Consider the following 84,564-nt stretch of genomic DNA (forward strand, 5'->3'; position numbering starts at 1 on the left):
CCAGAGCTTTCTTAGCCTCTGAAATGATCAGGTCACGCGCATCTTCCTGGGATAAGGCAGCGACTTCTTCGACCGCTGCCTGGCGTTTTTCAATCAGTGAGTCTGCTTGCTGTTGCTTCTTAGCTAAATTCTGTTCTTCACCGCTAAGCTTTTTATCGCGTCGGTTCAACGAATTTTCCCGTTTTTCCAGAGAGTTGTCTTTCCGGTCTAACGTTTCTTCCCGTTGAATCAAGCGGTCTTCTTGCTTCTGAACTTCGGCACGACGTTCTTTCAGCTCTTGTTCGACCTCTGCACGATATTTGTGGCTGTCCTCTTTGGCTTCAAGTAAAGCCTCTTTGGTAGCAGTCTCAGCTTGCTTTTTGGCTTCCGTCAAGACACCTTCAGCAGTGTACTTGGCAGCATCTAGCTTGCGTTCATGGACAGATTTACGAAAATAATACCCGCCCACAACACCAACAACGATAGCGATGATTGCGAGGATTATAATTGGAACACTCATGATTCCACCTCCGCATCATCAAAAATGACTAATTTAAAATCAGACTTTTTTTAGATGGTGATTATGATAACTGACACAAGTTCAATTTTAATGGTTGCCATGAACGCTGTCAACTAAACTCACTGGAATCTGGACCGGTTGTCACGAAAACATTTACGGAGACTAAAAAAACGCTGTGGTTCCCCGACTCTCGGTCGAAAGAAGAAACAACGTTTTACAGGAACAACTTATTTATTTTCTGGTTTAGTCGGCGTATCTGGGGTCAGATTCATCTGAGTGGCCGTGTCTTTTGGCTTCGCCTTAGACTTGGTATCCTTCTCAGTCGTCTTATCCTTACCCTTAGCGTCATCCTTAGCCTTCTTAGGGGCGTCGTCTTCATCGGCAACCCCGTAAGCGGCCCGGACCCGTTGGTTCACTTCAGCCATCATATCAGCATGGTCAGCCAAGTATTGCTTGGCGTTCTCACGACCTTGACCGATTCGGTCTTCGCCATAAGAGTACCATGATCCACTCTTATCAACGATGTCCTTTTCAACGGCCATGTCGATCAGTTCACCGGTTTGAGAAATCCCGTGACCATACATGATGTCGACTTCGGCACGCTTAAATGGCGGCGCAACCTTGTTCTTAACGACCTTGATTCGTGTCCGGTTCCCAATCACGTTGGTGCCGTCCTTGATCTGTTCTGCACGCCGAACTTCAAGGCGAACCGTGGCGTAGAACTTCAAGGCCCGACCACCAGGCGTGGTTTCAGGATTACCAAACATAACCCCAACCTTTTCACGAATTTGGTTAATGAACAAGGCAATCGTCTTGGTCTTGTTGATCGTCCCGGAAAGTTTCCGTAAGGCTTGGGACATCATCCGGGCTTGGAGACCCACATGAGCATCACCCATTTCACCTTCGATTTCGGCACGTGGAACCAAAGCGGCAACGGAGTCAACGACCACGATGTCAACGGCACCACTGGAAATCAAGGCATCAGCAATTTGCAGCCCTTGTTCACCGGTATCCGGTTGCGAGAGGAGCAAATCATCAATGTTAACCCCTAAGGCCGTCGCGTAAGCTGGGTCCAAGGCGTTTTCAGCATCGATGTAGGCCGCAGTCCCGCCACGCTTTTGCACTTCGGCAACGGCGTGTAAGGCTACGGTCGTCTTCCCTGAAGATTCTGGACCGTAGATTTCTACGATTCGTCCTCGGGGATAACCGCCGACTCCTAACGCTACGTCAAGAGCTAACGAGCCAGATGGTACGACGCTTACTTGCATTTTGGTATTGTCGCCCATCCGCATGATGGACCCCTTACCAAAGTCTTTTTCAATTTTCTTCAGCGCTTTATCTAACGCCGCTTGTCGTTCGTCAGCCATCCAAATCCTCCTTTGAAACATCAATATTCAAGTAACACTATACCGGCTTATGTTCGAAAATGCAAGCAAAAGAAGAACAAAAGTTCCCCTTTATTTTTCATCCCGCAAAATCCGGCGAATCCAGTCTAATCCGGTCATGACCGTTCTTTCGCGAATCTTAGCCCGAGTGCCGGACAACCGAATTAACTGAGCCTGCGGGGCTTGTCCCCGTTGGGCTAAGCCGACCCACACAGTTCCCGCGGGTTGGCCTTCCAACGCATCCGGACCAGCAACCCCGGTAAAACTCAATCCAAAGTCGGTGCCCAATTTCTGGCGGGAACGTTCCGCCATTTCTTTGGCCGTGGCTTCACTCACGACCCCTTGTTCGTCGATCGTTTTTTCAGGAACACCTAACAACGCATGCTTTGCTTCATTGGCGTACGTCACAAATCCGCCGGGGAAGATAGCTGAGACCCCCGGAACGTCACCTAACGTACTCTGGAATTCGCCGGCCGTTAAACTTTCGGCCGCCGTAATGGTCAGGTGGCGGGCAATCAGTTCTTTAACGACCACCTGGGCTAACGTGTTGTCGTCGCCATAACCGTAGAGGTAGTCACCCACTCGGTCCTTAATCGTTGCAATCATGTCGGCCAACAAGCGTTCTCCAGCCGCCTCATCTTCAGCACTGGCCGTTAACCGCAGTGTGACCTCGGTTTCCTTAGCGTACGGGGCAATCGTCGGGTTCGTCTGGTTGGCAATCAAGTCCCCCAGTTCCGTCACTAGCTGTGATTCGCCAATACCAAAGAATCTTAGTACCCGTGATACCAAATACTCTTGGCGTTGATAAGCCTGCTTCAGGCGGGGCAATGCCTCTTTTAGAAACATCGGTTCCAATTCGCTTGGCGGTCCGGGCAACAGCATCATATCTGCCCCATTAGGAGACTGATAGAAGGCACCTACGGCCATCCCCGTCGTATTCTTGAGGGATTGGCTACCGGCTGGATAAAGTGCCTGTAAACGATTATTAGGCGTCAATTTCCGACCGGTCACGGCAAAGTGATGTTGGATCTTTGCCATGGCGACCTCGTCCTCAACCAGCTTGACCCCGAGCAACTGGGCAACGGTCTGTTTAGTCAGGTCATCTTTGGTCGGCCCTAAGCCACCACTGATGATAACCAAATCACTTCGCGACCGCGCTTGTTCCAACACCGCCGTTAACCGATCAGCATTGTCGCCCACTAGCGAATGATAATAAACTTCAATCCCCGCCTCGGCCAGTTCGCGCGCAATAAACGCTGAGTTGGTATCCACGACTTGTCCCAATAAAATTTCCGTTCCAACGGCAATAATCTCCGCTTGCATTGGTGACCCCTCCTACGGTTACATAGTTATCTCCGTAAAAAATCTACGAATATTTTTTATTCAGCAAAACTTTTTGAAATTAATTTGATTGATCCGCACTCCGGCTGCCAGAAATTCCGCCTGCTGTGGGGACGCTTCAGACCGGAAGAGCACCGGTCTTCTCGCTCGATTTGAAGCCGCGAAAATTCCGCGTCTACAAATCGCCCATTGTGTAGGCTAGCAAGGGACGCCAGCCAACACAATTACCACGGCTGGCTCCATTTCTGGCCTCCTCCGGCTCAAATTAATTTTCTAACGTACCGATCAAATTTCAGGTGTGCCCTCAAAGTAGAAATAGAGCACAATGGTAACGCCGTTAGTGACAGGCTTATATTGCCACAGGACTACCATTTAAGCCGAGAGGCCGCCAAATATGGGCTCAGGCGCGTCGTTCTGCTTAGTCGGCGTTTCTTGCTGGCTTAGCAGAAAACCAAGCTTGGGGACTCGTGTTCTTCGAGGCTTCAAGTTGTGTTCGCACCGTTCCAGCCCATATCTGGCGGCCGGTAAGGCGACTGGCAGCCGCAGTGCGACAATTCAAGCACACCCCTCTAACGACAGATAACCCTCGTTAGTCAACGAAGGTTATCATAACATGTTTATTCTGCTGAGGACTCTGCGAAGACTTCGCGATTCTTCACGAAGTAGTCGATCCCGGAGTAAATGGTGAAGAAGAGGCAGATGTAGAAGAAGATCAGGGCCATTGGAATGTGAATCGTGCCAAAGCCGATGTTATTCAACAACAGGAGGATGATCCCGACCATTTGCGTCGTCGTCTTGATCTTCCCTGGCCAAGCGGCAGCGAGCACCTTGCCACCAGTCTCGACGACGATCAACCGCAGTCCGGTTACTGCTAATTCCCGGCAAACGATGATGGCCACGCCCCATGCTGGAACGGCCCCCATGTTGACCAACAGAATGAAGGCCGTCATGACGATCATTTTATCCGCCAGAGGATCAGCAAACTTCCCGAAATTTGTCACCAGATGTTGGCGCCGAGCAATCTGTCCGTCCAAGAAGTCCGTAATAGAGGCTGCTGCAAAAATCAGTGCCCCCCAGATTTGGGTCACGGGAATCGCCGTTCCCAACCAGGTCACCGTCCCCCAGTCCAAGGGTAGGACCAGTAGTAACAGAAAGACGGGGATCAAAATAATTCGAATAATAGTTAACCGATTCGGCAAGTTCACAAAAAATTCCTCCTTAAATTCCCACTTCACACAAAAAGCGCGCCGGTCGCCACGGACCGACCCGCTCTTTGACTATTTGAATTCCAAAATAACGCTTTGTACTTGAGACGTGGTCGTCGTGCTGCTTGAAGTTGAGGTCGTCGTATCACTCGAACTTGAGCTAGAAGCACTGCTGGTTGCCGTCGTTGACGTAAAGTCAAAGCTCTTCCCATCGACCTTTACCTTAGTTGCCGGTGCGTTCCCAAACTTAAAGGTCACACTCGTTGCGGAACTAGGTAACGTCAAGGAATGCGTGGTTGAGCTGGACAATATCCCTTGCCAAACCGTAGACCCATTAGCCGTGACAGAAAGCCAAGCGCTCCCGGTTGCGGACAAGCTGATCTTTGGCTTGGAAGCGGCATTCTTCATTTCCCAAGTTGACCCAGAAGTCGTGGTGCTCAATTGCTTGAAGCTAGCCGTCTTCTTGGATGAAGACTTCTTAGAAGAAGACTTCTTGCTGGAGCTGCTAGACTTCACGCTACTACTGCTACTGCCAGATACACTCACAGAGCTGCTATCAACGTTATTCTTAGTCGAGGAACCACCATTACGAGAAGCGGCCACCCAGATACCGATCAACACGACCAGCACGACCACAACGATACCAACGATTGGAATCGTCCGCCGCAGTTTCACGTAGCGTTCATCGACCTGCCGTTGTTGTGAACGGGTCTCGGGATTGTTTTCGTTGACTTTATCAACGTACTCTTGCGTTTGGGTACTTGGCAAGGCACTGTCAAATTGCTTTAACAGCTCTGCACCATCCAAGTCAACCATATCCGCATATTGTTTGATGAAGGCCCGGACGTAAAAGTCACCGGGAAGTTCGTCAAAGTTTTGGTCTTCGATTGCAATGAGATAGCGTTTCTGAATTTTCGTCGCCTGTTGCAGGTCGTCTAGGGTAAAGCCCTTGGCGATCCGCGCATCCTTTAGCGTCTTTCCCAATGTAATTTTACTATTATCACTCATGATTAAATTCTCCACCTGTTCAAAATTTCTCTATCATGCAAAGTATAGCATAGGCGCCGCCGCATTTTTAGCAACTGCTCCCAGATTTCAGGATTTAACGGTTTCTTAACCTCCAGTTAGGGCAAAATCGTGTAGGTCGTACGCTGACTGTTGGTTAAGAAAGTTTGGGTAACATCTATGAGGTCCGTGAACTGCATCCCCTCAAGTGTCGCCAGCTCATCAAAAATGGTGGCTCCCGCAAATAACGGTCCGTCATACTGGTTGGCAATGGCTTCGACCGAATTGATGGCTCCAATGATGCGACCAATGGCCTCACGCTTAACCAATTCAAACTGGCTCTCCGCCGCCTTCAACTGCGCTGGTGCATCGTCCAAAATCGCCGTCAGCTCACTGATAAAGGTTTCTGGGTCATCCGTGTCACCAGCCAATTGGGCAAACTGCGCCCCACGTTGGACTTGGAAGTCATAGCCAAAGCTGTCGTCGATCACGTTGGCATCGTACAGCCGCAAATAATTATCGCTGGTATCATTAAATAGCAGGTCAAACAATAACGACAAAGCCACGCTGTAAGCCAAACCGGCCCGGCCACTTGGGACCTCATTGAAGCCCCGAATACCGATGCTGACCTTAGGCCGGGTCACGGATAAATGACGGGTCACGGTTGGCACGATGTCACCCGGTGTCGTTTGGGGGCTCGGAATCCGTTTAATCGGCTCAGCGGGGCCAAAGTCTTTGCTAGCCTGATTGGCAGTCACCCAGTCCAAGGTTTCTTCTGGGTCGAGTTGCCCCACGACCACCAAGCTCATGTTGCTGGGCTGATAGAACGTGTTGTACGCCGCATACAGGTCATCGGCGGTAATTTTGTCGATAGAATCCACGGTCCCGGCGATATCAATATGCAGCGGTTCCTTGGGATACAGTTGCCCAATCATCCCAAAGTAACTCTGCCAGCCCGGATCATCGTCATACATCTGAATTTCCTGGCCGATAATCCCCTTTTCCTTGTTCACCGTTGCCGCCGTAAAGTAAGGCTGCTGCACGAAGTCCAAGAGAATATCCAAGTTTTCCTTTAAATGGCTGGTCGTTGAAAATAGGTAACTGGTCTGCGTAAAACTGGTAAATGCATTGGCGCTGGCACCGTACTGGCCAAAGAGGTCAAAAGCGTCATGGTCCTTCTTTTCAAACAACTTGTGTTCCAAAAAATGGGCAATCCCGTCTGGAAAACGTACGGGTTCAGTCTGACCACGAGGAACGAATTCGTTGTCGGTTGATCCATAGTCGGTCGTCATGATGGCAAATGTCTTATGAAAACCAGCCTTAGGCATTAAAATGACTTTTAACCCGTTAGCCAGTGTGGTTTGGTAAATGGTCTCGCCCAACCGGTCATACACTTGTTTATTCAGCATGCTGGGCACCTCCATGTAGGCAGTAGGTTGCTTGCAACGTTACCTTTTGCGCGACGCGTTGCACATCGGCAATCGTCACGGCTGCCAAGCTTTCCTGCCATTCTTTTAAGGGTTCATTTAATTGTGTTAATTGCGAGTTCAAGAGGCCGGTCAATCGGCGTTGTGGGCTGTCTAAACCAGCCAGACGGGTATTTAATAGGCTCGCTTTCACCTCAGCCAATAATTCCGGAGTCAGTTCACCACGCTGTAAGGCCTGCAATTGTTCACCAATAATGGCCACAACGCGGTCCTGATTCTCGGCTTGAATCCCAGCTTGCACGGACAGGGTCCCGGTAAACGGGCTGTAGCCACTACTTGCATAGTAGGCCAGACTCGCCTTTTCCCGGACGTTCGTGAAGAGCAAGGACAATGGTGACCCACCGAAGGCCGCATTAAAGACCACGGCAGGCAGGAAGTCCTCGTCATCCCGATAAACCGGCAGTTGATAACCTAAGTTAAGCTTGGCCTGAACAACGGGGGCTAAGTCGTCCCCATTTTGCACGTGGTCGCGCTTTTCCCAGCGGTAGTATGGCGATTGGTCGGCTACCGTCCGGTCGGTCAACGGCCAGTCAGCTAGTGCGTTTTGAACCCGTTCAGGTGTAACGTCACCGATGACGGCCACGTGGACCGCATCGTTTGCCAACATGTCATGATACGTCTGTAAGACGGCTGTGGCTGACAACTCACCAAGTGTGGTGATGTCACCCAAGGCACTCATGGCTTGGGCTGGCTGACCGGTGAATAAGAGTTCTTGTAAACGCCGGTTAGCGAGGTACTGTTTATCATCGTCCAGCGATTTAATCGCCGTTAATAAGTTCTGCCGTTGCTGAGTAAAGGTTGCCGGATCAAAGTTGCCCTGTGGTAATAAGGGATTAAACAAGACCTCCCGTAAGAGGGCCATCCCCTGTTCAAACAATGGCGTCTTGTCCGCAAATTGGTCCAAATACTGTTCATCAACTACAGAGACCGTTAAGCGAATCACATGCTTAGTCCCTAACTTAATGACACTAATACCAAAACTGGCCCCATAGAGCCGCGACAACTGCCTAGCCAGTGCCGTCTGGGTGGAATAAGCTGCCGTACTGGTCTCTAAAACTTGTGCCAGCAGTGCTCGCGCCGTAATCGCCGTTGCTTGCAGAGGCGCTACAAAGTCCACCTTGATACCAATAGTCTTGAATTGTTTAGTGGGTACCAAGTCTAACGTTACCCCGTCTCGAATGCGAAAATGCACGCGCTATTGCCTCCTTCAGCAAAAACCTAATCGGTGTTTAATTCTAAGGGAACCACGCCTTAAATACAAGCGACGACCACCAAAAAATCACAGTTAGACTGCTCACCATGTCGCGGCCTAACTGTGATTATCGGGGGTTACTTAGAATTTATTGCCGGTTGTGGTAAGGACCGTATTGAGGAAAATTTCCGCACTGCGGCTACCAGAGATTTCGCCTGCTGTGGGGACGCTTCAGCCAAAGAACGGGCTTCCGACTCGATTTGAAGCCTCGAAGGACGCGAGTCTCCAAAGTCGCCCATCCTGTTAGCTCGCCAACCATTCTGAAAACATCGCTGACTACTGACAAGCATCAGCAACACTATATTTTCCTGATCAATCTGATGATTAGCAAAAAAGAAACTATCCTTGCCGCCTCGAGTCTTTCGAGGCAACAAGAATAGTCATCGCTGCAATTATTTTACTTGGAATCTAACAATGGGGTATCGACTTTCTTACCGAACCACTTCTCGTTGATCTTTTCCAATGTGCCGTTTTCGGCCAACTGCTTGAGACCCGCGTTGATTTTACGCCGCATCGTGACGTCCCCTTTGCGCAGACCCACGGCGAACTTTTCCTTAGGGAAGTTCCCCACCGTGACCCGGTAATCTTCGGGGTGCGCCTGGTGCTTAACGTAATAGTTGGCGTAGGTGCTATCGATCAGTAACCCCTTGATGCGGCCCACATTGAGGTCGATAAAGGCGTTGGTAAAGGAATCGTACGTCACGGCTTCGTGATTCTTGATGCGGTCCTTCAGCAACTTTGGGTGCGCGTCGATGTCCTGCGCACCGGACGACCCGGTTTGGGCACCCAAGACCTTCCCCTGCATGTCCGCAAACGACTTAATCTTGCTCTTCTTCAACGTCACCAAGACCTGGTCGTTATTGAGGTAGGTGTCGGAAAAGGCCACTTGTTTTGCCCGCTGTGGGGTAATTGAGAACCCATTCCAGATGAGGTCGATCGTGCCGTTGTGAAGTTCCGTAACGTTCAGCGACCAATCGATCGTTTGAAAATCGACTTTGATGCCGTAGAGCTTAAACACGGCGCGAGCAAGGTCAATATCGTACCCGACCAATTTACCACTCTTTTGCCGAAAGCCCATTGGGACAAAGCTGTCGTCCAGGCCCACAACGACCTTCTTTTTCTTTTCGATCTGTGACCACTTATCCACCTTGTTGGCCCGCTGCGTGACGGTCGTACACCCTGCCAGCACACCACTGAGGCCAATCATCACGGCAATTAGTGTCCAAATACGTCCTAATTTTTTCATCCGTGTTGCCTCCTAATCCTTGGGTTCGACTCGCATCATCTGATCAGCGATGGCTTCGGCAAAGGGAATATCATGAGTGACCACGATTTGCGTAATCCCTTCATCGCGGAGCTTCACAATGATCTGTTGCACCTCGCGCCGTAAGTCGGGGTCCAACGCCGAAGTCGGTTCATCGTAGCACAGTAACTTGGGGTGCATGGCCAATGCCCGCACGATGGCGACCCGTTGCTTTTGCCCACCAGATAGCTCGTACGGAAACAGATCTGCCTTGTCGCCCAAGTTCAGTTGATCCAGCAACCGTTTGGCTTCCTTTTTGGCATCGCTAGTGGATTGCTTCAACACCATCGTCGGTGCCAGCGTCACATTTTGTAAAACCGTCAGATTGGGAAATAGTTGATAGTCCTGGAAGACGACCCCGATAACAGAATCGTTGTCCCGATTAGTGGCGGGGTCGAACGTCTGACCGTCCAAAATAAAGTTGCCACTGTCGACTTCTTCCAGGCCACTGATACACCGCAGTAGCGTGGTCTTCCCTGCACCGGACGGACCAACGATCGTTAAGATCTTGCCATCCTCCACGGTGAGATTAACGTCGTCCAAGATGGTCTTGCCACCGAATTTTTTCGTAATTCCTTTAAGCTCTAACATATGTTGACCATCCTTTCTCTAACGCCAAGCGCTGTAGTGCTTCTCCAACTGGTGCAAAACTAACGTGCAGACAGCCGTTAACAGTAAATAGATAATGCCGACGAGTAACATTGGGGCAATCGTTACATCGCGCGCCATGGCTACGTTGCCGGCCCGAAGTAAATCGCCTAAACCGATAACATAAACCAACGAGGAATCTTTGACTAAGTTAATGACTTCGTTTCCAATGGAAGGTAAGACGATTTTGACCACTTGGGGAATCACGATTTTCCGTAGCGTCTGCCACCGCGTTAACCGCAGCACCCGGGCACTTTCATACTGACCGACGGGAATGGCCTGCAACCCACCCCGGAAAATTTCGGCAAAGTAAGCCGTGTAGTTCAGGATGAAGGCAAATAAGGCGGCGTCGTAACGCTGGAAAACGATGCCGATAATTGGTAAGCCGTAGAAAACGAAGATCAGTTGCAGTAACAGTGGTGTCCCCCGCATCAGCCAAACGTAGATGTCGATAAGCCACGTTAAGGGCTTAAATTTAGTTTTCATGCCCAACCCAACCAGGATACCTAAGGGAACTGAGACGATGATGGTCCAAAAGAAGATGGACAACGTCATGCCGGTCCCGGAAATCAATGATGGTAAAATCTCGCTAAAATAATGCATAGTGCGCTTCCTCCTTTAACAACTCTAATAGCTAGTTATGTCATTTGGCATCCAGACGACAAAAAACACCCTCCTGAGACTTTCATCTCAAGAGGGCGTATCAACGCGGTGCCACCTCATGTACTCGACGGGCTCACGCCACGCCGACTCAGCGAGTTGCTTGCAACATCGACCCCGAATAAATAAAAAAGTCCCCTTAGGCCCAAAAGCCTAAGAGGACGATCACATCGTGGTTCCACCTCTGATTCGTCGTTCTATCACTAAAACGACCTCAGTGAGTTGCAAGCAACTCCAGCGATAACGGGCTACCCCGGACCATCCTACTCGTTTCAAACGGTCAACTCACAGATGTGGTTCGATTAACTAAGACCGCCCGTTTCCATCAGCGGGGCTTTCTGGTGATCCTTAGCTACTCTACTCTTCTGTTCAACGTCTTTTGTTTCGTTGCCAATATATTACGATTAATTCTGGCTAGCGTCAAGTCTTTATTTTCACTTTAGCTTTAAAATGGGAGTTGTTGGATAGATTATGGGACTATCTATTGAGCATGAATGGCCGCAGTGCGACCAGCCCGCGTCCATCCGGATCTTAATCATTTTATCTCTGAATGCAAAAAGACTGGCCAGCCGCGTCAAAACGCAACCCACCAGTCTCTAAATTTTAAAATTTTACATTAACCACGATGGAACCAGCCACTGACCTTGTGCCAGAAACCAGTATCCTCTTGTTCCTCGATCTTCATCAGGGGCACCGTTTCACCCTCTAGACGCCGAGCAACGTTGCGGTAGCCCTGTGAAGCTGGATTGTCGGTCTGCATGACGATGGGTTCACCCTTGTTGGACGTGGTAATGACCGCATCGTCATCAAAGATGATTCCGAGCAGTTCAATGCCCAGGTGATGGGTGATCTCATCGATATCCATCATGGACCCATCCTGCATCATGTTCCGGCGAATCCGGTTAATCAACAGGCGTGGTGCCTCGGTCAAGGGATGTTGTTCCAACAATCCCACGACCCGATCAGCATCACGAACGGCCGAAATTTCTGGTGTGGTGACCACAATGGCCGCGTCAGCACCAGCAACGGCGTTCATAAATCCCTGTTCAATTCCGGCCGGGCAATCGATCAGAACGTAGTCGTAATCCGGCTTCAGTTCGTCCACGATTTCCTTGACCTGTTCAGGTTGGAGGGCCGTCTTATCGGTATTTTGTGCGGCTGGCAACAGGTAAAGCTTATCGTCAAAGCGTTTGTCTTTGACCAGTGCCTGTGGCAACTTAGCCCGGCCTTCGGCGACGTCCACGATATCATAAATGATCCGATTATCGAGGCCTAACACCACGTCCAGGTTCCGTAACCCAATGTCGAGGTCCATCAGACACACCCGTTTGCCCATTAAGGCTAACGCCGTCCCAATGTTGGCACTCGTTGTGGTCTTACCCACACCACCTTTACCGGAGGTGATCACAATTGCTTTTCCCATTTCTAAATTCCTCCAATCTGGTTATACAACTTTGGATTGATCTTCTTTAATTGCTCAAGCTTACCGTACGACAATACGTGCAGGTCGTTAACGTAAGCGATGGTTTGCCGCGAATCAGTCAGTTGCTCTGGTTCCACGATGTCAAACTGTTCTGCAATGCGGACTTGTTGTGCCGTCTGAAGATTTCCCATAATCAGCTTGGATTCATCATCGGGATAACCCGCTTGAAGAATGCCGGCGACGTTACCCATGGAAAAGATATTGCCACTTGTCCGGAGCTTACCACCTTCGTGAATCGTGCCCAGGAACAAGACGTCCCCCTGCATGACCACTTCTTGACCGTTACGAATTATTTTGCTCAATAGGTGAACGTTCTCCCGTTCGCGGAGTTGGATCGCATCCGCCAACGTAATCACGTTCGCCGCAATCTTATGAATTTCAAATCGCGGATAACCCGCCACAAGTTGTTCAATTTTAGTTTTCTCATCGGCCGTCAAAATGCGATCCTCGGTCAAGACATCCAATGAAACCGTGGTGTCCATCACTTGCGGATCGACCTTGAGATTTTCTAGTAGTGCTTTTAGATCGACCAAGATCTGGTCCAAACTTGCCGACTGTTTGAGCACCAAATCATAGCCGTTTTGCGTTCCCCGTAATACGGCAGCTTGCATAGCGTTCGTTCCCTTCACCTATTTTAACCAATTATACACCCATCGAATGGGGAAATATAAAATTACAAACATTGCCAAATTAAAGGCAAGTGTAGGTCCTAGGGTGTTCACCAAAAATGAACTGCCGGACATCGTCGTCAAATGAATTGCCCGACTCGCCAGATACCCCAACGCTTCCACAATGGTAATGTCGATGAAGTAGATCAACAGGCCACTCAAAAAGTTAGGCCGAATGTACAGCACTAACCGCCGCGTCACATAGATGACCACGGGGAAGACAAAGACGTATACCCCGAAAATACCGGTATAGTACAAGTCAAAAACTGCCCCCGCGATAGCCGCCCACACCGCTAATGGCATGGGATAAGCCTCACCTTGGTCGGCCTCAAAAATAGCACCGCAAACCAACCACAACACGACGAGATGGCTGACCATCGCCGACGGATAGCGGAACAGTTGCACACTAAAGCTCTGACTGATCGAACCATCTAGCAGTAACAGTAAGAATAAACCAATGGGGAAGCCGAAGCGTAACTTTGATAATCGATACACGACTTATCCCCCCTACTGTTTCGTAACGGCTACCGTCACAACGTTTAGGCTGCTCAGGTCCGTTGCAGGTGTGATATAAAGTTTAGTTGCTAAACCGTAATCAGAACCCGAAGCCTTGGCGACCGTCCCGACGTACAGGCCCTTAGGCGTCACGCCACCGAGGCCACTCGTCACAACCTTGTCACCCTTACTGAGCTTGGCCTTGGTCGTGATGTTGTCCATCGTGATTTGGCCAGTCGTTGACTTGTAGCCACTCAGCACACCATTGACCGTGGTGCCGGACTTGGTGGTAATCTGAACGGCAAAGCGGTTGGCAGAATCGTTGTTATCCGTGATCAATTCAACCTTAGAGTTGGTCTTGTTCACTTCGGCGATTCGGCCAATCAGACCGGAGCCAGACATCACGGGCATGTTCTTCTGAACACCCGCTGCGGCCCCTTTGTTGATGACCACTTGGTTTTGCCAAGACGATGGCGTCCGTGTAATCACTGCGGCGGAAACAGCCGTGTAGTCTGTCAACGACGCATTTAACTTGAGTTCTTTTTTCAATTGCTTGTTTTCTTTGGCGAGGGTCTGGTCCCGCACCTTGGTCTGTGCCAGTTCGCTGACCTGTTGCTTGAGTTGTTGGTTTTCTTGATACGTGTTCAACAACTCCGAAATGGAACTAACTGAACTGCTTAGACCGTTAGTAGGTAACGCAACGACCCGGTCGACCAGCCCGACAATATCATTGCCAAATTGCTGAATCAGTGGTGGCGTTGACTTCTTATTACGAATAGTTACGGACACCGTCATCAAAGCAAAGCTAACAATCAAGCAGACAATGATAATGACCAGTCGCCGATTGAAAGAAAATTTCTGCATGTTTGACCTCCATCTTGTTCGGTATGTTCATTAAATTGATAAGCATACCGTCACAATAAAGAAGCGGGAAGCTGCCTTCCCGCTAGTCCCTATTTTTTCTTCATGACATCGATACTCTTTAAGGATTCACCAGTACCAGCTGCCACACAATCCAGCGGATCATTTGCAATGGAGACCGGAACCTTGGTTGCATCCGCAATCACTTCAGAGAAGTTTTTGAGTAATGCACCACCACCAGTTAACACGATGCCGTGATCAATCACGTCAGCTGCGATTTCTGGTGAGGTTTCTTCGAGTGTTTCTTTGATTGCCGTAATAACTGCCTGAACGGGTTCTTGGATGGCCTTCGCCACGTCGACCGCGGAGACTTCAATTGCTTTTGGCAACCCAGTAACTAAGTCGCGGCCCCGAATCGTGGCGCCTTCGATCTTAGCGGCATCTTCAACTGAAGCGGAACCAATGTCCATCTTCAGCTTTTCAGCCGTCCGTTCACCGATTAACAAATTGAAGTTCGAGCGGACGTACGTCGAAATGGCGTCATCCAACTTGTCGCCAGCCATTCGGATTGAACGACTAGAAACGATCCCACCTAAGGAAATCGTGGCAACGTCGGTCGTCCCACCACCAATGTCGACAACCATACTACCGGTTGGGTCCATAACGGGCAACCCAGCACCAATGGCTGCAGCAAATGGTTCTTCGATGACGTATGCATCACGAGCACCAGCAACACGGGTTGCGTCAATGACGGCCCGCTTTTCAACTTCCGTTACACCGCTTGGCACACAAACCATAACGTAAGGCTTACCGCCTGAACGACCAACTGTCTTGTCGATGAAGTACTTCATCATGGCAACCGTTGTATCGTAATCGGCGATAACCCCATCCTTCATGGGCCGAATGGCAACAATGCTTGCCGGAGTACGGCCAATCATTGCCCGAGCGTCTTCACCAACGGACACAATTTCCCCAGACTTTGTGTTCTTGGCGACAACAGAAGGTTCGCGAAGAACGATTCCTTTACCGTCAACATACACAATCGTATTGGCGGTACCTAAATCGATCCCAATATTTTTCGTTCCTAATCCGAACACTGTGTTTCATCCCTTCATTGTCAACAAAATATTAATATGCTTTGTCTTATTCATTGATAGACGTATTATAACATACCTATCTACGTGAGAACACGTCGTCAATGTCAAGAATACCGAACTTTTAACGAGAAAGAAATAGCAAAGAGTGATTTTAATCAGTTTTTAAAGGTTCTGACTCATTTACCCCCTGCGTAAGCGGTAATTGGCCGGTCTCGCGGAGGCTAAAGTAGGTGGTTAGCCCAATAACAAAACCATCCAGCAACGGAATTCCCATCAATTCCCCACAATGGGCCAGTCGCCGCATAAATCGCAGGTCATTCGCCGATGGTTCCGCGACCCCACTAGGATGATTATGGGCGATCACAATGGCCGACCCACCCGCCAACACGGCGACCCGGAAGATCTCGCGGGGATGGACCGGACAACTGTCCAACGTCCCCTGAAAGACGGTCTGTCGCTCAATAATCTGGTGTTTGGCATCGACCACCAGTACCTCTAAACGCTCCTGCGGCACATAACGCAAGTCATCCATCAGGAGTTGGCCAAGCTGGCTACTAGCTAGTACCTCTCCTAGAATCTGCCGCGGTGCCTGTTGGGCCCAGCGACCCAGGTCAATGGCCGTCAATAACGCCAACCGTTTGCTATGACCCGCAACGTAGCGCTGTGTTTGCCGCCGACTTGCATAGCGTAAGTTCGCCACGCTATGGAAGTAGCGGAAGAAGCGGTCCGTCTCTTTGACGGTGGTCAATCCCAGCTGAGTCAGAATTTGCCCAACCAGCTGGCGTTCCGTACGACTCGTTACTTTTACTCGTTGCATCAACTCATCCCCTTACGGTTAACTCCGTAAAAGGAGACGAATTATTCGTCAGTTTCTTTAAAATATTGCCGAACTTCCGAAATAAAGTAGAGTGAGCCCGTCAACAGAATCAAATCATCGGCTGAAATGTTCGCCATCGCTTCTTTTAAGGCACTTGGCCAATCGGTCGCCATGGTAACTCGCCGGTTTGAGGCCACCGCGTCTTCCAAAGCTTGTGGCGTTGCAGCCGCTCGTTTGCCCGGGCCCTGAAACTGTGTCACGATGATATGGACGTTGGGCACCTTCAATAGGGTCCGCACCATCTTTTCGTACTGCTTGTCGGCCAGCACTGCCAGCACAATGTAGATGTCGTGTTGCTTAAAGTGTTGCCGCAACAGCCGGACCATTTCAACCATGGCGGGCTCGTTGTGGGCCCCATCAATGGCAATCAGTGGTTCGTTTGTTAACCGTTCAAACCGGCCTGGCCACGCGGTGTGCTTCAATCCCGTCCGAATATCGGCAACGTCGTACGGCAGGTCGCGCAATTGATGATACGTGACAAATGCCGTGAGCGCCGTCGCTGCGTTGTCAATTTGATATTGGCCAAGCAGGTCAACTTCCAAATGACGCCAGCGTAAGTCATTCCAGGTGTAGTCAAAGCGCTCACCCCACCCAGGTTCCGGCTGATTCTGAACGTGGAAATCCCGGTCCAGTGCCCGCACCTCGGTCTGATTCTTAGCGGCCGTCTGGTCCATGACTTCCAGGGCATCCGGTGTCAATCGCCCGCAGACTACGGGGACACCGGGTTTGATGATGCCGGCCTTCTGCGCAGCAATCTTAGGAATCGTGTCACCCAAAATTTTCATGTGATCCATACCAATCGTGGTAATCACGGACACGGCCGGTTGAATGATGTTGGTCGAGTCGTACAACCCGCCCAGTCCAACTTCGACGATCACAATGTCCACGGGGTGGCTGGCGAAATAACAAAACATCAGCGCTGTATCAATTTCGAATTCCGTTGGTCCCTCTTCGGCCAACTCCTGGTCTAACCGTGCCACCACGGGCTGAATCCGGTTGACCATGGTAATCAAGTCGTCATCGCTGATGGGCTGACCATCCGTACTGATCCGTTCGTTAAATCGTGTAATAAACGGCGAGGTAAAGGTCCCGACCGTCTGTCCCTCGGCCATGAACAGGTCCCGTAAAAAGGCGACCGTGGATCCCTTACCATTGGTGCCGGCAACGTGGATCATATCTTTTAACTGCTCCTGCGGGTCCCCCAGGGTGTGCATGAACTGCCGCATTCGGTTCAGCGTGGGCTTCTTCTTGAACCGGTCCCTGCCGTGAATAAACTGCAGAGCTTCAGCATACGTTTTTACCAAAATTAAAACCTCCCGACTAATCGCTATTTCTCAGTCTAGCAGATTTTTCCTGGTAGTGAAGAGGCAATTATATTGCTGACGATACTTGCTGAAAATTGTCGCCTTCGGTTGCCAGGGATTCCGCCTGCTGCGTCTAAGATTGATTGTTGCCCTGACAAACGTTGAGCTGAGATGTACAACCATAGTCAGCAAAACTATAGTTTACAGCAATTGCTATCCCTTTTTTTTAATTTAATCCGGCCAGTCATTAGGTGCTGCCTTTAATCACAAAAGGGCTTCACTAATATGCATTACGCAAACCAGTGAAGCCCTTTTTAATTACCGCGAACAGCCATCCCTATTAGGTAGTGAAAGCATTCTCCTACAAGCCCCATCTGAAAATCCTTATAGACCTAAACTAACTGTGCATTAATAATTATTTTCATCATGTCTCGCTTCCAACGGTTATCTTAAAAAGTCCGTCAACGTTAGCGGTGTCGGTTCAAATACACGTAGCTGTCCCGCTGACTGCAACGCCAATACCTTATCAATAAAGTCTCCAATATCGTCATCGGCCCGCACCGTGCTGAATTGGCCAAAGTCATATTGCCACCATCGCAGCGCTAGTAACTGCTGAATCGTTGCAAAGTCAAACCGATACTTCACAATGTGCGCAGGATTCCCCGCCACAACAGCGTACGGCGGCACATCCTTGGTCACCACCGAATTGGCCGCAACCACTGCACCATCGTTGATTGCAAGTCCACCCGAGGAAAAAGTGACATCCTGTCCAATCCACACATCATTACCGATAATTACGGGCTGATCAAGATGCTGTGACTCCGCAATTTCTGTAAACTCAGAGGTTTGCTGATTGCGATAAGCGTTAATCGCCGCACTGTCACTCTCATAAGTCACAATTGACGTTGAGAAACGGTCCATGGGATGGTTGGCCCCCATGCGGCTCACGCCTGTAGCAATCGATGAATAACGACCAACGATGGTGTTGATTGGCAGCTCGCTCCGAGAATAGCTAAAGGCCCCCATTGGATAGAGACGATTGCCAACTGGGAAGGTCGCAAAGGGTTCAATGGCCACATTGTGACTGACCTCAATCGTTGTCTCCAATGGAAACCGGACACGTCCAGATTTTAAATGCGTTAGAACTTGGTGCTGGCGAAAAAGCTCCCTCACCGCTGGCGTAACCTGAATGACTTTACGGGTATGCTTCTCTTGATAGTCTAAATTAGTTTGGAAAAAAGTTATGCCATTGATTTCTACCGTCATTTTCTGTCCTCCCCAAATAACCTAAAGCAAGGTCATCGTTCACTGACAGGCTACCAGCCATTGCTACACTTCCTCCAGCAATATCCGCCACTTTTCAATCGTCGCCGCCTCAGTATAGCGCTTCGCCAATCGCAAACTGTTCTTCATGTAAGTCTTCCGCAGCTTAGCATCCTTTAAATACGACCGCACCTTCCAGTACAGGATGTCCTGGTTGTCACGCTCGACCAGGTTACCATTAACGCCGTCTTCAACTAGTTCAGTTGGCCCATAGCGAATATCATAGCTAATGACTGGTACGCCATAACTTAATGCCTCTAACGTAGCCAATGAAAAGCCCTCTTCGTTGCTGGTCACCATTTCCAGCGATGCTTGAGTATATTCTGCGGCCAGATCCGTCACAAATCCGCGAAAGAAAACGTGTTCTGTCAGGTCATGCGTCACGACGTAATCGCGTAATGGTTGCTCTTCAGATTGTGCGCCAAAGCCAAACAAATGGAGCTCAACGTCGGGAAATTCCGCAACCAACCGTTCAACCACTTTAATCTGATGCAGCACCTGTTTCTCCGGCGAGAAACGGGCGACACCAATGATTCGGTTCGGTTGTTTCTGCCGTAAATTCACCTTATTCGGTTGCACATACCCCACAGGAATCACATCAATTGGTGGTAAATTATCAAAGCGGGCTAAAAGGTCCTTTTTCTGGAGCGTGGTCGAAACGATAAACCGATTGAACTTCTCCGGTTGTGAAAGTGGGACGCGATATGAGTTTTTTAATGGTGACCCCATCACATCAGCCTGGCCACGGGCATGGGTACTATGAAAGACGGCACAAACCTTTACGTTGCTAGCCGTATTCGCCATTGCCTGGCCAATGTACCCATTCTTATCACAAAAGTACACGTCGCCAGTGGCATACAGTGTATCGAAGAAGAATGTCTGGAGCTCCTCCTCCGTGTCAAAGAACCAATCGCGCTGTTGAAAATCCTTTACGATGATGCGTTTCAGAACAGTCTGGTCATTGACTTCCCAATAGGTTCTCTCCAACTTGACCTGCCCCTCGCGGTTATAAAAGATCTCCGCTTGGACGCGCTGCCGTTCCTTTAAGAACTTAGTCTGACTGAGGAACCCCCGAGAATCATACAAGTCCCGTTTGACCTTCCGATGATCACTATCGAAAAAGTTCATATAGACTGGCCACTGATAATCTTCTCCAGTGAAATGTGCGTAGAGAACATAGTGATCATGTTCATCAAAGACGCGAATATCCGGCGCAACATCCACAAATTCCAATCGAAAATGACAGGTTTCCTCCCAGTATTTCACCCAATCTTTGGCAACGGCTTGATCATCAATTGCCTCTTGGAAATAGTCATATAATGTAAAGCACTTCCCTTGCAGACCAAACTTGGCCGCATTTGCATGAATCTTTGGGTTGTACTTTGTATACAAGCATTGGGCAGGTAGCCCGGCATCCGCAAATAACTGAATTCGATTAACCTGCGCTTTTTCAATACCGGTCAGTTGACTATTTAAATACGCCCCCACAAAGTAGTTCATCCAGATACCCCCTAAAATTTATCCGCTAAATTTTTCACGGATAATTACTATTCGAATAAGCAGCTAAACCTTCTCAAAAATACTCGTGAAGATAAGGATTGGTCGTCGCCTAATACTTGTAATTGTAGTAGTTGATCAGGCCAGAGAGGAAGTGTTCACAATCATCGATTCGGGTTCGGAAGTGATCGTTACGCGTATAGAATCCGCCGACAAACTTCGCTGGTCTGTAGAAAAACATCGCAATTTCCGGTTCAAACGCACCTACTGCCAATTCGTGTTCAGCCCGTTTCTGCCAAACTTCTCGCAGATGTTGAACGTCGTATTTCTCCAAAAGACCATCGTTCCCCGTTTGCTGAATCACATCAATCAATCTGACCGCGGCATTCAACAACTCAAGCCGGGTTGGGTGCGGACTGACCTGTTCCTCAATGAACTGCAAATTACTGTAAGCATTCTGCAACCCCATAACCATATAGTCTCGATTCTCAGGGAAAGCCTGCAGGGCCTCGTTGGTGGCGTAAGCAATCCAGTGATCATGATATTTACCGTATTCGTTAGCAACCATGAAGTCTAAGGTTTGCTGTGCTTGTTGCCGAATTTCATCGTCATTGGTCAACTCGAACAACCGAATCAGAGCAAACGCAATTTCACCCTCATAGTAGATAATTCGGAAGCTGTCCTTCACCGTTAAGTCCGGATTCAAGACGTGGTTAAACCGACCTGTAGGCTGACGGAAGGCCACAACACCACGAAAGGCTTGTACAGCCAAATCTTGGAACTGTGCATCCTGCGTAACCTCTTGGTACTTACATAGCGCCAGAATTAACATAGCCTGCGCACCAAGTTTAATTTCGGGGCTGCCCTGCTTGGGGTGTTCAATCGCAAAGAGGGCGCCATCCTTGCTGACCGTTAGATTGTCAATTCCCCACTCGAGTGCCCGTTTAGCTAACTTTTCGTCGTGCTTCCCGGTAAATGCAATCGCTTCCAATAAAGCGTAAATCGAAGAGAAATGTCGTACACTATTATAGTTAGATAGCACCCGTTGCATCGCTGGAAAGTACCCATAAATAAATTTGCCGTCATCGCCAATTTGCCGTGCTAAGTAGTCCTCACCGGCCGTCAAATAGGTTTTAATCTCTTGTTTGGGGTTGGCCAACTGTCGAATTCCAGTCGTTCCGTCCTCTAACGAAGAGAGTGGCCAAATTTGCTCACCATCTGAGAAGATTCCAAACGTATTGAAACTCCAAATATATTTGCTATCAGCTAAATCTTGAGGAGTGTTCCCAGAACGCTTTGCCAAGTAATCCGTTATTTGCTCAAAATCCATCCATGAATCAGATTGATTTTTTCCTACCTGGTGGTTTTCACCAGGGTGAAAGAACTCATGGCCATTAATTTCCATTTCAAGGAGTGCTGTTTTGAAATCAGTATCAAAACTGACGCCGCGCCGCCAAAAATTCATACGCGTCATCACTTTTAGATCTTGCTGTAGATCGGCTAAAGGCCGGCGCTGAACACCATCGATGACATCGATTCGCACCCAAATATTTTGCGGTAATGGTGCCAATTCTTTTGTGACTTCCGCCCAAGCCTGGTCTGCGCTAGTAGCTTGAATAAATTTCACGTTAGCGCGGTGCCGTTGATCCGAAGTAGATAGTGCCAGAATGGCTTTCCCCAAAGTAGAATTCTTGACTGATCCAAGGTCACTGACGGCCTCTTTGAATTGTTTTATCAGTGATTTTTTCATGAATAGAATCGCCCCTCACAATTATTATTTTATCTAATATACGAGTCCCCCATTTTTGCCCCAAGGGAACCATTTTGGGTATAAACTTAGTATACCCTTTTATACCATTCTTTGTTACTATTTGCTACTCCTGTGGCAACATTTGCTTGTCCTTCTTTAACCGGCTATCGAGAACCCTCCATGATCCACCCATCACTGCTGCAATGGCTGCCAAGATTGACGCCCCAAGTCCTCGCCGTCTTGTGATAATCCTTGATTAGACCATCAGCACTATTACTAGAGCAATCACTAGTGCCAATTCCCCCCACGGATGTGGCAACTCCGAGTTGGAAGGACTACTTCCCCATTTTCATCTTGCTAGTCATATTTAATCTGTCATCGTTGAATATTCGTTCGGTATACTTACTTAAGACACCGAACGAGTTACCGTGGATAGCGATGATAACGTTCTTGACGTCAAGTAGCTTAGGCGCAATCGGGGTTTCCCTAGCCGGAGTGATCCCATATCTGGTCCCACAGATGAACACTTCACAACCACATAAATCAAAAAAATAGTCCGAGACGTCAGCAAGCGCTGATTTCTCGGACTATTTTAGATTTACCTTTTAAAGCTTAAAGTTGTGCTTTGATGTCGGCTAACCGTTGTTGCGTGGCCGCTAACTTCTTTTCGTTATCTGCTTGCTTTTCACGTTCGGCGTTGACCACGTCTTCTGGGGCGTTGGCCACGAAGCGTTCGTTGCCGAGCTTCTTGGTTGCCCGTTGAACTTCGGCCGTGTACTTGTCAACTTCCTTGTCCAAGCGCTTGACTTCGTCATGAAGGTCGACCAATTCGGCTAACGGAACGGAAACCTCGGCATCCGTGATGACACCGGTCATGGCTAACTTCGGTGCAACCAAGTCGGCACCAATTTCCAAGTTCTTGGGGTGAACGAACCGGTCGATGTAGTCGCGGTTGTTTTCAAAGACACTGTGGAGTTGGTCGTTGCTGGTCTTGATCTGCAAGTCGATTGGCGTAGACATTGGTGCGTTGGCTTCGGCCCGGATATTCCGGACAGCCTTGATCAAGTCGATCAAGCTCGTCATATTGGCTTCCGCCGTGGCGTTGTCAAATTCTGGGTGGTCGACTGGGTAAGCCGCCGTGACCAGGGATTGACCGTCATGTGGCATCGCTTGCCAGATGGCTTCCGTTACGAATGGCATGATTGGTTGTAGCAAGCGTAAGGTTTGGTCCAAGACGTAAGCTAACAAGTCCTGCTTGTTGGCCTTAGCGGCTTCATCGTCGCCCGTCAAGACTTCCTTACTCATTTCGATATACCAGTCACAGAAGTCGTTCCAGATAAAGTTGTACAATGCCCGACCGGCTTCACCGAATTCGAACTTGTCAAACATTTCCGTGACGTGCTTAACCGTGTCGTTCAAGCGGCTTAAGATCCACTTGTCGGTCAGGTCCCACTTGTCAGCGGCCGGAACCTCTGGCTTGGTGTTTTCGCCCAAGTTCATAATGACAAAGCGGCTAGCGTTCCAGATCTTGTTGATAAAGTTCCAGGCTGCGTCCATCTTGTCATAGCTGAACCGAACGTCTTGACCCGCCGTTGAGCCGGTAGATAAAAACCACCGCAGGGCATCGGCACCGTACTTGTCGATGACGTCCATTGGGTCGATTCCGTTCCCCAGAGACTTACTCATCTTCCGACCATCTTCGGCCCGAATCAATCCGTGTAAGAGCACGTGTTTAAACGGCTTCTTACCAGTAAATTCGAGGCTTTGGAAGATCATCCGAGAAACCCAGAAGAAGATGATGTCGTAACCGGTAACTAACGTGTCGGTTGGGAAGTAACGCTTGTAATCAGCACTATCTTCATCTGGCCAGCCCATCGTTGAGAATGGCCATAGGGCACTGGAGAACCAGGTATCCAAGACGTCAGGGTCTTGTTCCCAGTTTTCAATATCCTTAGGCGCTTCTTCGTCGACGTAGACTTCACCGGTCTTCTTGTTGTACCAGGCTGGAATCCGGTGACCCCACCAGAGTTGACGGGAGATAACCCAGTCATGGACGTTTTCCATCCACTGCGTAAAGGTATGTTCGAACCGTTCTGGCACGAAGTCAACCGCGTTGTCGCCCTCTTGGTTCTTGATAGCGGCTTCGGCAAGTGGCTTCATCTTCACAAACCATTGCGTTGAGAGCCGGGCTTCGACTTGAACCCCGGTCCGTTCGGAATGACCAACGGAATGGACGATTGGGTCGATCTTGATCATTAACCCTTGGTCGTCCAGGTCAGCAACCATGGCCTTACGAGCGTCGAAACGGTCCATGCCAGCATATTTGCCGGCGCGGTCGTTCATAGAAGCGTCCTCGTTCATAGTATTGATCCGTTCGAGGTTGTGACGGTTACCCACTAAGAAGTCATTAGGATCATGGGCAGGCGTAATCTTAACCATCCCGGTCCCAAAGTTGATGTCAACGTATTGGTCGGCAATGATTGGAATCTCGCGGTTGGCTAATGGCAGGATAACCTTCTTGCCCACTAAGTCCTTGTACCGGTCGTCATCGGGGTTAACGGCAACGGCGGTGTCCCCCATCATGGTTTCAGGACGGGTCGTGGCAATCTCAATGTAATGCTTGCCGTTAAACGTGTAATCAGGATCGGCAAATGGGTATTTAACGTGGTAGAAAGCACCCTTGTCGTCTTGGTGAATCACTTCGATATCAGACAGTGCAGTCCGTGCTTGGGGATCCCAGTTGATGATGTACTCGCCCCGGTAGATCAGGCCCTTCTTGTACAGCGTCACGAAAACCTTCTTAACGGCATCGGACAAGCCTTTGTCCAAGGTAAAGCGTTCACGGGAGTAGTCCATGGACAAGCCCATTTTGGCCCATTGCTTGTGGATGGTGGCGGCGTATTCGTCCTTCCATTCCCAGACCTTGTCGACGAACTTTTCACGACCTAAGTCGTAACGGGTAATCCCCTGTTCGCGTAAACGAGCTTCGACTTTAGCTTGCGTGGCGATACCGGCGTGGTCCATCCCGGGAATCCAGAGCGTATCAAAGCCCTGCATCCGCTTTTGCCGAATGATCATGTCTTGTAAAGTCGTGTCCCAGGCATGGCCTAAATGCAGCTTCCCGGTAACGTTTGGTGGCGGTAAAACGATGGAATAAGGGGTGGCTTTCTTGTCACCACTGGGTTTGAAAACATCTTCGTCGAGCCAAGTTTGGTACCGACCCGCTTCAACGGCGGTCGGATCGTACTTGGTTGGCATATCGATTTGTTTATCAGCCATTTGTAATCAATTCCTTTCTTGTCTACACGAAGTTAACGTCTGATGGCACAAAAAAATCTCCATCCTAAAAAATTAGGACGAAGATTTCTTCGCGGTACCACCTAAATTGGGCGTTCATGCCCCACTTAACTTCTTTGTTAACGGAGAGTGCTCCGGTCCGGACTTACTGTTGGTTCAGTCCGTCAGCTCGCAAGCTACTTTCGTGTTAGTCTGACCCACCGGTTCCCAGCAATTCCGGCTCTCTAAGCGGTCTAACTAATACTACTGACTTGTTCAACGCCACTTTCACATAGTCTACTCAATTTTAGCCTAAAGGTCAACACGTGGGACTAACTTTTCGAGGGCGTTAATCGCAGCCAAGTAATCTGGTTCACTCGATTGTTCCTTGACGATTTGCCGGTAAACAATCTTACCAGTGTCATCAATGATCCAGATTGACCGGGCCAGGTTCCCCAGGTTAGGAACGTACAGGCCCATTTCGTATCCAAATGACAATTCTTCATCGGATAACAGGTCAACGTTTTCCACACCCTGAGCGGCACACCAACCAGTTTGTTCTGCAATCGAATTATTTGAGATCGTGCAGAATCTGGCGTCTGGATAGTGGTCTGCCTGCTGGGTAAACTTCCGCGTCTGAATCGTGCAAACGGGCGTATCGAGGTCCGGAACAACACTGATCAAAGTCACCTTACCAATTAAATTAGCAGTTTTAACTTTGACATTGTCCTGATCAAACACCTTAAACTTTGGTAACTGATCCCCTACTTCTGGCAAGTCGCCGGAAAGAGAGAATGTATCGCCGAGTCGTGTAACTTCCACGCAGATCAACCCCTTCGAGATATTTATCGGCTCTTCACCGATTAATTGCTTCAATTATCGCGCATTCAGCGGGTGAAAGACAAGCTTTTTGGTAGAAAATACGAAAAAACTAATTAATGAGTGATTTATAGCGGTTTTATCAAGGAAAAGTATAGCTTGAAATGGCCGCGCTCCGGCTGCCAGGGATTCCGCCTGCTGTGGGGACGCTCCGGACTGAGAAGCGGTCCTCCGACTCGCTTTTAAGCCATGAAAAACACATGTCTTAAAAGTCGCCCATCTTGAAAGCTAGCCAGCGGCCAGCTTTCAAGATTACCACGGCTGGCTACGTCCCTGTCCTCCTCCGGCTCAGACTGTGCTTTTATTTTATTACTCTTGCTTCGTAAGACTACTTAATTTGATATTGTCCGTACCATATTTAGTCCATCTTCAAAAGTAGTATCCTCCATGAATATAATATAAAGTTAATTATATTATGTTTGGTCTGGGGACGATACATTGCCTAATACCCAGAAATAAATTCCACCAAAAACCACCTTTCGACTTGCACTCCCTACCCCCTCTGTAGTTCAATTGAAGAAAGCGGTTTAAAAATATCAATTGGAGGCTTTCAGATTGAAAATCTTTTGTTACGGTGTTATCGATATCGAGGAACCCTACGCGCAGGCCTGGGGCAAGGCAAATAACGTCGAGGTTGGCACGACGAGTGAAGCGCTCACCGCGGACACGGCTAAATTAGCGAAGGGGTATGATGGTGTCTCCTCTAAAGGAATTGCCCCCGTTACCGAAGAGGCCTACGCCACCTTTGAAAAATTTGGTATCAAGCAACTAGCCGTTCGTCAAGTCGGTGTCGACAATCAGGACGTTGCCGCTGCTAGCAAGCACGGCATCACCCTGACCAACGTGGCCTCCTACTCACCACGGGCCATTGCCGAAATGGGCGTGACGCAAGCGATGTACCTGCTGCGCCACATCGGTGAGTATCAAGCCCGCATGGCCGCTGGCAACTTTACCTGGGACGCATCGATGAGCAGTACTGAGATTTTCAACTGCACGGTCGGTCTGATTGGCGCCGGGCACATTGGTGGGGCCACCGCCCAGATCTACAGCGCACTGGGTGCCAAGGTCTTAACCTACGATCCCTTCTACGATGCCGGTCTGGAGCCTTATACGACCTACACCGACCTGGAAACGGTCTTAAAGGAATCCGACATTATCTCGCTACACACGCCACTGCTCCCCTCGACCAAGAATATCATCGACGCGGCTGCTTTGAAGAAAATGAAGCCCAACGCCATTCTGATCAACATGGCCCGTGGCGAATTGGTCGACACGCAAGCACTCATTGACGCCCTCAAGGCCAAGGAAATCGCTGGTGCCGGACTGGATACGCTGGCTAACGAAGTCGGCTTCTTCCGTCTCGAAAAGCCATATGCCGAGACGCCCAAGGACTTCCAAGAGTTGAACGCCATGCCAAACGTGATCGTTACGCCCCACGTCGCCTTCTTTACCAAACTGGCCGTGAAGAACGGGCTGGAAATCGCGTTAAATGATGCTAAGGACATCATTGACGGGAAAAAGAGTCGGCACGCGGTTAACTAAATTTGTTGTATACAAAAAGGACTGTGCAGCGATTGCACGGTCCTTTTTCATGTCTCTAATTTTCAATTGCTGAAACGTGTACCTAAGGGCAGCTGGTTCCGCTTAAACCGGATAAGCAAACAATCCAAGTTCGGGATTATTCGCTTATCCGCCTTAATGCTCGCCAGCTAACCGCCCTTAGGCGCACTCTTTTTACAATAATTCAGCAAACACGTCTTCATTCTGGTTCAGGTAGTTGTCCCCTGGCCGGATTTCCGTGATGGTAATCCCGTCGAGTGCTTCCTGCATCAAGCCTTCAACGTCAATGTACTTTTCGTACTTCCGCGATTTTTCCAAGTCAGGATGCGTCTTGGGTGCTGGCGGCGTGAAGATCGTACAGCAGTCTTCGTATGGCAAAATGGACAGGTCATAGGTGTCGATATTTTCGGCAACCTTGATGATTTCCGTCTTATCCATCGACAAGAGTGGCCGTAAGATTGGCATGGACGTAACATCGTTGATGGCCGCCATGCTTTCCAACGTTTGTGAGGCCACTTGGCCCAACGATTCCCCGTTGAAAATTCCCTTGGCGTGACGCTTTTCGGCAATCGCTGCCGTCAGCCGTAACATCAAGCGTCGTTGAATCGTCATCAGGTAACCTTCGGGAACTTTTTCCTTGATGGTTTCCTGAATCTTGGTAAATGGCACCTGGATAAATTGAATGCCACCAGAGTAACCAGCCAAACGCGCCGTTAATTCCTTAGCCTTAGCTAAGGCTTGTTCGGACGTGTATGGCGGACTGAAGAAGTGGACCATATCAATTTTGACACCGCGCCGCAAAGCGTAGTAGGACGCAACCGGTGAGTCGATCCCACCGGAGAGCATCATAACGGCCTTGCCACCAGTCCCAACGGGCAACCCACCGGCACCTTGAACGGTTTCACCGGATAAGAAGACCCCGTTCATCCGTACTTCGACCCGTAGTTCCAGGTCGGGGTGTTTCATCTTAACGGTCAGTTCGGGGATGCTTTCAAGTAGCGTACTCCCAAGAATTTCGTTCATCTGGTAGGTATCGTACTCGAATTCCTTATCCTGACGCCGCGTATTGATTTTAAAGGTCATGCCTGGTTTGAAGCTTTCCTTGACCATGGCCACGGCCGTTTCCTTGATGGCATCGATATCTTTTTCGACCTTGACCGAAGGCGAGAAGTTTTCGATACCAAAGACACCCTTCAACCGTTTCATAACAGCTTTCGAGTCCGCCCCGTTTAACGTCACATGTAGGCGGTCGTGTTGTGCTCTGACTTCAATACCTTCAAAGGTACTGAGCGCCTTGCGGACGTTTTGGCCCAGCTGCTTGATGAAGTCTTTTTTGTTCTTACCCTTCGTCGACAGCTCGCCGTAACGGACCATAATTTCGCTGTATTCCATTGCGCGACCCCTTTCGTTTGCTTGTTGCTTTTAGTTTAATTTGGCAAATTGTGTGTATAACTCGTCAAACACGCGGTTAAATTCTTCGGCTTCCGCCATGGTGTTGTGTTCGTCCAAAGAGATTCGCACAGCACTCGTAGCGATGCCGTCATCGATCTTCATAGCTTGCAACGTGCTAGATTCTACGTGTTTCTTAGAAGAACAAGCACTCGTCGTTGAAATGTAAATGTCGTGTTCCTCGAAGGCGTGCACGATGGTTTCACCACGGACACCGGCGATGGCAAAGCACAGAATGTGCGGTGCAAAGACGGGGAGGTCCTTAGAGAAAATCGTCACGTTCGGGAACTTTTCGACGTGATGCAAAATGGCCAAACGAATCTCACGTTGGCGCTTGACCTTCGACGACTCGTTGTCGAGCAACAGGCGCAAGGCCTTTGCCATGGCAGCGATAGCCGGTAAGTTTTCGGTCCCAGAACGCAGATTACGTTCTTGACCCCCACCAGCCATCAATGGGTCCAGTTTACGACCTTGCCGTTTGTACATGAAGCCAATACCACGTGGCGCATGGAACTTGTGGCCAGAGAACGTTACAAAGTCAACGCGATCGTTAAAAATCTTGTCGGCTAAGCCTTTCCCGATTCCCTGAACGGCATCAATGTGCCAGTGAATCCGGGGGAAGTCACGCAAGACGTCCGCGATTTCATCGAGTGGTTGTACGGCCCCGATTTCATTGTTCACAGCCATCGTGGACACTAAAATCGTCGATGGCTTGATGGCGGCCCGTAAGTCTTCTGCGGAGACCCGCCCGTTTTCATCGACTGGTAAATAAGTGACTTCAAAACCCAGTTGCTTGAGCTGTTCCATGGAATTGTGGACCGCTGGATGTTCGACCTCGGTCGTGATCAAGTGGTTCCCAAATTCCCGCTTAGCCATCGCTGTTCCCTTGATGGCCCAGTTATCACCCTCGGTACCACCACTGGTGAATAGGATTTCACTGAGCTTGACGCCTAATAAATCAGCGATCTGTTGCCGGGATTGTTCAAGCAGGTTAAAAGCTTGTTCCCCAAACTTGTGTAAGCTTGAAGGATTACCCCAGTAATTTGCGCTGACCTTTGCATAAGTATCAACGACTTCGGGCGCTGCCTTGGTCGTTGCACTGTTATCAAAATAAATCATACAGAACCCTCTTATCTCTTTTCTATTGGTTCGACTCCGATAGAAATTCTTTCTCATTATAAACACAAACCTTACGAACCACAAGTGGCGCGGCCTAAATCACGTGGTTTTCTGGTGAATTTCCTTAGGAACTGGTAGTCCTTACCTTGGCAACCTAGTGGTACCTTCGCCTTACCGGCCGCCAGATATGGGCCGGAACGGTGCGGACACAACTTGAAGCCTCGAAAACCACGAGTCTACAAGCTTGGTCTTCTGCTAAGCCGGCGGAAGTTCACCGTCAACTAAGCAGAACGACACGCCTAGGCCCATATCTGGCGACCTCTCGGCTTACACTAGTGTCCGAAAACAACTTCAGTAATAAACCTTAACGGTTGTAGTATTCAACGAAAGCAGCATCGCATTCCACACATCATGATAAGTCAGTTTCAAGCTGAACGTACGAAGACGACTAGCAACGGTTTTCAAACAGTGCTTTGTTCAAATACCTCTGCTTAAAAAACTAAGACGGGCGTTACGTCAGCGTCACTATTACTCATAGTCGCTTAACGTAACGCCCGTGTTCAATTTTAAATCAGTTTATTCGTCGTCGCGTTTTGGCTTCGCCGTTCCCTTACGTTGGTAATAGGCATCTTCCAAACGCTTGTAGGAGCCGGGTTCCACGTCGTCTAATACCGTGGCGATGGTTTCCAGTGCTTGTGCGTACTGGTGATTCTTTTCAAATAGTTCTGCGGCCTTCTTGCTGGCTTCAGCGACGTTCTCATGACTCGTCTGGTAACGGTTTGCGTATTGCAGCAGTTGTTCTGCCAGTTGCGCACTGTCCATCAGGTCATCCGTCTTTTCCTGCAAGGTGTCCAGATCCGTTTGAATGATCAGTAATTGCTTGGTGATTCGCTCCATATCGATCTGGGGTTGATCCATATCGGTCGCTAACTGCGCCACCTCATCGCGAACCACAAAGAAATAATCCAAGTAATCCTGCGGAATTCCGGGGAGATTTAAGTTCTCCACCTGGCGCCGTAAACTATGTAGATTAAAGTCGAACTGTTGCAGGGTGTCACGGGCTTGCCGTTCTTCATCGGCCAACCCAGCCACACTGTTTAAAATCTGTGCTTGTTGTTCTTCAATTTGCTTCAAGTCTTTTTCTTGTTGTTTTTGATGTTCCAAAACGTGCGAGTAGGTCGCCGTCTTCCCGGTCAGATCCTGTACGTCACGCTGATAGATGCCGTCGATGGCTCGTAACTGCTCGTTGAGCTCACGTGCCGTCTCCAGCTCTTGATGATCCAACGTGTAATTTTGACTCAGGCGATCCAATTCGCTAAGCAACGTGTGGCTCTGGTTTTGCGCGTGGGCAATAAACTTAGCCACGCCATCCAGGTTGGCTTCGACTGGGTCCTTGGCATCAATTTCAGTTTGCATTAAATCGTAGAGCTGATCAATTTGGCCAGAAATCCGGTCGTTGACGACTTTAGCATCGTCTGGTCGCAATTTACTTAACGTGTCTAGGTTCTCACTAATATGGTCAGCGACTTGTTGAATCAACTCAGGAATGTTTTCGTCACCAAATTGATAGTGGTCGGCCGTCAACTGTTGATAGCCACCCTTTAATTCCTTAACTTGGTCGGGATAAACGACGGTCAAATCTTTGTACAGCGGTGGGATGGCCTTGATGAGGTCTTCAAGGTCAGCCGTATCGTCCTGTAATTGACTCAACACATCGGCGGCCCGTTCGTGGTCCCCTGACTGGGTCAACCGCGTGAACGTGTCGAAATTATCTTCTAATTGACTGAGTCGCTCTTCGAGACCATCAATGCTGGGACCAAACGCAAAGTTCTTCGCCAGCAGCGTCTTCCGCAAGTCCTGGTACTTTTGCTCCAAATCACGAACGGCCTGTCGGTGTTGCTTGTCGACTTCCTGTAAGGCTGCTAGTTTGGCCTGAACGGACTGGACAAGTTCATCCGTTTGGTTAACCAACTCAACCACCTTATTGAGGTCGCGACGTAGGCCCACCAAATTTAGCCCCCGTGAGTCTTCGGTCAGCTTCGCCAGCTGCTGGTCGATACGGGTAAACCGGTTCTCATTGATGTCAGTAAAGTCGGCCTGCAACTGTTGGTATTGTTCCAACGACTGCCCGGTCAAACTTAATTCACCGACAAGGTTGACCTCGTCAGCTAGTGGAATTGCCACCATCGTTTTCTTTTTTGCAGTTAACGCCGCCACCTGTTGTCGTATTCGTTGCTGGTAAACGAGTACACCAACGTAGATGATAATCGCCACTACGACGACTCCGATTAGAACACCTAACATTTTGACCCCATCCTTCATCCGCTTTTAAACGTTTAACGAGTTGCAAAATAACTCGGTTCATTTTACAATTTAATCTAATTTCGATTATAGCATAAGTCACGCTTACGCTTCACTAGGTTTTCATGATTACCTTAACCTTTTTTCCTATATTCAATTACCACAATCATCCACAGGAGGTCTTTTTAAATGAGTGATTCAATTAATCCTTTAATCACTGAACAACTTGACGCGCTCTTACATGGAGAAACCAACGTCATTGCTAACTTGTCAAATGCGTCAGCACTGTTGAAACAAACCCTGGACGATGTTAACTGGGCCGGCTTTTATTTGTACCAGCCAGAAACCGACGATTTAGTCCTCGGACCCTTCCAAGGCAACGTGGCCTGCATGCACATTGAAAATAATCGTGGCGTCTGCGGAACGGCCTTAGCCACGCAGGAGACCCAACGCATCGCCGATGTCCATCAGTTTGCGGGCCACATTGCGTGCGACTCCGCCAGTAATGCGGAAGTTGTCGTTCCCCTGACCACCGCTAACGGTAAGATTGGTATCATGGACATCGACTCCCCTAGCAAGGACCGTTTCTCAGCGGATGACCAAGCCGTTTTGGAAGAATTCGCTCGTGTTTTGTTGAAACACATTGACAAAGACTAGCCATTCTGGTTATACTGGTGTTTGTGTAAAATAATGCAGCGATAAGTGGTAAGCTCGTCAACAGATTGTTGCCGTTCAATTGGTTCAGGAAGTAACCTGCGGCTGCATACGGTGAAACCTGCAAAGCAACCTGCACGAATACTAAACTTATATACAGCTTATTTTACTCCAAATAATATTTTATTGGAGGAACTATCTATGTCTCGTTACACTGGCCCAAGCTGGCGTATTTCCCGTCGTTTAGGGGTATCCCTTTCCGGCACTGGTAAAGAATTAAACCGTCGTCCTTACGCACCTGGTGATCATGGTCAAGGTCGTCAAAAGAAGCTTTCTGAATACGGTACGCAATTGCGTGAAAAGCAAAAGCTCCGGTTCACTTACGGCATGACTGAACGTCAATTCTACAACTTGTTCAAGCGTGCCGGCAAGATCAAGGAAGGTACCCATGGTACTAACTTCATGATCTTACTCGAACGTCGTCTGGACAACGTGGTTTACCGTTTAGGTTTGGCAACGACTCGTCGTCAAGCTCGTCAATTGGTTAACCATGGTCACATCACTGTTGATGGCAAGCGCGTTGACATCCCTTCATACGAAGTCGAAGTTGGCCAAGTTGTCTCAGTTCGTGAAAAGTCCAAGGACATGACTATCATCAAGGGCGCTGTTGAAGCCGTTGTTGGTCGTCCACAATACGTCCAATTCGACGCTGACAAGCTGGAAGGTTCCCTTACCCGCTTACCACAACGTGAAGAATTAGATGCAGAACTCGACGATTCTCTTATCGTTGAATACTACAACCGTTAAGATTAAGTTCTTAATTGGTTTGAACGAAGTCTTGCCGTTTGGCAGGGCTTTTTTCATATCATAATCTGCCAGCAGCTCGTCTGCTGGCAGAAATACATACTGGAGGCTTCACTATGCCTATCCTAAATGTCGTCATGAGCGTGTCATCCATCTTAAACATCCTACTCGGTCTGGCCGTAATCGCCTTACTCGTCGTTTTCGTCTTGTGGTTACGCGACCGCCACAACAAGACGCCTAAAGTGACTAATAAAACGTTGGCCTACTACACTGGCTTGCTGATTATTTTTATCATTGCCAAGTTACTCGTTCACTAGTTTCAACAAGAAAAGCTTAGCATCCCCTACTCACTTTGGGGTGCTAAGCTTATTTTGATGCACTTTTTATTTCTTATCCGCCAGTTCTTCCGACGTAATTCGCTTCGGTTTCAGCTGCACGTCAAAGACATCTAGGAAGAACGCCACCAGTGGCACCCCAACTAGCAATCCCCAGGCACCAAAGATGCGCTCGCTGACGATCAACGTAATGAAAGTGACGAAGATCGGCAGGTTCGTGGCGTTTGCCATTAGCCGCGGATGGAGGAAGTACGATTCGAACATGTGAATTAAGATGACCAGTACCAGTACCGCCAGAACGCGGATCAGACCACCCGTGATAAAGGCTACCGCGGTCAGTGGAATCAGCGAGATCAATACCCCAGCCACCGGAATCAGGCCTAAGAAGAAGACCAGGATTCCCAAAATCAGTAAGCTAGGCATGCCAATTGCCCACAGCCCTAAGACCATCAGTAGCGTATTGATCGTGCAAATCACCAGTTGAGTTTCAATGACCGTGCCGAAGATGTGGACAAATTTCAAAATCAGCTCGCCCATCGGTACGAACAGACCGGCAAAGCGACTCCGTGTAAAGGCGTGGGCGAACGTCTTCAGCTGATTCTTCGTCAGGTTAAAAATAAAACTGAAGAAGAAGGCCAAGACCACCGTCTCCACCCCTGAACTGAGCCGTGAGAGTTTACCGATTCCGCTAGTAAACAGCATCTTCCCATTGCTGATGACCGACGCATTTTGCGACAGATTTTTCACCAGCTTGGTGACGGACGTTTCCAGCTGCGGATAGGTCTTGATCAGTGCGTCCAACGTGTGCGGCAGACTAGACGCCTCCGACACCAGCGGCGGAATGATCTGGCCAAATGCCGCCACCAAAATCCCCAGAAATAGGATGTAGACCAGTAGCGTCGACCACAAATGATGCAGATGAACGTGACGCTCGATGCCCATGATGGCCGCATTCCCTAAGTAGATAAAAATAATTGTAAAGAGCGTCAACGACAGGAAGTCGCGAACCTCCCACGCAATGATGATCAGCAGTACCAACGCCAAATAATACGTTGTCAGCGGGTTTTGCCACCACCGTTTCAGTATCTCAATCACTAAAAATCCCCCTTCGACCCCAGTTATGTTTCAGCCTACACATGTGTCCCAGCAATTGCAACCAACCACCAGAACACAGAAAAATCTGGAAACTAACTTCCAGATTCCCCGTCAACATTAAATACGAATCAATTGATCATACAGCGGCAACAATGCTCGTACAGTGTCTTGAATGATCTGCGTCTGTTCGGCCGCCGACACCGTGAAGAAGTCGCTGCCCCGCATGAAGTTACGGCCAACCTGCCATTCGGCGTGCCGGTTCGGCTGCGTTGCCATCAGCGCCTGGTAATTCTCCCGCGTCAACGGCACCCCGCAGTCCTTGTCCGTATGGTCACCGCCGCACGCAAAGCCCACCGGTAGCCGCATGACCGTATCTTCCTTCAGACTACTCAGTAAGGCTTGGCAGTTCTTCGCTTCCTGCAAAACGGCCAACCAAATAAAGAACCGGTCGTCCCAGAACCCCACCTCGATATGCGGCAACATCTTGTACCCCCGTTTGGACGTACTAAACGCAACCCAGGTATCCGGCGGCGGATTTTTCGACCGGCGCCGATGCTGCGAAATATGGTCGTAAATCGGCACGGCGAGCTCCGCAAAAACTGGCGCGAGTTCTGTGACCGTCTGCACGAATTTCGGATCAATTTGGGCCCGAATCTTTCCCAAGCGTCCCGGCAACGTTTGGTCGTCCCACACGTGAAAATCTTGGTCCTGATACATCCCAAAGCCCCCTTCCTAAACGTCTATCCGATTCCATGTTATACTAGTGAGACTAACTTGAAAAGAGGGAATCCCATGGCAGAAAAGAGTCAAATGGAGCAACATTTACAAAATTCCGTCTACGGCACGCCGAAGATCAATCCCGATGAGCAGCGCCATTACTTGGGCACATTTCGTGAGCGGGTCTCCTTGGCAATGACCATCGCTGAAGTCACGGACCGCGACAATCTGAATCCATTTATCACGGAGATCAGCGCGCACCCAGACTATCAGGTCATCCTAAACGGCCACGTTGACCAGGCCGACCTCGCCCCGTACCTCAAGTTGGCAAGTCAGCATAATCTAAAATTTACGATTCGCCAGGACATCATCTACGGCGTCAACGACAGTGACCTTGGTCTAGTCGTGGCTAGTGATCACGCTATCGACCAAAGTCCCATTGCATTAAGTAAAAAATACCCACCGAAGTCACCGGCAACACCCGCACAACCGGTTAAGAAGAGCTGGTTCGACAAGCTGCTAGGACACTAAGAAAGGAGTCCCGTTCTTTGGCACAACATCCGTTAGCCTACCGCATGCGGCCTCGGCGCCTGGAGGAAGTCGTCGGTCAACAAGACCTCGTCGGCCCCGGGAAGATCATCGCCCGCATGGTGGCTGCTAAATTACTTTCATCGATGATTCTTTATGGGCCGCCCGGCATCGGTAAAACAAGTATCGCCAGTGCCATCGCCGGTTCTACCAAGTATGCTTTTCGCAAATTAAACGCCGCCACCGATACCAAGAAGGACCTGCAGGTGGTCGCCGAAGAAGCCAAAATGAGCGGCACCGTCATTTTGTTGCTCGATGAAATCCATCGTTTGGACAAGACCAAGCAAGACTTTCTCCTGCCTCACTTGGAGAGTGGCCGTATCGTCTTGATCGGTGCCACCACCGAAAATCCCTATATCAATATCAATCCAGCCATTCGGAGTCGGACCCAGATTTTTGAAGTCCACCCCCTCTCACTGGACGACATCAAGACTGCCTTGCAGCGAGCCATGACGGATGAGGAACGTGGCCTGGGCAAACTAAATCTGACCGTCGATGACGACGCACTGGGATTCATGGCCGGTGCGACTAACGGCGACCTGCGCAGTGCCCTGAACGGTCTCGAATTGGCCGCGCAGTCTACGCCTCCCGCCGAAGATGGTGAGATTCACGTCACACTTGAAGTGGCCGAAGCCTGCTTTCAACGCAAGGCCTTGATGGGCGACAAAGACGGCGATGCCCATTATGATGTCATTTCTGCCTTTCAAAAGTCGATTCGGGGCAGTGATACCGATGCCGCACTCCACTATCTTGCCCAACTGGTTGCGGCCGGTGACCTGCCTTCTATCTGCCGGCGGCTGATGGTCATTGCCTACGAGGACGTGGGCATGGCCAATTTACCGGCTGCCGGGCGGACGGTTCAAGCCGTTCAGGCTGCCCAACAACTTGGTCTACCCGAGGGGCGTATCCCGTTAGCCGACGCCGTCATTGAGTTGTGCCTGTCGCCCAAATCCAACTCTGGCATTCTGGCAATGGACGCCGCTTTAGCCGATGTCATGAACGGTCATAATGGGGCCGTCCCTGACCGTTTAAAAGACGCCCACTACAGCGGTGCCAAGAAGCTCGGCCACGGCAACGACTACCAATTCCCACACGATTTCCCCGGAGATTGGGTCAAGCAACAATATCTGCCCGACGACCTCAAACGCGTCGAGTATTACCAACCCAAAACCAACGGCCGCTTCGAGACTCAATTGGCCGAACAGTACCGGCGACTCCGACAGGCCAACCGGTAATGGAAAAATTGTATTTTTATAATTTATATGATAATATACAAGTGGTTCTAAGGTGTACGCGTTGTCTCACTACAAGTTGCCGAACAAGTAATTCTTAAACGGGAACGCCTAACGATATCGCAGCTGACATGCCTTTTCACTTGGAAGTCAAAAACTTTATCAGACGCTCCCCCCTGCATTGTCATCGCGGGTCAACATGACTAGACAATTAACGGCACCACTTAGATCAAACAAAGCCTCGTGCTTTGAAGGCCATTCCATTGAATGGCCTTTTTCTTTTGCCCATTAATCTTTCTTGGGTGTCTCTTAAAACAATAGATTTGTTAAAATCGGATTTGCTGAAATGGCCGCACTCCGGCTGCCAGGGATTCCGCCTGCTGTGGGGACGCTTCAGCCTGTGGGGCGGGCTTCTCGCTCGCTTTGAAGCCGTGAAGAACCCACGTCTTCAAAGTCGCCCATCCTGTTAGCTAGCCAGCGGCCAGCTAACAGGATTACCACGGCTGGCTGCATCCCTGTCCTCCTCCGGCTCTGATTGATGTTTGCAATTATACTGGTTGAGAACCCAAGAACCTTTAATTTCTCAGCCGTGCTATACCTAGTTTAGCTGGTGACTTTTATGTAATACTGGTCGCATAGAATACACGCCAACTCTACCTAGCGGACACCAGTCCAACAGGCTTAACCAACCAGTTACATTTTCCAGCCCCGTCCGCAATTTCTGCTTCAAGCGGAAATTGTTTCCCTAACACTAATTTCACTCCCCTACTGCTTTTACGCTTGGACTCGGGTATACTAAGCAATAGATAATTTAAGGAGGAGTCCTCTCTTGGCTATAACGATTCTAATGATTTGCTACACCCTGATTTCCTTTGGACTTGGCTGGTACTTTTTTAATCACCGTCAACGGCCATTTCTAGTTTTTCATCCTGAAGAAAGTCGTGAATTACAACGCGTCTTGTCGATTGGTGGGGTGATCATGATGATCATCGGTGTGTTCTCGGCTGCCGCGACCATCATGAACAATACGATTTTTCTGGCCGCCGTATTACTGGTTGGGGTCATCGCCATCATGGCCCTACAGCTCATCTTGTTGCACTGGTTTCCTAAGGGGTAACCGGTTACAACTTTCGGCACCTTTTTTACCATTTTGCTTTTTATTTGGCGGTAAATAACGTATGATAAGAGTATAAAGTAATGAGAGGTGAACAATATGTTACAACAATACAAGCACATTTTAGTTCCAGTTGACGGGTCCTACGAAGCCGAATTAGCTTTTAAGAAGGCGGTCGCTGTGGCTAAACGTAACGATGCTGATTTACATCTCGTTCACGTTGTTGATACGCGGGCTTTCCAAAACATTTCCAGCTTCGATACCAGCATGGTTGAACAAGTCACGGAAACGGCAAAGAAGACACTCGACAAGTACGTTGCCGATGCAAAGGCTGATGGCCTGCAAAGCATTGACTACGCGATTGAATACGGGGCGCCGAAGACCATTATTGCTCGCGACGTTCCCCGGGATAACGATACCGACCTGATTATGATCGGTGCTACTGGACTGAATGCCGTTGAACGGCTCCTAATCGGTTCTGTAACGGAATACGTGACCCGGACAGCTGTCTGCGACGTTATCGTTGTTCGGACTGATTTGAACAACCAACCAGCCAAGGTTACAAAACCAGAAGGCTAAGTTATTTTGAAACAGCAACACCGCTACCGGATTTCGGGTGGCGGTGTTTTTTTGTCTTTGTAAATTAAAACCAGCCAAAATAGGTTAATTCGGCTGGTTTCCTTATTTATTCAACTTTAATCGGCCACTGCGCCTAGTGGAGACCTCGTTAAACGTTCCTGTAGGGCCACGTTATGCGTCACTAACGCCAACGTTTTAGCAATCGTCAGGCTCCGTTTAGCGGCAACGGTCGCTAACAAGGCCTGTTCAGCCTGTCCCCGAACCTCGTACAACACATCAATGAGGTACAAGGAGGCTTGCTTCTTCACGGCAGTCAACGCCGCTTCCACATTTTCAATGACGAGTTGCGGTTGGTCTAATTCCAAGTACATCAGCGCAATCTGGTAGCGCGCCCAGACTAACCGTTTAAAGTTAGCTTCATCGTGCCACTCGAAATCGTCCAGGTACCCCGCCGCCTCGTTCAAGTAATAGTGAGCCTTGTCGAATTCCTTACGCGCAACGTAGGCTGACGCCATCCCCACGTTACCGACGATGGCATACAGATCCCAAGGCATCCGGTAAGACCGGTGCAATAATAAATTAAAATGGAAAATGGCTTCATCTGGCCGGTTGTGCGTGTTCAATTCAATAAAGCCACGATAATAGTGATACCGTTCCCGATCAAACGAATTCTGGACGTTGGTCATATTGACCTTAGTCAACAGCTCGCCCGCAGTTGGGTAATCATCGTGCCGAATCGCCTGAGAAATAGCTTCAAACTGGTCGTCCATGCTACTCCCTAGACCAGACAGAATATCTCCCAGTGACACATTCAACCGCCGACAGATCTGTAAAATAATCTTGATGCTGGGCACCTTATTCTTCTTCTCCATCAGACTCACAGTCGCTTGCGTGCAGATTCCCTCGGCGAGCTCCTGTTGCGATAAATTCTTTTGCTTACGGTATTGTTTGATCTTATTCCCTAGTAAACGCATCTCATCTCTCCCTCACGAATCGTGATGCTGGGCAACTTACCAATTTATGATAAAAACCGAACATTTGTCTAAGCGACCACCAGTGACCGTCCCCCGACCCGTCACACGATTCACCGATGATTTTTCCCTGATGATGATTATAACCGTTCGGTTGCTTCATCATTAATTATTATAATAAGCGATTTATAAGGAATTACAAGCAATAAACCAGTTTATGAAGGAACTCTAATCTGTCTATACCATTTTATCATTTTAAAATAAATATATTTATATTAGCGTTCTCCCTACCGTATATAAATATATTTATGCGCCACAATATTCGTTGTTAATCTATTTAGCAACTGTCATAAATAGCCAAAACAAAAACGAGTCTGGGACAAAAGTCCCGGACCCGTTTTGCGCTCCGAACGTCTATTGCGGAAACGTACGACAAAAGGCAGTCAACTCCGCTTAACCCCGATAGACAAACAATCCAAGACCGGAATCAGTCGTCTAGCGACGTTAATGCTCATTGACTAGCCGCCTTTTGTCCCACTCTCGCTATTCTAAACATAGCTCAAAATAAAGTTCTGAATGACCGCCCACCAGTTAGCATCCGGATTCTGCTGGGTCACCGCCCGCAGTCGCGTCAACTCGTTGGTGATCTGACCATCGGCCCCTATCGCCCAGGTCCGGGTCATCGCTGCATGCGAATCCGGTGTCCACACGTAAGCCGGTGCGCCCGTGCTGTGCGCCGCCGCCAAGAATTGCTGGCTCATCGAGATCCGTTGGAAGGAATAAAAGTCGGCTGGGACCACGTTGGGAGCTACCCAATTGAATGGCGTAATGTACCCCACCTGTAACTTAGGGGTTGTCGCTCGCAGCTGACGAACGACCCGGTAGTCCAGTGAATGGACCGCCGCGTGATCACGGACTAGCCGTTCGCCGTATTGTCGGGCGAATCGTCGCGTCATCCCCCGCGAATCTTGCGGGGTCGTTTTGATTTCCACCAGCAAACGTTGATGCAACCGCTCGGCCGTCCGCAAGTAGTCCGGCCACCCGGCTAATTTTGCCCGATGACCATCTTCACGCAGCGTCAAGCGCTGAAGCTGACGCAGGGTCAATTGATGCGGCGTGACCCGTTTTTTCGCGAGCACCTGCAGATTCTCATCGTGCAGGACCACCCACTGATGGTCCTTCGTCTCATGGAGGTCCATCTCCACATAGGTTGGACGCTGCCGGTGGATCAGGCGTAGCGCCGTCACTGAATTCTGGACGGCCTGATGGTGGTCAACGCCCCGGTGACTGATCAGCGCAGCGGTCGTAAACCGCGGCGTTTGCGTCATCGTCTGTCCCACGACCACTAGTCCAATTATTCCGGTCACCGCTACCAATCGCCAAAGGGGTCGGCGATGGTAACTGGACCGTTGGGGTTGTTGCCCCGTCCAGCTCCAAATGATCGTGATCACCGTTAAAATGGCCACTAAAGTAAAACCCATTAAAATCAGCCACAGCGACACGCCAGCCACGATTTTTCGCCCAGGTTGCATCACTTGTCCAGCCCAAACGTTGGCGGCCACCAGCAGCTCGCTAGCGGCCAACCACAGCAAGGTCAATCCGCCCCCCGTCATCAGGCCGGTGACCATTTGCCAAACGGATCCTGGCTGGGTCAATTGCGGCGTGAGTCGGCGAAAATAGTGCGGGCCACGCAAGAGAACGATTCCAGCAATCAGAAAATAGACGACCGCCGCAACCATTAAGACGGGACGGCGATTGAGACCGACGAAGTTGACCCAGCTGGCCGGTACGGGAAGGCGCACCAAGAAACGACTACCTAATCCCCATAATCCCCAGGGCACCGTCAAAATAGCCACGGCAACTAGCACTCCGCACCACGTGAGCCAATGCTGGGCAACCAGTCGATAGCTGACACGACGATCACTGGTGGGAACGTTGGCCAGCGTCAACGCCAATTCCGTCAGTTGCACGGCACTAGTCACCAACGTCGCCGCCAGCACTAGAACCAGTGCCACCGACCACCCCGGCCGTGTCGCCAATAATCGCAAGCCACTGAATTCTAGGATCAGCAGGCCCCATCCCCGGAATAACCCTGGCGATGTCAGCCCCCGTCGCCAACTCCGCTGTAGCTGGCGCCATTTCTCACGCATAAAGTCCCTCCCATCAAAAAAAGCCGGCCGGAACGTTTCCGCTCCCAGCCGACTTGTTGTTGCTTTTAATGCCTAAAAGTTGAAAGTTTATAACTACCAGCATTGGCTAAAAATTAGACAACTTAATGTATCCTTCGCCTTACCGGCCGCCAGACATGGGCTGGGACGGTGCGGACACACCTGAGTCCATATCTACCGACCTCTCGGCTTACGCAATTGTCTTATGGTAACAGCAGGCGTAGTCCCTGGCAGCCAGAGTGCGACCAATTTATAACTAATAACTAGTTCTTTGGCTTGTACGTTGAGGCCGCCGAGTTGTCGCTCAGTGGGATAAAGTCGTAAGCCAGTTGATCTTGCACCTTGAACTCATCCAAAGCGAGTTGAATCAGGCGGTCGATCAGGTCGGCGTAGCTAATTCCCGTTGCTTGCCACAGTTGTGGATACAAGCTGATGTTGGTGAACCCAGGTAAGGTGTTGACCTCACCCACGTATGGCACCCCATCCTTGGAGACCAAGTAATCGATACGAGCCATGCCCTTAAGGCCCAATGCCGCATACGTTTGCAGGCCCATTTGCGTAATTTCTTGCGTCAGGTCTGCTGGTAAGTCAACGGGTACCTCAAAGGTCACACCGCTAGCATCGACGAACTTGTTGTTGTAGTCGTAGAAAACATCCGACTTTGGTACCCGAATTGCACCTAATTTAGAAGCTTCGGGATGTTCGTTACCCAAAATGGAAATTTCGACTTCCTCGGGACCATCGATCGTTTGTTCAACCAGTACCTTGTAATCGTACCGGAAAGCGTCAGCAATGCCATCGTTGTATTCTTGGGCGTTACCTGCTTTGTGAATGCCGACCGAAGACCCTTGGTTCGCGGGCTTGATGAAGACGTTGTCGCCTAATTTAGCTTGAACCGTGGCGTAATCAAATGCGTCGCGGTTATCCGGCGTTAACACCACATACTTCGTGTTGCGAATGCCATGAGCCGTCAAAACCTGCTTCGTCATATCCTTATCAAAGGACACAGCCGATGCCAAGACGCCACTCCCCACATAAGGCTTTTTCAATAAGCGGAAAAGCCCTTGGATCGTACCGTCTTCACCCAAGTTACCATGGATAATTGGGAAGAAAACATCGATGTCCTTTGCCTGAGATAAATTCCAAATGGGTGCCAATGGGTTGGAAGGGTCTACCTTGGTCTTTTCCTCAGTCGCCACAGCGGCCTCGTCTTCACCATCGAAGACGCGCCGTGAAGCGGCATCACTCAGGACAAATCCATCTCGCGTCAGTAAAAATAGACTAACATCGTAGTTGGCTTTATCCATTGCATCGTAGATGTTGTGGGCAGAGCGCTTAGACACATCATGCTCCGAGGAATTACCACCGAATAATAGACCTACGTGTAACTTGCTTTTCGTTTCCATGTTGTCACTCATCCTATCGTATATATTTCGGTTAGCCTTCAGTATACCATTTCTCTTAAAAATTGAGAATAAAATCAGCCTAAAAAATCGATAGTTGAGTTCAAGTATTCTCGGAGCTTAACGGGCAAGTCTTGGTGTAACCGTAGTGCATCTACCAGTCGTTTCCGGTTGAAAAATTGGTTCCACCCCGCAATGGTATCCGGCCGCCGCTTATAGGCCACTTGCTGGCGCCACTGTTTGAGGGTCATCAAGAAGGTCGTTTCGTAGAGCGGATGCCGGTTCGCCAACTCGACCAGATACGTTGCCATGCGGTCGTTTTCGCCATAGATAAGTGGCGTGGTCAGGCGCTTTAAGCGTTCCATTAGCGTCACCAACAGGAAGAGTTTGTCGGCGCGCGGCAGATTGCTATTACCCGCTAAAACCGCTAGCAGGTCCGTGATGGCCGTGTAGGCGTGCGCCCAGCCCTGGTGATTCACGAAGCCTCGCGTGTCCGTCTCCAAGCAAATATAGGTCGCTGCGAGGAGCACGATTTGCCGGAGGTCCATGTCACGCGATTCGCTCGGATTCATAAAGTGTAGCAGGACCGCAAGTAATGCCAGCCGGGCGGAACGCCCAAAGACGGCCGCATTGGCGGGTTCGAGAATATGATCAAATAGATCCTGTTGTTGCGTCAATCGCTCAAACAAATATTTCATCTGTGCGGAATCAAACGCGTCTTGCTGCAAGGCGTCGTACACCGAAAAATTAATGCCATTGTAGCGAATCTGAGGATCGGTTGAGGATAGGTGATCGATCAAAACGCCCATTTTTTCCCGCGACAAAGTGACCGGGACATTTTCGCCCAGTTGCCGGGTCAGGTCGGCCAAGATGTCCTTCACTCCGTCATCGTCGTCTGGAAGCGTGACGGGGGTCCGCCGTTGCCGGTGAATACCGTCCATCACCTTTCCCAGCCGCGTGCCTAGCGATTGGTAGACCTCACCGCTTCTGACCTGTTCATTTAACGTCGCGAGTTGCTGCATGACCGCGCCTATCTGCTCATCCATCAAAAACCCTCCATCAGTTGATTACGAGTCGATCTTCCCGGTATTGATCACCGGTTGCGACCCGCGTTCATTAATTATTGAAACCATCATGTTATTGATCAATTGTAGCTTTTGGTTATCCGTTAATTTCAAATTCGTCTCGGCACCCAACCGATCGATGGCACCTTCCGTAATGGAAACGGCCCCCTCGACGATGATTTTCCGGGCCGACAGAATTGCCTGTGACTGTTGCCGTTGCAACATGGCCGAAGCAATTTCGGTCGCGTAGGCCAAGTGCGTCAACCGCGTCTCGATGATCTCAACACCGGCGACGTTCAACCGTTCCTGCAACTCCTCGGTCAGCCGATTGGACACATCGGTCGGATTACTCCGCAGCGTTAATTCCTTGCCATCACCAAAGTTGTCATAGGCATACTCGGAAGCCACGTGTCGAATTGCGGATTCAGTTTGGATCTCCACGAACCGTTCGTAATCTTCAACTGAGAATAAGGCCTTGCTGGTATCGACCACCTTGAAAACGATGACCGCCGCAATTTCGACGGGATTCCCTTGAAGATCGTTGACCTTTAAGATGGCGCTATTGAAGTTCCGGACCCGCAACGATACCGTTGACTTGTTTGTGAGGGGCACCGTTAAATACAGACCGGCCTCACGAATCGTTCCAATGTAACGGCCAAAGAACGTCAGCACCTTAGATTGATTGGGGCTGATAATGGTCAGACTGCTGGCAGCCAAGACGGCCACAACGATAATCAGGCCACCCAGCACGATCATCGTGCCGGTCGCAAGTAAAAAGCCGCCCCCGATGATCAGTGCCAAAACAATGACTAATCCCAGGTACCCGTTGATATGAAAAACATTCTTTTCTTCCATGTCACTCACTCCATTCCCCTAAATTTAAAAACTGTCGGTCGACTACAGCAACGCGTCAACTGTATGTATAACTAAAATTGTGTGGGCTGGTCCGCACTGCGGCTGCCAGGGATTCCGCCTGCTGTGAGGGACGCTTCAGACTGGAAAACCGCCAGTCTTCTCGCTCGATTTGAAGCCACGAAGAACCTGTGTCTCCAAAGTCGCCCATCGTGGTAGCTGCCAGCTACCACGATTTCCACGGCTGGCTACATCCCTGGCCGCCTCCGGCTCTAATTGCATTTTCCATGACCAACGTTGAGAGACCTACCCGAGCCCATATCTGGTAACTGAAATTACACTGGATTAGCTACTTTCCATGCTCTTTGCGTTACGACAACAAGTGTAAGCATCACCAATAAATTTCAGCTGGCATTAGATATATGTATATACCAAGCAAATCGACAACTAGTTAACTGTCCTTACTTGAGAAACTTCATCAACTGCCACTACCTTTATTATACCCGACCAGAGATGAAAACCCTAAGTATCTACTAGAATTATCGTTTCAACCGATTAGGGACACGATTCATTCGCTAGCGATAGCATTAGTTGTGCCGCTCAATTTACACATTTGTAACTAGCAAGAAGCCATCTATCTGGACTTAAATCAAACTCACAATTAGCAAGCGTCCCACCAATCGTATTAAGTAGATGATCAGACACACCTTAACAGCATGCTTGTAGCTCATCAACCGGAGCCGGAGGAGGTCAGGGACGGAGCCAGCCGTGGTAATTGTGTTGGCTGGCGTCCTTTGCTAGCCAACACAATGGGCGACTTTGAAAACACACGATTTTAGTGTGGCTTCAAAGCGAGCGAGAAGCCCGCTTCTCAGGCTGAAGCGTCCCCACAGCAGGCGTAGTCCCTGGCAGCCGGAGTGCGGCCAAGTTTAGCTAATCCGCGGTACAAAAAAAGCGTCATCCCCCAAGAGGGACAACGCCATGCTTCAGTTCGTGCTTAGTCCTCTTGGACGTCGACGAACCATGCAGCATCTACATCGCTACCGTTTAAAGCATCGAAATCGTTGGCTAAGGCTGGGTTAACAGCGGTAACCTTACCGGAAACAGGACTAGGAATGTCAGAAACTGCCTTGTCAGCTTCAACGCTCAACAGGTTTTCACCCTTCTTCACGTCATCGCCAACTTCTGGCAATTTAGCAAACTTAATCGTTCCGAGTTCGTCTTGACCCTCGGTCGTTAAACCAATTCGCGTACCGTCGTTAACAGCTTTAGTCCAGAAATACTTTACCATTTCACTCATGTGTAAACAGTCTCCTTCTACTTAAACGATTCGTTACGGCTAAACATGTAACTCTTATAATGATACCTCATTGACATGATTAAGCCAATCCCAATCAGGTTCCCAATCAATGCGGACCCCCCTTGACTAACAAACGGTAACGGAATCCCCGTCAGTGGCAAGAGACCAATGCTCATCCCAATGTTTTCGAACACGTGGAAAAGGATCATCATGATAACCCCGGTCGAAATGTAGGCGTAGAAGACGTTCTTCGTATCAAACGTCACCCGGATCATTTGGTAGATCAACAGGAAGTACAAGAAAATCAGGATACAGCCGCCGATGAACCCAAAGTTTTCTCCAATAACGGAGAAGACCATATCGGATTCACGGACGGGCACGTACACGTGCGACACGTTGAACCCGGTCCCAAAGATCCCACCGGATCCAATGGCCTTCATACTTTGCCAGAGTTGGTATCCGGAATTGGACGTATCGGATGACGGGTGCAACCAATTATCGACCCGGGAGAATTGGTAGGCCTGGAAGCCGACCTTCTCCAGGATCTTACGCCCAAAGTCTGTGGTCACCAGTGTCAGCGCACCACCCCCGACAACCGCGACCGTCGCAAAGGCCGGCGCGATAATTTTCCAGGTAATTCCCGAAACCAGTAAAACCCCACCCACGATGGCAAAGAACACCAACATGGTCCCGAAGTCATTTTGCAGCTTCAGTAAAACGGCGACTGGTAACGTCCACAGAATCAATTTTCCAATCAACACCCAGTCCGTTCGCACCGTATGCAAGGGATTAGCGTTATTGTGTTCCGTCACGACCCGCGCTAACATCAAGATGAAGGCGGGTTTCATGACTTCTGAGGGTTGAAAAGTCAGTGAACCAATGGCAAACCAACTTCTCGCCCCGGTATTTTGGTAGTACACCCGACTGTAAAGAAACAGGACGGCTACCAACAGGAAGATTCCCAGCCAGTAAAGCACTGGCGCCACCTTCCATAGTTGCTCTGAATCGAATTGCATAATAATCACGATGGCGACCGTCCCAATGATGTACCACATCAATTGAGAAACCACGGCCGACGTAATGCTGGTGGCACTACTATCGTGGGTCGCCGCCACGTAGATTGATGCTAGCCCAATCAGCGCTAACATCAGGACACAGAAGATAATTCCCCAGTCGATCCGGGAATCAGGCTCGCTTCGTTGTTCCGTCGCATTCTTTGCCACAATGATTGCTCCTTAATTCAAAATAGATTATTCCCTTGGTCCCATCGGCCAATTTTAAATGGTCGACTCTAGTTTAAGGTCCAAGACACCCAGTTTGTCGCCTAATCAAGCAACGACCAAACCAGTCTCGTTGTTCACGCTCATTGTAAGTATAAAGGCCGAAGTGTACGATAACGTCACACTCCGGCCAACTTTACTAAAATTTATTAACCGCGATGCAGGTGGTAATCCCGCAACAGGAGTTCGACACCTTCGTCGACCGTCTTAACGCGGTAAACGTCGCCGTCATTCAATTGGGCTTCGAAACGGTCGTCCATTGGGGTAACTGTTCCGATGGTTTCGTCGCCAATCTTTAACACGGACATCGTTCCACCGTCCGGCAACTTTTGGTCGTCAACGGTAACTTCTACAGATTTTTCTCGTTTGCTCATGCCAACTCTCCTTTACTTGATGGGGGGTTCTTGATCCAATTTCATAGCTTCACGGTATTCTTTCTCCGCTGCCACGTTACGCTTCAGGGTGAAGTGATCCGGTACCGGATCCACGCCGCCCCGAACGAACGGCTGGCACCGTAAGATCCGCGCGATGCCCATGAGGCTTCCCTTAAATGCACCGTGCTTCTCTAACGCCTGCAACATATAAGTCGAGCAGGTCGGATAGTACCGACAGGTCGGCGGAAATAGTGGTGAAATAAACCGCTGATATCCCCGCACCAAGAAGCTTAGTAGGTGGCGCATCGCCAGTCCCCCTTTAATGACTTACTAGTCGTTGTTTTCCTTAGCCGTCTTCGTGTCCATGTGTTCCAGCAGAACGCCGGCACCCTTAGCCACGTTGTCCAGTGGGTCTTCGGAAATGATGACGGGCACCGTTAAGCGTTCTGAGAACAACTTGTCGATACCGTCTAACAAGGCACCCCCACCAGTCAGCATAATGCCCCGGTCGATGATGTCAGCGGCCAATTCTGGTGGCGTCGTTTCCAAGACAGCCATTGCTGCGGAAACGATTTGTTCAACGGAATCATGAATGGCTTCTTCAACTTCAGCGGCGGTAATCGTCACTTCGGTCGGCATCCCACTAACGGAATCCCGGCCACGCACAGCCATGGTCTTTTCTTCATTGCCAGGTTCTGGATAAGCGGTCCCAATCTTGATCTTAATGGTTTCAGCGGTCCGTTCCCCAATAATCAGGTTGTGGTTACGCTTAACGTAGTTGACGATTTCAGAGTTCATCCGGTCACCGGCAACGCGAATTGAGCGGCTAGCTACGATGTCACCCAGAGACAGGATCGCAATGTCACTGGTTCCACCACCCATGTCGATAACCATGTTACCGCTAGGCTTGAAGATGTCCATCCCGGCACCCAAAGCGGCGACCTTAGGTTCAGCTTCCAAGTAAACCTTGGCGCCACCGGACTTTTCAGCGGCCTGAATGATGGCCTTACGTTCGATTTCCGTGATGTTCGTAGGTGCACAGATCATAATGTTAGGCTTGGATAAGAAGCCTTTGACACTAAGCTTGTTGATGAAGTAGGAAAGCATGGCTTCGGTAATATCGAAATCAGAAATGACCCCGTCCTTAAGGGGACGAATTGCCCGAATGTTGCCTGGTGTCCGTCCAACCATCCGGTAAGCTTCTGAACCCACCGCTAATACCTTATCCGTCTTGGTATCGATTGCCACAACGGACGGTTCGTTTAATACAATACCCTTACCGACCACGTAGATTAAAACGTTCGCGGTCCCTAGGTCAATTCCAATGTCTTTCGCCATACTTATGCGTCCTCCTGATTTTTAATGCCAATTTTCAACATTTCATTATACCATAATCCTTGCGAACACTAAATGATTTCTCGGGGAATGTTCGGTTAAGCCCCTTTGTTACCGTTTTCTTTGGTTAAACCAGTACCAATATAAAATAGCCGCACTACGGCTGACAGGAATTCCGCCTGCTGTGGGGACGCGTCAGACTGGAAAAACACCAGTCTTCTCGCTCGCTTTGAAGCCACGAAGACCACGTGTCTCCAAAGTCGCCCATATTTTGAGCTAGCCACTGGCCAGCTCAAAATATTACCACGGCTGGCTGCATCCCTGTCCTCCTCCGGCTCAGGTTGTGTTCTATCACAACAACACTCGGAAAACGTGGAGATTTAGCGTTTTCGGCCCCATCGATAACGACTGTTTCAGTCATTATCTCCGTCGTCTAAGAATACTGTGTAAGCCGAGAGGTCGGCAGATATGGGCTCAGGCGCGTCGTTCTACTTAGCTGGCGGGTCTTGCCGGCTTAGTAGAAAACCAAGCTTGTAGACTCGGTTCTTTCGAGGCTTCAAGTTGCGTTCGCACCGTTCCAGCCCATATCTACCGGCCGGTAAGGCGAAAGAATCACCAGGTTGCCTAATTTTAGTCCCGCTGTTGTTGCTAGAACGGGCGTGACTGGTATTTTAGAACTTTCAACCTTTAGTTACAGAAACAAAAAGGCGGCAAATACTGCCACCCCATGATTACTTAATTATTAACGTGTGTGTTCTTCAGAACAACCGTGTCATCGTCAGGAACGTCGATCCGTTTAACTTCGGCACCCAGCGCGGTCAACTTCTTGTGGAAGTCGTAGTAACCGCGGTCCAGATACTTCAGGTTCGTGACCTGCGTGTAGCCATCGGCAACCAACCCAGCGAGGACCAAGGCAGCGGCGGCCCGTAAGTCCGTGGCGGCTACTTCGGCACCGTTGAAATCAGTTGGGCCGTGCATCACGACCGTGCGACCGTTGATTTGGAATTCAGCGTTCATCCGCCGTAATTCTTCCAAATGCATGAAGCGGTTTTCAAATACCGTTTCGGTCATGGTACTCGTGCCTTCAGCGGCCAACTGTAAAATGGTCATCTGAGGCTGCATGTCAGTTGGGAAACCCGGATATGGCAACGTCTTCACGTCCGTTGGCTTGAGCTTGTCTGGTCCGATTACACGGATACCAGCAGGTTCTTCCGTGACTTGAACGCCCATTTCTTGCATTTTTGAGATTAAAGGTTTGTTATGTTCAACGATACCATCCTTAATCAACACATTTCCGTGAGTTAAGGCAGCACCGACCATGAACGTGCCGGCTTCGATTCGGTCTTGAACCACACTGTGTTCGGCACCGTGCATCTTCTCGACCCCATCGATCCGCAACGTTTCAGTCCCAGCACCGCGGACCCGGGCACCCATCTTGTTCAAGACGTTCGCCAAGTCCACGATTTCTGGTTCGCGGGCAACGTTATCGATAACCGTTGTCCCTTCAGCCAAGCAAGCTGCCATCATAATATTTTGCGTAGCACCTACACTTGGGAAATCTAAGTAGATGTGACTGCCTTGTAGCCGATTGGCAAAGGCTTCGATGTAGCCATCATGCTGTTCGATCCGGGCACCCAATGCTTCGAGACCCTTTAAATGTAAGTCGATTGGCCGCGTGCCAATCGCACAACCACCAGGTAACGCTACCCGGGCATGGCCGAGACGAGCCAACAGTGGCCCCATGACGACGATTGATGCCCGCATCTTGGAGACATATTCGAACGGCGCTTCACTAGAAACTTGCTTCGTCGCGTCGATCGTCACTTCCCGCTTGGCTTCGTCAAAATCGACGCGCAAGTTCAGGAAACGGAGAACCTTATTCATTGTATAAACATCAGACAAAACCGGAACATTTGCTAAATGAGTGAGTCCGTCTTGAGCCAGAATGGACGCTGCTAAGATTGGCAACACGGCATTCTTGGCCCCTTCAATGTGGACCACACCAGATAAGCGGTTCCCACCATGAACGACAATTTTTTCCATGGGATACCTCCAAAGATTTTTATAGGCCAATCACAAAAGATAGCCCAGATTACGAACGTTATTGATGAAGTCCAAAAAGAATGAGCTACAAGCGAAGCCGACCGCAACCGCTAACATCACAATCAAGACGCGCGATTGTCGAGGGTAAAACGTCATTAGTCGCTCAATGTGCAACGCTGAAATCGCCCAAAATGCTAACGCGATAAAAGACAAGTGACTGATGATCGTTAATATGGCCTGTAACCCAATGAGTTTCATTACCTCAATCCTTCCTAAACATTCTCACTAACTATAGCATAATTTTTCGTGTGTGTCCCTGTGATTCCTTTAAAAACGGCATTTGTAATATTACAATTATTTTTATTAACCATATTAACCGAACGAACCTGACGCCATGGTAGCAAAAAAGCGAGCACTCCGCAATGGAAGTGCTCGCTTAAAGCAAACCGAAAATGGTTTACACAATATTTAATGATTAGCAACGTTAATCCGGTTGATGGCACGCCGCAAAGCGACTTCAGCCCGTGCTAAAGTATCTGGATCATGAGACTCTTGCGCCTTCTTGATCGTTTCTTCAGCCCGTTGACGTGCACTCTGCGCCCGGTCAACATCAATATCGTCTTGACGTTCCGCACTGTCTGCAACAATGGTTGCCACGTTGTCGGAGAACTCAATGAAACCACCGTTAACGGCAATTTCATCTTCGTGATCGCCTAATTTTACCCGCGTCTCATCAACTTCGAGTGAAGCGATGAGCGGCACGTGATTCGGCATGATCCCTAATTCACCAATTGTCGTTTTGACAACTAGTAAATCACTGTCTCCTTCATAGACGCGACCATCAGGGGTAACGATACTAACAGATAACACTGATTGATTATCAGCCAATTAGAATCCCTCCCTACTTGTCAGCAACGGCAGCGTTCATTTTCTTTGCTTTCTCAACGGTGTCTTCGATAGCACCACAGTTCCGGAAGGCATCTTCTGGTAGGTCGTCATACTTCCCATCGAGGATTGCCTTGAAACTCCGAATCGTATCTTCCAACTTAACGTACTTCCCGTCCATACCCGTAAACTGTGAAGCAACGGAGAATGGTTGTGACAAGAAGAACTGAATCCGCCGAGCACGGTTAACAATCGTCTGTTCTTCATCGGACAGTTCATCCATCCCTAAAATAGAGATGATATCTTGCAATTCATGGTACCGTTGCAAAACATGTTGAACTTCCGTGGCGACATCGTAGTGTTCTTGGCCGATGATTTCAGGGGCCAAGGCAGTTGACGTTGAAGCCAATGGGTCAACGGCTGGATAAATCCCTTGTTGCGTCAAAGAACGTTCCAAGTTGGTCGTTGCATCCAAATGGGCGAAAGTCGTGGCAGGAGCAGGGTCGGTATAGTCATCGGCAGGCACGTAAACGGCTTGGATAGAGGTGATAGACCCCTTCTTCGTCGACGTGATCCGTTCCTGTAACTGACCCATTTCAGTAGCCAACGTTGGTTGGTAACCAACGGCTGAAGGAATCCGCCCTAACAGAGCAGAAACTTCAGAACCGGCTTGCGTGAACCGGAAAATGTTATCGATGAATAACAGAACGTCTTGGCCCTTAACGTCACGGAAGTATTCCGCAATCGTCAAACCGGTCAAGGCAACCCGCATCCGGGCACCAGGAGGTTCGTTCATTTGACCATAAACCATGGCCGTTTGCTTCAGAACCCCGGACCCCTTCATTTCCCAGTACATATCGTTACCTTCACGAGTCCGTTCACCAACACCGGTGAAGACGGAGATCCCGTTATGGCCTTGAGCAATGTTATGAATTAATTCTTGAATTAAAACGGTCTTACCAACACCGGCACCACCGAACAACCCAATCTTCCCACCACGAACGTAAGGTTCGAGCAAGTCAATAACCTTGATCCCAGTTTCCAGGATTTCAGTTGAAGGGTTTAATTCGTCATACTTAGGTGCGTCACGGTGAATTGGCATCCGTTCTGCGTCTGGTCCAAATTCGGCACCGCCGTCAATAGGATCCCCGAGAACGTTAAATACCCGACCAAGTGTGTCGTCACCAACAGGAACAGAAATAGAAGCACCAGTGTTTTCTACTTCTAATCCCCGGCGAAGACCATCGGTACCGTCCATGGCAATGGTCCGCATAACCCCGTCACCTAATTCCAAGGCAACTTCGGTTACAAGGACACTACCATCATCTTTTTTGATGTTAAGGGCAGTGTTGATATCAGGTAATTCATCGTTCAACGGGAATTCAACGTCAACAACAGGTCCGATAACTTGAACAATTTTACCAGCACTCATTATTCGTTAATTCCTCCCGTCATTAGTTTTTTAAGGCTTCCTGCCCACCGGTAATTTCGGTGATTTCAGTCGTGATCGCTGCTTGACGCGCACGGTTATAGTGCAGCTGCAGGGTCGCAATTAAATCATCGGCATTATCAGTAGCAGACTGCATCGCATTGGTACTTGATGCATGTTCGGCCGTCTTTGCGTCCAAAATCGCACCGTAAACTAAGCTTTCTGCGTATTGTGGCAGTACGACCTGCAGAACACCCTCTTCAGAAGGTTCTGTGTCGTATTCAGCCGTTAACGGTGTCGCTTTCGTATCGTTTGCCGCATCAGAAGACAGGGCTTCCCCATCGACTGGCAACATTTTTTCAGCCCGAAAACGGGATGAAATCCGGTTAACAAAGTGATTGTAGCAAACGAAGAGTTCATCGAAGACTTCGTTGTTGAACATCGTGGTGACCGTCTTGACGATTTCCCGAACTTCATTGAATTCAGGAACGTCGCTGACGCCACGGTATTCATAAGCTACGTTAACGCCACGGTGCTTGTAAAAGTCAGCACCAGTGCCCCCAACGGCTAACACCATGTAGTCGTCAGGATTTGGCGTCCGTTCTTTAATGAACGCATTGGCATCCCGTAAAACGCTGCTATTGTAGCTCCCAACCATTCCACGATCGGAGGTGATCACTAAATATGCGGTTTTCTTTACTGGACGGTTCGACTGCAGGCTACTTGAGGAATTATCCAACAGATGAGACTGCGAAAGATGCATGACGACAGCCTTAACCTTAGAAACATAGTCTTGGTAGCCGACTGCTTGTTTCTGAATCTTATTTAACTTCGCCGTCGAGACCATGTGCATCGCCGCCGTAATTTGACGGGTTGCTTTCGTGGACGTAATTCGACGTTGAACGTCATGAATTGATTCAGCCATTATTTCTCACCATCCTTCCTTCAAGTACTCTTAATCAGCCGAGTTGGCCGCCGTATCATCTGCTTTGGCAGTCGGCTGGAAAGTCGTATCGAATTCAGCGATGGCGTCTTCCAGAGAGTTACCTTCAGGTAAGTTCCCGGTCGTCGTGATCGTGTCTTCAAGGTCTTGGTGACTAGCGTCCATGTAATCAAACAGTTCGTTTTGGTAACGTAAGACGTCAGCCACTTCAAGCTTGTCCAAATGACCATGAGTCAAAGCAAACAAGATAATAACTTCTTTAGCAACGGGAACAGATTCGTGTAAGCCTTGCTTTAAGACTTCAACGGTCCGGGCCCCACGGTCCAAACGTGCCTTAGTAGCGGCATCCAAGTCAGAACCGAATTGGGCGAAGGATTCAAGTTCACGGTAGGCAGATAAGTCCAACCGCAATGTCCCAGCAACCTTCTTCATGGCTTTGATTTGAGCGTCCCCACCAACCCGAGAAACAGAAGTCCCGGCATCCATGGCTGGTCGAATACCTGAATAGAAGGAATCACTGTTCAGGAAGATTTGACCATCGGTGATGGAAATAACGTTGGTTGGAATATAAGCAGAAACGTCACCGGCCTTGGTTTCAATAACAGGCAAAGCCGTCATTGAACCGCCACCAAGTTTATCGTTTAACTTAGCTGCCCGTTCCAACAAACGAGAGTGGGTGTAGAAAATGTCACCAGGGTAAGCTTCACGACCTGGCGCACGCCGCAGAATCAAGGAAAGTTCACGGTAGGCATCGGCTTGCTTGGTTAAATCATCATAGACGATCAACACGTGCTTGCCGTTGTGCATGAACTCTTCACCCATCGCTGCGCCGGCATATGGTGCGACGTAGAGCAATGGTGCTGGTTCGGAAGGACTGGCGGTAACGACAATGGTGTAATCCATAGCGCCGAATTTTTCCAGCGTAGCAACCTGTGAACGTACCGTAGAAGCCTTCTGACCAATAGCGACGTAGATACAAATCATATCTTGGCCCTTTTGGTTAATGATCGTATCGATGGCGATGGAGGACTTCCCAGTCTTCCGGTCACCAATGATCAATTCACGTTGGCCACGACCGATTGGAACCAAAGCATCGATGGCCTTGATACCGGTTTGCAGAGGTTCACTAACCCCTTGCCGGTCCATAACACCAGGTGCCTTGTGTTCGATAGGACGCGTCTTGTCTGTGGAAATGTCCCCTTTACCGTCAATTGGTTGACCTAATGGGTTAAGAACCCGGCCAATTAATTGCTCGCCAACGGGAACTTCCATGATTCGGCCAGTCCGCTTAACGGTATCGCCTTCAGTAATTCCAGTGAAATCACCCAAGATAACAATACCAACGTCACTGGCTTCGAGGTTTTGGACCATCCCATAAACCCCGTTATCAAACAACAGTAACTCACCTTGTAACGCATTGTTCAGACCGTGGGCCCGAGCGACACCGTCACCAACGTAAGTAACCGTACCAGTTTCTTCAACTGAGATTTCATCTTTATAGCTTTCTAATTGTTGTTTAATTAGAGCACTGATTTCCTCAGCTTTAATGCTCATGAAAGTTTCACCTCTTTATCACCGAATTCGTTATGCTAGCAGTTGCTGCCGTAAACGATTAATTTTAGTTCGTAAGCTACCGTCAAGAACCGTATCAGCAGCCTTAACGATGACGCCACCAATCACAGCGGGGTCAACCCGGCTGCTCAAAATGACCTTTTCGGCACCCACGCGCTTGGCGTAAGCAGTCTCAATCTGTGACTTTTGGTCATCAGATAATTCTACTGCCGTCGTTACTTGTGCGTAAACCGTGTGATGTAGTTCATCATATAAGACCTGGAATTGATCGATAATATCGACCAAGTTTTCCACGCGACCGTAGTCGTAGACCATTTGAATCAGGTTCTTGATATACGGTGATGCTTGCTTCAACAGTGGTTGAAGTAACGCTTCGCGATCAGCAACCTGCAGGCTAGCGTCTGAGAGCATCGTGCTCAATTTTGGGTTGTCCTGGAAGATACGCCGAAGTTCTTGTAGCTCTGTGTAGCCTGACTCCAGTTGGTCTTTTTCGGACAACAAATCAAATAATGCTTTAGAGTAGCGCTTGGCTACTGTTGCCCTATTAAGACTCATGTTGCTTCCCCAACCCTTCGATATAAGAATCAATTAACGCCTTTTGATCGTCAGCCTTCAATTCTCGTTGAATGATCTTGGAAGCAATCTCAATAGATAAATCCGCCACATCGTTACGGGCATCGGACAGAGCGTCTTGACGTTCTTGTTCAATATCCTTTTGGGCATTTTGCTTCATCGTCTGAACGTCCGCTTGTGCTTGCGTCACGATTTGTTCGCGTTGCTGTTGACCATTGAACTTGGCATCGCTCACAATCGTTTGGGCTTCAGAACGAGAATTTGCCAAAGCTGCTTGGCGTTTTTCAACCAAGCTAGCGGCATCGGTACGGGACTTTTCTGCTGAGTCAATATCATTACTGATCTTGTCAGCCCGGTCCTGCATCATCTTCGTCACTGGACCCCATGCAAAGATCTTAATGATCCACATTAAAAGTACGAAACTAATAATATAGAAAAGCGAATCTCCAAAGTAAAGCGTCTGACCAACTACTAAATGTGAGAGCATCTATTGACACCTCCTTTTGCTATCAGATATTTACAATTTTTACCGGTTGTTCGTTGTAACTACTTGTTCATAACCATCAAAGCAACAACGAAGGAAATGATAGGCATGGCTTCAACCAGCCCAACACCAATAAACATGTTCGTCCGTAATTGACCTGATAATTCAGGTTGACGAACCATACCTTCTAGCATCTTGGAAATAACGATACCATCACCGATACCCCCACCAATGGCGGCACCAAACATAGCAATACCAGCTGCAATAGCTCCCATAATCTGTGTTTCCTCCTTAAATTAGATAAAACTTATTCCTCGAGTTCTAGCTTTTGAGAAATATAAACTGATGACAACGTAACGAAAACGAACGCTTGGATAGCTCCTAAGAACGCGGAGAATCCTTGCCAAGCCATTTCGATTGGCAATGCAATAATCATCGTTACAATACCGTGTGAAACTGCCAGATTCCAGATTACCCCTAATAGCATTTCACCAGAGAAGATAACCCCGAAAATACGAAGACCCAACGTCAAGAAGTTCGTGAATTCCTCAAAAATACTGATTGGAAGCCAGAACACAAAGGGCTTCATGTAGTTTGCAAAGTGCGCCTTGTAACCTAATTTCCAAACTCCTGCGAATTGGGCGATCATCATCGTCATCAACGAGAACGTTAACGTCGCAATGGGATCTGAAGTTGGACTACGCATAATCGTCGCCCCACTTCGAGTCGCCACCTGGATAAACAACCCAATTTCGTTAGAAAGAAAGAGAAACAGGAACAGAGTGAACCCCCACAAACCGAACTTACCGACATCGCCGGCAGGAATGGATCCCTTCAAAATTCCGTTGGTAAAATCAATCAGCCATTCCAAGAAGTTTTGCCCCTTGGTTGGCTTCATGGCCAATTTCCTCGAAGTGAAAAAAACGACTGCCACTACCAGTAGGAAAACAACCAAACCGGATACAACGTTAGCAGTACTAAATGTCAGTCCCAGGAACTGGAAGGTTGAAACTGGATCATCACTCACCGAATATCACCTCTTTTCAACACTATATGGACGCAATCCCTAAGCTGACCCCTTCATGCAAGCGGTCTTCTCAAGAAAAGCGGAATAGCGAACGAAGCGAGTGCTCCATTCAAATACACTGGAAATGATACCACCAATCCAAACAAAAAACAAAACAATTTTTCACAGGCTAAACATTCCCAACCACTTGGGTAAAATTCAAGTCCTAAAAGGATAGTTAGCGTTTTCACAGTCTATTTGCGTGCGCAAACGCCCCGCTAAAAAAACCAACTCAAATCATTAAAAAAGTGACCTTACTGAAACAAAGAAGAGACTCGGCCGAATTAGCCGAATCTCTTTAAAGTTTACTTCGTCCCAAACAGCCGGTCTCCGGCATCGCCGAGGCCAGGCACAATGTAGCCATCTTCGTTCAGGTGGTCGTCAAGAGCCGCCGTGTAAATATCCACGTCAGGGTGCTTCTCTTGCAAGGCTTTAACCCCTTCTGGAGCGGAAACTAAGCAGACAAACTTAATGTTGCTTGCGCCACGCTTCTTCAAGGCATCGATCGCCATGATTGCAGAACCACCGGTCGCCAACATTGGGTCCACAACAAATACTTGTCGCTGATCAATGTCGGACGGCAACTTAACAAAATATTCATGAGGCTGGAGCGTTTCTTCATCCCGGTACATCCCAATGTGTCCGACTTTAGCAGCAGGAATCAACTCTAGGATACCGTCGACCATCCCAATCCCAGCACGTAGGATTGGAACAATGGCCACTTTCTTACCGGAAAGCTCTTTGGCCGTCATCTTAGCCACTGGCGTCTCGATCTTCTTATCTTGAAGCGGCATATCGCGTGAAACCTCATATGCCATTAAAGTCGAGATTTCGTTGACAACCTCCCGAAAACTGCGGGTCCCACAGTCTTTGTTCCGGATAATCGTCAGTTTGTGTTGAATCAACGGGTGGTCAAGTACTTGAAACTTCCCCATGAATAAACGCTCCTTTATGATTTCTTACAATTGTACCATTATCTTCGCTTGCAAAACGGACAAATTTTAAATGAAAACGTTTTTTCTAAAACTTTTTTCTAGGGTAAGGCATTTAACGGGTGGGCACTGGTCAACTCATGAACCCGTTGCCGGACATCAGCCAAAATTTGCTCGTCATCGGGGTGCGTAATCGTCTGCACGATCAGTCGGGCAACCTCGCGTGATTCATCGGCGTTAAAGCCCCGCGTTGTGATGGCTGGTGTTCCAATACGGATACCGGACGTCTTAAACGGACTCAATTTTTCATTTGGAATAGCTTCCTTATTGGTAGTGATCATGACGCTATCCAACAAGTCCTGAGCCTGCTTCCCGTTGAGCGTCGTTGCCGACAGATCAAGCGTCATTAAGTGATTGTCCGTTCCACCGGAAATCACCCGCACGGCTGGTAATTTGGCAAACTCATCAGCCATCGCATGGGCGTTCACAATAATCTGCTTGGCGTAATCTTTAAATTCCGGTTGTAAGTCTTCGAAGAACGCCGCGGCCTTCCCAGCAATCACGTGCTCCAATGGGCCACCCTGCGTCCCTGGGAATACAGCTGAATTGATCCGTTTAGCATTCTCTTCTTGAGAGAGGATCAAACCGCCCCGTGGCCCGCGCAACGTCTTGTGCGTCGTCGTGGTCACTACGTCAGCGATGCCAACCGGACTAGGATGTAGTCCCGTAGCGACCAGCCCGGCAATGTGGGCCATGTCGACCATCAGATAGGCGCCGACCTCATCCGCAATCTTTCGAAAGGCATTCCAGTCAATAAAACGTGAGTAAGCGGACGCCCCCGCAACGATCATCTGGGGTTTAACCTTCTGCGCCACTTCACGAATCATATCGTAGTCCAGGAGTTCCGTATCCGGATTCAACGCATAACTATAGGCGTTGTAGATTTTACCAGAGAAATTGACTTTGGCGCCGTGGGTCAAATGGCCACCGGCATCGAGGCCCATTCCGAGAATCGTGTCGCCAGGCTTCAAAAATGCCGCATAGACGGCTTGATTGGCCTGCGACCCGGAGTGAGGTTGAACGTTCGCATATTCGGCGTGAAACAGCTTCTTAGCCCGGTCAATGGCGAGCTGCTCAACCACGTCAATGTACTGGGTTCCCCCGTAGTACCGTTTGCCCGGATAACCTTCAGCATACTTATTCGTCAATACGGACCCTTGTGCTGTCCGCACAGCTTCGCTCACAATGTTTTCGGAAGCAATCAATTCAATCGTATCTTCTTGACGTTGCTCTTCCTTCGCAATGGCGCCCCATAATGCTGGATCCTTTTCTTTAAAATTCACTGGCGATCCCTCCTGAACTGTAATTAATTTTATTCTACCAAATTTTCTAGTGTCGCGGGGCCACGATGGCTTATTTATCTTTTTATACCGGGCGTTGCGGTATGCGTCCCTACAAACTGCCCTACCCTTTGATGAAATTAGTTGCCTCTTGAACAAGAAAATACTGAAAATGGCCGCACTCCGGCTGCCAGGGATTCCGCCTGCTGTGGGGACGTTCAGCCTGGAAGAACACCAGTCTTCTCGCTCGCTTTTAAGCCACGAAGAACCCGTGTCTTAAAAGTCGCCCATCATGTTAGCTAGCCAGCGGCCAGCTAACAAGATTACCACGGCTGGCTACATCACTGACCTCCTCCGGCTCAGATTGAGCTCCCCACAAGAAATCAGTTTAGAGTCCCTAACTAAGCCCAATAACAATAACGTCTGGCCAACAAGTGTTCAACGACAAAGGATAAACTAGTTTATACCCTCGCTGGTCAGAATTTCTGTTAGTTCGTGGGACAGTCACTTCTCCGTTAAATTTCTTTTGTACAATCCAAATTTCAGTTTCAATCGGTAACAACAACTTCTCCTAGCCATCAATTGACGATGACCTTCTGACGACTGGTAAGGTGAAAAAACTGTAGGCGCCCAACGAACACAGATGCTATCATTTTTCCCATTAGAAAAAGCACGTCAGCCTTAACGACCAACGTGCCCCATTAATTTACTTTTCAAAATGTTGTTGCCCGGCGGACTTGTTCAAGCGGTTCATGTACGCCGCACCCAAGCCCTCGGCCGCAAACCCTTGTGCCAGGATGCCCGTCACGGGTGACTCCAGGTCAAAATGACGCAGACCCGCGAACAAACGGTGGCTGGCACTGGTCATGTCAGCGCCCAGTGAAAAGGCTTCAGTATTGGTTGGCAGTTTGTCGGCCGTCAGGATATGATCTAACGCCATGACCCCAATCGTACCGTCCTGTTGCGCTGCCCAAGCCAACGCTGCAGGCCAGTCGGCTTCGTTGTCGACGATGGTGACCTGTGCGTTAGGGGCGTAATGCTTGTATTTCATCCCAGGGGCCTTAGGAATCTCACCCTTGCCGACCTTGTGGTGATTCGATTGAACTGTGCCAATCACGGCTTCCAGTTGTTTCTCGGTCACACCACCTGGACGCAAAATCGTTGGAATTTCGGTCGACATGTCCAGCACGGTCGATTCAACACCGACTTGGGTTGGCCCGTCATCTAAGATGCCGGCAATTTTGCCGTTCAAATCATGATAAACGTGCTTAGCCAAGGTTGGACTAGGCTTCCCGGACGTATTTGCAGAAGGCCCAACCAACGGCACACCAGCCGCCTTGATCAAGTCCAAGGTCACCTGGTTGTCCGGGTTACGAAAAGCCGCGGTATTTAAACCACCAGTGACTGCCTTCGATAATTTTCCGGGTTGTAAGGTAAAGATCAACGTTAAGGGCCCCGGCCAGAACGCCTTGATCAGCGCTTCGGCCTTGTCGGACAACGGTTGGGCGTATTGCTTCACCGTGTCCTCGCCCGTGACGTGAACGATCAGTGGGTTGTCACTAGGACGGCCCTTGGCAATGTACACCTGCTTAACGGCCTGTTCGTTGGTGGCGTCGGCACCTAAGCCATAGACGGTCTCAGTGGGAAAAGCCACCAACTGGCCCGCCCGAATGGCAGCGGCCGCCTTATCAATTTCATTTGGTTGAAAAATTTTCGTTTCCATTAATTCTCTAATCTCCCATCCTAACTTTTCAATTGAACGCGAACCATCCGATCATGGCCGTTGATGTCCGTTTTAACTGTCACCGTGGCACCTGGCAAGGCACGTGCAAAAATTTCACGCACCGCTGCCCCCTGATGATAGCCAATTTCAGCGAAAAACTGACCAGCCGGTTGTAAGGCCGTGGTCAGTTCAGCCGCAAAGCGACGATAAAACGCCAACCCGTGGTCATCCGCAAACAGCGCTGAATCCGGCTCGTAACGTTTAACGGAGTCGTCCATGACGGGCAACTCCGCGCGGTCAATATAAGGCGGGTTCGACACGATAATGTCGAATCGCTGCCCCCGTACCGGTTCCAGTAGGTCGCCTACGGTAAATGTGACTGGCGCCTGCAACTGCTGCGCATTCTGTCGTGCCACATCAACTGCCGTCGCAGAAATATCCGTCGCGGTGACCGTCCAATCTGGCCGCTCCGCCTTGAGCGAAATGGCGATAGCGCCACTCCCCGTCCCCACATCTAAGAGGCTAGTTTTCGGCTTCGCAACGGCCAACACCCACTCGACCAATTCTTCCGTCTCTTGACGGGGAATCAGTGTCGCCGGGGTCACTTGGAACTCCCGCCCGTAAAATGGCGCGTGTCCCAGAATGTATTGTGCGGGCTCGCCGGCACAGACCCGTTTGATCTGGTCCTGATAGGTCGCCGCCAACTCAACTGGCACGGCGTCACGGTAATGTTGAACTAGTGTGGTAAACGACCACGCTTGACCCTCCAACAACAGATACTGCGCCGCACTGGTATCCTGACCAGCGGCAGCCAACTGTTGCTCAGCGGCCTTTAAAAGCTGAAAAAAAGTCAGCTTAGCCATTGTTCTTCAAGTCTTCAAGCTTGGCGGCTTGGTCTGACAGAATCAATGCATCAATGACGTCATCCAATTCACCGTTCATGATGCGGTCAAGCTTGTTCAGCGTCAACCCGATACGGTGATCGGTCACCCGGTTTTGCGGGTAGTTGTAAGTCCGAATCCGTTCGGAGCGATCCCCGGTCCCCACGGCAGACTTCCGTTCCGCGTTGTAGGCATTTTCTTCTTGTTGCTTGTAGTAGTCGTAGACCCGTGCCCGTAAAATGGTCATGGCCTTGGCCCGGTTCTGTTGTTGTGACCGTTCATCTTGCATGGCAACGACGATTCCCGTTGGCAAGTGGGTCATCCGCACGGCAGAAGACGTCTTGTTGATATGTTGTCCACCGGCACCAGATGACCGGTAAACGTCGGTCCGAATGTCCTTAGGATCGATATCGATATCAACATCCTCTTCTTCGGGCATCACCCCAACGGTCGCCGTACTGGTATGTACCCGACCAGCAGATTCGGTAACTGGGACCCGTTGCACACGGTGCGCCCCATTTTCATACTTCAGCTTGGAGTAGACCTTGTCCCCGGAGATCATCATGACGATTTCCTTGAACCCACCAACTTCGGTAGCGTTCTCGTCAACGACTTCGATCGTCCAGCCTTGGCGTTCGGCGTACTTGGAGTACATGCTAAACAGGTCGGCGGCAAATAAACTGGCTTCATCCCCACCAGCGGCCCCATGGATTTCCATGATGATGTTTTTGTCATCGTTCGGGTCCTTAGGCAAAAGAAGGACCTTGATGTCTTCTTCCAACTTAGCCTTTTGTTCGTTGAGGTCCTTCAGTTCTTCTTTGACCATGCTATCCATGTCATCGTCGAGCTTTTCACGCAACATCTCGTCGTCATCGGCGATCTGCTTGGTCACGTCTTGGTATTGGTGATACTTGTCGACGGTCTCGCGCAATTCCCCTTCTTCTTTAGAGAGGGCCATGAATTTTTGCGTATCCGCAATCACTTCAGGGTCACTGATCAGTTCATTTAATTCGTCGTAGCGGTCCGCCACGGCTTGGAGCTTGTCAAACATTTCGTCCATTCGATTTAACCTCGTTTCAATTTGTGGAACTACATTTTTATTGTGTTATTTTACGTAAGAGCTACATGGTGATTACTTGCGCCTTACCGGCCGGCAGATATGGGCTGGAACGGTGCGGGCACACCTTGAAGCCTCGCAAGTGCCGAGTCTTCAAGGTTGGCCTTCTGCTAAGCCAGCTAAGAACGCTGACCAAGCAGAACGACACGCCTGAGCCCATATCTGCCGACCTCTCGGCTTACGTTGGTAGTTTATGGCAACAAAACACGCTAGATCATAGCCATACTAGTTGTCATAAATTATGCTGTATCTATCTATTCGCTACTTACAGTTTCAAGCGCCTGGTCATAGAAAAAATCAATCTGAGCCGGAGGAGGCCAGGGATGTAGCCAGCCGTGACGGTGGTGTTAGCTGGCGTCTTATGTCGGCTTACACCACCGTCACGGCTTTGAAGACGTGTGTTCTTCGCGGCTTCAAAGCGAGGCGAAAGACCGCCCCTCGTCTGAAGCCGTTCCCCACAGCAGGCGGAATCCCTGGCAGCCGCAGTGCGACCAGCCAGCACAACCCATCTTTCAGCCCACATGTGATTTGCCTCAGAACTGCCAGTTTATCACATTTACCCGGCCAAGCCGAGCTTATTTTGCATCGCTATCCTGCTTGCCGAATTGGTCTAATGGTGGATTGAAGTAGTGACGCCGGCAAACTGGGTAGTAGGCCTCGTTGCCGCCGATTTGAACCTGCTCACCCTCGTAGACCGGCTTGTTGTCGTGGAACCGCAAGTTCATGATGGCCTTCTTGGTACAGAACCAGCAGATGGTCTTCATTTCTTCTATCTTATCCGCGTACAGCATGAGGTACTTGGAGCCTTCGAACAATTCGTTACGGAAATCGTTCTTCAAGCCAAAGGTCATCACGGGAATGTGTAACTCGTCGACAACCTTCGCCAACTGCAGCACGTGGGCCTTGGTCAAAAATTGGGCTTCATCGATCAGCACACAGTTGGCCTGAGCATCGATACGTTCAATTTCATCATACAGATTGGTCTCTTTAAAGATTGGGTGCGCCTTACGCTTGAGCCCAATTCGACTAGCAATGTAACCGACCTCATCACGGGTATCCAGCCCACTCGTCATAATAATGACTCGCTTATCTTGTTCCTCGTAATTGTGAGCGACCTTAAGAATCTCAATGGTCTTCCCACTGTTCATTGCGCCATAACGGAAAAATAGCTGCGCCACGTTACTCCCACCTTTTTGACAGTTTCTATCTATTATAGCTGATTAGCTGGCAAAATTCGACCGTCACGCAAGCAAACTTTCCTTGCGATTTCCCAAAGTTCAAGCAAGGTCCTCCCCTAAACGCTTAAAAAATGCTAAAATTAAGGCTTGAATATTAAGGTACCCGACACTAAAAAATCTTGTCGCGATTAAGGAGCGAAATATCCATGTCATTCAGAAGCGGCGTAGCCACCTTCGCGGGGAAATCCTCTTACTGGTTTCTCCACACGTTTCTTCACGGGGGGAGTTCTCTCCCAGGTAAAATTACATTAAAACTCGACCCCAACATTTTACGAACCCTCGGGGCCAAATACGACGTCATCGTTATTACCGGGACTAACGGGAAAACCTTGACGACCGCATTGACAGTTTCTGTGCTCCACGAAAAGTACCCAGCAATCTTGACCAACCCGACCGGTTCCAACATGGAACAAGGTATCGTCACGACCTTTCTTAACGCCAAGAACCCCAAGACTGGCCGTCCACTGGCCGTTTTAGAAGTCGACGAAGCTAACGTCATCAAGGTCACACAGTACATTGAGCCCAAGGCCTTTGTGTTCACCAACATTTTCCGTGATCAAATGGACCGCTACGGTGAAATCTACACCACCTACCAAAAGATTCTGGATGGCGTGGCGCTGGTACCAAACGCAACGATCATTGCCAATGGCGATTCGCCGATCTTCCATTCTAAGGAACTCCCGAACCCGATTCAATACTACGGTTTCGATAACGAACCCGATGGCGACTTCAAGGCTAGACCTAACACGGACGGTGTGCTGTGCCCCAACTGTGAGCACATCTTGCACTACCACTCCCTGACCTACAGTAACCAAGGCAAGTATTTCTGCCCGAACTGTGGCTTCTCGCGGCCAGAGTTGACCTACCGTTTGACCAAGCTAGGTGAACAAACGCCAACGTCTTCAAAATTTGAAATTGACGGTCACCCCTTCAAGATTCAGGTCGGCGGGACCTACAACATCTACAACGCACTGGCTGCCTATGCCGTTGGTCGGTTCATGGGCGTCGACCCCGAACAGATCAGTGACGCCTTTAACGCCAACCAACAAGTCTTCGGACGGCAAGAGGTCATCGACGTCGATGGCAAACGGGTCACGATTATTCTGGTGAAGAACCCCGTAGGCCTCGACCAAGTCCTCCACATGATTGGGACGGACACGCATCCATTTTCACTGGTTGGCCTGTTGAACGCCAACTACGCGGACGGCATCGATACCAGTTGGATCTGGGACGGTGATTTCGAACAGCTAACGAACCGCGACATTCCCGCCGTCATCACTGGTGGCGAACGGTACAAGGACATTACCTTCCGTTTGAAAGTCGCTGGGATTCCCGACGACAAGCACATCGTTGAACCCGACTTGGAGAAAGTGGTCGACCGGATCAAAGAGGTGCCAACCGAACGTGTTTACGTGCTGGCCACCTACACGGCCATGCTGCAATTACGGAAAATTTTAGCAACCAAGGGCTACATCAAGGAGGGTCTCGGCGTATGACTTACGAATTAAACGTCGCCCATCTGTACGGCGACCTCATGAACACTTACGGTGACGTCGGAAATATCTTGGCACTGAACTACTATGCTAAGCAAATGGACGTCCACTTAAACGTTAACGTCGTCAGCCTCGAGGAAGACTTTAAGGCGGCCGACTACGACCTAGCCTTCTTCGGCGGCGGGCAGGACTTCGAACAGACCATTGTGTCTCAGGATATCCAGACCAAGAAGGCCGAATTGACCAAGTTCATCGAATCTGATGGTCCCCTACTGGCCATTTGTGGCGGTTTCCAACTACTCGGTCACTACTACATCGGAGCCGATGGTGAAAAGCTGCCCGGCATCGGCGCCTTGGACCACTATACGCTGGCGCAAGACCACAACCGGTTTATTGGTAACATCGTCATTAAAAACCAAGAAACTGGCGAGACGTACCACGGCTTTGAGAACCATCAAGGCCGGACATTCCTCGGCGATGGCGAACGTCCCCTAGGTAATGTGGTCTCCGGTAAAGGAAACAACGGTGAAGACGGCACAGAAGGCGCGATTTACAAGAACGTCTACTGCTCCTACTTCCACGGCCCGATTCTCACCAGAAACGGCGACATCGCCAAGCATTTGCTGGTGGCCGCCTTACAACGGAAGTATCCGGACGCCGATTTCAGTCAACAGAAAGCTTTACCGATTCCCGCAACCTTCTAATGCCAACACAAAGGACGTTATCCAGCCATTTCCGGCGGGACAACGTCCTTTTTCGTATGCTCTATTGACCGCACAGTATGACCCATCGCCTTACCGGCCGGCAGATATGGGCTGGAACGGTGCGGACACAACTTGAAGCCTCGAAAATCACGAGGCTCCAAGCTTGGTCGTTCTGCTAAGCCAGCAACGAACACTGACTAAGCAGAACGACGCGCCTGAGCCCATATCTGCCGGCCTCTCGGCTTACACTGATGTCCTCCGGCAACAAAATCAAAACCAGTGAGACTGCAGCAATTCCCACAATCTGGCACCTACAGTATTTTTGGGTTTGAACGTCTGTCATGTCGACAGTACCGATCGTAGCCGAAGGAGGCCAGGGATGTAGCCAGCCGCGAAGGTGGCGTTAGTTGACGTTTTTTGTCAACCTACGCCACGGGACGACTTTGGAGACGCGTGCTCTTCGCGGCTTCAAAGCGAGGCGGAAGACCGCTCTTTGTCTGGAGACGTTCCCCACAGCAGGCGGAATCCCTGGCAGCCGCAGTGCGGAATCCTCAGCAAGTCCAGACATTAATCAACTATTTCTCAGCCAAGTAAGTGCCAATCACCGCATTACGTTGGTCCAGGTACGGTAAGTTTGGTGCCACCGGGTGGACCCGGTTCGTGAGAAATACCATGGCTTGCTGTGCTTGCTGGTCGATGACCAAGTACGTGCCCGTGAAGCCGGAGTGCCAGATGACGCGATGCGGTCGTGGCCATTGGGTGGCGGTCAGAGCCCAGCCCAGTGAGCGACCGGCCTGTCCTGTTGGTGTCCAGTCTTCGGTCAGCCGATGAACCCACGTTGGCGGCAACACCGCCGGACAGGTCTCCGGATGGAGATAAGCGTGGCAGAACGTTGCCAGATCCTCAGCCGTACTGAACAGGCCAGCCGAGCCGCACCGGCGCTGCAAAACGTAACCTTTGGGGTCGTGAACCTCACCACGGACCAATCCCCGACCGGCTGTGATTGCCGTGGGGACACACTGCTGCGGGTCAGCCGGTGTAAACGTGCTGTGTGTCATCCCTAGTGGGTCCAAGACGCGTTGTTTAGCCGCCACTTGAATCGGCATGTCCAAGACACGCTCGACAATCCAGCCCAAGAAGATATAGTTGATGTCCGCATAGACCATTTTCCGATTAAATGTCGGTCCCACATGCAGGTGAAGCAAGGCGTGCGTTAAGTCCATTGCGTTTAGCTGATTGCGATTGGGAATGTAGCCAACGATGCCCGACGTATGCGTCAGCAAGTGACGTATCGTGACCCGGCTGTCCTGCCATTCCGGTAACCACCGTGACACCGCATCCGTCAGTTGGAGTCGTCCTTGGTCCAAGAGTTGGAGCACCACGCTGAGGGTCCCAACAACTTTGGTCAGTGAGGCCACGTCGTAGACCATCCCCGGCCGCAAAACTTCCGGCTGCGGGACTAGTGCCGCCTGCCCCATTTCTCCAATTTCCACGCTATCGCCATCGATTAGCGCATAGCTCACGCCCGGCACGACCTTTTCAGTCACCAACCGCCGCAGCGCCGCCTTTGTTTGTGGATAAGTCATCGCCATCGCCTCTACTTTCTCTAGCCTTCATTGTACCCACAGCTGGCCCGTGGACGCAATTCTCTGGTGAAAATGACAACAAACCCTAAGGATTAACCGGGAGTTTCTGCACGCAAAATGTACGCCGTCACATTAAAAAAATAATGCTTTTTATAAAAATATGAATGAGCAAATCCCTCGGTATCGCCATCCGTTTAGGTTAAACTTAATCTACTTATTCTGAAAGGTGGTTCCCATGGTTAATCAACAGTTTGATTTTATCGAGCAGTCAAAACAAGACAAGCGGCGTGCCAAGGACAATAAATCAGAACTTCTAGCACGCTACCGGCAACGTGAACAGCAACAACGCTCCCCACTCGTACTAACCGGCTCAAATGATCATCCGACCGCTAATAACACCCTGAAATCCGAAATTCGCCGTCTACGTCGTCAATTAAAGCGGGCACAGGTCAGTAAGCAGGCTAGCGAACTACGGGAAAAATTACGCATTACCCAACAATCACAGCGTCGTCTAAAACAAGAAAACCAAGCACTCCGCCAACAAAACCAAGAACTCCAGCGGGAAAATGCCGATATCGTCCACCGCTACCAGGCCCAACAGCTTGATGCCGCCATGACTCAACGACAGATCAATTACGTTCAGGCCTACTTTGCTCAGGCGGGCTTCCTACTTCAGGCCGCTGAGAATCGCCTCAAAAACGCCAGGCGGTTCCAGCAATTCTCACAAAGGTCTCAGCAAACTCGTGACCAGCGAAAGCAACTTAATAAACTCATTTTCGTTAAGAAACAGCTTGGCTTGGCCCTAAAACGGGAACGCATGTTGAAGGATAAGGTAACCCGCCTCAAGCAAGAACGTGCTGCCAATCAGGCATCCATAAGCAGGCTCCATCAAAAGATCAATCTTCTTCACAGCGACTCGCCACAACACTTAGAAGACCGTTTAAAAGTTTTCCTGACACCTGAAAACTTCCAGCAGATCCCATGGTTACCAGAATTTGCTAAGCGCTATCACCAATTGCGGCTCGAAAGCTTAACTATTCGCCATGAGAAACAAACCTATGGCTACTTCATCAAAATTAATAACCACCTGGCATTCAAGACGATTGACGACCGAATTCTGCCCAATTATGACTTGGACCAGGGCACTGAACCACGCTTGGATGTTATTTATGCCGGTATTTTAACAGGCAATCACAGCGTCCTTCTCACGCAAACGTACGCTGAAGTGACACCTCATGACCTCAATCGTGACAAAATGCGGCGCCTTCATCAGCGGTCACATCCCATGCACTTCACGGGTTGGCTCCCCGACGATGGCAAAGCCCTTCTAACCGGCAAACGAATCCTGATTGTGACTTGGCAGCAAACACAAACCCTGAATCAGGCCTTCCGCTTCTTCGGCGCCGCCCCAACAATCGTCAATAATCGTGAGAAAAGCATCTCCTGGATCACACAGCAAGCCACTGGCCAGCAGATTGACCTCACTTTCTTGATGAGTGAAGGCCTCTCACACGCGGTCCTGGAAACGTTGACGAAGACTCAAATTAAGTCGCGCCCCAATATCCGCTTGGTTTATCGACAATCTCCAGCAGATATTGTCAACCAGGCCTACCAATATTTCAAGGAACAAGCAAGACTGAACCTAACTTAGTCTGTACAAAAAAGCGTCGCACTCAAGACCTACGTCTCTCGTGCGACACTCGTTTTTTGAAATGATTAAGCTAAATTATTACCCGTAAACTGACTGTTGTACAGGTCGGCGTAGAAGCCATCAGCAGCTAACAAGCTCTCATGGTTCCCCGTCTCAACAATGTGCCCATGATTCATGACCACAATGTTTTCGGCATTTTGAATCGTGGATAACCGGTGAGCAACCACGAAGCTTGTCCGGCCAGCCAAGAGACGTTCCATGGCGTGCTGGATCAGCATTTCCGTCCGCGTGTCGACTGAACTCGTTGCCTCATCCAGGATCAACACGTCGGGATCAGCCACGAAGGCCCGAGCAATCGTCAACAATTGACGTTGCCCTTGCGAAATGTTCGTTGCTGATTCATTCAGGATCGTATCGTAACCGTCTGGCAGCTGACGAATGAAGGTGTCGGCGTGGGCAGCCTTGGCTGCTTCGTAGACCTCATCATCCGTGGCGTCTTCACGACCATACTTGATGTTGTCGAAGATACTCCCGGTAAATAACCAGGTATCCTGCAGCACCATGGCAAAGTTCCGGCGCAAACCAGCCCGGTCAACGGTATTGGTGTTTTGGCCCCGGTACTTGATTTCCCCGGACTTCACATCGTAGAACCGCTCAAGCAGGTTGATAATGGTCGTCTTCCCGGCACCAGTTGGGCCAACGATAGCGACCATTTCACCCGGCTTGACCTTCAGATTGAAGTCGGCGATCAGCGGATTGTCTGCCACGTACTGGAAGGCCACGTCATTAAATTCGATGACGCTGTCCGCTGGTGTCGTTGCTGCTGGAACCTCAGCCGTCGCCGTGTCGGGCATGTCTTCCTCGTCCAAGACGGAGAAGATCCGTTCAGCAGACGCAATCGTCGCCTGAATCGTGTTGGTCAAGTTCGCCATTTGCGTAATGGGTTGAGAGAATTGGTTCGTGTATTGCAGGAAGGCCTGCACATTCCCCAAACTAACCGTCCCGTTAGCAACCTGAATCCCACCAATAACCGCAACGGCTAAGTAGTCCAGGTTCTTGACGAAGTTCATCAGGGGGAAGATCAAGCTAGACACAAATTGAGCCTTCCACGCTGATTGGTAATACTTTTGGTTGTGCTCTTCAAACTCTTCTTGGGTCACCCCTTCACGGTTGAACGTCTTGACGACCGTATGACCCGCATAGGTTTCTTCAACCGTGTTGTTCAACAGTCCCAAGTTCTTCTGTTGGCTCGCGAAGAACCGTTGTGACTTTGGTGCCACGATCATGACCACCAGTAAGCTCAGTGGCACGGAGATCAGGGCAACCAACGTCAACCAACCACTAATGGTTAACATCATGTACAGCACCCCAAAGAAGGTCAGCACACTGGTTACCATTTGTGACAGCGTTTGTTGGAGCGTCCCACCAATGTTATCCATATCGTTCGCCATCCGGGACATTAAGTCCCCGTTGCTATGCGTATCGTAATAACCGATTGGCAGGCGTTGCATCTTTTGCTTCAAGTCGCGCCGTAACCGGTAAACGACCTTTTGCGAGATCCAACTCATGATCAACTGTTGCACGACCCCAAACAAGGCCGCCCCGGCATACATGATACCGACGACAATCAGAATGTGGCCGATCTTACTAAAGTCAATTGGGAAGCTATGAATGCCGATTCCGGCTTTCAATTCAGCCTGGCCCTTCATCACACCCTTAAAGAGTTCCGTTGTGGCCTCACCTAAAATCTTTGGCGTCTTGATCTGCAAGATTACCGAAACCACGGCAAAGACTAAGACGACGAAGATACCGGGGAGCCAGCGCTTCATGTAGCGGAACAACCGGAAAGTCGTTCCCCAGAATTTTTGTGGCCGCTGTTTCGTAGCGGCACCGCGTCCATTACGCATCGATGACGTCCCCCTTTCGGAGTTGTGAATCCAGAATTTCTTGGTACGTTTCGTTAGTTGCTTTCAACTCATCATGTGTCCCTTGACCGACGATCTTCCCGCCGTCAATGACCAGAATCAGGTCGGCATCGGCCACCGTAGATACCCGTTGGGCCACGATGACGGTCACACCAGCTTGAACTTGGTCGTCCTTACGCAATTCTTGACGTAACAGGGAGTCCGTCTTGAAGTCCAAGGCAGAGAAGGAGTCGTCAAAAATGTAGACACTGGCGCGCTTCAAAATTGTCCGCGCAATGACTAGCCGTTGCCGTTGTCCACCGGAGAAGTTATCCCCGTTTTGTTCAACGGTCATGTCTAAGCCGCCCTCTTCTTTAATGAAGTCGCTGGCTTGAGCCACGTCCAAGGCGTGCCAAATCTGGTCGTCGGTCGCATCAGGCATCCCGAAGACCATGTTGCTACGAACCGTTCCGGAGAACAATACAGCCTGTTGTTGCGTGATCGAGATTGCATCATGCAATGCCTTTTGACTAACCGCCGTCAGTGACGTCCCGTTCAACTTGATTTGACCACTTTCGGGATCAAATAGCCGGGGAATCAGGTTAACCAGTGTGGATTTCCCAGAACCGGTTCCCCCAATGATCGCCACAGTCTGACCGGCCGTCGCGTTAAAGTTCACGTCGGCCAGCGCTAATTTCTCAGCACCCGTGTAGCGGAAGTTAACGTGGTCAAAGGTTAAGCTAGCTTGGCCCTGCGTCAAATCAACTGGTGCATCGGCATCGTTGATCTTCGACTTCAAGTCCATGACCTCGTTGATCCGCGCAGCAGAAGCTTGTGCCCGGGGAACGAAGACAAAGACCATGGAAACCATCATGAAGCTAATCAACAGTTGCGTTGCATAAGTCATGAATGCAACCAGGTTCCCAACCTCAAGGGCTTGGTTACCAATCAATTGGCCCCCATACCAGACGATACCGATGTTGGTCCCACTCACGATCAACGTGATAATCGGGAACATCAACGACACAATCATAAAGACCTTGATCCCAGTTTGGGTGTAGTCTTGGTTGGCCCCTTCAAAGCGGTCCTGTTCAAACTTATCTTGGTTGAACGCCCGAATAACCCGGACACCGGTCAAGCCTTCACGGAAGACCAAGTTGATCCGGTCGATCTTCTTTTGAAGACTCTTGAATAATGGCACGGCAAAGACCATGATGGCCCCGGTAAAGATTGCCAATACTGGCAAGGCCACCAAGAAGACCAGCGTTAAGCGTGGACTCTTGACGTAGGCCAGAACACCAGCACCAATTAACATGATTGGTGCCATCAACATCATCCGGAGCATTTGGACCATGACGTTTTGAATCTGAACCACATCGTTGGTCGTCCGGGTAATCAGTGAGGCATTCCCAACCGTTTCAAACTCTTCGGTCGAGGCAAACGTGACCTTCTTAAAGAGGCTGGTCCGAATCCGCTGCCCCATCTTCTGCGACTGTGTTGACGCAAAGTAAACGTTACCCGCCGCGCCCAGCACACCGATAAAGCTTAAGAGCAACATCTGGCCACCAGTGCGCCAGATGTAGCCAATATCATTGTTCGCAATCCCTTTATCAATGATATTAGAGGTTAATGTTGGCAACGATAAATCACAGGCAACCTGAATAATCATAAAACCCACCGCAAGGACTACTGCCCACCAGTCCAAGTGTTTACGGGCAAGTCGCATCATTGAATTTTGGCCTTCTTTCTATACTGTACACTCTGTAAAAGTTTCAAAACTGCATATGCGATAATTATACTCTGCTCAATTCGGTTTGCAATAAAGGATTACTCGCAAATTTTCCTTGCTCACACCTCCTCAATAATGCGTCAGTTAAATCAATTCGTGACAATATTTATTAACAACTAAGCAGAAAACCTGCGATTTTAATCGCGGGATGAATGCCAGAATTTAACTGTTTCCAAAACGTACGTTCCCCTTCTCAAGAGCAAAACGTGGTATACTTAAACCAATCTTCAGGGGAGGTAGCTATTGACTAAGCTGGGACGAACAATCAAGCTGAGACTCTATCCGGACACAAATCAAGCAGATCAATTTCTAGCAATGAGCCATGAATATCAACGATTAGCTAATCTTGTCAGTCAATGGATCTTTGACCATGAGTTTCAACTGAGTTGGTTAAAAATCAACCACCATCTGTACAAAATATTAAGACAAGGATCACCGCTCAATAGTCAGATGGTCCAGTCTGTATTTCGAACGGTTGTGGCTCGCTACAAGACAGTTCAAGAACAAATGAAGCAACATCCTTATCGCTACGAGAATGAAGAAAACAAGTGGATTCAAGTTTCCAAAGACTTGAGCTGGTTGGTAAAGCCCATTCAGTTTCATCGGCCACAAGCAGATTTGGTTCGCCAGAGCAACTATTCTTTCGTGGATAAGATACGGCAAATCTCGATAACCACTCTAGGTAAACGGACTAAGTTAGGGTTTACTGACAAAGGATTCGAGAAATACTTTACTGGTAACTGGAAACTCGGTACCGCCAAATTGGTCCATAACCAGGGCAAGTGGTTCCTCCATATTGGTATTACCAAAGGGGTTCCTGATTTTGACCAACAAGGTAAACCACAGATTGTCGGTATTGACCGTGGTTTACGGTTCTTGGCAACTACCTTTGATAGTGAAAAAAGAACGCTATTCTTCGATGGTCAAAAAATCTTACGTAAGCGGAAGAAATTCTTAGAGACTCGTCGGCAATTACAGAGTAAGGGTACCAGGTCTGCCAAGAAGAAGCTGAAGCAACTGGCTCAACGAGAGAACCGCTGGATGACCGATGTGAATCATCGGCTAGCTAAGACACTCGTTGTGATATACGGTTCGCATACACTTTTCGTTTTGGAGGACTTAACCAATGTGACATTCAACACCGATGACTTACCTAAAGCATTACGCAATAGTCACCGTTCCTGGTCCTTCTTCCAGCTTGAATCTTTCTTAACGTACAAGGCCCAGGCTATTCAAAGTGCTGTCTTGAAAGTGAGTCCAGCATTCACCTCACAACGCTGTCCAAAGTGCGGTCTAGTTGAGAAGACTAATCGTCACCATGAAACGCACGAATATTGGTGTCAACAATGCCAGTATCGTTGTAATGATGACCGATTAGGAGCAATAAATATTGAGATGTTGGGACGGGATTGGTTGAGCGGCATCAAGCATCCAAAGATTAAGAAGCTAACAACTGCTGGGTAAACCTGGCAGTTAAACGGGTAGCCGTCAATTACCCGATGATGTTGCCACTACGAGTAGGAGTGCCCTAACAGGCATGTTGGACTACTGTGTTACCAGACACGTGAGCGACAAGCCTCTGAATTCATTCAGGGGCAATTGACTTAAACTATCCACCGGCTTTGCGGTCAAAATCACCAGTCTTCTCACTGGTTGCCAACGGTCATTACCAGAATAATTCCGAGGTAGGCCATTAGTGTCAGTTTGGGCTCGGCTGATAATAAATTTACTAATTTAGCAGTCATCTACACCATTTTCCCAAGCAAAACCACCACTCGACCAACTCCCCCAACCAGTTAATTGACTAAACATCCCACTGGTAAAGCTAAAAATATTTGTTACAATAGTAGACACCGAAGGGAGACAGAAAACTGTGGCGAGCAACTCTGATTCAATCTATAACGTCTTAACCTACATCCACCGACATCCGCAACAGGTCCGGTTCATTCGGCAACGCAACAGTAACGTCATTACCATTGGCGTCCCCGATACGGTTTCGGTCGCTAACGCTGATATTTACTTCCCAGCGGGCCACCTGTTGGTCAACCGGATGGATGAAAACTTTTTAGCTAAAAACGGGGATCTCCTCAATACGTTCTTTGACCAGACACGAACGTCTAAGCTAGACTACCGTGAGGTCTGGATAACTACCGGCTACGTGCCAGAGGAACACACTTATTTGGTTGAGCTCTCATTTGAATAAGCGCTTATCCGGCGCAAACTAAAGGGACCATGGAAGTTTATCACTTCTGTGGCCCCTTTTCCTATACATTAATTAAATAGCGCGCGTGACGCCCACAGTCCCCCGACGACCACAACGGCAATCAAGAAGAACCGGAATAAGGCGGCAAAGGCAACTAAGACGATGGCCCCGATAATCACTGTCCCGACGATTCCCAGTAACCATCCGGCTAGGCCAAAGACCAACCGGAGAATTGGGAATAACAATAAGAGTAACAATAAGAGTAAAACCACGATAATCGCTCCAATCCGTCGTAGACACTCCCACGACTAGCAGCCATTTTACACTAAATTTGGCCGTTTGGCACGAATCTTCGTTCGAATTATCCTTTACTTAACCAGCCGTAATCTGCATGCGACCATTCTTCTTCGAATGATAGAGGTTCGCATCGACCCGCTTGTAAAAGTCCAGCGGGTTGTGATCACTAGCGCTCAAGACCGAGACCCCAACGGAGATGGTCACGTTTAAGACCACATCATTGTACGGAATCTCAAGTTCTTTCACCGCATCAAAGACTTGTTCGGCCACTTCTCGCGTCCGATTCAAGTCGTAATCCGGGAAGATAATGTTGAACTCTTCCCCACCGGTTCTATATAAGATGATCTTACTGTCAACTTTCTTCAGCGTCGCCGTGACCGTGCTGGCAACCTGCTTGAGAACTTCATCCCCAGCCAAATGACCATAGGTATCGTTGACGTGCTTAAAGTGGTCGATATCGAACATCACCATCGACAGGTCCGTATTGTGCGCGGTACTCTGTTGAAATTGGTACGCAATTGCCCGGTCATACGCCGCATAATTTTGAACACGAGTCAACGCATCCCAGTTAGCGGACTGGAAGAGTCGGTCCTTAATGCGGCGGTCCTTATCTTGGATCTTGAAGTAACCGTACATTAGCGATGCCAGAACAGCGTAATCCCCTAGTTCAATGAAGTACGTGTTCCAATCCAAGTGGAAACGTAGCTTGACCAGGAACCACAACGCCATGGCAAAGAGCATCGCAATGGTGATGTACCGCGTAAACGGCCACCGCCACAGATGGGTACTCTGTTGATAAGAAATCACGTAAAATATAACGAACAAAATCGTGTAAACCCACGACAAAATTGCTGTAGAGTTACCATTCATCAGCATAAAGCCAACCCCGGCCAAGAAAATCAGCCAATGGGGAATCTTTAGTTGTAAGAAATAAGCTACAAAAATCAACAGTAAGAGTTGAAAATTGGTAAACGTCCACGATAAATGACTGTCGCGAACGATCAATTGTAATGCAAACACCGATACGACGGCACATGTCGTCCCGATGGCAATCTGAACCCTTTTGACGTTAACTGGTTTGTTTTGTGATTCAACCTTCGCCGTCACCCAATTAAAAATTGACCAGTACAGCGTAATGACCCCTAGAACAAAGAATACACTTGTGATGATTGGGGGAACTAGCCAAATTGACCATGCCATTGTCTAATCATTCTCCTCGTTAGTTAAGTTTAGAAACCGATTGTCGACTAAAACACCGGTTATTCCCAGCTAGTCCGCGTTTCCACAGCGGAAAATACGACCCCGGGCTAAATAACTCACTACTCCTACTATAAGGCAAACCATATAATAAAACCATAAACCTTTATATAATATAATATGTTGTGTCCAAAATTAATACGACCAAAAACGCCACCCTGTCCAATTTTTCCTTTGATTTACTCTATTTTTAATCGTCAAAATAAAGTATGATGGTAGCAGACGACCTGTAAGGAGGAACTTATGACTATGTATCGCTATTTTCTTCAGCCACAACTAGACGTCTCCAACAACTCGTTGATTGGTTATGAGTTGCTGATTCGTCAGCAGGTTGATGGCAAGTGGGTCCTACCCCACGACTTTGCGTCCATTCCCATCGATGTTCAGGCAGACCTCATCGACCGGACGGCCAAAAAGTTAGCTTTAAAGATCGGTTCCGTTTCGTTTAACGTTAACCAAAGCCAATTCATTGACCCCACCATTGCCAATGCTATTATTGCTGCTCAGCGGCACATTTATCCGGTGAATTTGGTTTTAGAGGTCACTGAAGAGGTCACCGACAAAAAGGTCTCCAATCAACAGATTATCGATCAGGTCCATTTTTTCGACGACCATTTGATTCAACTCAGCTTGGATGACATTGGTACCGGGGTCAACACGTATGACCACCTGGAACCGATTCTCCCTTACGCCAGTGAAATCAAGTTTGCCATGCAAAACTTCCGGCAGGAGAAACGTGAAAATGAAATTCCCGAAGCCCTGAATTTTTGGAATAAGATTGCGAAACAATACAAGCTCCGTTTGATCCTTGAAGGGGTCGAAAATGAGGAAGAACATGAAATGGCCGATGACCTAGAGATTGATCTTCGTCAAGGTTGGTTCTATGGGAAGCCCCACCTCTTCAAATTGGATGGCGACAAGTAAGAATTGGCATTTTCGGATGCTGGTTCTTTTTTTGTTAATATCTAAAAAATAAAGAGCACTGAAGCGTTGTCAAATCAACGATTCAGTGCTCTTTATTTATAAACGTCGTCTTAAGTATCACCCGCACGGAATATGTATCCAATGGGGACAGACCCCGCAAACCCTGTAGCACCGGAGTTTGTACTTAATGGGATATACTCATGCGAAGAATCTGCGAAGAATGCTTTCTACTATAATAAATCGAGATTTAAAAAAGCATTGAGTTAAAGAACGTTTGTTCGTTATAATGGGATTGAGGTGAAAAATCTGTCAATTGCTTACTTAAAGATAGCGCAATTGAGCACTGGCATCAAGTCCGAACCAGCGTCTTACCACTGAAGACCGTCATCTATGGCGACTACGACGCCACGGGACAATTCATCGCACAGAAGTACTCTTTCATCTTCAGCAATCCCTTCCCTGCTCATGCTGTAAATCGTCACAAACACCTTGATATCAGTAAAAACGACTTAAGAATTCACGGATAAAACTATGAATTCTTTTTATTTTTTCACAATATACACTTGACAGTGTACACTAACAGGTGTATTATAATAGATGTAAAGGAGATGAGGGAATGAAGCACAAAAAGGAAAAGAGCTCCGAAGAACGTAATGCAGATTTGACAACTATACTACTAGTCATCAACATCATTCAAGGCATTACGGTTATCATCGAAGCCCTTATTCCACACAAGTAACAAGGTAAGGGTCGAAAGGCCCTTACTTCGTTGTACCCAAATTATAACACGGAGGCCTTTATTATGAGCAAAAAGATAACTAAGCTTCTTTACGTAGCCATCGCTGTCAGTTCTTTATCACTACTTGTCAGCATTCTCCGTCTATTTAGAATTATATGAGGTGACTAACTTGGCAAAACATATCAATTTAAACGATGAGGAAATCATGACCGCTAAAGAAGCCGCATTGCGTTGGGGGAAAGCCCCTGACTACGTGCGACAGATCCTACGGAGCAATCCAACACGCTTTCCTGAAGGGACCGTGCGTTTACTAGGACGGCAACTAATCGTAACCCGTGAAGGAATGGAGGCCGTCACCGGCCATGGAGAAATTAAATAGCAAATAAAGCCGCCCTGCCAATCGACAGGACGGTTTTATTTGCTATCGATGCTTCAGTCAATCCCATGCGTGGCCGAATTCACGGTCTGCAAAAAGAGAGGCAATTCCACTTACTTGCTTTAAACGCAGTAGCTCATCAGCATCCATACCAATATTTTTCATAATCCACTGATCACTCATGCCAGACTCGGTAAGCTCTTCAACAATGTTCACCATCAGGTCAACGTCATGCGTTCCGCGGGCCCGATTATGGCGAATGGTTGAGGCAATTCGATCATCTAGTGGTTTATCAATCACGGTAACAGGCAGACAACCTCCTTCCCGCTCAAAGATATCTTTATGCTTAAGCATGGTGGTATACCGGTGATACCCATCGACAATCTCATATTTATCTTCGTCCTTTAGGTAGTAGCAAACGATAGGCATTGTATAGCCATCTTGTTTGATTGACTGGTAAAGTAATTTCATCTCCGGAGGGGCAACATGATTGGGATTATAAGAGTTTGCCTGTATCTTTTCTACTGGAATTCGAAAAACATTATATGCAGGGGAAACAAAACTTTTAGAGGATGTTTTCATATCGTTCAATTGCTTTACGTCTCCTTTCATTTTGAGCCTTGGTACGGCTGAAGCCCATGTACTTGGCCGTGTGGTCATTCCGCATGATGGTAATCGCCATGCGCTTAAAAGACGGTACGAGTTTGAATTTGTCAACGGGGACATCATCCGGATACTCATTAAAAGTTACGGCTACCTTTTCAGTCTTATAATTTGTCTTACCTACTATCTTGACTGGAACTCCAGCCTCTCTCAACTGATCAATCGTTTTGTCGTCCAAGACCCCACCACGTTCTTTCCAGAACTTAATTGACGTAGCAAAAATCCGTTCATAATCTTTGCGACTGTCTTCTGGCAGCGTAGACAACAAGAACTTAACGTAGGACTGCCATGTATATCCCTTCGGCAGAGTAATGTCGCGCCACGCCATGGCGTTCGTGCGGCCATAAATACTGGCAAAATTTGCACCATTGACGCGTCCAAGCATCTTACCCCAAGTATCTGGCTCAATCACTCGATACAGGTAAAGAGAATCGATTCCCTGACTTAGAAATGGGCTTGCTACCCGCATTTTGTTAAGTGGAACCCCAGCCTGATACAGCAGATCATACAAGTGATTGTAGCTGAATCCGAACCGAGCGTTAACAGTCCAGTCATCCTCAACGCTCCAATCGTATATTGGGTAGGCATTGTACACTCCATCGGCTACCTTGGTCACATAATTTCTACCAGCAAACGCATTAACTTTATTTTTTGACTTAATCGCACGGTAACGGTCAAGCGACTCATCAGCCCGGATTCCTATGAGAACGGCGGTACTACCATTTTTCTTAGCAAACCACTTATTAAAATCAGTTTGAACTGAGTAATCGATTGTTCCCGGAGTGTAATTCCAAGGAACGTTGTCTTCACTTATGACATAATCTGCACTCGGCATTGGGCGAACCCAAATATCCTTCTTGCTTTTATCCCAAGGTATCCAATGGCCGCTCGTCATAGACGTTACTGACGGAACCGAATTTGGTAAGGCCAGCCAATATTTGCTACCAGGGAACTCGTCAAATACGTCCTTCACATAGTCCATGGTGGCCTTATACTGAGCCTCGTAGTCTAAAAAATACATCGACAGCTTACTCATACAGTCATTTTTGAGTGCGTATTGAACTGTCAAATTAAGTAATACGCCAGAATCTTTGCCACCAGAAAATGCCACTAAAACATTATCGAAGTTAGAAAATACGAAATTCAGTCGTTTTTGAGCCGCTTGATAGACATTAATCTTTAGATAGTGTTTAGAGCTCATCTAGCAATTCCTTCTTTCTGCCCTTAGCAATCATCCCTTTGAAATGGGATAAAATCGACTCCTTATGCTCGATGTTTCGATCAATCATGCGCTCTAAACCAACGTCCCCAGTTAAGTAGTGATAAGTGACATCTTCATCTTGACCAATTCGATAGATACGGCGCCTTGCTTGTTCGAGTTGTGCATAGTCAAATGTTTTGTCATAAAAAATAATATGATGATAGCTCTGCAAATTCAGCCCGTAAGATCCCTTGCCGTAAGTGATAACATTTAATCGGGGATCACGTTTTTTAAGCGCTTCTTCACCTCTTAGAAACTTACAAAAAATTAAAGTATCGCTTGTACCAAGCTTATCAGCAATTTTTATAGCAGTTTCAATCTTGTCATCATCATCACAGTAGCTTTGCTGCATCTTTTGAACCATTGCCATAAAGATGTTATCGTCAAGTGAACTATATCCATAAAGATAGTGCCTCTTGATTTCGTGATACTTATCGTCGGCCTCTCTACTTAAAAAATAGTCAACTTTAATATTTCGACTAGACACGTTCAAATCAAGCTTCGCATCAAAAACAAACGGTTCAATAATGCTATAAAGATAATCCAAATTTCTAAATGACCTAATTTCTAGCCTTTTGCCTGGATCCTTATAGTCAATGTACTCTACAAAATTATTTAAAAATTCGTAGTAGCTCATACTTAGAATTTTAGGTGAAAGAAATTCGAATTGGCTCCACAAATCTAAAACATTTTTAGACATCGGTGTTCCATTTAAAACTAATCTAAACTCTGAAAGCTTTGATAATTTTAGGACTCTTCTTGTCCTAATTGAATTCCTATTTTTTATCTTCAAAGATTCATCAACAACCATAAATACATGCTTCTTACCTGAATTATTCATACCTTCCAAAAAAGTCGTCAGTTTTCATGTTTTTCAAAAACTGACGGCTTTTGATCTTGCT

77 protein-coding genes and 2 other annotated features (1 of these 79 cut by a window edge) are annotated in these 84,564 nt (G+C 48.9%); of the genes, 16 read left to right on the forward strand and 61 right to left on the reverse strand.

What is annotated here, in order from left to right:
* The 22 genes from rny to tpx form a co-directional block, all read right to left on the reverse strand.
* Positions 1 to 499, reverse strand: partial view of a ribonuclease Y gene (rny, locus tag JUF10_RS08450; protein ID WP_048732102.1) — the 5' end (the start) only. Its footprint begins 1,061 nt before the window's first position; 499 of the gene's 1,560 nt are visible here — the first part of the coding sequence; its start codon is at positions 497 to 499; the stop codon falls past the left edge of the window.
* A gap of 227 nt (positions 500 to 726) precedes the next feature.
* Positions 727 to 1,866 carry a recombinase RecA gene (recA, locus tag JUF10_RS08455; RefSeq protein ID WP_203641757.1) on the reverse strand — a complete coding sequence of 380 codons (1,140 nt, stop codon included), beginning with the start codon at positions 1,864 to 1,866 and terminating at the stop codon, positions 727 to 729.
* A 90-nt stretch (positions 1,867 to 1,956) separates the two neighbouring features.
* Positions 1,957 to 3,207 (reverse strand): competence/damage-inducible protein A, encoded by a 1,251-nt coding sequence (locus JUF10_RS08460; protein ID WP_203641758.1) that lies wholly within the window; start codon positions 3,205 to 3,207, stop codon positions 1,957 to 1,959.
* 635 nt (positions 3,208 to 3,842) lie between these two features.
* The gene (pgsA, locus tag JUF10_RS08465) at positions 3,843 to 4,430 is read right to left on the reverse strand and encodes a CDP-diacylglycerol--glycerol-3-phosphate 3-phosphatidyltransferase (protein WP_203641759.1); all 588 of its coding nucleotides are present in this window, start codon (positions 4,428 to 4,430) and stop codon (positions 3,843 to 3,845) included.
* Positions 4,431 to 4,502: 72 nt separating this feature from the next.
* Positions 4,503 to 5,438 (reverse strand): helix-turn-helix domain-containing protein, encoded by a 936-nt coding sequence (locus JUF10_RS08470; protein WP_203641760.1) that lies wholly within the window; start codon positions 5,436 to 5,438, stop codon positions 4,503 to 4,505.
* A 116-nt stretch (positions 5,439 to 5,554) separates the two neighbouring features.
* The gene (gene yfmH / locus JUF10_RS08475; RefSeq protein ID WP_373301318.1) at positions 5,555 to 6,841 is read right to left on the reverse strand and encodes an EF-P 5-aminopentanol modification-associated protein YfmH; all 1,287 of its coding nucleotides are present in this window, start codon (positions 6,839 to 6,841) and stop codon (positions 5,555 to 5,557) included.
* Positions 6,834 to 8,114: an EF-P 5-aminopentanol modification-associated protein YfmF gene (gene yfmF / locus JUF10_RS08480; protein ID WP_203641762.1), complete on the reverse strand. Its 1,281-nt coding sequence runs from the start codon at positions 8,112 to 8,114 to the stop codon at positions 6,834 to 6,836. Before yfmF ends, yfmH begins: the two co-directional genes overlap by 8 nt.
* 457 nt (positions 8,115 to 8,571) lie before the next feature.
* Complete coding sequence (locus JUF10_RS08485) at positions 8,572 to 9,420, reverse strand: amino acid ABC transporter substrate-binding protein (protein WP_203641763.1); 849 nt, start codon at positions 9,418 to 9,420, stop codon at positions 8,572 to 8,574.
* Between the two features lie 12 nt (positions 9,421 to 9,432).
* Positions 9,433 to 10,068 carry an amino acid ABC transporter ATP-binding protein gene (locus JUF10_RS08490; RefSeq protein ID WP_203641764.1) on the reverse strand — a complete coding sequence of 212 codons (636 nt, stop codon included), beginning with the start codon at positions 10,066 to 10,068 and terminating at the stop codon, positions 9,433 to 9,435.
* Positions 10,069 to 10,086: 18 nt separating this feature from the next.
* The gene (locus JUF10_RS08495; RefSeq protein ID WP_048732115.1) at positions 10,087 to 10,728 is read right to left on the reverse strand and encodes an amino acid ABC transporter permease; all 642 of its coding nucleotides are present in this window, start codon (positions 10,726 to 10,728) and stop codon (positions 10,087 to 10,089) included.
* A 211-nt stretch (positions 10,729 to 10,939) separates the two neighbouring features.
* Positions 10,940 to 11,167: a binding site (T-box leader), on the reverse strand.
* A 234-nt stretch (positions 11,168 to 11,401) separates the two neighbouring features.
* Positions 11,402 to 12,208 carry a septum site-determining protein MinD gene (gene minD / locus JUF10_RS08500; RefSeq protein WP_203641765.1) on the reverse strand — a complete coding sequence of 269 codons (807 nt, stop codon included), beginning with the start codon at positions 12,206 to 12,208 and terminating at the stop codon, positions 11,402 to 11,404.
* Positions 12,209 to 12,210: 2 nt separating this feature from the next.
* Positions 12,211 to 12,879: a septum site-determining protein MinC gene (locus JUF10_RS08505; RefSeq protein WP_203641766.1), complete on the reverse strand. Its 669-nt coding sequence runs from the start codon at positions 12,877 to 12,879 to the stop codon at positions 12,211 to 12,213.
* 18 nt (positions 12,880 to 12,897) lie between these two features.
* On the reverse strand, positions 12,898 to 13,431 hold the full coding sequence (gene mreD, locus JUF10_RS08510; protein WP_143463309.1) for a rod shape-determining protein MreD: 534 nt from the start codon (positions 13,429 to 13,431) through the stop codon (positions 12,898 to 12,900).
* Positions 13,432 to 13,443: 12 nt separating this feature from the next.
* Positions 13,444 to 14,295, reverse strand: coding sequence for a rod shape-determining protein MreC (gene mreC / locus JUF10_RS08515; protein WP_203641767.1), 852 nt, complete (start codon positions 14,293 to 14,295; stop codon positions 13,444 to 13,446).
* A gap of 89 nt (positions 14,296 to 14,384) precedes the next feature.
* Entirely contained in the window at positions 14,385 to 15,389 is a 1,005-nt protein-coding gene (locus JUF10_RS08520) for a rod shape-determining protein (protein WP_048732126.1), read from the reverse strand.
* Between the two features lie 151 nt (positions 15,390 to 15,540).
* The gene (locus tag JUF10_RS08525; protein ID WP_203641768.1) at positions 15,541 to 16,206 is read right to left on the reverse strand and encodes a JAB domain-containing protein; all 666 of its coding nucleotides are present in this window, start codon (positions 16,204 to 16,206) and stop codon (positions 15,541 to 15,543) included.
* Positions 16,207 to 16,247: 41 nt separating this feature from the next.
* Positions 16,248 to 17,570, reverse strand: coding sequence for a bifunctional folylpolyglutamate synthase/dihydrofolate synthase (locus JUF10_RS08530; protein ID WP_203641769.1), 1,323 nt, complete (start codon positions 17,568 to 17,570; stop codon positions 16,248 to 16,250).
* A gap of 444 nt (positions 17,571 to 18,014) precedes the next feature.
* Positions 18,015 to 18,836, reverse strand: coding sequence for a CatB-related O-acetyltransferase (locus JUF10_RS08535; RefSeq protein ID WP_203641770.1), 822 nt, complete (start codon positions 18,834 to 18,836; stop codon positions 18,015 to 18,017).
* Positions 18,837 to 18,899: 63 nt separating this feature from the next.
* Entirely contained in the window at positions 18,900 to 20,393 is a 1,494-nt protein-coding gene (locus JUF10_RS08540) for a glycosyltransferase (RefSeq protein ID WP_203641771.1), read from the reverse strand.
* Positions 20,394 to 20,502: 109 nt separating this feature from the next.
* Positions 20,503 to 22,140 carry a glycosyl transferase family 1 gene (locus tag JUF10_RS08545; protein ID WP_203641772.1) on the reverse strand — a complete coding sequence of 546 codons (1,638 nt, stop codon included), beginning with the start codon at positions 22,138 to 22,140 and terminating at the stop codon, positions 20,503 to 20,505.
* A gap of 612 nt (positions 22,141 to 22,752) precedes the next feature.
* Positions 22,753 to 25,419, reverse strand: a complete 2,667-nt coding sequence (locus tag JUF10_RS08550) for a valine--tRNA ligase (protein ID WP_203641773.1) — start codon at positions 25,417 to 25,419, stop codon at positions 22,753 to 22,755.
* 70 nt (positions 25,420 to 25,489) lie between these two features.
* Positions 25,490 to 25,705: a binding site (T-box leader), on the reverse strand.
* 23 nt (positions 25,706 to 25,728) lie between these two features.
* Positions 25,729 to 26,238, reverse strand: coding sequence for a thiol peroxidase (tpx, locus tag JUF10_RS08555; RefSeq protein ID WP_203641774.1), 510 nt, complete (start codon positions 26,236 to 26,238; stop codon positions 25,729 to 25,731).
* A 612-nt stretch (positions 26,239 to 26,850) separates the two neighbouring features.
* Here tpx and JUF10_RS08560 point away from each other — a divergent pair.
* On the forward strand, positions 26,851 to 27,837 hold the full coding sequence (locus JUF10_RS08560) for a D-2-hydroxyacid dehydrogenase (RefSeq protein ID WP_203641775.1): 987 nt from the start codon (positions 26,851 to 26,853) through the stop codon (positions 27,835 to 27,837).
* A 192-nt stretch (positions 27,838 to 28,029) separates the two neighbouring features.
* Here the strand turns inward: JUF10_RS08560 and thiI are convergent, their stop codons facing one another.
* From thiI to ezrA, 3 genes are all read right to left on the reverse strand, one after another.
* Positions 28,030 to 29,247, reverse strand: a complete 1,218-nt coding sequence (gene thiI / locus JUF10_RS08565; RefSeq protein WP_203641776.1) for a tRNA uracil 4-sulfurtransferase ThiI — start codon at positions 29,245 to 29,247, stop codon at positions 28,030 to 28,032.
* Between the two features lie 30 nt (positions 29,248 to 29,277).
* Entirely contained in the window at positions 29,278 to 30,423 is a 1,146-nt protein-coding gene (locus tag JUF10_RS08570) for a cysteine desulfurase family protein (RefSeq protein ID WP_203641777.1), read from the reverse strand.
* Positions 30,424 to 30,999: 576 nt separating this feature from the next.
* Positions 31,000 to 32,727, reverse strand: coding sequence for a septation ring formation regulator EzrA (gene ezrA / locus JUF10_RS08575; RefSeq protein WP_203641778.1), 1,728 nt, complete (start codon positions 32,725 to 32,727; stop codon positions 31,000 to 31,002).
* 186 nt (positions 32,728 to 32,913) lie between these two features.
* Here ezrA and msrC point away from each other — a divergent pair, with 186 nt between their 5' ends.
* From msrC to JUF10_RS08590, 3 genes are all read left to right on the forward strand, one after another.
* The gene (msrC, locus tag JUF10_RS08580; protein ID WP_203641779.1) at positions 32,914 to 33,381 is read left to right on the forward strand and encodes a free L-methionine (R)-S-oxide reductase MsrC; all 468 of its coding nucleotides are present in this window, start codon (positions 32,914 to 32,916) and stop codon (positions 33,379 to 33,381) included.
* A 198-nt stretch (positions 33,382 to 33,579) separates the two neighbouring features.
* Positions 33,580 to 34,185, forward strand: coding sequence for a 30S ribosomal protein S4 (gene rpsD / locus JUF10_RS08585; protein WP_125685608.1), 606 nt, complete (start codon positions 33,580 to 33,582; stop codon positions 34,183 to 34,185).
* A 113-nt stretch (positions 34,186 to 34,298) separates the two neighbouring features.
* Positions 34,299 to 34,499 carry a hypothetical protein gene (locus JUF10_RS08590; RefSeq protein WP_203641780.1) on the forward strand — a complete coding sequence of 67 codons (201 nt, stop codon included), beginning with the start codon at positions 34,299 to 34,301 and terminating at the stop codon, positions 34,497 to 34,499.
* A 66-nt stretch (positions 34,500 to 34,565) separates the two neighbouring features.
* On the opposite strand, the gene JUF10_RS08595 is transcribed toward JUF10_RS08590, so the two are convergent.
* Together JUF10_RS08595 and JUF10_RS08600 are read right to left on the reverse strand one after the other, a co-directional pair.
* Positions 34,566 to 35,612 carry an AI-2E family transporter gene (locus JUF10_RS08595; protein ID WP_203641781.1) on the reverse strand — a complete coding sequence of 349 codons (1,047 nt, stop codon included), beginning with the start codon at positions 35,610 to 35,612 and terminating at the stop codon, positions 34,566 to 34,568.
* Between the two features lie 117 nt (positions 35,613 to 35,729).
* Positions 35,730 to 36,329 carry a DUF1054 family protein gene (locus JUF10_RS08600; RefSeq protein WP_203641782.1) on the reverse strand — a complete coding sequence of 200 codons (600 nt, stop codon included), beginning with the start codon at positions 36,327 to 36,329 and terminating at the stop codon, positions 35,730 to 35,732.
* Positions 36,330 to 36,404: 75 nt separating this feature from the next.
* Here JUF10_RS08600 and JUF10_RS08605 point away from each other — a divergent pair, with 75 nt between their 5' ends.
* The 4 genes from JUF10_RS08605 to JUF10_RS08620 all read left to right on the forward strand — a co-directional run bounded on the left by JUF10_RS08605 (position 36,405) and on the right by JUF10_RS08620 (position 39,842).
* Positions 36,405 to 36,860, forward strand: coding sequence for a YueI family protein (locus tag JUF10_RS08605; protein WP_203641783.1), 456 nt, complete (start codon positions 36,405 to 36,407; stop codon positions 36,858 to 36,860).
* Positions 36,861 to 36,904: 44 nt separating this feature from the next.
* Positions 36,905 to 38,152 carry a replication-associated recombination protein A gene (locus JUF10_RS08610; RefSeq protein WP_203641821.1) on the forward strand — a complete coding sequence of 416 codons (1,248 nt, stop codon included), beginning with the start codon at positions 36,905 to 36,907 and terminating at the stop codon, positions 38,150 to 38,152.
* Between the two features lie 826 nt (positions 38,153 to 38,978).
* Entirely contained in the window at positions 38,979 to 39,266 is a 288-nt protein-coding gene (locus JUF10_RS08615) for a hypothetical protein (RefSeq protein ID WP_203641784.1), read from the forward strand.
* 96 nt (positions 39,267 to 39,362) lie between these two features.
* The gene (locus tag JUF10_RS08620) at positions 39,363 to 39,842 is read left to right on the forward strand and encodes a universal stress protein (RefSeq protein WP_048732154.1); all 480 of its coding nucleotides are present in this window, start codon (positions 39,363 to 39,365) and stop codon (positions 39,840 to 39,842) included.
* 116 nt (positions 39,843 to 39,958) lie between these two features.
* Here the strand turns inward: JUF10_RS08620 and JUF10_RS08625 are convergent, their stop codons facing one another.
* The 26 genes from JUF10_RS08625 to JUF10_RS08750 all read right to left on the reverse strand — a co-directional run bounded on the left by JUF10_RS08625 (position 39,959) and on the right by JUF10_RS08750 (position 66,755).
* Complete coding sequence (locus tag JUF10_RS08625; protein ID WP_203641785.1) at positions 39,959 to 40,816, reverse strand: helix-turn-helix transcriptional regulator; 858 nt, start codon at positions 40,814 to 40,816, stop codon at positions 39,959 to 39,961.
* A gap of 545 nt (positions 40,817 to 41,361) precedes the next feature.
* Positions 41,362 to 42,963, reverse strand: a complete 1,602-nt coding sequence (locus tag JUF10_RS08630; RefSeq protein WP_203641786.1) for a glycerophosphodiester phosphodiesterase — start codon at positions 42,961 to 42,963, stop codon at positions 41,362 to 41,364.
* Positions 42,964 to 43,244: 281 nt separating this feature from the next.
* Complete coding sequence (locus JUF10_RS08635) at positions 43,245 to 44,387, reverse strand: D-alanine--D-alanine ligase family protein (protein WP_203641787.1); 1,143 nt, start codon at positions 44,385 to 44,387, stop codon at positions 43,245 to 43,247.
* 74 nt (positions 44,388 to 44,461) lie between these two features.
* A complete protein-coding gene (locus JUF10_RS08640; protein WP_203641788.1) occupies positions 44,462 to 45,430 on the reverse strand; it encodes a DUF2785 domain-containing protein in 969 nt (322 codons plus the stop codon).
* Positions 45,431 to 45,451: 21 nt separating this feature from the next.
* On the reverse strand, positions 45,452 to 46,303 hold the full coding sequence (locus JUF10_RS08645) for an SPFH domain-containing protein (RefSeq protein WP_203641789.1): 852 nt from the start codon (positions 46,301 to 46,303) through the stop codon (positions 45,452 to 45,454).
* 994 nt (positions 46,304 to 47,297) lie between these two features.
* Positions 47,298 to 47,600, reverse strand: a complete 303-nt coding sequence (locus tag JUF10_RS08650; RefSeq protein ID WP_203641790.1) for a glycine cleavage system H family protein — start codon at positions 47,598 to 47,600, stop codon at positions 47,298 to 47,300.
* Between the two features lie 17 nt (positions 47,601 to 47,617).
* Complete coding sequence (locus JUF10_RS08655) at positions 47,618 to 48,823, reverse strand: FtsW/RodA/SpoVE family cell cycle protein (protein WP_203641791.1); 1,206 nt, start codon at positions 48,821 to 48,823, stop codon at positions 47,618 to 47,620.
* 206 nt (positions 48,824 to 49,029) lie between these two features.
* A complete protein-coding gene (locus JUF10_RS08660) occupies positions 49,030 to 49,254 on the reverse strand; it encodes a DUF2969 domain-containing protein (protein ID WP_048732168.1) in 225 nt (74 codons plus the stop codon).
* A gap of 12 nt (positions 49,255 to 49,266) precedes the next feature.
* On the reverse strand, positions 49,267 to 49,560 hold the full coding sequence (yidD, locus tag JUF10_RS08665) for a membrane protein insertion efficiency factor YidD (protein ID WP_048732170.1): 294 nt from the start codon (positions 49,558 to 49,560) through the stop codon (positions 49,267 to 49,269).
* A gap of 24 nt (positions 49,561 to 49,584) precedes the next feature.
* On the reverse strand, positions 49,585 to 50,592 hold the full coding sequence (locus JUF10_RS08670; protein WP_048732171.1) for a rod shape-determining protein: 1,008 nt from the start codon (positions 50,590 to 50,592) through the stop codon (positions 49,585 to 49,587).
* Positions 50,593 to 51,324: 732 nt separating this feature from the next.
* The gene (gene murA / locus JUF10_RS08675; RefSeq protein WP_203641792.1) at positions 51,325 to 52,632 is read right to left on the reverse strand and encodes a UDP-N-acetylglucosamine 1-carboxyvinyltransferase; all 1,308 of its coding nucleotides are present in this window, start codon (positions 52,630 to 52,632) and stop codon (positions 51,325 to 51,327) included.
* 30 nt (positions 52,633 to 52,662) lie between these two features.
* A complete protein-coding gene (locus JUF10_RS08680) occupies positions 52,663 to 52,890 on the reverse strand; it encodes a DUF1146 family protein (protein ID WP_048732179.1) in 228 nt (75 codons plus the stop codon).
* 210 nt (positions 52,891 to 53,100) lie between these two features.
* Positions 53,101 to 53,520, reverse strand: coding sequence for a F0F1 ATP synthase subunit epsilon (locus tag JUF10_RS08685; RefSeq protein WP_048732181.1), 420 nt, complete (start codon positions 53,518 to 53,520; stop codon positions 53,101 to 53,103).
* A gap of 13 nt (positions 53,521 to 53,533) precedes the next feature.
* Entirely contained in the window at positions 53,534 to 54,949 is a 1,416-nt protein-coding gene (atpD, locus tag JUF10_RS08690; RefSeq protein WP_203641793.1) for a F0F1 ATP synthase subunit beta, read from the reverse strand.
* A 22-nt stretch (positions 54,950 to 54,971) separates the two neighbouring features.
* Positions 54,972 to 55,871 (reverse strand): F0F1 ATP synthase subunit gamma, encoded by a 900-nt coding sequence (locus JUF10_RS08695; RefSeq protein WP_203641794.1) that lies wholly within the window; start codon positions 55,869 to 55,871, stop codon positions 54,972 to 54,974.
* Positions 55,872 to 55,901: 30 nt separating this feature from the next.
* Positions 55,902 to 57,443 (reverse strand): F0F1 ATP synthase subunit alpha, encoded by a 1,542-nt coding sequence (gene atpA / locus JUF10_RS08700; RefSeq protein ID WP_203641795.1) that lies wholly within the window; start codon positions 57,441 to 57,443, stop codon positions 55,902 to 55,904.
* A 30-nt stretch (positions 57,444 to 57,473) separates the two neighbouring features.
* A complete protein-coding gene (gene atpH / locus JUF10_RS08705; protein ID WP_203641796.1) occupies positions 57,474 to 58,016 on the reverse strand; it encodes an ATP synthase F1 subunit delta in 543 nt (180 codons plus the stop codon).
* Complete coding sequence (gene atpF, locus JUF10_RS08710) at positions 58,006 to 58,521, reverse strand: F0F1 ATP synthase subunit B (RefSeq protein ID WP_203641797.1); 516 nt, start codon at positions 58,519 to 58,521, stop codon at positions 58,006 to 58,008. The genes atpH and atpF overlap by 11 nt, the downstream gene beginning before the upstream one ends.
* A gap of 59 nt (positions 58,522 to 58,580) precedes the next feature.
* Positions 58,581 to 58,793 carry a F0F1 ATP synthase subunit C gene (gene atpE / locus JUF10_RS08715; protein WP_048732192.1) on the reverse strand — a complete coding sequence of 71 codons (213 nt, stop codon included), beginning with the start codon at positions 58,791 to 58,793 and terminating at the stop codon, positions 58,581 to 58,583.
* A 32-nt stretch (positions 58,794 to 58,825) separates the two neighbouring features.
* Positions 58,826 to 59,545, reverse strand: coding sequence for a F0F1 ATP synthase subunit A (gene atpB, locus JUF10_RS08720; protein WP_203641798.1), 720 nt, complete (start codon positions 59,543 to 59,545; stop codon positions 58,826 to 58,828).
* Between the two features lie 344 nt (positions 59,546 to 59,889).
* Positions 59,890 to 60,519, reverse strand: coding sequence for a uracil phosphoribosyltransferase (upp, locus tag JUF10_RS08725; RefSeq protein ID WP_203641799.1), 630 nt, complete (start codon positions 60,517 to 60,519; stop codon positions 59,890 to 59,892).
* A gap of 98 nt (positions 60,520 to 60,617) precedes the next feature.
* Positions 60,618 to 61,859 carry a serine hydroxymethyltransferase gene (glyA, locus tag JUF10_RS08730; RefSeq protein WP_203641800.1) on the reverse strand — a complete coding sequence of 414 codons (1,242 nt, stop codon included), beginning with the start codon at positions 61,857 to 61,859 and terminating at the stop codon, positions 60,618 to 60,620.
* A 703-nt stretch (positions 61,860 to 62,562) separates the two neighbouring features.
* On the reverse strand, positions 62,563 to 63,579 hold the full coding sequence (locus tag JUF10_RS08735; protein WP_203641801.1) for an L-threonylcarbamoyladenylate synthase: 1,017 nt from the start codon (positions 63,577 to 63,579) through the stop codon (positions 62,563 to 62,565).
* Positions 63,580 to 63,599: 20 nt separating this feature from the next.
* Positions 63,600 to 64,442, reverse strand: a complete 843-nt coding sequence (gene prmC, locus JUF10_RS08740; protein ID WP_203641802.1) for a peptide chain release factor N(5)-glutamine methyltransferase — start codon at positions 64,440 to 64,442, stop codon at positions 63,600 to 63,602.
* Complete coding sequence (prfA, locus tag JUF10_RS08745; protein WP_203641803.1) at positions 64,435 to 65,520, reverse strand: peptide chain release factor 1; 1,086 nt, start codon at positions 65,518 to 65,520, stop codon at positions 64,435 to 64,437. The genes prmC and prfA overlap by 8 nt, the downstream gene beginning before the upstream one ends.
* A gap of 632 nt (positions 65,521 to 66,152) precedes the next feature.
* Positions 66,153 to 66,755, reverse strand: a complete 603-nt coding sequence (locus JUF10_RS08750) for a thymidine kinase (RefSeq protein ID WP_203641804.1) — start codon at positions 66,753 to 66,755, stop codon at positions 66,153 to 66,155.
* 206 nt (positions 66,756 to 66,961) lie between these two features.
* Between JUF10_RS08750 and JUF10_RS08755 the strand changes: the two genes are divergently transcribed.
* Complete coding sequence (locus JUF10_RS08755) at positions 66,962 to 68,311, forward strand: Mur ligase family protein (RefSeq protein ID WP_203641805.1); 1,350 nt, start codon at positions 66,962 to 66,964, stop codon at positions 68,309 to 68,311.
* A complete protein-coding gene (locus tag JUF10_RS08760; protein ID WP_203641806.1) occupies positions 68,308 to 69,012 on the forward strand; it encodes a type 1 glutamine amidotransferase in 705 nt (234 codons plus the stop codon). Before JUF10_RS08755 ends, JUF10_RS08760 begins: the two co-directional genes overlap by 4 nt.
* 575 nt (positions 69,013 to 69,587) lie before the next feature.
* Here JUF10_RS08760 and JUF10_RS08765 read toward each other — a convergent pair.
* Positions 69,588 to 70,598 carry a serine hydrolase domain-containing protein gene (locus tag JUF10_RS08765; RefSeq protein ID WP_203641807.1) on the reverse strand — a complete coding sequence of 337 codons (1,011 nt, stop codon included), beginning with the start codon at positions 70,596 to 70,598 and terminating at the stop codon, positions 69,588 to 69,590.
* A gap of 235 nt (positions 70,599 to 70,833) precedes the next feature.
* On the opposite strand from JUF10_RS08765, the gene JUF10_RS08770 reads away from it, so the two are divergent.
* Positions 70,834 to 72,249, forward strand: coding sequence for a hypothetical protein (locus JUF10_RS08770; protein WP_203641808.1), 1,416 nt, complete (start codon positions 70,834 to 70,836; stop codon positions 72,247 to 72,249).
* 65 nt (positions 72,250 to 72,314) lie between these two features.
* Here JUF10_RS08770 and JUF10_RS08775 read toward each other — a convergent pair whose 3' ends face one another.
* Together JUF10_RS08775 and JUF10_RS08780 are read right to left on the reverse strand one after the other, a co-directional pair.
* Positions 72,315 to 74,156 carry an ABC transporter ATP-binding protein gene (locus tag JUF10_RS08775; protein ID WP_203641809.1) on the reverse strand — a complete coding sequence of 614 codons (1,842 nt, stop codon included), beginning with the start codon at positions 74,154 to 74,156 and terminating at the stop codon, positions 72,315 to 72,317.
* Positions 74,149 to 75,882 carry an ABC transporter ATP-binding protein gene (locus JUF10_RS08780; RefSeq protein WP_203641810.1) on the reverse strand — a complete coding sequence of 578 codons (1,734 nt, stop codon included), beginning with the start codon at positions 75,880 to 75,882 and terminating at the stop codon, positions 74,149 to 74,151. The genes JUF10_RS08775 and JUF10_RS08780 overlap by 8 nt, the downstream gene beginning before the upstream one ends.
* A gap of 303 nt (positions 75,883 to 76,185) precedes the next feature.
* Here JUF10_RS08780 and JUF10_RS08785 point away from each other — a divergent pair, with 303 nt between their 5' ends.
* Positions 76,186 to 77,406 carry an RNA-guided endonuclease TnpB family protein gene (locus tag JUF10_RS08785; protein WP_203641811.1) on the forward strand — a complete coding sequence of 407 codons (1,221 nt, stop codon included), beginning with the start codon at positions 76,186 to 76,188 and terminating at the stop codon, positions 77,404 to 77,406.
* Positions 77,407 to 77,815: 409 nt separating this feature from the next.
* Complete coding sequence (locus JUF10_RS08790) at positions 77,816 to 78,145, forward strand: hypothetical protein (protein WP_203641812.1); 330 nt, start codon at positions 77,816 to 77,818, stop codon at positions 78,143 to 78,145.
* 68 nt (positions 78,146 to 78,213) lie between these two features.
* Here JUF10_RS08790 and JUF10_RS08795 read toward each other — a convergent pair whose 3' ends face one another.
* Positions 78,214 to 78,417, reverse strand: coding sequence for a hypothetical protein (locus JUF10_RS08795; RefSeq protein ID WP_143462833.1), 204 nt, complete (start codon positions 78,415 to 78,417; stop codon positions 78,214 to 78,216).
* Positions 78,418 to 78,517: 100 nt separating this feature from the next.
* The gene (locus tag JUF10_RS08800; protein ID WP_203641813.1) at positions 78,518 to 79,642 is read right to left on the reverse strand and encodes a GGDEF domain-containing protein; all 1,125 of its coding nucleotides are present in this window, start codon (positions 79,640 to 79,642) and stop codon (positions 78,518 to 78,520) included.
* Between the two features lie 306 nt (positions 79,643 to 79,948).
* On the opposite strand from JUF10_RS08800, the gene JUF10_RS08805 reads away from it, so the two are divergent.
* From JUF10_RS08805 to JUF10_RS08810, 3 genes are all read left to right on the forward strand, one after another.
* Positions 79,949 to 80,623, forward strand: a complete 675-nt coding sequence (locus JUF10_RS08805; protein ID WP_203641814.1) for an EAL domain-containing protein — start codon at positions 79,949 to 79,951, stop codon at positions 80,621 to 80,623.
* A gap of 616 nt (positions 80,624 to 81,239) precedes the next feature.
* The gene (locus tag JUF10_RS14200; protein WP_268911967.1) at positions 81,240 to 81,362 is read left to right on the forward strand and encodes a hypothetical protein; all 123 of its coding nucleotides are present in this window, start codon (positions 81,240 to 81,242) and stop codon (positions 81,360 to 81,362) included.
* Between the two features lie 169 nt (positions 81,363 to 81,531).
* Positions 81,532 to 81,741, forward strand: coding sequence for a helix-turn-helix domain-containing protein (locus JUF10_RS08810; protein ID WP_203641815.1), 210 nt, complete (start codon positions 81,532 to 81,534; stop codon positions 81,739 to 81,741).
* A 57-nt stretch (positions 81,742 to 81,798) separates the two neighbouring features.
* On the opposite strand, the gene JUF10_RS08815 is transcribed toward JUF10_RS08810, so the two are convergent.
* From JUF10_RS08815 to JUF10_RS08825, 3 genes are read right to left on the reverse strand one after another with little or no spacing between them, the layout of a single operon-like run.
* On the reverse strand, positions 81,799 to 82,320 hold the full coding sequence (locus JUF10_RS08815; RefSeq protein ID WP_203641822.1) for an IbrB-like domain-containing protein: 522 nt from the start codon (positions 82,318 to 82,320) through the stop codon (positions 81,799 to 81,801).
* Complete coding sequence (locus JUF10_RS08820; protein WP_203641816.1) at positions 82,304 to 83,602, reverse strand: DUF3440 domain-containing protein; 1,299 nt, start codon at positions 83,600 to 83,602, stop codon at positions 82,304 to 82,306. The genes JUF10_RS08815 and JUF10_RS08820 overlap by 17 nt, the downstream gene beginning before the upstream one ends.
* Positions 83,592 to 84,473: an SNF2-related protein gene (locus JUF10_RS08825; RefSeq protein ID WP_203641817.1), complete on the reverse strand. Its 882-nt coding sequence runs from the start codon at positions 84,471 to 84,473 to the stop codon at positions 83,592 to 83,594. Before JUF10_RS08825 ends, JUF10_RS08820 begins: the two co-directional genes overlap by 11 nt.
* Positions 84,474 to 84,564 lie beyond the last annotated feature (91 nt).

This window comes from Levilactobacillus andaensis, assembly GCF_016861695.1.
In the GTDB taxonomy this organism is placed as follows: domain Bacteria; phylum Bacillota; class Bacilli; order Lactobacillales; family Lactobacillaceae; genus Levilactobacillus; species Levilactobacillus andaensis.

What these genes read in the sequence shown, in the direction of transcription:
- recA (WP_203641757.1), bottom strand. Translation starts at nt 1,866, where the DNA reads ATGGCTGACGAACGACAAGCGGCGTTAGATAAAGCGCTGAAGAAAATT.
- JUF10_RS08460 (WP_203641758.1), bottom strand. Translation starts at nt 3,207, where the DNA reads ATGCAAGCGGAGATTATTGCCGTTGGAACGGAAATTTTATTGGGACAA.
- JUF10_RS08470 (WP_203641760.1), bottom strand. Translation starts at nt 5,438, where the DNA reads ATGAGTGATAATAGTAAAATTACATTGGGAAAGACGCTAAAGGATGCG.
- JUF10_RS08485 (WP_203641763.1), bottom strand. Translation starts at nt 9,420, where the DNA reads ATGAAAAAATTAGGACGTATTTGGACACTAATTGCCGTGATGATTGGC.
- JUF10_RS08490 (WP_203641764.1), bottom strand. Translation starts at nt 10,068, where the DNA reads ATGTTAGAGCTTAAAGGAATTACGAAAAAATTCGGTGGCAAGACCATC.
- JUF10_RS08495 (WP_048732115.1), bottom strand. Translation starts at nt 10,728, where the DNA reads ATGCATTATTTTAGCGAGATTTTACCATCATTGATTTCCGGGACCGGC.
- minD (WP_203641765.1), bottom strand. Translation starts at nt 12,208, where the DNA reads ATGGGAAAAGCAATTGTGATCACCTCCGGTAAAGGTGGTGTGGGTAAG.
- JUF10_RS08505 (WP_203641766.1), bottom strand. Translation starts at nt 12,879, where the DNA reads ATGCAAGCTGCCGTATTACGGGGAACGCAAAACGGCTATGATTTGGTG.
- mreC (WP_203641767.1), bottom strand. Translation starts at nt 14,295, where the DNA reads ATGCAGAAATTTTCTTTCAATCGGCGACTGGTCATTATCATTGTCTGC.
- JUF10_RS08525 (WP_203641768.1), bottom strand. Translation starts at nt 16,206, where the DNA reads ATGCAACGAGTAAAAGTAACGAGTCGTACGGAACGCCAGCTGGTTGGG.
- JUF10_RS08535 (WP_203641770.1), bottom strand. Translation starts at nt 18,836, where the DNA reads ATGACGGTAGAAATCAATGGCATAACTTTTTTCCAAACTAATTTAGAC.
- JUF10_RS08540 (WP_203641771.1), bottom strand. Translation starts at nt 20,393, where the DNA reads ATGAACTACTTTGTGGGGGCGTATTTAAATAGTCAACTGACCGGTATT.
- JUF10_RS08545 (WP_203641772.1), bottom strand. Translation starts at nt 22,140, where the DNA reads ATGAAAAAATCACTGATAAAACAATTCAAAGAGGCCGTCAGTGACCTT.
- JUF10_RS08550 (WP_203641773.1), bottom strand. Translation starts at nt 25,419, where the DNA reads ATGGCTGATAAACAAATCGATATGCCAACCAAGTACGATCCGACCGCC.
- thiI (WP_203641776.1), bottom strand. Translation starts at nt 29,247, where the DNA reads ATGGAATACAGCGAAATTATGGTCCGTTACGGCGAGCTGTCGACGAAG.
- JUF10_RS08570 (WP_203641777.1), bottom strand. Translation starts at nt 30,423, where the DNA reads ATGATTTATTTTGATAACAGTGCAACGACCAAGGCAGCGCCCGAAGTC.
- ezrA (WP_203641778.1), bottom strand. Translation starts at nt 32,727, where the DNA reads ATGTTAGGTGTTCTAATCGGAGTCGTCGTAGTGGCGATTATCATCTAC.
- msrC (WP_203641779.1), top strand. Translation starts at nt 32,914, where the DNA reads ATGAGTGATTCAATTAATCCTTTAATCACTGAACAACTTGACGCGCTC.
- rpsD (WP_125685608.1), top strand. Translation starts at nt 33,580, where the DNA reads ATGTCTCGTTACACTGGCCCAAGCTGGCGTATTTCCCGTCGTTTAGGG.
- JUF10_RS08590 (WP_203641780.1), top strand. Translation starts at nt 34,299, where the DNA reads ATGCCTATCCTAAATGTCGTCATGAGCGTGTCATCCATCTTAAACATC.
- JUF10_RS08600 (WP_203641782.1), bottom strand. Translation starts at nt 36,329, where the DNA reads ATGTATCAGGACCAAGATTTTCACGTGTGGGACGACCAAACGTTGCCG.
- JUF10_RS08605 (WP_203641783.1), top strand. Translation starts at nt 36,405, where the DNA reads ATGGCAGAAAAGAGTCAAATGGAGCAACATTTACAAAATTCCGTCTAC.
- JUF10_RS08610 (WP_203641821.1), top strand. Translation starts at nt 36,905, where the DNA reads ATGCGGCCTCGGCGCCTGGAGGAAGTCGTCGGTCAACAAGACCTCGTC.
- JUF10_RS08620 (WP_048732154.1), top strand. Translation starts at nt 39,363, where the DNA reads ATGTTACAACAATACAAGCACATTTTAGTTCCAGTTGACGGGTCCTAC.
- JUF10_RS08625 (WP_203641785.1), bottom strand. Translation starts at nt 40,816, where the DNA reads ATGCGTTTACTAGGGAATAAGATCAAACAATACCGTAAGCAAAAGAAT.
- JUF10_RS08630 (WP_203641786.1), bottom strand. Translation starts at nt 42,963, where the DNA reads ATGCGTGAGAAATGGCGCCAGCTACAGCGGAGTTGGCGACGGGGGCTG.
- JUF10_RS08635 (WP_203641787.1), bottom strand. Translation starts at nt 44,387, where the DNA reads ATGGAAACGAAAAGCAAGTTACACGTAGGTCTATTATTCGGTGGTAAT.
- JUF10_RS08640 (WP_203641788.1), bottom strand. Translation starts at nt 45,430, where the DNA reads ATGGATGAGCAGATAGGCGCGGTCATGCAGCAACTCGCGACGTTAAAT.
- JUF10_RS08645 (WP_203641789.1), bottom strand. Translation starts at nt 46,303, where the DNA reads ATGGAAGAAAAGAATGTTTTTCATATCAACGGGTACCTGGGATTAGTC.
- JUF10_RS08650 (WP_203641790.1), bottom strand. Translation starts at nt 47,600, where the DNA reads ATGAGTGAAATGGTAAAGTATTTCTGGACTAAAGCTGTTAACGACGGT.
- JUF10_RS08660 (WP_048732168.1), bottom strand. Translation starts at nt 49,254, where the DNA reads ATGAGCAAACGAGAAAAATCTGTAGAAGTTACCGTTGACGACCAAAAG.
- yidD (WP_048732170.1), bottom strand. Translation starts at nt 49,560, where the DNA reads ATGCGCCACCTACTAAGCTTCTTGGTGCGGGGATATCAGCGGTTTATT.
- JUF10_RS08670 (WP_048732171.1), bottom strand. Translation starts at nt 50,592, where the DNA reads ATGGCGAAAGACATTGGAATTGACCTAGGGACCGCGAACGTTTTAATC.
- murA (WP_203641792.1), bottom strand. Translation starts at nt 52,632, where the DNA reads ATGGAAAAAATTGTCGTTCATGGTGGGAACCGCTTATCTGGTGTGGTC.
- JUF10_RS08680 (WP_048732179.1), bottom strand. Translation starts at nt 52,890, where the DNA reads ATGAAACTCATTGGGTTACAGGCCATATTAACGATCATCAGTCACTTG.
- atpD (WP_203641793.1), bottom strand. Translation starts at nt 54,949, where the DNA reads ATGAGTGCTGGTAAAATTGTTCAAGTTATCGGACCTGTTGTTGACGTT.
- JUF10_RS08695 (WP_203641794.1), bottom strand. Translation starts at nt 55,871, where the DNA reads ATGGCTGAATCAATTCATGACGTTCAACGTCGAATTACGTCCACGAAA.
- atpA (WP_203641795.1), bottom strand. Translation starts at nt 57,443, where the DNA reads ATGAGCATTAAAGCTGAGGAAATCAGTGCTCTAATTAAACAACAATTA.
- atpH (WP_203641796.1), bottom strand. Translation starts at nt 58,016, where the DNA reads ATGAGTCTTAATAGGGCAACAGTAGCCAAGCGCTACTCTAAAGCATTA.
- atpF (WP_203641797.1), bottom strand. Translation starts at nt 58,521, where the DNA reads ATGCTCTCACATTTAGTAGTTGGTCAGACGCTTTACTTTGGAGATTCG.
- atpE (WP_048732192.1), bottom strand. Translation starts at nt 58,793, where the DNA reads ATGGGAGCTATTGCAGCTGGTATTGCTATGTTTGGTGCCGCCATTGGT.
- upp (WP_203641799.1), bottom strand. Translation starts at nt 60,519, where the DNA reads ATGGGGAAGTTTCAAGTACTTGACCACCCGTTGATTCAACACAAACTG.
- JUF10_RS08735 (WP_203641801.1), bottom strand. Translation starts at nt 63,579, where the DNA reads ATGGAAACGAAAATTTTTCAACCAAATGAAATTGATAAGGCGGCCGCT.
- prmC (WP_203641802.1), bottom strand. Translation starts at nt 64,442, where the DNA reads ATGGCTAAGCTGACTTTTTTTCAGCTTTTAAAGGCCGCTGAGCAACAG.
- prfA (WP_203641803.1), bottom strand. Translation starts at nt 65,520, where the DNA reads ATGGACGAAATGTTTGACAAGCTCCAAGCCGTGGCGGACCGCTACGAC.
- JUF10_RS08755 (WP_203641805.1), top strand. Translation starts at nt 66,962, where the DNA reads ATGTCATTCAGAAGCGGCGTAGCCACCTTCGCGGGGAAATCCTCTTAC.
- JUF10_RS08760 (WP_203641806.1), top strand. Translation starts at nt 68,308, where the DNA reads ATGACTTACGAATTAAACGTCGCCCATCTGTACGGCGACCTCATGAAC.
- JUF10_RS08765 (WP_203641807.1), bottom strand. Translation starts at nt 70,598, where the DNA reads ATGACTTATCCACAAACAAAGGCGGCGCTGCGGCGGTTGGTGACTGAA.
- JUF10_RS08770 (WP_203641808.1), top strand. Translation starts at nt 70,834, where the DNA reads ATGGTTAATCAACAGTTTGATTTTATCGAGCAGTCAAAACAAGACAAG.
- JUF10_RS08775 (WP_203641809.1), bottom strand. Translation starts at nt 74,156, where the DNA reads ATGCGTAATGGACGCGGTGCCGCTACGAAACAGCGGCCACAAAAATTC.
- JUF10_RS08780 (WP_203641810.1), bottom strand. Translation starts at nt 75,882, where the DNA reads ATGATGCGACTTGCCCGTAAACACTTGGACTGGTGGGCAGTAGTCCTT.
- JUF10_RS08800 (WP_203641813.1), bottom strand. Translation starts at nt 79,642, where the DNA reads ATGGCATGGTCAATTTGGCTAGTTCCCCCAATCATCACAAGTGTATTC.
- JUF10_RS08805 (WP_203641814.1), top strand. Translation starts at nt 79,949, where the DNA reads ATGTATCGCTATTTTCTTCAGCCACAACTAGACGTCTCCAACAACTCG.
- JUF10_RS14200 (WP_268911967.1), top strand. Translation starts at nt 81,240, where the DNA reads ATGAAGCACAAAAAGGAAAAGAGCTCCGAAGAACGTAATGCAGATTTG.
- JUF10_RS08815 (WP_203641822.1), bottom strand. Translation starts at nt 82,320, where the DNA reads ATGAAAACATCCTCTAAAAGTTTTGTTTCCCCTGCATATAATGTTTTT.
- JUF10_RS08820 (WP_203641816.1), bottom strand. Translation starts at nt 83,602, where the DNA reads ATGAGCTCTAAACACTATCTAAAGATTAATGTCTATCAAGCGGCTCAA.
- JUF10_RS08825 (WP_203641817.1), bottom strand. Translation starts at nt 84,473, where the DNA reads ATGGTTGTTGATGAATCTTTGAAGATAAAAAATAGGAATTCAATTAGG.